We start from the raw sequence: 110561 nt of genomic DNA, 5'->3' as shown, positions 1-110561 counted from the left end.
CCCGCATCTACGCCCTGCAGTTGCGGCAGCGGGATTTCGCACAAGGCAATGAAGTATTCGATTTCGACCAGTACGCGGTAGCGGATGAGCGCTTCCTCTGAAAAATACGGCGAAAGGGAAATGGTCTTGCCGCGGTAACGCCCGTCGATGGGCGAAATCGCATTGAGTGCGGTGAGTGGTTGCATGGTTGTGTTGTTTTTTCGAGAAGCGCAAATATAGCTTTTAACATCCGAAAATGAAAGCAAACCGCGTGATTATATCGCAAAAATTATCGCATTTGCAGCAGTTTTTCGCGCAGTTTGGCGACACCCGTCGATGCGGGTTCGGCAATGATTTCAACCGGATTGGGCACGCTGTAAATCGGGGCAGGTTTCGGGTCGACGTAAAACACCGGAATGTGTGGCAACGTGTACGAAATTAATCCAGCCGCGGGATACACCTGCAACGACGTCCCGACAACGGCAAAGCAATCGGCCTGTTCGGTCAAGGAAACCGCTTGGTCGAGCGCAGGGACGGCCTCGCCAAACCAAACGATGTGCGGCCGCAGCTGGTGTCCGAACCCGTCGATGTCGCCAATGTGCAAATCGGTTTCCCAATCCAGGACGTGGTCGTAGTTTTTGGTGGAGCGCACTTTGAACAGCTCGCCGTGCAAATGCAACACTTTTGAAGAGCCCGCGCGCTCGTGCAGGTTGTCGACATTTTGCGTGACGATGTGTACGTCGAAATCTTTCTCAAGATCGGCCAGGAGCAAATGCCCGGCGTTGGGCGCAACTTCATGGAGCTGACGCCTGCGTTGGTTGTAGAATTCGAGGACGAGTTCTGGGTTTTTCCGGAAACCTTCGGGTGTGGCTACGTCCTGGATGTTGTGGCCTTCCCACAAACCATCGGAATCCCGAAAGGTTTTGAGACCGCTTTCGGCCGAGATACCGGCGCCGGTGAGTACGACGAGTTTTTTCAAGGGATGCGGTTTTTGCGTTTAAAGTTTAAAGTTAGGGAATGTTCCGGTTAGTGACAACTTTAAACCTTAAACTTGAAACTTTGTTGTGCCGGCACGCCCAAAAAAAATTATTTTTACCAAAAATACAACCCATGACCGACCTCGACTATTTGCGTTACCTTGAAGAAAACTTCCTGACCGAGGCGCGTAAACAGCGTTTTCTGGAGGTGCTGGCCAACCGTACCAACCATTTCACGATTGCGATGGAAGACGTGTACCAGTTGCACAACACCAGCGCCGTCATGCGGAGTTGCGAGGTTTTTGGCGTGCAGCAGCTGCATGTGGTCGAGGAGAAATACGGCAAGCGCATCGACAAAGAGATCGCGATGGGTGCGCAAAAGTGGGTGGATGTGCACCGGTTCGAGAACATTTCGGATTGCATCGCGCATGTCAAGGGCAAGGGCTACCGCATTGTGGCGACCACACCGCACCACGACGATTGTTTGCTTGCCGATTTCGACATTTCGGAAAGAAGCGCGATTTTTTTCGGGACCGAACGCGACGGTTTGTCGCCCGAGGTGATCGAGCAGGCCGACGGTTTTTTGAAAATCCCGATGGTGGGGTTTACCGAAAGCCTCAATATTTCGGTGTCGGCGGCGATCGTGATCGAGAATTTGACGAATCGTTTGCGGCGTTCAGACATCGACTGGAAACTATCCGACGACGAAATTCTGGAAAAGCGGTTGGATTGGGCGCGGCATTCGATTAAGGACATCGAGCGGATCGAAGCGCGTTATTATGAAAATACCAAATAACAAATACCAAATAACAAATACCAAATTCCAAAACATCCTAAGAACGTTTGGTACTTGGGATTTGGAATTTGGTGCTTGGAATTTGGACTTTAATATTTAATTTCGCTTCAGCACTTTATACTCCTCGTAACACTGGCTGATTGCGTCCAAAATCTGCAAGTCGTTGGCCGTCTTGACAAATGCTTCGGAATAATTGCAGCGTTGCAAAATCTCGGGGATGTCCTGTTTGTCGATGCCAAGCAGCACCGAAACCGTTTCGCGGTCGTACTTGGATTCGAGCAGGTTGCGCACGGTGTCGTCCTTTTTCATCTCGCGCAGCTTTTTGAGCTCTTTGGGTCGTTTCGAGAAAAAACTGTAGAGCATGTCGGCGGGGTTAAAGATCGAACCGATGACGCGCCCGAACGCCGCGGGAGAGTATTCCCCGGCTTCGTATCCGGCTGATAAACCCGAAATGCTGTAGCGGTAGTTTTCGTGGATGGGGATCAGTTTGGAGTCGACTTCAAGATAACCCGTGAGCGTATACGGCATGATCAACACTTCCTCGAGCGCAATGGCCTTTTCGGTAAGTTTGATGGTGGTGCTCTTGGTCTTGAGCCAGTCGTTGGTCACGCGGATCTTGATCGATTGGAACCCGATCAGCGACAAATGCAATGTATCGCCTACGGTGACTTCCATTTCGAATTTGCCTTTTTCGTCGGTGGTCGTGCCGCGCACCTTATTTACGTTGATGATGTTGACGTTCGAAACAGGTGCCTGCGTGGCGTCGTTGAGGATCGTGCCCGTCACTTTGTCCTGCGCGGAAACCCATGTCGTAAAGACCAAAAATAAAAAGACTGCAAAATTCCTCATGTGCGTTTGATTGGGCTAAAAGTAGTAAAACGCGTGAAGATATTTTGCAGTCCCTGTTAAATTATAAGAAAATTAACTAAGCCGATCAGTCTTTTCTCGAACGCCTCGGACGCGACTGGTCGCCAAAGCCTTCAGAACGTCTCGGCGCCCTGTCGGCAAAGGTGTCGCTGCGTCTTTTGCCGCCGAATCCTGCACCGCGGTCGCTTTTGAAACCGTCTTTCTTGAAACCGTCCTTTTTGAAACCGTCTTTCTTGAACCCAAAATCTTTTTTGAATCCGCGGTCGCGGTCGCCATGGCGGTTGTTGTGGTCGCGTCTGCCGCCACCGTCATTTTTAGAAATCTCGACATTGATGCGTCGGCCCTCGAGCGTGATGTTGTTGAGGATATCCATGACTTTGTCGGTGTGCTCGGGATCGGTGTTAAAGAACGAGAATCCTTCCTTGACGTCCACCTTGTACACATCTTCCTTGCCCAAATCGAGCGTGTCGCGCAAAAAGTCCTTCAAAGACATCCAATCGAAATCGTCGCGCGAACCGATGTTGACAAAGTAACGCACCGCGCTGCCGTTGAATTCGCGTGGCTCGCGGCCTTCTTTCTTGTCGCCGGCCTGTACCGACAAATCGCGTGTCTTTTTGTAGTAGTTGATGAATCGGTTGAATTCGACCGATACCATTTTCTTGATGAGTTCGTCCTTAGACAAGCCTTCGAGCACGCCCATAATGGCCGGGAGGTAGTTGTCGATTTCGTGGTCGACTTCGGTGTCCTTGATCTTGTTGGCCAAATGGAGCAACTGGATTTCGCAGATTTCGATGCCCGATGGGATCGTTTTCTCCTCGAACTGTTGCTTGATGATTTTTTCGATGGCGTGGATCTTTCTGATCTCGCTCTTGGTCGCAATCACGATCGACGTCCCGAGCCTACCCGCACGACCGGTTCTTCCCGAACGGTGGTTGTAGGTTTCGATTTCGTCGGGCAATTGGTAGTTCACCACGTGCGTGATGTTGTCTACGTCGATGCCACGCGCGGCCACGTCGGTGGCCACCAGCATCTGGATTTGGCGTCCGCGGAACGATTTCATGACCGAGTCGCGTTGCGCCTGCGACAAATCACCGTGCAAGGCTGCCGCGTTGTATCCGTCTTCGATCAATTTTTCGGCCACGTGTTGCGTGTCGCGCTTGGTACGACAGAAAACGACCGAGAAAATATCGGGATTCGCATCGGCCAAACGTTTCAACGCTTCGTAACGGTCGCGTGCCTGCACCAGGTAGAATTCGTGCGAAACCGTTGCCGATCCCGAGTTTTTGGTCCCTACGGTGATTTCCTGTGGGCTTTCCATGAATTTCTTGGCGATGCGCGCTACTTCGGCAGGCATGGTGGCCGAGAAAAGCCAGGTGTTTTTTTCCTCAGGCGTATCCGACAAGATCGACACGATGTCGTCATAAAAGCCCATGTTGAGCATTTCGTCGGCTTCGTCCAATACACAGTAATCGATTTGCGTAATGTTGACCAAACCTCTGTTGATCATGTCCTGCATACGGCCCGGCGTAGCGACAATGATTTGTGCGCCGCGCTTGACTTCGCGCGCTTGTTCGGTAATGCTGGCACCGCCGTAAACTGCCACGACGTTGATGCCTTTCTCATATTTGGAGTAATTGCGCAATTCGTTGGTAATCTGCAAACACAACTCGCGTGTTGGCGACAAGACCAGGGCTTGTGTGTTGCGGTTGGCTGCATCGATTTTTTGGATCAACGGAAAGCCGAATGCGGCGGTTTTTCCGGTTCCGGTTTGTGCGAGCGCAACCAAATCGGTGTCTTCTTCCAATAATAGGGGAATCGCTTTCTCCTGTACTTCTGATGGATTCTCAAATCCGAGGTCTTTGACCGCCAGCAGTAGCGACTCGTTCAGACCCAATTGTTCAAATTTGTTCATAGGTGTTTTTAAATTCGGTGCAAAAGTACGTCGAATAAACCGTTAAACCTAATTGAAATTTGAGAATTGGGAATTAATTAGTGATTGAAAATCAGTTAATTAATATTTGATAGTTAATAATTAATAATTGGCTTGGACGAAAATGCGTCTGATCGTGCACGTTTGGGCTGTATTATCGATGCGATTTTGTCAGAAAATCAATCAGTTGGCGGACGGCTTTTCCGCGGTGGCTGATGCCGGCTTTTTCTTCGAGCGACAACTGTGCAAACGTACGCTCGTGGCCTTCGTATTTGAAGATGGGGTCGTAACCAAAACCTTGTTCTCCAACCTTTTCATGGATGATTTCGCCCCTGACGATACCCGTAAACAAATGTTGTTCGCCGTTCAAGTTGAGCGCGATGACGGTTTTGAATTGCGCGCTGCGATCGGTTTGGTTTTCGAGTTCCGATAACAATTTGTCCATGTTGTCGGAGGCGTTTTTTTGTTCGCCCGCGTACCGTGCAGAGTAGACGCCGGGGGCGCCGTTTAACGCGGTTACTTCGAGTCCGGTGTCGTCGGCAAAACAGTCGTAGCCGTAATTTTGCGTGACATAATCGGCTTTCAAAATGGCATTGCCTTCGATGGTGTCGGCGGTTTCGGGAATGTCGACATTGCAACCGATGTCTTGTAGACTTAGGATTTTGATGCTGTCGGGCAGCATGTTTTGGATTTCGTGGATTTTGTTGGCGTTGTTGGAGGCGAAGACGAGGTGCATTGAAGATTAAAAGATTAAAAGACTGAAAGATTCCGGGATGATTGATCTTGATTTTGAATGCTTTATTTGCGGATTTACAACAGATACAAAACTTTAACAAAATGTACAGAAAATCTGTATCCAAGCTATTTTTTTATTCCGTAGGGGATACCTTCATAGCCCCCTTCCCTACGGTAAAAATACTTTTTTAAAACGTACATCCGCTACAGAAAATCTGTAAATTTTTAAAAACGAATCGATTGCACCAACCGCCGACCCCAATCCAGATTTCCCTATCTTAGTATCCCAAATGCAAACCATGAAAAAACTACTGCTTTTAGCGCTCATTCCGATTTGTTCCAACGCACAAAACCTTGTCCGATACGTCAAGCCCATCATCGGTACGCAAAAAATGGGGCATACCTATCCCGGCGCGACCGTCCCGTTTGGCGCGGTGCAGTTGAGCCCCGACACCGATACGATCCCGTACGAGAAGAACGGCAAATACAACGGCGAAGTCTACCGTTATTGCGCCGGTTACCAGTATGACGACAAGACCATCGTGGGTTTCAGCCATACGCATTTTAGTGGGACCGGACATTCCGACTTGGGCGATTTTTTGGTGATGCCCACCGTAGGACAATTGCAGATGAACCCGGGCACAGCATCCAATCCCAAGACAGGATTCCGATCGGCGTTCTCGCACCAAAACGAAACGGCCCAGGCAGGCTACTACAAAGTCAAGCTCGACGACGACAACATTTTGGCCGAACTTACTGCCTCAACACGCGTGGGCATGCACCGGTATGCTTTTCCGGAATCGAAGGAATCGCATATCATACTCGACCTGATGCACGGCATCTACAACTACCCCGACAAAAATACCTGGACGTACGTACGCGTGGTCAACGACACTTTGATTACCGGTTACCGCCAAACGCATGGCTGGGCGCGTACGCGAACCGTGTATTTCGCGATGGCGTTTTCCAAACCGTTTAAATCCTACGGACAAAAGAATTTCGAGACCAAGCAGGCCTACCGCGGATTTTGGCGCAAGTTCAATCAAGACGATAATTTCCCCGAGATCGCAGGCAAACAAATCCGGATGCATTTCGATTTCGAAACCGGGACGAACGAAAAGGTCATGGTGAAATTCGCGCTGTCGCCAGTGAGTCAAACCAATGCGCTCGAGAACATGAGGGCCGAGATTCCGCATTGGGATTTCGACCGGGTAAAATCGCAGGCGCAAGCCGCATGGGAAAACGAATTGTCCAAAGTAACCATCGATGCGCCCGAAGACGACAAAATCAATTTTTACACCGCATTGTACCACACATTCCTTGGCCCGACGGTATACCAGGACGTCAACGGCCAATACAAAGGACTCGATCAGGAGGTGCATACGGCCTCGGGATTCACGAACTACACCACGTTTTCTTTGTGGGACACCTACCGCGCGTTGCATCCGTGGTTCAACATCGTACAGCCCAAACGCAATGCCGACATGGTGCAATCGATGCTCGCGCACTACAGCCAAAGCACGCTCAAGATGTTGCCCATTTGGTCGCATTATGCCAACGACAACTGGTGCATGAGCGGCTACCATGCGGTGTCGGTCATCGCCGACGCCATCGTCAAAGGGGTTTACAAAGGCGATGTGCGCAAGGCGCTCGAAGCGAGTGTGGCGACGGCAAACAAACGAAACTATGAAGGGATTGGCTTTTATACCGACAAAGGCTACATTCCGTCCGAGAAAAGCGGGATATCGGTGTCGAATACGCTGGAGTATGCCTACGACGATTGGGCGATCGCGCAACTGGCCAAAAAGCAAGGCGACGAAAAAACAGCGGCCGAATTTCTGAAACGCTCGGGCCATTGGAAAAACCAATTCAACCCCGAAACCCGATTCATGCAGGAACGCTTGGACAACGGCAGTTTCAAAGCCAATGCCGATGTGATGGCCACACACGGCCAAGGGTTCATCGAAGGCAATTCTTGGAACTACAGCTTTTTTGTACCGCATGACCCCGACGCGTTGGCCACAGCCATGGGCGGCAAGAAAAAGTTTCGCCAGCGTCTGGATGAACTTTTCTCGATGCATTTGCCCGATGCTTTTTTTGCCGAAACCGAAGACATCACGCGCGAAGGCATCATAGGCGGGTATGTACACGGCAACGAACCCGCGCACCACGTACCGTATTTGTACAACTGGACCGACACGCCGTGGAAAACGCAGGCGCAGGTGCGCAAAATCCTCAAGATGCAATACCAAAATGCGCCCGATGGATTGGGTGGCAACGACGATTGCGGGCAAATGAGCGCCTGGTATTTGTTTTCGGCATTGGGTTTCTATCCCGTGGCGCCTGGGTCGGATAGCTATTCGCTGGGCAGCCCGTTCGTGAAGTCGGCGCAAATCAAGTTGGAGAACGGCAAGGTGTTTTTTGTAGAAGCGGTGAACCAAAGCGACCGCAATGTGTATGTCAAGAAAGTACTGCTCGACGGAAAGCCCGTCCAGAATCTGCAAATCAAACACGCCGATATCACCGCCGGATCAAAACTGGTGTTTTACATGACAAACAAGCCCTGATTATTTGACGCGAATCAACAGCCCGCGGTTGACCACCTTGGATTGGTCGCGTTTGCTGCGCGTCGAAAAGTGAATGGTGTCCTTGCCCACATCGCGAAGATCGATCTCGACGGGGTCTTCTTCCATGTCCTTGCGCAGTATGGCCGTGTATTTTTCGTACTTGATCTTGCCTTTGCTCGTCACGGCATCGGGCCAACGCTTGGTATAGACATCGCCTTGGAATGTGATCTGGTAGGTTTGCTGCTGGTATTTTTTTTCGAATTCGATGCGGTATTTCCCTTCGAGTTTGACCTCCTGCGATGCCAAACACGCCACCGCCATCAGCGCGACAAGTGTTTTCATTTTTTGGTTCTTTCGTTTCGCGAATTGGCGTGGTCACCTCGGCGCGAACTGGGTTCTCTTTGCCGAAGATAGAAAAAGTTCGCGAAACTGAAGCGTTCCGGCCACCGAAACCAGTAGTCACGTGAATGCTGCTATGTCGGCGCCCATGATGTTGTTTATAATCAAAGTAATTGTCGCGTACGTTCTGCAGAACGCTTTGGGGTTTTCGGAACGGGAAATATTTGAATGATTTTTTTAGAATTAAATCTGTTGTGAAATTTCTGTTGTAAAAAAATCACAACAGATATTTTACAACAGAATTTGTGTTACATAATGACATTTAATGTGAACATGTAACAGGTTTTTGTGTTACATAATGATATTTTATGTAAAAATGTAACAACAACAGGGTGAAAGGAAAGCATAGAAAATGACCACAAAGTTGCCCGCGGGTATTCTTAAGAGCGCCAAGGTTGTAGTTTGCGGTAAGCGTCTTTTGACCACTGATTATAAGCAACGCAAGGCAAAAAGCGAAATTATGTAAACAACGACCACAAATGTACAACGGGCACCCCTTGGTTTGGCCGTATTTTTACGGTATTAAACAACCATACCTTTGGACACCCATCTGCAAATAGATTTTCGCGACGTTTTCGGGGCGCAACCGGGTATGGGCGTTTTGGTGCAGGCCGATGCGCCGCGGTTTTCGGTAGTCACCGTGACCGAGGAATTTACACGTCGGATGCAACTTCCCTCGCAAGACATAGGACGCGGTTTATCCGAAATGATTGCCGAACGGTTTCCTGTTGCCATTTCAAAACAGATACGGGACGCGGTAGATTCCTGTTTGCGCAGCCGACAAAAATCAGCGATGTCGATTTCTTCGGAGGCATCGGGTCTTGGTGCGGACAATCAACTTTTATCCGTTTCGAAAATCATCTACAGCCCGGTCGTGGACGAAAGCGGATCGGTGCCTTACATCATCCTTACTTTTACCGACGAAAAGCCTTTGGCCGACCAAATCGAATTGGCCGAAATTCTAAGCGAACATACCAAGGAACTCGCCGATGCCAACCAGCGCTTGCGTAACTCCAACGCCGAGCTCGAGCAATTTGCCTACATCGCCTCGCACGATTTGCAGGAACCGTTGCGCAAGATCAATATGTTTGCGGGGCTGTTGGGCAACGCGCTTGAAAACCCGAACGAGCGCATCCAAAAGTACCTCGCCAACATAGGCGTGTCGGTGCAACGCATGACCAATTTGATCCAAGACGTGCTGAGCTATTCGCAGCTTTCGCGCAAACAAGAAGTATTTCGCACCACCGATTTGAACGAGATTTTTCGCGAGACCCTGGCCGATTTCGACTTGATTGTCGACGAGAAGAACGCCAAGGTAGTTTCGGCCAACCTGCCCGTCATCGACGCAATCCCGCTCCAGATGGTACAGCTGTTCCACAACCTGATCTCGAACGCGCTCAAATACCAAAAACCCGATGTGGCACCGCGCATAGACATCAGCTGGTTTGCACTTACCGAGGACCGGCGTGTAGAATTGGGGCTGCCGCAGCTCGAAAAAGGGTACTGCGGGTTGGTGTTTGCCGACAACGGCATCGGTTTTTCGGAAGAATATGAACAGAAGATCTTTAACATTTTCCAGCGTTTGCACGGCAAGGGACAGTACGAAGGCACGGGCATTGGTTTGGCGATGTGCAAGAAAATTGCCGAGAACCACCACGGGCTGATTTATGCGCGGGGCAAGGAGGGCGAGGGCGCGTCGTTTACGGTCGTGTTGCCGTTCGATCGGCCGTAACTACTTTTTCTTTTGGTTTTTCTTTTCGGTGTTTTCGGCCACGCGAAACCTGACGATCTTTTCGATCAACGCCAGCGGCATGGGCCGGTCGATGGGAAACTGGATCGAACCTTTGCCCATGGGATACGCCGCGAGTTCTTCTCGAAAAGCCTCGTTGCCCGAAGGCAGTGCATAAAATCCGATGTGGTTTTTGAACGCCGCAAAATGCACCAGGTTGCCATACAGGTAAAAAGTAGGGATGCCATAGCTGATCTTCTCGGTCGCCCTGGGCGCGGCCTTTTGCACCGCCTCGCGAATTTGCATAAGGATCGTCTGCGTTGGCGGCGGGAATCCCGAAAGGTATTCGTCTATGGTTTCGGGTTTTTTCACGACGACAGGATTTCGCGTTGCGCCTTTTTGGTCAGTTTGGCAAAAATAAGTTGGTACGAAGCCGTGACCCATTGGTTCCATTCGGCATCGGTAGGCGTGGTGATGTCTTCTACCAGCACCCATTTGTTGCGCGCCATATAAGGTGCAAGGATGATGCCCTGGCGTGAAGAAAGCGTCTCGAAATCGTCATCGGCGGTCTTGAACGAGGCACTGACGGGCACTTGGTCTGGATTGGTCACCAGGAACATTTTGCCGCCTATGTTAAAACACAAATGGTTGTCCCATTTGATGTCTTCGGTCACGCCGGGCAAGGCGAGGGCTATTTTTCGTAAAGATTCCAGTTTCATTTGACGAAGGTAGCGCTAAAATACTGTTAATTGAGAACAGAAGGCCAATAATTTGTATCGGGCCGACGTTGTTTTTGAGAAGAAATTGTCATGAAAAAGAAAACCCTGTCTTTACGATGGGGTTCGTTTTTTTAACTGCGGGTTATATCACTATTAAAATTGTATTAAAGCCGCGCGCCCAATCGGAATTATTGCTAAATTTACGGTGATTTTGGCAGGATATTTTGCCGATATCGCAACATAAACACCAATCATCATGAAATTTTCAAAGTTACTATTGTTCGGAATCGCTGCAACGGCCTTAATCACCGTCGCCAACAGACTCAAACCCGAAACGCCTTCGTTTGCCGAAGACGACCTGGACTTCGACGCCGATTTCATCCCCGGCTCCAAGAAGTTAAACCTCGACATTCCCGATCACGTCGATCCAAGCTGGTTTCGCGCGCCGCAGCGTTTTACCGAGGACACCGATGCGATGTTCATCTAAGCCGGATTGTCCGGCTTTTTTTATGGCAAACGGAACGTGAGCGCATCGCGGTGGAGCGCTTTGGCTACCAACCGGTAAGAAGCCCAAAGCATCGTGGTTGCCAGCACATAGCCCATCGCAAAATCCAGTAAAGGCCGGGTCGTGTGTTGGGTAACGTGGGCATTGAGACAAACGCCCAAAATGACCAACCCGAAGACCATTCCGAGCATGCCGTAGGAAAGCAACAATTTTTTGTTTCCAAAAAAGGGCAGTAAGGCAACACCCATGCCGACAAAGTCGAACGCACCCAGTGAACCATGTACCGCGGTCATTGCAAGATTGACTGCGCCAAGAAACGGAAAGTAGCACAACGCTAAGTTGAAAGTGCTGAATTTCATGCGGTTGCTTTTTTCAAGAAAACGCCAAGACCAGAAAAATTATTGCCTCAGCTAAAGCGCATCCTGACAAACACATGCTTGATGCCTTTTTTGTCCGACTCGCGTTCGTCGGTTTCGATGATGTCGTTCATCGATTTGAGCATGGGCGTGAGTTTGCCGAACCCATAGTTGCGCGGATCGAACTCGGGTTTCTTGCGCGAGATCAAACTGCCTACATCGCCCAGGAATGCCCAACCGTCGTCGTCGCCGAGCGCTTCGATGGTCGATTCGATGAGTTCGATGGTTTCGTTGTCGATTTTGTTGAGCGCTTTTTGCGGGGCCTTTTCGGGCGCTTTTTGTTTGGTTTTCTGCTCGGTTTCCCGTGCGACCGTTTCGGGGATTTCTGCCGATGGCGCGGCTACCGATTTTTCGGCAGTTTCAGGTTTGTTCTTGGATTTTCGGCCGTCTTTCGGATCTGGACGGTTGCGCGATTTCTTGGCGCCCTCGAGCACTTCTATAAAGATAAAACGGTCGCAGGCCGCGATGAATGCATTGGGCGTTTTCTTTTCGCCGATCCCGATGACCTTCATGCCCGATTCGCGCAAACGCACGGCCAACCTTGTAAAATCGGAATCCGACGACACAATGCAAAACCCATCCAACTTGTCCGAATACAACAAATCCATGGCATCGATGATGAGCGCCGAATCGGACGAGTTCTTGCCATAGGTGTAAGCGTATTGTTGTACGGGCGTGATCGCATGTTCGGCCAGCACGTTTTTCCAGCCCGAAGCGTTCGGACGCGTCCAATCGGCGTAGATGCGTTTGGTGGTGGGCGTGCCGTATTTGGCGATTTCTTCCATCATGCCCTTGATGTTGGCATAGGGCACGTTGTCGGCGTCGATCAGGACGGCGAGTCTCAGTTCTTTGGTGTTTTGGGCCATAATTTTAGCGCCTGCGTTTTTCGCGGCTTGGCTAATGTACAAAAAAATGCGGCCCAATACCGCGCTATTTCAGCCCATCGAATTCCACAAAATCGTATTCGGGCGAACATTCGAGCAGTTGCCGCAACAGCGCAGCATGGCCGTTGCCAAAGATCACCAGCAGGCGGTCGGTTGGGCTTTCGGTGATTTGTTGCAGCTTCCTGAAAATCCTGAGGTTGCGGTTGTACCACCAAATCGACAGTATGTCGGCGCCGCGCGTGTCGTCGAGCTTGAAGTCACCCACAAGGTAGGCCCCATAGGTGAGTTCGTGGCTCTCGCGCGCATTGAAACGTTTGAAATAGTCGAGCAGGGTCATGCTTTTTTGGAGCGTTTCCTCGTAGCGGTACCAATCGGTGAATTTGGCGGCCATGGGGTCGTTGCTTTTGAAATCGAAATCTTCGAAGAATTTCTTGAAATAAACCGTATCGAGTTTTTCGAGTTCGAGATCGAACGGCAACGCGTCGAGCGCATAGATGGTGTCGAGTTGCAGCTCGGTGGCGATGCGCATGCCAAGCTGGAAACGTTCGTCGCGTTGGTTGCGGAATTCGCCCGCCTTGTAGCGTTTGAGTTTTTCGGTGGCTTGCCAGTTGGGCATGGCCTCGATCACGATTTTGGTGGGTTTGAAACGTTTGATGTAGTCGACGAGTTGCGTGACTTCGGACTTTTTGGGTTCGCGCAGCACGTCTATTTTGTTGGATTCGTCGGTTTTGTGCGCATCGAGGCCGGGATAGTCGAAATGGAATGTGCCGACGACGAGCACTTGGGTTTTGGATTTGGGGAAGAAATCTGATGGAGATTTGACCGAAAGTTGTGCGCTGGCGGCGGTTGTAGCCAACAACAGCAAGATGATTTTTTTCATGGTGATTGATGATTGAATGATGGGGTAAAAGACTGTCGGTTAAAACAAGTGTTACAACTGGATGAAATGCGTCCGGTGTTTCGCAGGCCCTAGCCCTGATAGCAGTGGAAATCCTTTTGCGGCCGCAGCGCAGCGGAGGCCGCAAAAGATTGCAACGGATAGCAGGAAAAAGCTCCCAAAAACTTTTCTGAAATACTTTTTAATCTTTATTTTTGCGGGCGAAAAGCCCGACTAAACGGGCGCTGAAAATCATGGTGAAAGATTTATTCGAAAGAATACAAAGCAATAAGGGCCCGCTCGGGAAATGGGCGTCGCAGGCCGAAGGTTATTACGTGTTCCCGAAGCTCGAGGGCGAATTGGGGCCGCGTATGCAGTTTCATGGCAAGGAAATTTTGAACTGGAGCATCAACGATTACCTTGGGTTGGCGAACCATCCCGAAGTGCGTAAAGCCGATGCCGATGCGGCGCGCGATTACGGTGCGGCGTATCCGATGGGTGCGCGTATGATGAGCGGCCACACGACTTTGCACGAGCAATTGCAGAATGAATTGGCGGCGTTCGTACAAAAGGAAGCGGCGTATTTGCTCAATTTCGGATACCAGGGCATGGTTTCGACGATCGATGCTTTGGTCACCAAAAACGACGTGATTGTGTATGATGTGGATTCGCATGCGTGCATCATCGACGGCGTGCGTTTGCACATGGGCAAGCGTTTCACCTACAAACACAACGATGTAGAAAGCATCGAGAAGAATTTGCAGCGTGCGACCAAGATGGCCGAGGAAAACGGCGGCGGTATCCTTTTGATCACCGAAGGTGTTTTCGGGATGCGCGGCCAGCAAGGCAAGTTGAAGGAAATCGTGGCGTTGAAGGAAAAATACAACTTCCGTTTGCTCGTTGACGACGCGCACGGATTCGGGACATTGGGTAAAACCGGTGCTGGAGCGGGCGAGGAGCAAGGTTGCCAGGACGGGATTGACGTGTACTTTTCGACATTCGCCAAGTCGATGGCGTCTATCGGCGCGTTCATCGCGGGCGACAAAGACGTGATCGATTATTTGAAATACAATTTGCGTTCGCAGATGTTTGCCAAGTCGTTGCCGATGATTTTTACGGTTGGGGCGCTCAAACGCCTGGAGATGTTGCGCACCATGCCCGAACTCAAGGACAAGTTGTGGGAGAACGTCGATGCGTTGCAAAACGGACTCAAGTCGCGCGGTTTCGACATCGGCGATACGAATACTTGTGTGACGCCGGTGTATTTGAACGGATCGATTCCTGAGGCGATGATGCTTGTGAACGATTTGCGCGAGAATTACCACATCTTCCTGTCGATTGTCGTGTATCCGGTTATTCCGAAAGGCATTATTTTGTTGCGCATGATCCCGACGGCGTCGCATACGCTTAACGACATCAGCGAAACGCTCGACGCTTTTGAGGCGGTGCGCGAAAAGTTGACCAATGGCACGTACCTGAAAATTGCTTCAGAAAAAACAGTAGACGTAAGCGACGAAAGATAGTCGCCCGATAAAAATAAAAAACCGCTTCTTTCGAGGCGGTTTTTTTATGCGGTAAATTAAAGGTACTTGATGTAGGTGCTCCTGCGTTTGTGTACGACCGGATTGAAATTCTTCCACAAATTGTGGATCGAATGGTTCTCTTCGAGTTCGGGCGTACGGATGCACGTTTTGATGCCGTTGGCCTTGAAACTTTCGTAAAATGCGGTCATGATTACGGCCGTTACGCCTTTGTTTTGGTATTCGGGCAGGATTCCGATCAAATAGAAAAGTACTTCGTCTGAATGTTTTTTGGCCTTCAACAAATGCAGGAATCCAAACGGGAACAATTTGCCGTTGGCCTTTTTCAATGCGTTGGACATCGAAGGCATGCACACGCAAAAACCAACGATGTGGTCGTTTTCGTCGGCGACAAATTTGATGAATTCGGGGTTGATGAGCCCGATGTATTTTTTCTTGAAATAGGCGATTTGCGCATCGGATACGGCAACAAACGACGACAATTTGGCGTACACGTCGTTGAATATCCGGAACAAATCGTCTACATAAGGCATCACATCCTGCGAACGTGTAAAACCAATCGATTTGAGCCCGTAGCGTTTGCGCACCATGGCGTCGGCTTTTTGGATGGGTGCCATCATTTCGGCTGTAGGGAGCGGAAAGACGCTTTCGACCCATTCTTTTTCCATGACAAAACCCAACTGCTCGAAATGGGTGATGTAGTACGCGTAATTGTACCAGGTGATCATGGTGCCGATTTCGTCGTAGCCCATGGTGAGCGCACCGGTTTTGTCGAGGTTGGAGAATCCCATGGGGCCTTCGACATTGTCCAGGTTGTGTTTTCGGGCAAGTTCGAACGCCTTTTCGAGCAATGCTTCGGTGACTTTGATGTCGTCTATGACATCGAACCAGCCAAAGCGTACTTTGCGTTTGCCGAGTTGGTTGACCTCGGCCCAGTTGATGATGACGGCCGTGCGCCCGACAATTTTACCGTCGCGATAAGCGAGGTAGAACGACGCTTCGGCATTTTCGAAAGCCGGATTTTTGGTCGCGTCGAAGGTTTCGAGTTCATCGGCGATGAGCGGCGGAATCCAATTCGGATTGTCTTTGTAGAGTTCGAACGGAAATTTGACAAAAGCTTTCATATCGCTTTTGGAAAGGGCCTGTTTGATGGTAATCATGAATGTTTGGGCTGTTGTTCTTTTGGAGTATTGCGGTTTTGTCGGAAAGACGACAGGATCTTTAGGATAATTTTTTCGGAAAAAACAAAAAATGAAACTTTAACAAAATGTACAGATTCTCTGTATTTGAGTTTGGTCGAAATTTCGTTGGGGTATACTTCCAATGCCCCCTTCCCATGGAACGAAAATACCATTTTAAAAACCAATTCCGCTACAGAAAAACTGTAATTTTTACTTTTCGGGAAAGCGTCCCATAAAACGCTATTCCTTCACGGGCTCGCCGTTCTCGATCGCGTCGAGACGTTTCTTGGCTTTGTCCTTGTCTTTTTTCTTCTTTTTGTCTTCCTTGCTTTCCTTGCCTTTTTCTTTCGGGATGCGCAAATAGACATCTTCGTAGTTGGCGTCGAAACGCCACGAGACGCCAATTCCGCCCACGAGCAACGACGGCGTTTCCTTGATGTTGGCCCCGATCGATGCGTCTATCTGTACATTTTTGATCGGAAGCCAGGCCGCGCCGCCCCTAAAAATGGCATCGCTGTACCATTCGCTCACAAAGCCCTGGTGCTCGATAAAGCCGGACCAGCGCATATTGAACCCGTGGGTAAGCGTGATCACATAGTCGATCGATTCGCGTTGCGTGGCCAATTGGTCGAGCATCACGTTCATGCAAAGCACTTGTCGCCCGAATTGGTTTTGCGTAAGCAGGCCCAAGGTAGGACTCCATTTGTCGACAATCGGATAATAGGGACGATCGAATTTACCCTTGGCCGCATCGATGTTGATCCCGCCATATACGCCAACGGCAGGGATGAACGCACGCCAGCTGAATTTATGGTTGGCTTTCCAACTGTACAGATTGGGTTTCTGTTCGTAATTCTTAAGCGGGTCGTACAATAGAAATTTTGCGCCCAAAGAAATGGTTTTGAGTCCTGCATCCCTTCTTGAACGGAATGTCGTCCGGCTTTTATAGACTTCATTCTGATAGCTCGCATCGAGTATGAACTCGAGCTGTTCGAAAAAAGCGCCGTAACGCACCTGCAAATCACTGCCGATACCCTCTACGTCGTATTCCGAAATCGTATGGTACTCGCGAAACGTGTGGAATCCGAGTTCGGCCTGGATGACGGTTCTGCCTACCGAAAAAGCCCCCATCGATTTGCCGGGGCGGTTCGAATTGATGACATCGGTAAACTGTGCGTGCGCAAAAGGAGCGCAAAAAAGCAAGAGTAGGAGCGGCTTGATTTTGGACATATTGTTATTTTAAGAGATCGTATAACAACCCAAAAGTAGTCATTTTTATTATTTATTTAAGACGGAATCTGCGCCGATTGCTTAATTTTGAAAAAAATTACCTCATGGACCACGCTTCTTTTTCGGGAACAATCAAAGTCATTTTCTACATCATCTTGTTTTACTATGTATTCAAGTTTTTGGCGCGTTTGTTTTTTCCGGTTCTGGTCAAGAAAGCGGTCGAGAAAGCCGCGCAAAACTTCGAGCAGCAACAGCGTCAGTACCAAGGCTATCAAAGTACCCGCACGGCCAATAACGACGAAATCATATACGATTCCAACGTCAAATCGTCAAAACCACGCGAGACCAAAAAAGTGGGCGAGTACATCGATTTTGAAGAAATCAAATAATTTGGAAATTTGAAAATTTGAAAATGACATTCGCGGTCGTTTTTTGCTTGCCGACCAACCAATATTTTTCGTATTCCGGTCAATAGTTTCGTTGGCCGTTTTTTTTGCCTATTTTTGGGTTTTATTTACCAAAATCCCTCATGAAACAACTTCAAAAGTTTTATCCGCATGCGCTGGCCGTGATTGGTTTTGTGCTGGTTTCGCTCGCGTATTTTTATCCGGTGTTGTCGGGCAAGCAGATTTTCCAGTCCGATATCGTACAGTATACAGGCATGGCCAAGGAACAAAACGACTTTCGCGCCGCCCAACAAACCGAACCTTATTGGACCAACTCGGCGTTTGGCGGGATGCCTACCTACCAATTGGGTGCGAATTATCCGCATGATTACATCGGCAAATTAGACGATGCGTTGCGGTTTCTGCCGCGTCCCGCCGACTACCTGATGTTGTATTTTGTTGGATTTTACCTGTTGCTCATCGTACTTCGAACCAATCCGCTTAAGGCCTTTTTTGGGGCGCTGGCGTTTGGTTTGTCGACGTATCTGATCATTATTTTGGGTGTAGGACACAATGCCAAGGCGCATGCCATCGCCTACATGCCCATGGTAGTGGCCGGTGTCATCCTGGTGTTCAGGCAACGGTACCTGGCGGGCGGATTGCTCACCATGGTGGCCGCGGCGCTCGAGATCAACGCCAACCACTTCCAGATGACCTACTACCTGTTGCTTTTGTTGCTGGTGTTGTCGGTTTATTTTGCCGCGGGGCTCATCAAGGAAAAGAACTACAAGGCATTGGGCATTTCAATAGCTACGTTCGTCGTTGCGGGAATTCTGGCCATAGGTGCCAATGCGACCAACATCATGGCGACGGCCGAGTATACCGATTTCAGCATGCGCGGCAAAAGCGAGCTGACCTTTAACCCCGATGGCTCGCAAAACACGACCACGTCGTCGATGAAGTACGACTACATCACCGAATATAGCTACGGTATTGCCGAGAGCTTGAACCTGATCGCGCCGCGTTTGTTCGGCGGGTCGAACAGCGAGGTGCTCGGCAAGGAAAGCGAGTCCTACCAATACGCGATTGCCCAAGGTGCGTCCGAAGCCGAAGCGGCCCAATTCGCGTCGTCGTTGCCCACGTATTGGGGGGACCAACCCATCGTGGCGGCGCCGGCCTACATTGGTGCTGTCGTGTTTTTTTTGTGCGTGTTGGCGTTGTTTGCCGACAATCGAAAGATAAAATACGCTTTCCTGGCCGCGGCGTTGCTTTCGCTGTTGTTGTCCTGGGGGAAAAACTTCGCTGGATTGACACAGTTTTTCATCGATTATGTGCCGTTGTACGACAAGTTCAGGGCCGTTTCGTCGATACAGGTTATTCTCGAATTGTGTATGCCGGTGCTGGCCGTCATGGGCTTGCACGCATTCTTTAACGAACAGGACGAAGCGAAAAAGAAAAAAGCGCTGCGTTATGCCGGTGCGGTATCGTTGGGCATCATCGCCTTTTTGTTCGTGGCCAAAGGGATGTTCACTTTTTCGGGTGCCAACGATGCGCGTATGTTTGGCGACGAACGTTCGCGTGTGGTACTCGACTTGTTGAAAGCCGACCGCGAGAGCCTTTATTTGGCCGATTTGTTGCGTTCGGGCTTTTTGATCACCGTGGCTTTCGGCGTGCTTTGGCTGTCGCTCAAAAGCAAGATCCAACAGCAAACGGCCGTCATCATCGTGGGCGTGGTCATGATTGGCGATTTGTTTTTTGTCGACAAGAAGTACGTCAAGAACGACGACCAGACTTTTGTGAGCGCTTCGCAAATCGAACAGCCATTCCAGGCGACCGAAGCCGACAATTTTATCCTTCGCGACACGTCGCATTACCGTGTTTATGACGTCTTTGGACGTTTGGAAGGCCGCACCTCGTACTTCCACAAATCGGTTGGGGGCTACAGTGCCGTACGTCCGCGCCGCATGGATCAATTGTTTGAGTACCAGGTAGACCGCGAATTGCAAGGGCTTTTCAGTGCGATCGATACGACCAATTTCCACCTGACGCGCAACAGCCAGGTGCTCGACATGCTCAACGTCAAATACCTGATCATGCAAACCAACGACGGGCAACACCTGCCGCTGGTGAACCCTACGGCCAACGGCAATGCATGGTTCGTCAAGCAATTGCGTATGGCCGGTTCGGCCGATGCCGAGATGCGTGCGCTCGACAAGATGGATACCAAGAACGTGGCCATCGTCAACCAAACCGAGTTTGGTGCGTTGGTCAAGAAGACGGTTTTTGAAAAAGACAGTACGGCGTCTATTTCGGTCGCGGCCTACAAGCCGAATTACATCAAATACAAGTCGCGCAATGCGCACGACGGGCTGGCCGTTTTCTCTGAAATGTATTACGGAAACGGATGGAACGCCTACATAGACGGCAAGAAAGCCGATCATTTTCGCGCCGACTACGTGTTGCGCGCCATGCACGTACCGGCGGGCAGCCATACCATCGAATTCAAGTTTGAGCCCGAGGTGGTGCAAAAAGGTGGCACGATCGCGTTGGCGAGTTCGGTGTTGATGGTGTTTTTGATCGTGGGTGGGATTTATTTCGAACGCCGTAAGTTGTGGTTCAAGGACCAGAAATAATCCTGCCATGAAAAAGGTATTGGTCATCACCTATTATTTTCCGCCCGCGGGTGGTCCGGGCGTACAGCGCTGGCTCAAATTCATCAAGTATTTGCCGGGGTTTGGCGTGCAGCCGCATGTGTATGTGCCCCAGAATCCGACCTATCCGATTGTAGACGAAAAGCTCCTCGAGGAAATCCCAGAGGATGCGATTGTCGTCAAACGCAAGATTTTTGAACCGTACGGGTTGGCGTCGGTTTTTTCAAAAAACAAAACCAAGAAAATCAGCGCGGGCATCATTCCGCACCGCAAAAAACAAGGCATAATCGAGAAATTGTTGCTCTGGATCCGTGGCAATTGTTTCATTCCCGATGCGCGTGTGTACTGGGTAAAACCATCGGTGAAATTCCTAGAATCTTATCTCGAGGAGCACGGCATCGATACCGTCATCACATCGGGACCGCCGCACAGCCTGCATTTGATTGGACTGCAACTCAAGGAAAAAATGGGCGTGCGCTGGGTGGCCGATTTTCGCGATCCGTGGACGACCATCGGCTACCACGACGCGTTGCGTTTGTCTGCGTCGTCGGCCCAAAAACACAAAGAGATGGAGCGTCAAGTGCTCAATGCCGCCGATTTGATCCTTGTGACCAGTCCTACCACCAAAGCCGAATTCGAACAACTTACCACGCGTCCGATCGAGGTCATCACCAACGGTTACGATGTAGAACAAGTGGCCAAGGCACCGCTCGACGCGAAGTTCAGTTTGGCGCACATCGGGTCGTTTCTTTCGAGCCGTAACCCGCGCATTTTGTGGAAGGCGCTGCGCGAACTCACCAAAGAAAACAAACAGTTCGCCCAAGACTTCGAACTCAAGCTCATTGGCGCGGTCAGCCAGGAAATCCTCGATACGATTGCCGAGTTCAGGCTGGATCGTTTTGTCAACAACCTTGGTTATGTGCCGCACGACGTGGCCGTGGCGCACCAACGGCAATCGCAGGTGTTGCTGCTCATCGAGATCGATTCGCCGCAAACGCGCAGCATCATTCCGGGCAAATTGTTCGAATACATGGCCGCCGAGCGACCGATACTGGCGTTGGGCCCAGAAGGCTCCGATTTTGCCGATATCCTCAAGCAAACCAACACCGGGTCTTTCTTTTTGTATGACGAAAAAGAGGCGCTCAAAGACAAGATTCTCGAATATTACACACAGTATAAAAACGGCCAACTGCGGTCGCATCCGGTAGGGTTACAGCAGTATTCGCGTAAGAACCTGACCGAAAAACTGGCTAATTTGTTGCGTTAATGGGCATCGTCATCAACCAATCGATCAAGAACACGGCCGTGACCTATTTCGGGTTTGCGATCGGTGCGGTCAATGCGTTGTTTTTGTACACGAATTTCCTCGGCAAATTGCATTACGGCATCACCGCCTTTGTGCTTTCGGCGGCCAACATCCTGATGCCGCTCATGGCTTTTGGCGTGCACAACACATTGGTGCGGTTCTATGCGCGGTGCCAGTCTGAAACCGAGCGCGAACGGTTTTTGAGTTTCATGTTGTGGATGCCGCTTTTGTTGATTGTCCCGGTTTGTCTTTTTTTTGGATGGTTTTACGACGATGTCGCCTTTTTTGTCATCCGCGAAAACCCCGAAGTCAAGCCATACCTGTGGCTCATTCCTACCGTGGGCATCTGCATGGGGTATTTCGAGGTTTTTTACGCCTGGGTCAAGGTGCACATGCAATCGGTGGTGGGCAATTTCATCAGCGAGGTGTTGGTGCGCGCAGTGGTCATGGTCCTGCTTTTTGGTGTGCACTGGGGCTGGTTGACCCCGGCAACTTTTTTGTATGGGGCTACGGCGGCCTACGCACTGCAATTGTTGGCGATGATGGGCTATGCTTTTTACGTCAAGCGGCCGACGTTCCATTGGAGTGTGCCGCACAATGTATATGACATTTTCGGGTATTCATTTTTCATACTACTTTCCGGCGGTATCGGCGTTTTTTTGATCGACTTCGACAAAGTCATGATTCCTGCATACGAAGATGTAGGCAGCAATGCATTGTACTCCGTCGCCATTTTTATCGCCACGGTGATTGCCGTACCCAGCCGTGCGATGCTCCAGATCATCTATCCAATCACGGCCAAACTGATGGCCGAGGAAAAATACGACGAGCTCAACGACCTTTACAAAAAAAGCGCAATCAACCTCCAGGTTTTTGGCGGGCTCATCATGCTGGGCATTTTTTTGAACATCCACCAACTGTACTTGCTTATCCCTGCCGAGTACAGCGGCGGTGTGGCCGTGGTGTTCCTGATCGGGTTGTCTAAATTCTCCGACTTGATCGTGGGCAACAACAACGCCATCATTCTCAATACGCAATATTACCGCTGGGTGCTGTTGTTTGGCGTGTTGCTCGTGGTGATGATGGTGGTGCTGAACATGGTATTGATTCCACGCTATGGTATTGTGGGCGCGGCATGGGCCACGCTGATCTCGATTGTCGTGTACAATGCCATCAAGTTGTTTTTTGTGGTCAAGAAGATGCGGTTGTATCCGTTCACAGGCCAAACGCTTAAGTCATTGTTGCTGATTGTGGTAGTATTTGTGGCGTTTTATTTTTGGGATTTCGGTTTTCACCCGCTGTTGAACATCGCGCTCAAGTCGGTGTTGGTTACCGCGGTGTACGGCTATCTCAATTACCGTTGGCGCGTTTCGCCCGAGATGAACCAGGTGTTGGATCGGTTCCTTGCACGCCTCAAACAAACATGAAAAACCCCGCCGGATGTACCAAGCGGGGCTCACAAACAAACCAATTATCCAACCAACTTTCTAAACTATGATGGGTGTATTTCAATTCACGTGCCAAAAGACAAAAGTTGGGGTTAGATTAATTTTATTGAAGGTAAAATATTGACAAACAATTAATTAATATTTAAGTGAATTTTAAAAAAGATAACGTTTCTTTACCGTCTTAAAAACAGAATCTTGCTTTGAAAGAAAATAAAATGAAAAATGCCCTTTTGCTTTTGCTGCTCTTTTGGGCAGGCCTGTCCTGGTCGCAAAAAATGCCCGAGAAAGTCAACGACCAAAAACGCTACAAATCAGACAGCCGTATGTTCTATGTTTGGAACCAAGACAAGGATGCCTACGATTTGCGCGACACCGAGTTCGAAAATTCTATCATCGACATCCGCGAAATTGGTTCGCGCAGCAACGGCTACATCATGATTGCGCTTACCGACGACGGCAAAGTCAGGACCTACCACGGGTCGATCATCCAGTTCAACGTAGACGATGAAGGCAATTCTACATGGGTCATGCGTTCCAAAAACGCGCGCGGCAAGCTTGTGCTCGAGCCCAAGAAAAAGACTTTGACGTATTCTTATGAGAGCAATGAGACGCGGTATGTGAAGATTTTTATTTTTAACCTCGCCGCCGAGGATGAAGAGCGTGATAATTAGTTTTAGGAGCTTTTTCCCGCTTTTCGTTGCAATCTTTTCTAGCTTTTTGCAAAAGCTAGAAAAGGATTTCCACTTCAATCGGGGCTAGGGGTAAGCCGCGCTGTTCGAGGTGTTTCCAAAACCGGACGTTTTGAATCCGTTTGAGGTTTTCGCTGCCGCGGGCCTACTTTTGCCTCGCCGCAAAAGTAGCAAAACGGCGTAGGCGCAGACCTTTCGGCGACCAGCCATGTTCTCGATGGCTAAATCAAAAGAACTCGGGTTAGAAAAAATACCTGAAGTCCACTGGACTTCCTCCTCTTAATATCAAATGGCTCAGACAGCTTTTAATTTTGCGCCATCTTCGAACGGCTGGTGCCCGCCTGCAAGGTCGATGCGCCAACCTCACGAAGAAAGTTTGTAGTTAATGAAAGTTTATCATCCGCTTTGTGCGTTCGTCCAACGCGCCGGGAAATTTGTCATGGCCGGAAAATTTTTCCCCGCGGGGACGTTTTACGACAAACTTCGTAAGCGAGATGATAGCCCCAAATTTGGATGGGCATCCCTCGTGCGGATTTTTGGCGCAGCGGGCAAGCCAAAAATAAAATAAACACTTTCCTTGAGCGCCAGCGGCCATCAAATAACAGGCGTTAAAAAACAAGGAAGGTTTGAGCGGCAAAACTGCGTAGAGCTGAGTTGTTTGCGACCAGCAAAACAACGAACGGTTAGCGGTTTGGAGCGAGAACCGACGTAGTTTTTGAGCCTGGGATTTGCGGGCCTTGACTTTTTGTTTCTTTTGCGTCAAGGCAAAAGAAAGCCTGCGGCAGCATAGCCCGGATTGAAGCGGCATCCTTTTGCAAAACGCAGTGAAGCAAAAGATACAGCGGAAAGCCGGAACCAGCTCCAAAAAACTACAACTTATCTTTCAAATATTTCCCCGTCACAGAATCCTTCGCTTTCAAAACCTCCTCTGGCGTACCAACCGCCAATATCTTACCACCGTTTTCCCCGCCCTCAGGCCCCAAGTCGATGATGTGGTCGGCGCATTTGATCAAATCGAGGTTGTGCTCGATCACCACAATCGAATGGCCTTTGTCGATGAGCGCGTCGAACGAAGCCAGCAGTTTCTTGATGTCGTGAAAATGAAGACCGGTCGTGGGTTCGTCGAATACGAACAACGCTTTTTCCTTGGTGCTGCCCTTGACCAGGAACGAAGCGAGCTTGATGCGCTGCGCCTCGCCGCCAGAAAGGGTAGACGACGATTGCCCGAGCTGTACATAGCCGAGCCCGACGTCTTGCAGCGGCTGTAGTTTTTGTACGATCTTGGTTTGTTTGGTGTCCTTGAAAAACGCAACCGCGTTGTCGATGGTCATCGTCAGGATGTCGTCGATGTTCTTGCCTTCGAACTGCACCTCGAGGATTTCCTTTTTGAAACGCTTGCCGTTACAGGTGTCGCAAACCAGCTGTACGTCGGCCATGAAAACCATTTCTACATTGATCGCGCCTTCGCCTTTGCAGGTTTCGCAGCGTCCGCCGTCTACGTTGAACGAAAAATGCTTCGATTGGTAGCCGCGTATCTTCGAGAGTTTTTCCTTGGCGTACAAATCGCGGATGTCGTCGTAGGCCTTGATGTAGGTCACCGGATTCGATCGCGAACTACGCCCGATTGGGTTCTGGTCGATGTATTCCACATGATGGATGCGGTGGTAGTGGCCGCGCATGTCGGTAAATTGGCCCGCTTTTTCGCCCACGCCATCGATTTTTTTCTGCAAGGCCGGGAACAGTATTTTCTTGACCAGCGTACTCTTGCCGCTGCCCGAAACGCCCGTGATCACGGTCAATACTTCCAACGGGAATTTGACATCTACGTTTTGCAGGTTGTTTTCGCGTGCGCCGATGATCTCGATGTAATTGGCCCATTTGCGGCGCTGGCGCGGTACCGAAATTTCCATCTTGCCGCTCAAATACTGGGAAGTCAGCGAATCGGATTGCAGGATTTCGTCGTAGGTGCCCTGCGCGACGAGTTGGCCGCCATAGGTGCCCGCTTCGGGGCCGATGTCGATGATCATGTCGGCGGCGCGCATGATGTCTTCGTCGTGTTCGACCACAATCACGGTGTTGCCCAAGTCGCGCAACGACACGAGCACGTTGATGAGCCGCTCGGTGTCTTTGGGGTGCAGTCCGATGCTGGGTTCGTCGAGGATGTACATCGATCCGACCAAGCTGCTGCCCAGCGACGTCGCCAGTTTGATACGTTGCGATTCCCCGCCCGAAAGCGTCGATGAATTGCGGTTCAACGTCAAATAATCCAACCCGACCTCGACCAGAAAACGCACGCGGTTCCTGATTTCGATGAGCAAACGCTTGGCGACCTTTTGATCGTATTCAGACAATTCGAGTTCGGTAAAAAACTGTTGCAGTTTGCGGATCGGCAAGTCGACCAAGTCCGAAATGGTACGGCCGCCGATCTTCACGTACGACGCCTCGACGCGCAATCTTTTGCCTTTGCACGACCAGCATTTGGTTTTGCCGCGGTAGCGCGAAAGCATCACACGGTTCTGGATTTTGTAATTTTTCTCTTCGAGCTCTCGGAAAAAAGCATCGAGTCCCTGGAAGTATTCGTTGCCTTTCCAAACGAGTTCCTTTTGCGCGTCGGTCAGTTCAAAATACGGCTTGTGGATCGGGAAGTCGAATTTGTAGGCGTGTTTGACCAGCTCGTCGCGGTACCAGCCCATGCTTTCGCCGCGCCACGGATAAATGGCGTTTTCATACACCGACAGGGCCGTGTTTGGGATGACCAGTTCCTCGTCGATGCCGATGATGTTGCCGTAGCCCTCGCAAACAGGGCACGCACCGTACGGGTTGTTGAAGCTGAACAAATGCACGTTGGGTTCCAAAAACGCAATGCCGTCGAGTTCAAAATTGTTGCTGTAGTCAAAGCGTTTTTCGCTGTCGAGTTGCTGCAATCGGCAAAATCCCTTACCTTCATAAAATGCGGTCTGGACGGCATCGGAGAGGCGGTTGTAAAATTCTTCTTCGTGTTTGACGATGATACGGTCGATGATGAGCTCGACCTTTTTACCTTTCAGATCGGTGTCGAGTTCGTCGATGCGCAACATTTGTCCGTCTACGAAAATCCGCGCAAAACCTTGCTGCAAAAGAACTTTGAGTTTTTCTTCGATGGTTCGTCCTTTTTCGGCGGCAATGGGCGCAAGCAGCAACCACTTGCTGTCGGGTTCGAACGTCTTGACATCGTTGACCACATCGGTGACGGTATCTTTTTTGACTTCTTTGCCCGAAACCGGCGAAAAAGTCTTGCCGATGCGTGCGTACAACAACTTGAGGTAGTCGTAAATTTCGGTCGACGTGCCTACGGTCGAGCGCGCGTTGGTGGTATTTACTTTTTGTTCGATGGCGATGGCCGGTGCGATGCCCTTGATGTAATCGACCTTGGGTTTGTCGAGCCTGCCAAGGAATTGGCGCGCATACGACGACAAACTTTCTACATAGCGCCGTTGTCCTTCGGCATACAAAGTATCGAACGCGAGCGAAGACTTGCCCGACCCCGATAGTCCCGTGATCACGACCAATTGGTTGCGCGGGATGGCCACATCAAGGTTCTTGAGGTTGTGCATTTGCGCCCCTTTGATCAGGATGTTTTTCTTGGGTTCGAGCGTGGCGAAGTCTTTGGTTTTCATAGCGGGAAAATGTGCGCAAAGTTAGTGATTTGTGCGCTGGAATCCTACCGGGGCGAACACCAAATTTTTGTTAACGACCGGGTTGTCGCGTCTATTTTTTTGTTGCGATTAATGTAGGTTTTGTTTTATCTTTATCCGATTTATCCGAAATTTGCATCCAATGCCCAAAATTCGATTGTACCTGCTGCTTTTGCTGATTTGCCGCGTGGCGATCGCGCAAGACTTGCCGCCGATTGTCAAGTATGCTTCGGCGGGCTACGGCGCGGGCAATCAAAACTGGATGATTGCGCAAGACAGCAACCACTACATTTTTTTCGCGAACAACGAAGGGCTGCTCGAATACAACGGGTCGAACTGGACGTTGTATCCATCGCCGAACGAAACCATCATCCGTTCGGTTCGGGTCATCGGCAACCGTATTTACACGGGCTGTTACATGGAGTTCGGTTATTGGGCACGGCAAAATGACGGGCAACTCAAATACACGTCGCTCACGCGCGCGCTCCAAGGCCAATTGCTCGACGACGAGCAGTTCTGGAACATTTTGAGCTATGAACAATGGGTGATTTTCCAATCGCTCGACCGCATTTACATTTACGATTCCAAGACCGGTAAAACCAGCATCATTGCTCGAAAGAACGGCATTTGGAAATCGTTCCGCACCCAAAACTCGATTTTTTTCCAGACGATGGGCGAAGGTCTTTTTGAAATCGAGAACGGCAAAAGTAAGCTGGTTTCGAACCATCCGCTGTTGGTCAATGAAAGGTTGGTCAACGTGTTTTCGGATGAAGAAGGTCTGATCTTGCAATTGGCGCAAAACGGATTTTACCGACTCAATGGCGCCACCGTCACCAAGTTCGTCACGCAAGCCGATGCCGAATTGGCCCGGAGCACGGTGTACAGCAGCCAGCAATTGTCCGACGGCAGCTATGCGCTCGGGACCATTTCGAACGGCGTGATCATCCTCGACAAATCGGGACAAATCAAGTACCATTTGACCCAAAACAAAGGGCTCAGCAACAACACCACGTTATCGGTTTTTGAAGATGTCGACCGCAATTTGTGGCTCGGGCTCGACAACGGGATCAATTGCATCAACCTGCAGTCGCCCGTTCGAAGCTATGCCGACGACACGGGTTTTTTGGGCACCGTGTACACCTCGATCCTGCACAATGGCCGGTTGTACGTGGGCACCAACCAGGGACTTTTTTACAAGGCGTACGAGGCAGCCGACGATTTTCATTTCGTGCCAGGGACCAAGGGGCAAGTCTGGTCGCTGTATGCCTATGGCGGCACATTATTTTGCGGGCACGATTCGGGCACTTTTGTAGTCGATGCGCAAGGCGTGCGCAACATCTTTTCGCAATCGGGGACCTGGAAATTCGAGACCGTTCCCGGCAGGCCCGATTTGCTTGTGCAAGGGAATTACTATGGGCTTTCGGTGTTGCAACGCACGGGCACCCAATGGGCGTTCCGCAATAAGATTGAGGGGTTCGATTATTCGTCCAAGTATTTCGAGATTACCGATGCGCTCGAGGTGTTCGTAAGCCACGAATACAAGGGCGTGTTCCGCATGCAGCTCGACCAGGGTTTGCGCGCAACCCCTAAATTCCACACCTATGCGTCGCCCGGGAAAGGCAAGAATGCAAGCCTGGTACAGTTCAACCGGACCATTTATTATGCCTACAAAAACGGTATTTTTAAGCTCAATACCAAGACCAAGCAATTCGAGAAAGACAAGGCGCTGAGTGCGATTTTCGAGAACGACGAGTATACCTCGGGCAAACTCATCGTAGACCGATCGAACAAGATTTGGCTGTTTTCCAAGAACTACATCCATTATTTTACGCCCAGCAAGCTCAGCTCGGCGCTCAAGCCCAATGCGATTCCTATTCCTGCATCGTTGACCAATTCGATGCTCGGGTATGAAAACATCACGCAGTTGACGCAATCGAATTATTTGATCGGCACCACCGACGGTTACTATACGATCAACATCAACGATTTGAGTTTCAAGAACTACAGCGTCTCGATCTCGGGCATCGTCGCGAACAGACAAAACGACAAGCCCGTCAACATTTCGACCACCGGAGAAGGCGAACTCAAGCACGACGAAAACAACATCACGTTCAACTACACCGTCGCCGAATACAACAAATACATCAGCGCCGAATACCAGTATTTGCTCGAAGGCGCGCAGGACAGTTGGAGCGAGTGGAGCAACAAACCCACCGTGAGTTATAAAAATCTCCCGCCTGGGGAATACCAATTCAAGGTGCGCGCGCGTATCGCCAATTCGTCGCCCGAAAATATGGCGGTGTACCGGTTTACCATTCTCAAGCCTTGGTATGCCACCAATCTGGCGTTGGTGTTGTATCTGATTTTGGCGTGTGTGATCGCGCATTTCATCAACAAGGCCTACCAGGATTACTATCAAAAACAGCGCGAGAAATTGATCGAAGAAAACAACCTGTTGCTCGAAATCAAGGAACTCGAGAACGAACAACAGCTCATGAAATTGCGCAACGATCAATTGTCGCAGGATGTCGATGCCAAGAACCGCGAACTGGCTGTGTCGACGATGAGCCTGATCAAAAAGAACGAACTGCTGGCGTTGATCAAAGAAGATTTGAAAAATTCGGCCGAAGATTCGAACAAGAACATCAAATCGGTGATCACGACCATCAACAAAAACATCAACGAAGAAGATACCTGGAACATTTTCAAGGAAGCGTTCGACAACGCCGACAAGGATTTCCTCAAGAAGATCAAGGCGGCACACCCATCGCTGACGCCTAACGATTTGAGGTTGTGCGCGTACCTTCGATTGAACTTGTCGTCTAAAGAAATTGCGCCGCTTTTGAACATTTCGGTACGCAGTGTCGAGATCAAACGATATCGATTGCGTAAAAAGATGGATTTACCGCACGAACAAGGGTTGGTCGAGTACATCCTTTCGATCTGACGTCTTGAGAAATAGGGGATTCTACCCACACATCACCACAACAATACACCACAACAAACCAGGAATCTTCGCTTTTCATACCTTAAGAGAAAGACGCCTGCGTTCCACTGGCGCGGCCTCTGACACATGATGTGGTTTTTTCGCATAATGTATGTTTTTTGTTGTGGTGTTTCGCACTCTATTGTCGGTAAACTCCGCTAATTTAGGAGCAACAGAAAACAAACGCGCGAACCCTTATTTGGGTTGCCTTTTTATCCTATGAGAAACAAAAAAAGCATGGTACTGTGGCTGTTTGCCGCGGGGATCGTCCTGGGTTGTTCGGCCCAACAAAAACCAATTTCAAAACAAAACGCATCGATTGAAACCAAAGTCGATTCGGTTCTCAAACTCATGACGCTCGAGGAAAAAATCGGACAAATGAACCAGTACAATGGCTTTTTTGACGTGACCGGACCCGCCCCCAAAGACGGACAGGCGGCGCAAAAATACGAACACATCCGCAAAGGCTACGTCGGGTCGATGCTCAACGTAACAGGCGTCAAGGACGTACGCGCGCTTCAAAAGATCGCCGTCGAACAAAGCCGCATGAAAATTCCGATGATTTTCGGCTCGGATGTCATCCACGGCTACCAAACAATCAGCCCGATTCCGCTGGCCGAGTCGGCAAGTTGGGATTTGCAAGCCATACAAAATTCCGCGAAAATGGCCGCCGAAGAAGCCTCGGCCGTAGGACTCAACTGGACATTCGCCCCCATGGTGGACGTGATGCGTGACGCCCGATGGGGCCGTGTCATGGAAGGTGCCGGCGAAGACCCTTTCCTGGGTAGCAAGATCGCGGTGGCGCGTATCAAAGGATTCCAGGGCGATAATTTTGACGATGCCAAGACCATCCTGGCCTGCGCCAAGCACTTTGCGGCCTATGGATTTGCCGAATCGGGCCGCGATTACAACACCGTCGACGTTGGCGAATCGACCTTGCAAAACATTATTTTCCCGCCGTTCAAGGCTTCGGTCGATGCAGGCGTGCGCACCTTTATGAATGCGTTCAATGAAATCGACGGCGTCCCGGCTACGGGCAGTCGTTGGCTGCAACGCGACATCCTCAAGGGCGCATGGAAATTCGACGGTTTTGTCGTGTCCGATTGGGGATCGATCAACGAGATCCGCATCCACGGCAATGCCAAGGATGGGAAACAGGCCGCCGAAATCGCGGTCAATGCAGGCTGCGACATGGACATGGAGGCCTATCTGTACATCGAACACCTGGCCAATCTGGTGCGCGAGGGCAAAGTCAGCGAAGCGCTGATCGACGACGCGGCGCGACGCATCCTCCGTGTTAAATTTGAACTCGGATTGTTTGACGATCCGTATAAATACTGCGACGAGGCCCGCGAGAAAGCGACGGTCGGCAAAAAGGAAATCCACGAGGCGGCGCTCGACATGGCCAAGAAATCGATCGTATTGCTCAAGAACGAGGGCAATTTACTTCCCTTAAAGAAATCAGGCCAGAAGATTGCGCTGATCGGTGCGCTGGCCGACGACAAGACCAGCCCGCTGGGCAACTGGCGCAACGCCTCCAAAGACGGTTCGGCGGTGTCGGTGCGAGAGGGAATGGCGCGGTATACAGGGAATTCAGTCGTGTATGAAAAAGGCGCGACGGTTTCGTTGAATACCGATGTTTTTGCACGCGAAGTCAAGGTCAACACCACCGACAAATCGGGTTTTGCGCAGGCGGTAGCTGCGGCCAAATCGGGCGATGTGGTTGTGATGGTGCTCGGCGAGGTGGGCTACCAAAGCGGCGAGGGCAGGAGTAGGGCCGATATCGGTTTGCCCGGCGTGCAGCAGGAATTGCTCGAAGAAGTCTACAAAGTGAACAAAAATCTGGTGCTGGTATTGCAAAACGGTCGTCCGTTGACGATCCCATGGGCCGCCGAGCATGTACCCGCGATTGTCGAGGGCTGGCACCTGGGTACCCAAAGCGGCCATGCGATTGCGCAGGTGCTGTACGGCGACTACAACCCGAGCGGAAAATTGCCGATGTCGTTCCCGCGTCACGTAGGACAATTGCCGTTGTATTACAACCATAAGAATACGGGCAGGCCTACCATGCCTTCGCCCGACGAAGTGTTCTGGTCGCACCACGGCGATGTGGCGCATACACCGCAGTACCCGTTCGGGTTCGGACTCAGCTACACCACCTTTGGTTACTCGAATCTGAAATTGAGTCAATCACAATTTTCGAAGGCGGGTCTAATCCAGGTCTCGGTGACGGTGACCAATACGGGGAAGGTCTCCGGAAAAGAAGTCGTGCAGTTGTACCTCCAGGATTTGGTGGGCAGCACCACGCGCCCGGTACGCGAACTCAAAGGATTTGAAATGGTCGAATTGGCCCCGGGGCAGTCCAAGACGGTCACGTTTGCCATCGATGAACAAACGATACAATTTTACACGGCCAACAAAAAATGGGAAGCCGAACCGGGCGCTTTCAAGGTGTTCGTAGGCGGCAGTTCCGATGCAAATCTCGAAGCTTCATTCGATTATGTTCGTTAGCATGAAGAAGTTTTTGTTGTTATTGTTTGCAGTACAAATCGTCCACGGGCAAAGCCGCAAGCTGGTGTGGGAAGAATCGTTCACGGGTACAGCGCTAAACGAAAAGGTCTGGAATTTTGAAATGGGCAACGGCTGTCCGAATCTTTGCGGCTGGGGAAACAACGAACGCCAGGTTTACACGCGTGAGAACCACATCGTCAAAGACAGCAAGCTCGTCATCACCGCGCGTCGCGAACCCGATGGGCAGTATACTTCTACCCGCATCACCACAGCCGCCAAAAAGGAATTTCAGTACGGCCGCATCGAATGTCGCGCAAAACTGCCCATCGGTACGGGGATTTGGCCCGCGTTCTGGATGCTCGGGCAAAACATAACGGAAGTTGGTTGGCCTAAATGTGGCGAGATCGATATTTTAGAGTATGTGGGCAAGGAGCTGCACCAGGTGTATACGACGTTGCATACGCCCGACGGATACGGCGACCACGCGCACAGCAAAAAAACCGAAGTGTTCGGAATAGAAGAGGGGTTCCATGTTTTTGCCGTTGATTGGGACAAGGACAAGATGGATTTTTTTGTAGACGATCGTTTGGTGTTTACGTACAATCCACCGGTGAAGACGCCCGAAAGCTGGCCATTCAACCAACCGCATTTCATCATCCTGAACATGGCCGTGGGCGGAAACTTTGGCGGTCCGGCCGTAGACGACGCGATTTTTCCGCAACAGTTTGTCGTCGATTACATCCGTGTTTATCAATAATCTAGCGTTCTGACGAAAACGTTAGAAAAAAATCATAAAAAAACAAGATATTGTGCCGAAACTGTTAAATTTCGGTACAATGTTTGCTTTGTAAAATTTAATTGCCTTATATTTGGCTAAGAATTAATCAAACTTTAACAGGACGCCTATAATAAAAAATTACTTTTTAGAGAATTTCTCCAAATTTAAAACCAAACTAAAAGGTAATTTTATGGCTAATGTTCAAATCCCAGACGCTTTATTGGTGAAGAATTATGTGGCCGGCGACGAAAGTGCGTTAGCGACATTGATCACCAGGCATGAATCCAAGATTTACGGGTTCATCTACTCGAAGATTGCTGACCGCGATATTTCGGATGATATTTTCCAGGATACCTTTATCAAAGTCATCAAAACGCTCAAATCCAATTCGTACAACGAGGAAGGCAAGTTTTTGCCATGGGTGATGCGTATCGCGCACAATTTGATCATCGATCATTTCCGCAAGAACAAAAAGATGCCGATGTTTCGCGAGACCGAAGAGTTCTCTATTTTTTCGGTCATGTCCGACAATACCATGAACGTAGAGCACCAAATGATCTCGGACCAGGTCGAAATGGACCTCAAAAGACTGATCGAGGAATTACCTGAAGACCAGAAAGATGTGCTCATGATGCGCATCTACCAAGACCTTAGTTTCAAGGAAATCTCAGAACTGACGGGCGTTTCGATCAATACCGCCTTGGGGCGTATGCGTTATGCGCTCATGAATTTGCGCAAAGTCATTGAAAAACATCAAATTATTTTGACCAACTGACAATATTTAGACGTTTGCCGCGTTGTAGTTGTACCTAACAATAAAAACACAACATGGCAAAAATCTACTCTAAAGAAAAGTCAGTTACCGATTCGATGAAACCTAAAAAAGAGACCATTTCTTTTTTACTCAATTACTCCAAAGCTTTGCACATCACGAAAGTGGGGAAAATGAGGATCGAAACCATCGCTAATTAAGACACATTCCGGCAAGTCCGGGATTTTTTATGCCTACCTGCGACCTTTGGAGATGTTGCGGTTGATTTGCATTGAACAATATCGAAGAAATGCCGCTTTTTCACTACAAAAATTGTGGTCCCGAAATTTTAACAAAAAGTACAGATTATCTGTAGCGCAGTCCCGGAATTATTTTTTAGGGGTAAACCTTACTCCCCCTTCCCTTACTAGTGACAAACTACGATTTTATCCGATACAAGCGCTATAGAAAAACTGTATTTCTAGCCCCTTATTTTCTCTGTTTGTAGTAGTCCTCAATCACCGATTTGCGCCCCACTTCGCGCGTAATGAGGTCGTTGTCCAGGTTCCAGCCGCGCGCCGGCGAATATTCTCGGCCGTAGTAAATAATCTGCAAATGCAAATCGTTCCACGTTTCTTTCGGGAACAACGCCTTGGCATCTTTCTCGGTCTGCACCACATTTTTGCCATCCGACAATCCCCAACGGTACATCAGCCGGTGGATGTGCGTATCTACCGGAAACGCCGGAACGCCAAAAGCCTGGCTCATCACCACGCTGGCCGTTTTGTGGCCCACGGCGGGTAAGGCCTCGAGCGCTTCAAAACTTTGCGGGACTTGACCGTCGTATTTTTCGATCAAAATTTGCGACAATCCATGTATGCCTTTCGATTTCATCGGCGAGAGTCCGCACGGTTTGATGATTTCCTTGATTTCCTCGACGGTCATCTTGACCATATCGTACGGATTATCGGCCTTGGCAAACAAAATAGGCGTAATCTGGTTCACCCGCACATCGGTACATTGCGCCGACAAAAGCACCGCGACAAGCAGGGTGTAAGCGTCTTTGTGGTCGAGCGGGATCGGTACCGTCGGATAGATTTCGCGCAGCGTCTGCATCACGAATTGCGCGCGTTCTTTTTTGGTCATTTATGCGTATTTTTGCAGCGTAAATATAGTTGTTTTTTGGGGCTAATCCGGCTGTCCGCTGTATCTTTTCCGCGCTAAAGAAGCGCGAAAAAGGATGCCGCTTCCATCCGGGCCAAGGATTGTCCAGGCCGGAACCACCATAAAAAATAAAAATAAACAATAACCAATGACGAATCTAAAGCCCGGCGATAAAGCCCCGAATTTCAAAGCCATCGACCAGGACGGCAACGTCCGTAAATTGTCCGATTACAAAGGAAAGAAACTTGTCGTGTTTTTCTACCCTGCCGCCGACACACCCAGCTGTACGAACCAGGCCTGCAACCTGCGCGACAACTTCGAAAGGTTTGCGTCGCAAGGCTATGAACTGCTGGGTGTGAGCGCCGATAAACCCCAAAAACAGGCGAAGTTCATCGCCAAGTACAACCTGCCGTTTCCGCTTTTGGCCGACGAGGACCACAAAGTCATCAACGCGTTCGGGGTTTGGGGACCCAAGAAATTCATGGGCCGCGAGTACGATGGTATCCATCGCACTACGTTCGTTATTGACGGCAAAGGCAAAATCGTCGATGTGATCGGGAAAGTAAAAACCAAAGAACACACCGCCCAAATCCTCCAATAATGCCGCTTCTATTCTCTTACGGGACGCTACAAAAGCCACAAGTACAAACCGAAACGTTCGGGCGTTTGTTGCATGGTACGCCCGATGTGCTCATCGGTTACCAGCTCCGATATGTCGAAATCACCGACCCAGAAGTGTTGCGCAAAAGCCAGCGGCAGTTCCATCCCATCATCGCCCATACCGGTAACAATGCCGACACGGTAAGCGGTGTGCTGTTCGAAATCACCGACGCCGAGCTCGCACAGGCCGATCGTTACGAAGTAGACGATTACAAGCGCATCGAAGCCACTTTTGCGTCGGGAAAAATCGGTTTTATCTACGTAGAGAAATAAAAAAAGCCGAAATTACTTTCGGCTATTATCGTTTGACTTTCGACTAATTCGTGTCCTGCAACACGCTGTTCGGATCGTACCCAAACAACTGGTGCTGCTTGATGATTTCGGCGATGCCCGTGGGCAACATGCCTTCCCATCCCGGCTGTCCCTTGCCGATCATCTTAAGCACTTCGCGCGAGAAAACCTCTAGCGTATGCGGATCGAAATCGACAATATCGATCACCTTGCCGTTGAACTTGAAGAATTTGTACAGCTCCTTCATGCGCGGATGCACCTTGAGGTTCTCTGAATTGACGATTTCGCCTTCCTCGCCAATCATCGGATACAGGAACACCTTGAGGTCGCGGTAGAACAATTTACCGAACGCCTCGAGGATGCCTCCGCTCAAATGGCGGTAGTATTTTTCGTCGAAAATGTCGATCAGGTTGTTGACGCCCATCGCCAATCCCATACGGGCTTTGGTGTAGCTCGAGAAATACTCGACCACTTTGTAATATTCCTGGAAATTCGAGATCATGACGGTTTGGCCCAACGAGCAAAGCAATTCGGCGCGGTCCATGAAGTCGCGTTCGTCGATTTCGCCTTCCGAACGCAGGTTCGACAGCGTAATCTCGAAAATCACGAGCGTATTTTCCTTACTCACCTTGCTCTCTTCGAGGAACATCGCAAGCGACTTCTCGTACATGTCCATGTTCACCTTGGTCACCGGGCGGAAACTGCCGCGCAGCGCCAGGATGTTCTTTTTATACAACACGGCGGCGGGCAAGATGTTGCGTCCGTCGGGGTCGAACATCACCGCATCGGTCATGCCGTTCTTGACGAGCTGCAAACTCATCAATCGGTTGTCTACATCGGCAAAACGCGGTCCCGAAAAGTTGATCGTATCGATCTCGAGCTGGTCTTTGTCGAGGTGGTCGTACAAATAACGCAACAATTTCTTGGGATCGTTGTATTTGTAGAACGCGCCATAAATGAGGTTCACGCCCAGGATGCCGAGCGTTTCCTGTTGCAAACGCGCGTCGGTTTCCTTGAACCTAATGTGCAACGTGATTTCGTTGTAGTCCTCATCGGGTTCTATCTGGTATTTGATCCCGACCCAGCCGTGGCCCTTGAATTGCTTGGCAAAGTCGATGGTAGCCACGGTGTTGGCGTAGCTAAAGAAAATCTTGTTCGGGTGTTTTTCACGGCTCAAGCGACGCTCAATCAGGTTGACCTCGTGCGTGAGCATTTTTTTGAGACGGCTTTCGGTCACGTAACGGCCATCGTCTTCGACGCCGTAAATCGCATCCGAAAAATCCTTGTCATAAGCCGACATCGCCTTTGCAATCGTTCCCGACGAGCCACCCGAGCGGAAAAAGTGACGTACGGTTTCCTGTCCGGCGCCGATTTCGGCAAACGTCCCGTAAATGTTTTCGTTCAGGTTGATGCGCAACGCCTTGTCTTTGACCGATGGAATCGTTTCAATGACTTTGTCGCCTTTCAGTTTAATTTCAATATCCATTACAAATTGGGTCTGAATAACGACAAAGTTAGCAAATTGCCCCTTTATTGAAAGATTTTCTTGCTATTTTTGTAAAAAAATAACACGGTGCGCGTCGTTTTTTTGGGTACGGGAACATCACAGGGCATTCCGGTCATCGGGAGTCAACATCCGGTGTGTCACAGCAGCGATTCTCGCGACAAAAGGTTGCGCGTTTCGGTGTGGATTTCGTGGGACAAGTATTCGCTGGTGATCGATTGTGGTCCCGATTTCCGCCAGCAGATGCTCACCTCGGGATGCACCCACATAGACGGTATCCTGTTCACGCATGAACATTCCGACCACACGGCGGGGCTCGACGACATCCGTCCGTTCAACTTCCGGCAAGGGCCGTTGCCAATTTATGCACACCGGCGCGTGCTTGACAACCTCGCGCGTCGTTTCGATTATATTTTTGAAGAAGAGAACCGGTATCCGGGCGCGCCATCGGTCGACCCGATCGAAGTGCGCAACGACCAACCGTTTGCCGTGGGCGATCAGGTTGCGACGCCCATCAATGTGATGCACGCGCATCTTCAGGTTTTTGGTTACCGCATCGGCGATTTTGCGTACCTGACCGATGTCAAGACCATCGAGGTATCCGAGATCGAGAAGCTGAAAGGTTTGAAGGTGTTGGTGGTCAATGCGTTGCGCGAAGAAGAACACCATGCGCATTTCAATTTGCAGGAAGCGCTCGATTTCATAACTTTGGTGCGGCCCGAGCGCGCCTATTTGACGCACATCAGCCATACTTTTGGGTTCCATGCCGACATCGAGAAGCGGTTGCCCGAAAATGTGCTGGTGGCCTACGACAATTTAGCCATAACGATATGAGAAGATCCCTGTACCTTTATTTGTTCATCCTCGCGGTGCTCATCAACGTGTTTACATATGCCTATTTCACCAAAATTGGTTCGTTCGAAAAAGAGCGGCTCGAAAAGCAAAACAAACGCCTCACCGACAGTATTGCAACCGTTTCGCAACGCATAGACGAAGCGAATTATTTCTCGCTCGAGAACAACCAGAACGCGCAAAACTACCTCGAAGTCAGCGCCATCAACGGGCGTTACATCCCGTTCGACAAACTCATCCCGCACGTGACAGAGAAATTACTCGATTTGAACCAGAACCCAAAAGGGAATCCGTTTACGGGCCAGGAGCAGATCGGGGCGCAAAAATTCATCATCAACAAAGTCAAGGTGATCAACCACCGTTGGGTCATTGCCGATTACAGCGACAGCGAATATTGGGGCGAGGTGTTGCTCAAGTATTTCGTCAACGAAGACGAATCGGTCGATTTTGTGGTCATCGATTCGTTCCTGTATCCAAAATCGACGAATTAATTGGGTAAAAGCCAGTTGCGGAAATCGTAGAAGTTTTGTGGCGCCACACCGTGCCCCACGGGGTATTCCTTGTAGCTGTTTTCGATGCCCAAGCTGTCCAGAAACGGTTTGGTCTTGCGCGCCCAATCTACGGGAATCACCTGATCTACGCTGCCGTGCGAGGCAAAAATCCGCAAATTCGAAAAATCGTTTTCCATGAAATCCTCGACGGCCATCCCGCCGTGGATGTAGCCGCTGAGCGCAACCACTTGTTTGATTTTTTCTGGGTAAGACAGCGCAACGGCATAGCTCAGGATCGACCCTTGGCTGAATCCGATGAGCGTGACCTGGCCCGGGTCGATGGGAAACAAATCGATGAGTTCGCCAATGAACCCGGCAATCAGTTCGCGCGATTCGATCGCCTGATCGATGTCTGAAAACTTGTTCTCGTCGGCGTCAAAATTAATCGCATACCACGCATAGCTCCCGTACATCAAATCATGCGGTGCGCGCGCCGAAACCACGTAATATTCATCGGGCAATTCTGTAGCGAATGAGAACAAATCTTCTTCATTGCTGCCATAGCCGTGAAGCAAGAGCAGCAACGGGTTTTTCTCGCGTTTTACTTTGGGTTCGCGGATCAAATAGTGTAACGAGGCCATTAACCTATGGTTTTTAAGAGTTTTTGGAACAGTCCGCCTACAAGCGGGATGGGTGTGGTTTTGCCGGTGGCGGCGGTAAAAATACCATAGGTCCACAGTACCGACATAAAGATCCACAGCGCGATTGTGGCTTCGGGGATGCCAAAATTGCTCACGATCAGCCCCAGTGAAATAAACATGATCGACAACCCGGCCGCCTGCCGGATGTGGAACGATGCGAACGCGTTTTTTTCGTCGCTGTTCATCGACATCGCGATCAAACAGCCAACAATCAGGATGTAACTGGTGATGGCCGCGGTTTTGCCCTTTTCGATAGCGTCGTTCATCGCAGTACCAATTTTTGTTGGTGGTACACGCCGTACACTTCGCCTTTCATTTTTACGCCAAGGAACGCCGAATTTTTAGATTTCGAGCCGATGTGTTCTTTGGCAAATGTCCACGAACCTTCAGGGTTGAACAGGGTGAAGTTGGCGGTTTGCCCTTCTTGGACCGATGTTGTCCCGATGCCAAAAACCGCGCGTCCCGCGGTCAGTTTCTCGACCACGGTTTCCAACGGGAGCACCGTCATCAAAGCGCCGAATGTGCTCTCGAGACCTATAGTGCCGTTTTTGGCCAAATCGAATTCCATTTTCTTGTGTTCGATATCGATCGGGTTGTGGTCGCTTGTGATCATGTCGATGGTACCGTCCTTGACACCTTTCAGTAGCGCCTTTCGGTCGGCTTCGGTACGCAACGGCGGCGTGACTTTGTAGCGCGTGTCGAATCCGTCGAGTTTTTCATCGGTCAGCACCAAATGATGCACCGAAACGCTGCAGGTGACCTGCAATCCTTTTGCTTTGGCTTCCTTGATGAGTTGCGCCGATTTGGCCGTAGAGATGGTCGGGATGTGCATTTTTCCGCCCGTATATTCGAGCAGGAACAGGTTGCGCGCAACGACCAACTCCTCGGCCAAATTGGGTATGGCCTTGAGTCCGAGCCTTGTCGAGACGGTGCCTTCGTTGGCAACGCCCGCGCCCTTGATGTTCGAATCTTGCGCGTAGGCGATGACCAATCCGTCAAAATCCTGCGCATACTGCAATGCGATCTTGAGCAGGTTGGCGTTCTCGAGGTTTTTGTTGTAGTCGCCAAAGGCCACCGCGCCTGCGTTTTTCATGTCGTACATTTCGGCCAGGTCCTTGCCCTCGGAATTTTTGGTGAGTGCCCCTATCGGATACAGCGCCGTCGCCATCCCTTTGGCTTTCGATTGCACGAAATGCACCTGCGACTGGTTGTCGATGACCGGTAGCGAGTTGGGTTGCAAGGCGATACCCGTAAAACCGCTTTTGGCCGCCACGTGCAGCCCGCGGGTTATGGTTTCGCGGTCTTCAAACCCCGGTTCGCCGAGCGATACGCTGCTGTCGAACCAGCCCTGCGAGAGGTGCAGGTTGTCTCGTTTGATTTCCTCGAATTTGTTCGGGTTTTGCAATTTGGCGCCCATCTTAACGATGACACCATCCTGGATCAACACATCGACAACCTTGCCGTGGTGGGCGCTGCTCGGGTCGACGATTTGTGCTGCTCTTATGATGAGATTCATGGTACGAATTTTTGGATCAGTATTTCGGTTGCGAGGAACAACAGTGCAAAAATAACAAACCATTTCCATAGTTGGTTGTCGGTGCGGTCGGTTTGCAATTGCGTGAACACGGTGTCGAGGCTGTCGGCGGTTTTAAAGTCCGATAGCGCCTCGGCTTGGGTTTGCATAAGGTTTGATTCGGTGCGCGGGTAATTGAAACTGATTTCGGCCTGCGTTTCGTTGCCTTTGTATACGCTGTAGTTGCCCGCTTGTTGCGGATGGTCGTTAAAATTCAACCGTACTTTGTCGTTGAGGATTTGCTGTACAGGGATGAATTTTTCGCCCAGTTCAAATGTATTCCCCACCGATAAGATCTCGTCCTTACCGAGTGTGGCGTTCACCAAGAACGGAAGGTTGTCGCCTATAATCGTCGCGTTTACACCCGTCTTGGCGTTGCTTTTGGCCATGTTGTAAAACGTAGGGACAATAAGCGGTGCGTTCTGGAAGTTCGAATTGTCTTTGTTGATCGGCGCGGTCAGCACATATACCGATGACATCGGATTTTGCAGCGCCGTCACAAACGCCGATTGGTCTTCGAAGGACAACGCGGCGGGCGCACCCACGGTAACCGAAAAAGCGCTCTTGGTTTGCGGGTATTGGAAATTGTCGATTTTTTTCTCGAATACGCCCGCAAACAACGGATGGTTGAAATTGATCTTGGTCACCAACTTGGTCGTCTGCTGCAACGCGCCGAACTGTATTTTTCCAAACGCCGACAAAAAGGCATTGAGGTTGGCCGGTGCCGCATCGGCCGCAGGAATCACCACCACATTGCCGCCTTTCTCGACAAACGATTTGAGCGTCGTTTGCAAGGCCTGCGGGATCTCGCGCAGTTCGTTGAGCACCACGGCATCTTGCTTTTCGAGCAGGTTGTAGTCGAGCGCGCCGCTCGTAAAGCTCTGGTAATTGAACTCATCGCTGGTGTAGATACGCGAGAGGAACACATTTTTCTCGGGTTCGCCCACCACCAGCACATTGGTTTTTTGCGGCTTCGAAATGCTGAAATACAGCTTGTTGTCGTATTCGAGCCCGTTGTCGGTCACCTGTACAAAACCGTGAAAATCGGCCTTGGGGATCATGAACCCCACCGATGCCTGCTTGCTGTCGAAATCAACCAAAGTCTTGGCTATCAGCTTGTTTTGGTTGTACAGCGCAATCGGCACCTCCTTGAAATCGTCGCCATAAGCCTTCAAATCGATACCGATGTTGTAAAAATCGTCGCTCGATTCCTTGATGTACACGCTGTCTACCGATACGTTGTTGCGTTGCTCGGCCTTGGGTACGATAAAGTAGGTGGCTTCGGGATGGAGTCCTTTGAGGTGTGTGGGTTGCAACCCTACCGCATCGGTGATCACGACCACATCTTTGTCAAAAACCGACGGCCGCGATTTGATCTTGGCCAGCTGTTGCTCCAACACAAACGGGGCGGCGCTGTAAGGAAGATTTTGCAGTTCCTTTTGGATCGATTTGATGTCGGTATTCCAGAAATTATCGCCGTTGGTCAACAACGAAAATTGTGTATTTTCGGGCGCGCTTTCGAGCAAATCCTGCACGGCACGGCGCATCAATTCGCCTTTTTGTCCTTTGGCCTGCATGCTGAACGAATTGTCGAGTATGATGAACAGCTCATTGGTGGCGCCTTTGCTGTCCTTGGCCTTGAAAAATGGTTGGGCGAACGCAAAAATCGCGCAGGCCAGCAAAAGCAAACGCGTGGCCAGCAAGAGGTATTTTTTGAGTTGTGAACTCTTGCGTGTTTGGATCGACAGTTCCTTGAGCAGCCGCACGTTGGTGAAATATTCTTTCTTGAAACGGCGCAACTGGAACAGATGCACCAAAATAGGAATGACCAGCAGAAAAAGAAAGTAAAGGATTTCCGGGTGTTTGAACTGCATGCTGGTTAAATTTGATCCGAGGTGACGTCGGATGGGCGCATCGGATTTCGGTCAAAAATACAACATTTTTCTCTTTCGGATGCCACGGCATTTTATTTTAAATCGCGAAAAACGTACTTTTACGACCATTGTCCTGTACCCATGAAAAAAATACTGATTTCGCTCGCTGTCGTCCTGGTGTCGGCAACGGGCATCGCCCAAAAAAAGTATCCGCTGCTCATCGGAACCTATACCAATAGCTGCGAAAGCGCGGGCATTTACGCCTATGAATTCGATGCCGAGACGGGCGCGTTTTTGTTCAAGTCGTCGTCAAAGAATGTCCAAAACCCCAGCTACCTGACCGTTTCACCCGATGGGAAAACCATCTACAGCGTCAACGAAAATGGCGCCAACAGCCAGGTGAGCAGTTTTGACTGGAATGCCGCAACGGGGAAAATCGATTTTCGAAACGCCAAACCTGCGATGGGTGCCGATCCGTGCCACATCATCAACGACGAAAAGAACGTCATCGCGGCCAACTATTCGGGCGGGAACATTGCCGTATTCGGCAAGCAGTCGGGCGGCAGTTTGACCGACGCCAAACAAGTGATCCAACACGAAGGGCATAGCGTCAATGCGCAACGGCAGGAGAGCCCGCACGTACACATGGTGCATTTTTCGCCCGACAAAAAGTTTGTGCTGGCCAACGATTTGGGTACCGACAGGTTGTATGTTTACGATTACGCAGCCGATGCCAACAGCCCGCTGCGGCTTAAGGATACCGTCCCTACCAAAACGGGTGGCGGCCCGCGTCATTTGGCTTTTTCTCCCAACGGATTGCATGTGTACCTGTTGCATGAACTCGACGGTGCCTTGACGGTGTTCAATTACAAAAATGGTACGCTGCGGCGCATCCAGGAAACGTCGGTGGTGCCGGCCGGTTTTTCGGGGTCGACGTCGGCGGCCGACCTGCATTTGTCGGCAGACGGTAAGTTTTTGTATGCGACCAACCGCGGCGATGCCAACACGATTTCGGTATTTTCGGTAGATGCCAGAGGCAAACTCGCGCACCAACAAACCTTGCCGTCAGGGGGCAAGGGACCGCGCAATTTTGCAATCGACCCGACGGGAAAATACGTGCTTGTGGCGCACCAATATTCGAACGATATCATCGTCTTTGAACGCGACCAGGCCACGGGACTGCTCAAAAACACGGGTAAAAAACTTGAATTGTGCGCGCCGGTTTGCTTGGTATTCGCACCGTAACAGCGTGGTTATTTCTTTTTGTTGCGCTTTTTGTTTTGCTCGCGCAACAGGTTCCGGTTGACCGATCCGGTCTTTTTCTTGGTTTTGCCCGGACCACCCAGGTTGACTTTTTTGTTCTTGGCCGACTTTTCGTGGAATGCCCCCGATTCGCTTATCTTGGGCTTTTTCATCAAAAACTTGACTTTTTCCTTTTCTTTTTCGGGGCCGATGAGCAACGTCGAGATTTCGATCGTTTCGGGAAGCGGCAAAATGTCGATCTCGCGGTCCATGAGCATTTCGCTCTCGATCTTTAGGTCTTCTTCGCGCGGCGTGACAAAGCTGATGGCGGTCCCGGTAGCGTCGGCGCGCCCGGTACGTCCGATGCGGTGAATGTACTGCTCGGGTGTTTCGGGCATCTCAAAATTCACCACGTGCGAGATGTTCGAAATGTCGAGTCCGCGCGCCATGATGTCGGTCGTGATGATGCCGCGCAACGCGCCGCGTTGGAACGTCGCCATGGTGTTGAGGCGGTAATTTTGCGATTTGTTCGAGTGGATCACGCCAAACTGTTCGGGAAAATCGGCGTCGATACGCTCGTGGAGCATGTCGGCTATTTTCTTGTTGTTGACGAAAACCAGGATGCGCTCGATGCTTTCGTCGGTTTCGAGCAGGTGTTTGAGCAGGTTGATCTTGGTGTTGAAATTCGGGACCTGATAACTCCATTGTTCGATTTGCTCGAGCGGCGTGCCCGATGGCGCAAGCGAAACCTCTTCGGGGAAATCGAAGTAGTCTTCGAGCATTTCATCGACTTCGTCGGTCATCGTGGCCGAAAACAAGATGTTTTGGCGCTTGGCGCGCATCATCGCAAGGATCGACGTGACCTGCGGGCGAAATCCTAGGTTGAGGATTTCGTCGAATTCATCGATGACGAGCTTTTGCGTTTCGTCAAACCGGATCACATTGTCAAGCGCAAGGTCCATCACGCGACCCGGCGTCCCGACCAACACGTCGATACCTTGGTAAACGGCGGTCTTTTGCGTATTGATGTTGACCCCTCCATAGATACCGAGCGTACGTACCGACATGAATTGCGTCAGTTTTTCGACTTCTTCGACCACCTGCACGACCAATTCGCGCGTGGGTACGAGGATGACGATTTTGGGCGTCTCGGTGGGCGTAAACTTGTATTGTTTGAACAGCGGGAGCAGGTAGGCAAGTGTCTTTCCGGTTCCGGTTTGCGCGATGCCCATGACGTCGCGGCCCGACATCACCACAGAAAATGCTCTTTGCTGGATGGGAGTGGGCGTGGTGAAACCCAGGGCGTCTACGGCTTTTTGCAGCGATTTGGGAAGGTTGAACGATTCGAACGTCATCGGCTTGATTTTGGGCAAAGGTACGCAACAGATTTTTCATAACAAATATAGTCAATGTGACAATAATTCTAATTTTTAAGAATATTGTTTCTAAATTATCAACATTAACATATCTGTTCATTGTATTTTAGGTTTAAAATGTTAATTTCCGATAAAATTCTAAACTCTTAATTCTTTTGCAATGAAGAAGAGTAAAATCAGCGACGACCTTTTGTTCACGCAACGACACTTCGATTTACTGGCCAGGCTCTACAAATCGTCCCTGGACGACTATGGTTCGGTTGCAGACATACACAAGGCCATTACCGAGACCGTGGCGTTTGGGCTCGATTTGGCGCGCGTCAGTTACTGGAAGATCTTGAGCAACAAATTGGTCTGCCAGACCCTTTTTGACGCGTCGGTCGCCAAGCATACAACCGACAAAGACTTGTTGGCGAGCGAACTCCCGGTGTATTTCAACGCGCTCAAAGAGGGCATCGCGATCGTGGCCAACGACGCCCGTACCAACGAATTCACCAAGGAGCTTACCGACGTTTATTTGATTCCGCGCGGTATTTCGGACATGCTCGATTTGCCAATACGTGAAGACGGCCAACTCGTAGGCGTTTTGTGTTGCGAGCGGTGCGGCGTATCCCAAAGATGGTCCGAAGCCGATCTGGCCTTTGCGCGCGCCGCCGCCGACATGATGATGCTGCTGCTCGAACAAAACCGCCACCGCGAAACCCAGCGCGAGACCGAACGGTTGTACAACATATCGAAAAGACTCAACGAAAAACTGCTCGACTACACCTACATCATCTCGCACAACATCCGCTCGAACACGAGCAACATGTCGATGCTGATGGATTTGATCGACGACACCGAACAATACGACGAAAAGCTGGAATACCTCAAACTCCTGCGCGACAGCAGCAACAAGCTGTCCGAAACGATCCACTATTTGAACGAGACGATCAGTATCCAACTCGATTCCAAGGAGCGCACGGTGCGGCTCAACCTCAAATCGGCGCTGGAGAAAACGCTTTTGGGCGTCAACGGCATCATCAAAAAAGAACACGCGACCATCAACATCAGCGTCCCGCCTGAGATGACCCTCAAGACCATCCCGTCTTATTTCGAAAGCATTATGTTCAACCTCCTGACCAATGCCATCAAGTACCGTTCGCCCGACCGCGCACCGCAGATCGACATTTCGGCCAAGAAAATAAAAGGGAAGACCGAGATTTTGGTCAAGGACAACGGGCTCGGGATAGACATGGTGCGCAACCGCAACAAAATCTTCGGGATGTACAAGACTTTCCATGCGCACCCAGACGCGGTAGGGCTGGGGTTGTTCATGAGCAAGAACCATGTGGATGCGCTGGGCGGTTCGATCGAAGTCGATAGTACGCCCGGCAAAGGGACAACGTTTAAGGTGGTGTTGTGATGAAGCGGTTCAAACTCATATACCTGATTGACGACGACGAAATCTTTGTGTTCGTGATGCAAAAGCTGATGCAAAAATCAGGTCGGTTTGAACAAGTCCTCAACATAGCCAATGGCCTAGACGCGATAGACGTCCTGGTCGACCGGTACAGCCGCGAAGGCAGTTTGCCCGATTTGATTTTTCTCGATTTGAACATGCCCGTGCTCGACGGATGGCAATTCCTGGACGAAGTAGAGCGGTTGCCGTTTAAGGATCGGTTGCGCATTTACATCATTTCGTCGTCGATCGATGCGCGTGAAATGGCCAAGGCAAAGGAATATTCGACGGTCAAACGTTTTGTCTCGAAGCCCGTCACGCTCGATTGGCTCAATAAGATCGATTAGAATTTCTCAAAAACACCCAACCCGAACAACGCAAAATCGTATTTGGCCGGATCGGTCGGGTCAAAGAAACGCAACTGCGCATCGAGTTCTGCGAGCGCCTTGGCGTCGTTTTGTTTGCGGGTCAAAATCCCGAGTTTGCGCGCGACATTTCCCGAATGTACATCGAGCGGACAAGACAGCAAAGCGGGCGACACGCCTTTCCAGATACCCAAATCGACGCCTTTGTTGTCTTTGCGCACCATCCAACGCAAATACATGTTGAGCCTTTTGGCCGCCGAATTGTTAAGCGGATCCGACAGGTGTTTTTGGGTTCGGGTTGGGTGCTCGATCTCAAAAAAAGTCTTCTTGAATTGCGAAATCGCGTGCTGTAAACCTTGGGCGTTTTGGTGTTTCGCGAAAACCTGTTCGGGCCCGCCGTGTTTTTCGTAGAGGTTCCTGAGCGCGCGGATGAACGTCGTAAAATCGACTCCGTTAAAGGTTCGGTGTACAAAACCGTCGAGGCGTTCCAGTTGGGGATCGGTGTGCGACATCACAAAATCGTACGGTGCCTGGCCCATGAGCTCGATCATACGGTGGGCATTTTTGATGATTTGCTTGCGGTTGCCCCACGCGATCGTCGCGGCCAAAAAACCCGCTATTTCGATGTCTTCCTTGGCCGAGAACAGGTGCGGGATCTGGATCGGGTCGCTGTCGATGAAATCGGGACGGTTGTACAGGGCTGCTTTTTCGTCGAGGAACGATTTGAGGTCGTCTGTTTTCATGGGCTATACGCTGATCCTGCCGTCTACCATCACCAATTTCCGGTCGGCCATGTTGGCCAGGTCTTCGTTGTGCGTGACAATGACAAACGTTTGTCCGAACTCGTCGCGTAGCTTGAAGAACAACTGGTGCAGGTTTTCGGCCGATGCGGTGTCGAGGTTGCCCGACGGTTCGTCGGCGAAAATCACCGAGGGCTGGTTGATCAGCGCACGCGCTACGGCCACACGCTGTTGTTCGCCGCCCGAAAGTTCACCCGGTTTGTGGTCGATGCGGTGCGACAAACCAAGATAATGCAGCAGCCGTTTGGCTTCGGTTTCGGTGTCGTATTTGGAACGGCCTGCGATAAAAGCCGGGATGCACACATTTTCGAGTGCAGTGAATTCGGGCAACAACTGGTGGAACTGAAAGATGAACCCGAGATTGAGGTTGCGGAACCGCGACAGCGCCTTGTCGTTCATGTGCAGTACATTTTCGTTGTTGACGATCAGTTCGACGCCGGTATCGTCCTTGGGCTTGTCGAGCGTACCCAAAATCTGCAACAATGTTGTTTTCCCTGCGCCCGACGCCCCGACAATCGAGACGATTTCGCCTTGGGCGATGTGCAAATCGACGCCCTTGAGCACATGCAACTGGTCGTAAAATTTATTGAGGTTTTTGGCTTGGATCATGAACGGGCCTTTTTGCAAAGAAACGATATTTTGCGCAATTGAAATGACGATGCGTCCAATTTGCGGCTTTTGATAAAATTGCGTTAAGGCCCCTCCGCGCGTTTGGCTAATTGGATAACTTTGAGGGTATACAATCCACGACAAATGACACACACGACCAACGTAGAGAAAGCCACTTTTGCAGGCGGCTGTTTTTGGTGTACCGAAGCCGTTTTTTTGGAACTCGACGGCGTACAATCGGTGCAATCGGGCTACATAGGAGGCCAAACCGAAAGTCCGACCTATGAGCAGGTATGCAGCGGGACAACGGGTCACGCCGAGGCGATCGAGATTGTCTTCGATCCGCAAAAAATCGATTACGGAACCCTTTTGCGCATTTTTTTCGCGACCCATGATCCAACAACCATCAACCGGCAAGGCAACGACGTGGGGACGCAGTACCGCAGCGAGATCTTTTACCACGACGAGAACCAACGGCAAACCGCGCAGGCCTACATCGAACGACTCAACCAGGCCAACACCTACGGACGACGGCTGGTGACCAAATTGACCCCGGCGTCGGTTTTTTATGTGGCCGAGGACTATCATCAAAATTACTACAACCGAAACCAAAATGCGGGGTATTGCACCTATGTCATTACGCCCAAGGTCGAGAAAGTAAGGCGGTCGTTTGCGCAGCTCACCAAATAATGGCATCGCATTTGTAAGGTGGCGCAAAAAAAATCGAAAATGGAAACCAATACAACACCTGTCAATCACAAACAACGCGACCTTTTGCTGGGGTTGTTGTTCGACGGCATCGGCATGCTCAGCTTTACGATTCCGGGTATCGGTGAATTTTCGGATGTGATTTGGGCGCCCATCGCAGGCTACCTGATGGCGCGGCTCTACAAAGGTACGGCGGGAAAAGTAGCGGGTGTTTTTACGTTTCTGGAAGAACTCGTTCCGTTTACCGACGTGTTGCCGTCGTTTACCCTGATGTGGATTTACACTTATTTGATCAAAGGCGAAAAGTAAACGAACACGTTACTTTTTGAACAACAATCCGAAAGAAATGCGGTTGAGCATTTTCTTGGCGAACGGGAAAAAGAATTCCGATTGACCGAACAGCCATCCTACCACCATCAGCAACAACGGATACAACGGAAGGATCAAAATGCCCGCGATCACGTAGAACAGCACGGGTTGCATGTTTTCTTTGGTCCAGCCCATGAGGTTCATCAGGTAAATCCCGATTTTGGCCGACAACGAGCCGTTGATCGCAAACACGATAAAAATCACCACCAACTGAAAGTTAGACCGAATTCCCCAACGTGTTTTTAGTTTTTCCATACTTGTGCTGCTGCCACAAATATAGCGGATGGATTACAATTTTTGCCGGTATTGCTGCTGAAAATACATAAAATAATTGTAGAGCAGGTAGTTTACCTCATAACCGTAGCTGATTCTCGGGTCGTAATCGATGCGCAACAAGTACAAGTCGGGGTTGTAACGCATGGGTTCGAGTACGCGCCGGTTCCATTCCATGACATACAGCTTGTTGCGCACCTCGAGATAATTCAATCCGTAGTATTGGCGCGGCTTGGCACGGCTCACGAGCCAGGTGTTGAACCCCGCGTCGATCACAATCACTTCATACTCGAGCGAATCGTTCGCGATGCGTACCGTGTCGTTCTTTGCAACAACTTTGTCGGTGGCCGGTGCCGATGAAGCGACAGGGCTCGACTGGGTCGCACAAGCCACGACCGCCACAAACAACCCAACAACCCAAATTACATTTTTCATAACCGCAGATTTTGTACCTAAAGTTACAAAACCGTCCGCAATGGTTGGAAGCCCGATCGATTTTTAACAGCGGGCCATGTCGAATGCAAAGCGTGCCTTTCGCCGGGCATTTAAACAGCTATTTTCCGAAAAATTTGCCGAGCAGGCCGCCAAGCCCTCCTTTTTTGTTGACCGCGGCCATGGCATCGCCCATATCGACCTTGCCGTCGTTGTTCTGATCCAAGCCAAATTGCGCCCCGTATTGCGAGATGGCATCCATCAAGCCGGAATTGTTCGATCCGCCGATGGCATTGACAATGTCCGATATCTGAAGGCTCGAATCATTAGGGTTCTTGGCCTTGCCGATCAGCGCCCCGAGCACTTTGGGCACAAGGCTGCCCGCGAGTCCGGACGCCGTTGCACTGTCCAACCCGAATTTGGCCCCGAGATTGCCCGATAACTGTTGAGAGAGTTGCTGTACCACGGCATTGTTGCTCGATGCGGCATTGTCTCCCTGAAAAATCTCCGCCAATTGTTGCGTACCGCCTTGGGAAAGTACTTGTTGCAACCCTGTGAAAATAGAGCTTGAAGCCTCGTCCAAAACCTCTTGGTTGTATTGGTTTGGTACCGCGTTGTTGTTGACTATGGCGTCGTCGCCATATTGTTTGACTAAAGCCGAAAGTTGGTCGAGCATACCGATTGAATTTAAAGGTTACCCAAATGTAGCAAATAAAAATTAAGATTCCAACTTGAGCAAACTGATGATTTGGCCCGCCAGTTCGGTCCCGATACGGTCTTGCGCTTCGAGCGTGGCCGCCCCGATGTGCGGTGTCAACGAAACTTTGGGGTGCATCAGCACCTGAATCGCCGGGGTAGGTTCTTCCTCGAACACATCAAGGCCAGCAAAAGCCACCTTGCCCGAATCGAGCGCGTCAATGAGCGCCACCTCGTCGATGACCCCGCCGCGCGAGCAATTTACAATGCCCACACCGTCCTTCATCGCATCGAGTTCGGCCGCGCCAATGACATAGCCATCCTGCGCCGGAACGTGCAGCGTGATAAAATCAGAATGTTTAAAGATGTCCTCGATGGGTTCGGTCACGATGTCGACGTTGATGAACTGGCCGTTGTAAAAATCGACCTTGATTTCGGCATTGCCTACAAATTTATCCGACGCTATGACCTTCATTCCCAATCCGAGCCCGATCTTGGCCACGGCCGTGCCGATACGTCCAAAACCGATGACACCCAAGGTCTTGCCGCGCAACTCGATCCCGTTCGCATAGGTTTTTTTCAGCGATTCAAACTTCGTGTCGCCCTCAAGCGGCATGTTGCGGTTGGCGTCATACAAAAAACGCACGCCGCTGAACAAATGCGCGAACACCAGCTCGGCCACCGATTCGCTCGAAGACGCGGGCGTATTGATCACGTGGATGCCTTTCGAACGCGCATAGTCGACGTCGATATTGTCCATCCCTACGCCGCCGCGCCCGATGATTTTCAAACCGGGACAATTATCAATAATGTCCTGACGCACCTTGGTCGCGCTGCGTACCAGCAACACCGAAACGGCATTCGCATTGATATAATTGGCCACTTGCTCTTGTGCCACCTTGGTCGTGATGACTTCAAATCCGCCCTTTTCGAGTGCTTGGATGCCGCTTTTAGAGAGGCCGTCGTTGGCTAATACCTTCATTGTTTATTCTTTATTTTTATTGTTTATTGGGCGGACATTTCCCGCTTTCTGCTGCAATCTTTTACGGCCTCGCTGGCGCTCGGCCGCAAAAGGATTTTCGCGTCAATCGGGGCCGCGGTCAGTTTTAACCAGAAACTTTTTGCTCAAATTCGCGCATCACGTCCACCAAAACCTGTACGCTTTCGAGCGGCAAGGCGTTGTACATCGAGGCGCGGTAGCCGCCCACAGAACGGTGTCCGGTGAGGCCAGAAATTCCTGCGGCTTTCCACATTTCGTCAAAAACAGGCGCGTGGCTTTCGTCGGCCAGCACAAACGTGGCGTTCATCACGCTGCGGTCTTCGTTGACGGCCGTGCCTTTGAACAACGGGTTGCGGTCGATTTCATTGTACAACAGTTCGGCCTTGGCGTTGTTGATTTGCTCGATCGCCGCAATACCGCCCAGGTTCTTGAGCCATTGCAACGTCAAAAGCGAGGTATACACCGCAAAAACCGGCGGCGTGTTGTACATGCTTTCTTTTTCGATGTGTTGCTGCAAATTGAGCATGTTCGGGATTTGTCGTCCCGTTTTGCCCAAGATCGATTCCTTGACCACCACCAGCGTCACACCCGCAGGGCCCATGTTTTTTTGCGCGCCTGCATAAATCAAATCGAATTTTGAAAAATCCATTTGGCGCGAAAAAATGTCCGAACTCATGTCGCACACCATCGGGATGCCGGTGTTGGGGAACGTCTTCATTTGCGTCCCGAAGATGGTGTTGTTCGAAGTGCAATGAAAATAGTCGGCGTCGGTGGGAACCGTATAATCTTTAGGAATGTAACTAAAATTCTGGTCTTTGGACGACGCCACGACCACGGTTTCGCCAAAGGCTTTGGCTTCCTTGATCGCTCCGGCCGCCCAGGTTCCTGTTTCAAGATAGGCCGCCTTTCCCGCCTTGGTCATCAGGTTGTAGGGCGTCATCAAAAACTCGAGGCTGGCGCCGCCGTGCAAAAACAACGCCTGGTAGCCTTTGCCGGTCAAACCAAGCAGGTCGAGTGCAAGGGCGCGCGCTTGTTCCATCACGGCGATGAAATCTTTGCTGCGGTGCGAAATCTCGAGGATCGACAAGCCCGAGCCGTTAAAATCGAGTATGGCCGCCGCCGATTTTTGAAAGACTTCCTGCGGCAAAATGCACGGTCCCGCGCTGTAGTTGTGTTTTTTCATGGTCGCAAAATTGAGCGACAAATTTCGGAAACACAAACAAAATCGCCGAATCGATTGGCTGCGATTTATCCGATATTATTAACAAAAACGATGTAGTTGATAATTACGGAAAGGTTAATTTTTGATGATTTTATGGGTTTGGGTGTGGCTTTTTCTTATTTGGTTTGAACCTGTACATTTTAACGGATAAAAATTTGCAGAGACGATGCCGCTTAAAATTGCGTCAAAAAATCTACCGTATCCACATTATCCGCATAATCCCACAATTCCGGTTTTTGCGTTTTTCCGAACGGTACTTCGTGTGCCACGAGTCCTTTGGCCACGATGCACTGAATCTGGTCTTTGTCGGTGTCCAAACGGGTTTCGACGTCGGTTAGGTCGTCATAAAACTCATAGAACACGCTCGAAATCGGCGAGGCGTAACTCGTGTCTTCCTTGATGGTCAAAAAGCCGTTGTCGAGCAGTTTAAAGTTACTCATCAAAAAAACCGCCTTGTTGTAATCATAGTTGTTGGCGTATTTTTCGTACTGGATCACGTCCTGGTATTCGAACATCGCCTTGAAAAAAGCATCGAAATTGTAGTTTTTCGGAACAAAAAGTTTAGAAACGTTGCGGCATCCGAGCCCAAAATAACGGAAAATATCTTCGCCCAGCGCGACGAGCTGTTCGTGCGATTCGTTGCCATCCAAAACCGCGACCGAGTTTCTGCTCTTGCGGATGATGGCCGGTTTGTCCTTGAAATAATACTCGAAATAGCGTGCAGTGTTGTTGCTGCCCGTGGCGATGACGGCGTCAAAGTTCTCGAGCTTGCCATCGGTAAACGTGATCGACGACGCCAGGTTGGGATCGACGGCAATCAGGTATTCGGCCAAAAATGGCAGCAAATGCTGGTCGTTCGACGAGGTTTTGACGAGTGCTTTGTGTCCAACAATCAGCACAGAAAGAAAATCGTGAAAGCCCACCAGCGGAATGTTTCCGGCCAAGATGAGTCCGATGGTTTTGGGTTTTACGCCCGACAAATCATAACGCGAAAGCCATCGTTCGATATTTTGCTCGGTCAAGGCCTCGGCCCAAGATGCAATCGCAAAATAAACCTGTTCGGGCGTATACCAACCGTTGTGCGATTGCGACAAATTGATCAAGCTCACGAAACGATCGAAAAACGCCTCGTTGTGCGGTACGTCGGGATTTTTTTGCGATTTTTCCAAACTAAATTGAAGTAGGAATTTTCCGAGCGTGACAAAACTATTTTTTCGGGCCGCGATTGTTGTCATTTTTGATTTGCGTATGAATGGATTTGGACGTAATTTTGCACAAAATTAAAGCATTTAAGGATAACGGGCAATTGCGATCCCGAAATCTAAAATCTAAATCCAAATTCACGATGGCAATCATCATCACCGACGAGTGTATCAACTGCGGGGCTTGCGAACCCGAGTGTCCGAACACGGCCATTTATGAAGGCGCCGACGACTGGCGTTACAAAGACGGTACTTCGTTGCGCGGCAGCATTGTTTTGCCCACGGGTGAGCAAGTCGATGCCGAGGCGCCGCAGATCCCGATATCGGACGATATTTACTACATCGTTCCGTCCAAATGTACCGAGTGCAAAGGGTTCCACGATGAGCCGCAGTGCGCCGCCGTTTGTCCGGTAGATTGTTGCGTGCCCGACGACAACCATGTCGAATCGGACGAAACGCTGCTCAACCGGCAGGCGTTCCTGCACAACGAGTAATAAAAAAATCCCGGGATTACCGGGATTCTTCTTTTTCATAGCAAATATTTTTAACGGACGCGCGTGAACTTTTCGATGCTCACCTTGTCCGATTTGTCGTCATAGGTCTCGAGTACAAAGTTGCCCTCGGTGTCAAAGTAACCCACCGCGGTTTGGTCTTTCGAGCGGTAGATGTAGCTGTTGGTAGAGGTCGAACGCAACAAGGCCGGTTTTTTGAGTTGGTCCGACGTTACGCGGTACCCCATCGGATCCAGCGCCAGCGTGTATTTGTTGCCCGAAGTCGACGTGTATACGGCAGAACGGTCTACGTTTACCGTTCTGGTCGAACCGTCGGGGTTGGTGATCGAAGTGGTTTCTAACACCTGTGTCGGGGTTGTGGCCATTTCCTTGTTCAACGGATCGCCCGCCGTTTCTTTGAATTTGATGTCCTGCGCTTCGGTCTTTTTTTGTTCTTTGACGACTTGTTTTTCGCCTTCAGAATCCTTGATGGTCGTTACGGTGGTTTTGGACGTTTGGGTTACATTGGTATTTTGCGCTTGCACGGTCATCGCAAAAAGCAAGGCAACCGCGCCTAAAATCATTTTTTTCATCTTGTTGTGTTTTTGGTTATATCGCAAAGTTATCCGATGCCGCGGCGTTGCCGGTTACAGAATTAGTTTTTACTTTTATATAATTCTTTGGCTTGCAAAAAATGGCGTATATTTGCACACTTTTTAAACAAAAACGCAGCAACGCTAAACCTTATGAAAGCAGGAATCGTCGGATTGCCGAACGTCGGAAAATCAACCTTGTTCAACTGTTTGTCCAACGCCAAGGCGCAAAGTGCCAACTTTCCGTTTTGTACGATCGAACCCAATGTGGGTGTCGTGAATGTACCCGATCCGCGTATCGCCAAGCTCGAAGAACTCGTCAAACCCGAGCGCGTCGTGATGGCCACGGTAGATATTGTCGACATCGCCGGATTGGTGAAAGGTGCGTCAAAAGGCGAGGGGCTCGGGAACCAATTTTTGGGCAACATCCGCGAGTGCAATGCCATCATCCATGTGCTGCGCTGTTTTGACAACGACAACATCGTGCACGTAGACGGCAACGTCAATCCTATCCGCGACAAGGAAACCATCGACATCGAACTCCAGCTCAAGGATTTGGAAACCGTCGAAAAACGACTCGAAAAAACCAACCGTTCGGCCAAGACGGGCAACAAAGAAGCCATTGCCGAGAAAGACTTGCTCGACCGCATCCGCGAAGCGCTGTTGTCGGCCAAATCGGCGCGTACGGTACAACCCAAGAACCAGGACGAAGAAGCCTTGATGGAGGATTTTCAGCTCATCACGACCAAACCGGTACTTTATGTGTGCAACGTAGACGAAGGATCGGCTGCCACCGGAAACGCCTATGTAGACCAGGTGCGCGAGATGGTCAAGGACGAAAATGCCGAAGTAATCGTGCTGGCCGTAGGAACCGAAGCCGACATCACCGAACTCGAAACCTACGAAGAACGCCAGATGTTCCTCGAAGATTTAGGCCTGACCGAACCGGGCGCGTCGGTACTCATCCGCGCGGCCTACAAACTGCTCAAACAACAAACCTATTTTACCGCAGGCGTCAAGGAAGTACGCGCCTGGACCATCACCATCGGCGATACCGCGCCACAAGCCGCGGGCGTGATCCACACCGATTTCGAAAAAGGATTTATCCGCGCCGAGGTCATCGCCTACGACGACTATGTAAGTTTCGGCACCGAGGCCAAGGTCAAGGAAGCGGGCAAACTGCGCGTCGAAGGCAAGGAATATATTGTCAAGGACGGCGATGTGATGCATTTCCGTTTTAACGTTTAATTGAAAGATTAAAAAATTTAAAGATTGAAAGATTCCGCTGTTTGGCGGATTTTTTTTTGGGCGTGTGGCGGCTTGCCGCAAGCTGATCGCATGCGCCAAGCCGCCACCGCGCTTTCGGCCGCACGCGGTGCCTGCCTCTATCGCTCACGCGGCATCCGGGTTTGCGAACAACTTCGTATATTAGTAGCAACATTATCATCCATCCGAAAAAAAACTCGAAATGAAGATCATCGCTTTCGGCGCCAGCCCATCCAAAAAATCCATCAACAAAAAACTCGCGACCTATGCCGCATCGTTGTTCGAAAACGCCACGGTCGAGGTGCTCGATTTCAACGATTTCGAAATGCCGCTTTTTAGTGTAGACAAAGAAGCCGAAATCGGGCAGCATCCGCTCGCGCAACAATTCCTCGACAAAATTGCAGGTGCCGATGTGTTGGTCGTTTCAATGGCCGAGAACAACGGCAATTACTCGGCGGCGTTCAAGAATACGTTCGATTGGGCCTCGCGCATTAACGTAAAAGTGTTCCAGGAAAAACCGATGTTGCTCATGGCTACGTCGCCGGGCGGCAGGGGCGGGGCATCGGTGTTGGGTATCGCCGAGACTTTGTTTCCGCGGTATGGGGCGCAAATCAAAGCCACTTTTTCGCTGCCTAAATTCCACGAGCATTTCGACCTCGAGAAAAACAAAATAGGTGATCCCGAACTCGATGCGCAGCTCAGGCAAATCGTGGCCAATTTTAGCATCGGTTAACAATTTTCGGCAAGATGTTTGACCGATGGCGCGTCATGACGAAGAACCTAGAAACCATTGTTTTGCTGCTGCTTGTTTCGGTATCGGCATGGGCCCAAGACTATGCAAGGGTCGACAACCTCGTCAAAACCTATCCCAAATCGTTTTCGAATCCAAAGAAGCTCGCCGCGCAAATCAACCAAGATTTCACGACCGAAACCGACAAGGTGCGTGCGGCGTATACCTGGATCGCGCTCAACATCAACTACGACCTCAAGGCTTACCAATCGGGCGAAAGCATGGTCGCCTATACCTATTCGAGCCCAGCCGACCGTTTGGCCAAGGAACAAGCCTATCGCGGGAAGATCGGGGCCAAGACCTTGCGGACCAAAAAGGGCGTTTGTCAGGATTATTCGGCGTTGTTCCACTTGGTATGCGACGACATAGGCGTAAAATGCATCGACATCATGGGCACGTCCAAAGCGCACCCCGCGCAAATCGGGAAGTTGCCCAAGGCAAGCGACCACCAATGGAACGCGGTCAAGGTTGGCGACAACTGGAAATTGATCGATGTGACCTGGGCCTCGGGCAGCGTCGATACGCAAACGGGCAAGTTCGTCACCGATTTCAATCCGGCTTATTTTTTTACCGATCCCAATGTTTTTTTCCTGAACCATTTTCCCGATGACAAACGGCTTTTGATGATCGACAAAACTGAGCAGGATTTTGCCGCGTTGCCGTTGTATTACGGGCCTTACATCAAAAGCAATTACGAATTTGCGTCGCCCGAATTCGGGATCATTTTGATTGCGAAAACCAGCGTAATCCCCTTCCAGATCATCGATTTCCCAGGCGGAAGGATTTCCTATGCGTTTACCAGCGAAGGCCGGGTACGCGACATCGACCCTGTCAAAAAAGGCAATGCGACCGAGTTTTCCATAGCGCTCAACGCCAGAAGCCGCGGATACTTGACGATTTATGTAGACCAGATGGCGGTGGTGACGTATAAGATTGAAAGATAATTGTTTATTTTTATTGTTATTTTTTATTGGTTGTGCTCGCGGATTTTTTTTGAAAATTACAGATTTTCTGTACCGGATCTTCGTTTTAAAAATGTATTTTTACCGTAGGGAAGGGGGCTATGAAGGTATCCCCTACGAAATTAAAAAATAGCTTGGATACAGATTTTCTGTACATTTTGTTAAAGTTTTCAATTTGCGGAGTTCCCATCTTTTCCTCGATAGTGTTTAGCGATTTTTGCGACAATTTTTCGTTGTTTCAAGACACTAAATTCTTTGCGGTGTTTGCGTGAGCGATGGAAATGAAAATCCTTTTGCGAGGAACGAGCAAAAGATATAGCGGACAGCGCGACGGCGCCCGAGAAATCCCAATCAAAGCAACAAACTTCTGCGCCGGCACGCCCAAATAAAAAATAACAATAGAAAATTCCAAATCCCAAACTCCAACACAAACGATTGGAATTTGGTGCTTGGAATTTGGAATTTTTTGTCAATATCGTATTGATAACTTTAACGCCATCCCTTTTGCTTTCTGGCGTCGCTGCCTTAAATTAGCAAAAATCACAACCCCGCATGGCAGAAACGCAGTATACCGAAGACAACATACGATCGCTCGACTGGAAAGAGCACATCCGGATGCGTCCCGGCATGTACATCGGCAAGCTGGGCGACGGTTCGAGCCCCGACGACGGCATCTACATTCTCTTGAAGGAAGTCATCGACAACTGTATCGACGAATTCGTCATGGGCGCGGGCAAAACCATCGAAGTCACGATCAAGGACAAAACAGTTTCGGTACGCGATTACGGTCGTGGGATTCCACTCGGCAAGGTGGTCGATGTGGTGTCCAAGATGAACACGGGCGGTAAATACGATTCGCTCGCGTTCAAGAAATCGGTCGGGCTCAACGGCGTCGGTACCAAGGCGGTGAACGCGTTGTCGAATTATTTCCGCGTAGAATCGGTCCGCGACGACAAACAAAAAGCCGCCGAATTCTCTGCCGGAAACCTGACGCTTGAAGAAGACGTCATCGACACCACCAAACGCAAGGGCACCAAAGTTGTCTTCGTTCCCGACGATACGATTTTCAAGAACTACAAATTCCGCAACGAGTACGTCGTCAAAATGCTCAAGAACTATTGTTATTTGAACAATGGTTTGACCATCATTTACAACGGCGAAAAATACTATTCCGAGAATGGCCTCAAGGATTTGCTGGCCGAGACGATCCACGTCGAAGACCAGGAATACCCGATCATCCACCTCAAAGGCGACGACATCGAAATTGCGATGACGCACTCCAAAACGCAATACAGCGAGGAGTATTATTCGTTCGTCAACGGGCAAAACACCACGCAGGGCGGTACGCATTTGGCGGCTTTTCGTGAAGCGGCGGTCAAAACCATCCGCGAATTTTACAACAAACCGTTCGAAGGTTCCGACATCCGAAAGTCGATCGTGAGCGCGATTTCGGTCAAGGTCATGGAGCCGGTGTTCGAGTCGCAAACCAAAACCAAATTGGGCTCGACCGAGATGGGGCCGGGGCTCACCACCGTCCGTACGTTCATCAACGACTTCGTCAAGACCAACCTCGACAACTTTTTGCACAAAAATCCGGAAGTAGCCGATGCGTTGTTGCGCAAGATCCTGCAAGCCGAACGCGAACGCAAAGAACTCTCGGGCATCCGCAAACTCGCGCGCGACAGGGCCAAGAAAGCCAGTTTGCACAACAAAAAACTACGCGATTGCCGCGTTCACCTGACCGATACGAAAAACCCGAAATCGCTCGAAAGCACGCTGTTCATCACCGAGGGCGACTCGGCATCGGGTTCGATCACCAAATCGCGCGACGTCAACACCCAAGCGGTATTCAGTTTGCGGGGTAAGCCTTTGAATTCGTACGGCATGACCAAAAAAATCGTCTACGAAAACGAAGAGTTCAACCTGTTGCAGGCCGCGCTCGACATCGAGGACGAGATGGAAAACCTGCGCTACAACAACATCGTCATCGCCACCGACGCCGATGTAGACGGCATGCACATCCGCCTGCTGCTCATCACGTTTTTCCTGCAGTTTTTCCCCGAACTCATCAAGGAAAACCACCTGTACATCCTGCAAACGCCGCTGTTCCGCGTCCGCAATAAAAAAGAAACAATTTACTGCTACAGCGAGGAAGAGCGCGTGGCGGCCATCGAAAAATTAAAACCAAAGCCCGAAATCACGCGATTCAAAGGTTTGGGAGAAATCTCGCCCGACGAGTTCGTACATTTTATCGGCGACGACATCCGTCTCGACCCCGTGATGCTCGACGGCGCCACGTCTATCGAGACGCTGTTGGAGTTTTACATGGGCAAGAACACGCCAGACCGTCAGGATTTCATCATCAACAATTTGAAGGTAGAAATCGACGCGGTCGAAAGTTAGTCGAAAGTCAAAAGTCATAAATTCGTAAAGGCAAGCTGACCGAGGTTTTTGGCGATAATTAAATTTTGAATTTGGGCAGACAATTCCGGCTCTCCGCTTTATCTTTTACGGCCTCCGCTGCGCTGCGGCCGCAAAAGGATGCCGCTGCGATCCGGGCTGCACACCGTCATAAAATGAAGTCAGTAGTAAAATGATGCAAATTCGCTCGTTAGGCGATACGAAAAATGAGTCCATACATCTACATCAAAAAAAACGGATTTTACGTCAAATCGGGTAAGCTTGTAAAAATTGATCGCCCGCTTTCGTTTTATATGCTTCATGTTCCAAAATTCGAAAAAACATTGACTTTTTTTGATTTGATGAAGATTTTGAAAAAGCATGAACACGACGTCGACCAAACATTTTTGGCCTACACAAGAGGATTTAAATTCAATGCTTTTTACAATGAATCAATTTCAGAAGCTCATTTAAATGAAGATTTTACAATAAATCGACTGGAATTTTCATGGGCCGTGGATGTCGACAACTTCAAAGAATTTGGACCTCCGCTTTTTGAAATTACGGAGTATGTTAATCTTACAGGAAAGAAAAAGAACGACAAAGAAAACTATGGACTGGCTTTCGCAAATCTTTCTAATTTAAAGACTGCAACTTTCAAACTAAATACTAAGATTGAATACAGTAGATACAGTCATGGTGAAATCTGGGAAGAAAAAAAGCTCAAAAAGACGAAGTTTCTAAACGGTATCAAAGAATTTAAATTCGGAGAAGTGATTGGTTCTTTGTTATATGAAATCTCTTTTTTTGGCTACCCAAACGATAGGGATGAGAAATTCGATGAGTTGGACACGCGACGCGAAAATATGGATGACGAAGATTTTATTCCGCTCGAAAAAGTTCAATTGGATTGGAAACAAAAGAGTCTAATCGAATGGGAAAAGAAAAAAGATACCAAGCAAAAAACTTTAAAAATCGAAAAATTGCACAAGGAAATCGATTACTTGCGAACCAGATTAATAGAAATAGAAAATAGCAAATAGCCCAGATTATCGTCAATTGGCTAACGGTCGACTCGTTCGACTTTCGACATTTGGCATTCGACTAAAAATATGAGCGAAGAAGAACAAGAAGATTTGAATTTGAACGACAACGAAAATGAACTTCCGGCCGAAGGTGAAACTTCATCCGGCGATCATTTTTACGAACATAACGAAGTCAATCCCGAGGACACGATTACCAAGGTAACCGGTATGTACAAGGATTGGTTCCTCGATTACGCGTCCTATGTGATCCTCGAGCGCGCGGTGCCGGCCATCGAAGACGGTTTCAAACCCGTCCAGCGTCGCATCATGCACTCGCTCAAGGAACTTGACGACGGCCGTTACAACAAGGTCGCGAACGTGGTCGGGCACACGATGCAGTACCACCCACACGGCGATGCGAGTATCGGCGACGCGATGGTGCAAATCGGGCAAAAGGAATTGCTGATCGATACGCAGGGCAACTGGGGCAACATCCTCACGGGCGACGGCGCGGCGGCTTCGCGTTACATCGAGGCGCGTTTGTCCAAGTTCGCGCTAGAGGTTTTGTACAGCCCGAAAATCACCGAGTGGGGATTGTCCTACGACGGCCGTAAAGCCGAGCCGATCAATCTGCCGGTCAAATTCCCGTTGTTGCTCGCACAAGGCGCCGAGGGAATTGCCGTCGGTTTGTCCACCAAAGTGTTGCCGCACAATTTCAACGAGCTCATCGATGCGTCGATCCGCATCCTCAAAGGCAAATCGTTCCAGTTGTTCCCCGATTTCCAGACCGCGGGCATCGCCGATGTGACCAATTACAACGATGGTATGCGTGGCGGACGCGTTCGGGTGCGTGCCAAGATTGCGCAACTCGACAAATCGACGCTGGTTATTTCGCAGATTCCGTTTTCGACCAATACGACGTCGCTCATCGATTCGATCCTCAAAGCCAACGACAAAGGCAAGATCAAGATCAAAAAAATCGAGGACAACACTGCGGCCGATGTCGAAATCCTGATCCATTTGTTTCCGGGTGTTTCGCCCGATAAAACCATCGATGCTTTGTTTGCGTTTACCGCCTGCGAAACGTCGGTCGCGCCGCTGGGTTGTGTCATCGAGGACAACAAACCGCGGTTTGTCGGCGTGTCGGAGATGTTGCGCATTTCTACGATGCGTACCAAGGATTTGCTCAAGCAGGAACTCGAAATCCAATTGTCGGAACTCGAAGAACAATGGCATTTCCTGTCGCTCGAGCGCATCTTCATCGAAAACAAAATCTACCGATTGATCGAAGAGGAAAGCACACGCGAAGGCGTTATCAAGGCCGTCGACGATGGGCTCAAGCCACACGTCAAGCACCTCAAGCGCGCCGTGACCGAGGACGATATTCTGCGGTTGCTCGACATCCGCATCATGCGTATTTCCAAATACGATTCGAACAAGGCGCAGGACAAAATCGAAGCTTTGGAAGGCGACATCGAACAGGTCAAACACGATTTGGAACACCTGACGGATTACGCCATCGCTTATTTCACGCGGCTTAAGGAGAAATACGGCAAAGGCCGCGAACGCCAAACCGAACTGCGCATTTTCGACACGATCGAGGCAACCAAGGTCGTGTTGCGCAACACCAAGCTGTATGTCAACCGCGAGGAAGGTTTCATCGGCACGGGCCTCAAAAAAGACGAATTCGTGACCGAATGTTCCGATATCGACGATGTCATCGTGTTTTTGCGCGATGGTTCGATGTTGGTCACCAAAGTCGCCGAGAAGAACTTTGTGGGCAAGGACATCATCCACGTGGCGGTGTTCGACAAAAGCGACAAACGCACGATCTACAACATGATTTACCGCGACGGCAAATCGGGGCCTGCCTACATCAAACGTTTCAATGTGTCGGGCATCACGCGCGACAAGGCGTATGATTTGACCAACGAGAGCAAGGGTTCGCAGGTGTTGTATTTTTCGGCCAATCCGAACGGCGAGGCCGAAGTGATCACGATTTTGCTGCGGCAGATCGGCAACATCAAAAAACTCAAATGGGACGTCGATTTTGCCGACATGGCGATCAAGGGCCGCGCGTCTAAAGGCAACCTTGTTTCGAAATATCCGATCAAGAAAATCGAACTCAAGGAAAAAGGGATTTCGACGCTCAAACCGCGCAAGATTTGGTTCGACGATACGGTGCAAAAGCTCAATGTCGATGCGCGGGGCGAACTCTTGGGCGAATTCCGTCCGAACGACAAACTGCTCGTGATTTCGCAAGCGGGCAAGGTCAAGGTCATTGTACCCGAACTCACGACGCATTTCGACGAAGACATGGTGGTGCTTGAAAAGTGGATCCCTGCCAAACCTATTTCGGCCATTTATTACGACGGCGACAAGCAGCGCTATTTTGTCAAGCGTTTTTTGGTCGAGAACGAAACCAAGGAAGACAGTTTCATCACCGATCATGCCAGTTCGCAACTTGAAATCGTTTCGACCGACTACCGTCCCGTGGCCGAATTGGTGTTCGCGAAAGTCAAGGGCAACCAAAAAGAAAACCAAACCGTCGATATCGAGGCATTCATAACCGTCAAAGGATTCAAAGCGCTCGGCAACCAACTCACAACCGACAAGCTCAAACAGGTGAACCTGCTCGAGCCGTTGCCGTATGAGCCGCCGGTTGAGGAAGTACCCGAGCCTACGCCATCTGTAACTGAATCAGACGACGATACAGATGTCAATATGGATGACGATGGACAGGTGACTTTGTTTTGATATGCGTCGGGAAGTTGAATTTTACAGTTTTTCTGTAATCGATGTATCTTAAATAAATGTATTTTTACCGTAGGGAAGGGGGCTATGAAGGTATCCCCTACGAAATTAAAAAATAGGTTGGATACAGATTTTCTGTACATTTTGTTAAAGTTTTTCCCATTGCCCTTTTCGCCCTACCGAATATCTCGAACGACACCAAAACGCGTGAAACATAAAAAGCAAAAGACCGCCGAAGCGGTCTTTTTTATTGGTCCGAAAGCGATTCCATAAACGCAATCAAGGCTTGTTTTTCGTTCGCGGTCAAATTCAGCCGGTCGGGCGGAAGCGTTTGGTTTTCCAATTTGAATCCGAGTCCTACACCGCCGCCGCTGTCATAAAAATCGACGACTTCGGCCAGCGTGCGAAACGCGCCATTGTGCATGTACGGTGCCGTCTTCGCCACGTTACGAACCGTCGGGGTCTTGAATGCGCCGCGCAATTGCGGTAGTTGGTTTTGTTCATAACGGCCGGCATCGTTACTCTGCGCGCGGTTGGTGTGGTCTTGCGGCGTGCCGAGTACTTCCTGTTCGGTCTTGGCGTAAATCGGGGGTACCGTACCGTTGAATAGAGGTGTAAAGTGACACGTCGCGCATTTGGCCTTACCCATGAACAAATTCATGCCCTCGACTTCTTGGTTTGAAAGCGCTTTCAAATCGCCGCGCATGAATGCATCGAAACGCGAATTGAACTTTCCGAGCGTCCGGATGTAGGCCGCGATAGCGTTTTGTACGTGCCAATCCTCAATTTGTCCAGATTTCGGAAACGCCTTTTTGAAACCTTTGGAATACGTTGGGTTTGCCGATAGTTTTTTTGTGATTTGCACAAAATCGCCGTGCATCTCATCGGTGTTGCGGATCACGTCGACGCTTTGTTTTTCCAAATCGAGCTGGCGCAAATCCCAAAATTGCGCGTTTTGGAAAGCGGCATACGACAAGCTCGGTGTATTGCGCGTAAGACTGTGGCCGTTGAGCGCGGAATTCGTACGCAAACCATCGGTGAACGCTTTTTCTGGCTGATGGCATGTGGCGCAACTGCGCGATCCGTCGCCTGATAGTTGCGGGTCGTAGAAAAGCTTTTCGCCCAAGGCGACCTTTTGCGGATTGGTTTTGTATTCATTCGACGGGACGAACGCATCGGCGTCAAATGCCTGCCGATCGAACAAAGTAGGCGATTGGTTGCGCACGACGCGTTGTCGGGTCACCGTCTCCAAACGCGCCACCTGTTGAAATTCGGCCAACGAAGCACTGATCGGATTGGCGAAACGCACGATAAATTGCGCCCGGTCAAATGTATTGAAATCGGTGCGGTTGCAAAATAGTACAGCGTTCGAGATTTCGCGCCGTAGTTTTTCGGGAACCGGCGTTTTAAAATGTTCAAGCGTTTGCCCGATGGATTTCAGCGAGACCGCCGCTTCGGCAATCGAGGTGAACATGATTGGGCTGTCAAATCCCGTAATGCCAAGTGTGATGATCCGATAGGTTTGTTGGCGGAGTGCGTCGAGCGCCTGTGCGTCGCTGATCGAAATCGCCTCGAAATGACGGCGCGCTTGCTCGAGATTCGATCGTAGGATATCGATCTCGCGCAGGATTTCGGATTTGATCTTTGGGTCGTTTTCGGCAAGCAATTCTTCGATGACCTGAAATCCGGCGGGCGGAAACACGCGGTTCTCTTCAAACTCGATTTCATCGAGCGCCGGCCCGTTGACAAAGCGGCCCGTTTCTGGTTGGAAATATTCGAGCGCCCATTCGACGTTTTTGTAAGCGAGCCTGCTTTGGGAGAATGCCTGCACGACTTTTTTAGGATCGGTATCGGATTGGACCAGCTTTCGCAAATCGGTTACTTCGCGGTCAAGCGAGCGCCAATCTTCGAGCAAATGGTCTTTGAGGGTTTCGCGCGGCGCATCAGAACAGCCCATCAGCGCGAAAAAAAACAAGAGGAGAACAGTATTTTTCATCAAACCAAGACAGCCCCGCGAAAGGGCTGCCTGTATAAAATTAAGTTTCAATTATTTGGCGACGTTGCGGATGATGATCGTTTGTCCGCCTTCTTTGTTGGTGTTCGTACCGCTGCCGTCGGCATTCAGGAACGCGTCTTTTTGCCAGGTGTGCGGGTGGATGTTGACCATGAACGTGTTCGGGACGCCGATGACATCCGAAATATCCATCATCGCGCCGTATTCCCAATTGCCGAAACGCATTTCACCCGTTTGGTTGTAGGCGGCCTGCCACGCGGCATCGGTGCGTTTGTGGTTCATGTTGAGCCAAGGTTTGGTTGCCTTAGTAGCGATATTGTGCTGCCAGATGTACGAATCGTGTTGTGCGGCCGTGTAGTAGCTGTCGCCGTCTTCCTGGATGTAGACGTAGTTTTCGGTCACGCACAAATTGTCGGGGTTGATCAAGCCTGTCCCGGGCATAGAATCGCCTTCGACGACGACTTCGAGTGTACCTTTGAGCGGGTCGTTTTCCTTCATTTTCAAACGGTAGACGCGGCCCCACATGGTATAGCCGTCAACCGGCGCGTTCGATGTCGCCTGGCCAGTGGCGGTAAAATATACTTCGCGTGCGGCGGCGGCGTTGCCTTTGCGGTAGTCGACATCTTCCACGCGTGAAAAACGGATCGCACCCAAGTCATTGACGGTGGTATTGATGCTGGCTCCGGTCAAATTCACGGCGTTCGGCACCTCTACAAATTCGACGTCATAGCTGTTGCCGACGGTCATGTTCATCTCGACCTGGTTGCCACTCACCCGTTTGAGCGCATACAATTTGCCGTTGTACAAATCGCCGACGGTATTGGTCAAATACATGATGAGTTGGCCGGCGCTGATGTGCGATGCGGCATAGCTTTGGTCTTCGCCAATCAAAATCACCGTTTTTCCAGGGTAAGTATCCTTCGGCAGCGGCACGGCATTTTCCATACTCGCCTTGCCCAAAGCCGGCAAAACACGGTCGGTTCTGGCGCGGTCACTGACCAGTCCGAGCGGATTGATGCCGTGCACCATGCTTTCTTCGCCCGATTCGCCTGCAGTCAAAAACATTGGGCCGAAACCGTGGATTTGCGGCAACGCGAGTGTCGCAGAGCAAAGTCTTGTCAAACCGCCCACGCCGTCGACAATGTATTCGCCTTTGACAGGCTTGAACGTTTCGTCCAAATACACACGCGAAACCGATTTGAGGATTTCGTGGTTCGAGATCAGCAAGTAGCCGTTGCTGTTCGGATCTTTCATAAGCCCGGCACCGTCGGGTTGTGCGCCATAGACGAACGATGGCGACTGCGCGAGCACATCCGAACTACTGATCAGCACGCTGATGTCTAAGTCGTCTGCATTGTCCATCGAAAAGGCAAACGATGGTACATCGGAATGCGAACTAAAATCGATTTTGTCGTTGATGGTTGGCGGCGTAGTGCCGTTGTTGTTGTCATCGTCGTTACACGATGTGAGTACGGTCGCGGCTACGCAAAACGCCAGACCTTTGAGTAAGAGTTGTGTCATTTTAATTGATTTGTTGTTTCGGACACAAAACTACTTTGGGAATTTTACGTTGCGGTTAATACAGTTTTTTCAAATCGACAGCAAAACGATAAGCCAATGTTAAGTTGTTGCCTGATCGTTAATACAATGTAATAGGAAAAAGAAAACCAAGCGCTGCAGGGATTACGCGGCAATCTGCATAGCGCTTGGCTTGTATTTTTGAATAACAGATTATTTCTGCGCTTCTTTCTTTTTCTTTTCCGAATCGATCACGGCACCCGTTCCCGCGCCCAATCCACCACCGGCCAACCCGCCGATGACCGCACCACGGCCCGGTTTGTCCTTGTCGATCAGCGCGCCCGAAACCGCGCCTACACCGGCACCAATGACTGCGCCTTTGGCTGCACCGCTCCACCCTTTGCGTTTTTCTTCGGGTGCCGAAGCGGGTGTATTGTTGACGATGACCGGACGTTGGCGCTCGGCCCTGGCGGCAGCTACTGCGTTCATCGAATCGATGGTGCGTTGCTTGGCCATTTCGGCTTTTTGTTGTTCCATTTCCATTTTGAGCGAGTCGATCGTCGCTTGTTGCGGATCGCCCGCGACACCGGCTTCATTGCCCGTGTTTTTACATGAAACGATCAAAACGGTTGCTGTAAGTAAGGCTGCAATCTTTTTCATAACATTTGCTTTTTAAGTTTTAGCCAAATTAACAAACGCAGATAGGGCTGGGGTTACAGCTTTTCGACCTATTCTTACAACATTCTACAAAACAAAAAATCCACGGGCGTAACCCATGGATTGTTTTTTATTGAAAAAACTGATGTTTTACTTCTTTTTCACTTTCATGTTGAGCACCTCGACGAGCAACGAGAAAGCAATCGCGAAATACAGATAGCCTTTCGGCAACGGCGTGACGTGGTTGCCAAAAATGAGCGCGTTCGACAAATGCGCCGCTTCGGTGATCAGCATGAGCCCGATCAGGATCAAAAACGAAAGCCCCAAGATCTGGATCGACGGATGTTTGTTTACAAAGGCGCCTACCGGCACGGCAAATTGCATCATGATCAAAACCGAAATCACGACAGCCGTAATCATGATGTACAACGCGCCCTCGACGCCGTTGGTCATGCCCACCGCCGTCAGGATGCTGTCGAACGAGAACACCAGGTCGATCAGGATGATTTGTGTGATCACGCTGCTGAAACTCTTGGTCGCCGATTGGCCGAGCTCTTTTTCTTCTTGCCCTTTTTCATCGACCTTTTCATGGATTTCCTTGGTGCTTTTGTAAATCAGGAACAATCCGCCCAGCAACAACACCAAGGCTTGCCCCGATACCGCTGCCTTGATGAAACCCCAGTCGAAACTAAACCAGGGCGCTTTCATCGCAATGAGCAGGGTGATCCCAAACAATAGAACGATGCGCATGAACATGGCCAGGAACATACCGATCTTGGTGGCGCGTTTGCGTTTTTCCTCGGGTAATTTTCCGGTGACGATTGAGATGAAGATGATGTTGTCGATCCCGAGTACGATCTCGAGAAAGGTCAGCGTAAGCAAGGCTACCCACGCATTCGGGTTGGATAAAATTTCTACCATGGCCAAATTAGTTCAAACGGGTCGCGGTGCCTTTTTGCTTTTTGTCGTGGCCCACGCTTCCGAATTCAAAAGTATAGGTTTTATCCGAAGTGGTCAAAATTTTTACGCTTACCGCGCGTTTTTCGGCCATCGTTTTCGGGTTGTGTTTGCGCAACACATATTCGCAATCGTTCACCCAACGTATCGACGACGTATCGGTTTGGCCTTTGTAGGTCTCGATGACCATCGTATCGGTGCGCACGGTGACGGTTTGGTGCTTAACACCATCGATCTCGATTTCCGAAAGGAATTTGCCGTTCTTGAAATCGGTACAGTTGCGCTCGACGTTGTAGCAGGAAGCAAGGGCGATAAGCGAAATAAAGAGTAAATATTTTTTCATTTTTTAGGAGCTTGAACCCGCTTTACGTTGCAATCTTTTATTCGTTTGGCAACTCATAAAAGGATTTCCACTGCAATCGGGGCTAGTGTTTATCGTATCAATTCAAATCTTATTTAAACTTTTTGAGTTCCTCATCGGTAAAATGCTTAACGGCTTTTTCCTTCGAGAACTTATCCGCATTGTAACTCTTGGATGCATTCCTCGGAATCGATAAACTGTCCCATGCCGATGCCTTGAGTTGCTTGGCATAGAACACAATTTGCCCTACATGGTACGGATAATGCGCCAGTTGCCTGTTGATCGCCTCGACCACCGTATGGCCTTCGTTGCGGATGTAGATGATTTGGCCCAAATGCGCAGGCGTCAACCCGGCCAGCGCGTCAAACAGACACTGCCAGCCTTGGTCCCACAAGGTCATTAATTCCTCTTTCGAGCTTATGGTGTCCTCAAATTCGTCGTCGCGGTTGCGCCATGGCTTTTCGCCATCCGATGTCAAAAAATCGGTCCAACGCGACAACATATTGCCCGCAAGGTGTTTGACGATGACCGCAATGCTGTTCGTATCGTCGTCGACCGACACGAACAATTGCGCGGGTTCGAGTTGCGCGATTGCTTTTTCGCCCAGCAATTTGTAGTACTGGAACTGCTTTATCGCGCTTTCGAGATAGGAAGTGTCGGGCGTTGACATGGTTTTTCAAAAATCTGACGTAAAGGTAATGCTTTGCGTTGTGACCGTAAACAATAATTTGGGGAATTCGAGGTGAGGAAGCGTCCTTGAATTTGCGAAAATGCGATTCAGGGCTTAAACCTTAACCACAAGATATGGTCGTCATCATTCGATACAGATGTCGTATTTTTCCAACAAACCGGGCAAGGAATCGGTGGCGAATTTGGCTTTTTTGATGGTGTTCCGTTCGGGATCGAGCCGAATGTGGTAGGCGGTAGACAAATCGGCGCCCGTGAGATTGGTTTGGTCGAACACCACTTCGTCGAGGTTGCAGTGGTCGAACGTCGATGCGGTCAGGTCTGTCGCTTCAAAATTGACGCCCTTGAGCGATGTGTTCGCAAACACCGTCTTGGGCATTTTCTTTTTCGAGAACCAGGAATAGTCGAGCGTACAATCGGTAAAACGCACCGCAAACAAAAAGTCGTCGCAGGCATCAAAGCGAATGCCGAGCAGTTTGCAGTCGACAAAGGCTACAGTCTTCAATCCGGTATTGGGCAGTTGGGCCATCGACAGGTTACAGCCTATGAATTCGCAGTCGATGAACGTACAGCCAGAAAACGTCGTCCCCGAAAAATCACATTGGTTGAACACGCAGCCATCGAACTCGCGTCCGTCGAGCCGGTTTTCGCGAAAAATCGCCCTGTCGTAGGTTTGGTCGATGTTGATCAAATCGGGTGTCATTTTCCGAACAGGCTTTTCATGATGGTGTTCAAACCCTTGAACGTAAAAAAAACGGCAAAAAAACAAATCGCTACGCCCACGGCCAGCACCAGATAATGCCAGGCGGTATGGTCGTTTTGGAACGCATTGTAAATTACGGTGGGCCCGACGAAAAAAAGCGGCAGCGCCCAGGCGAGGTATTTGATGCCTTTGTTGAGTATTTGGCGGTTGGTGTGCAAGGATTATTGTTTATTACTATTATTTATTCTAGAGGTTGAAACGGTCGGCGTTGTATTGGTCGACGGCCTTGCGTACGCTGCCGAACTTTTCGAGCAATTCGCCCGCCTCGTCATAGTTCACGGGAATTTCGTCCATGATCATCCGGATGCCGCGGTCGACGAGTTTGTGGTTGCTCAGTTGCATGTCGACCATTTTGTTGCCTTTGACGCGCCCGAGTTGGATCATCGTGGCCGTCGAAATCATGTTGAGCACAAGTTTTTGCGCGGTTCCCGCTTTCATTCGAGAAGAACCGGTAACAAATTCGGGTCCCACAACCACCACAACCGGAAATTGGGCGGTAAGCGCGAGCGGACTGCCGTCGTTGCAGGTGATACATCCGGTCAAGATGCCATTTTCGTTGCATTTTTCGAGCCCGCCAATAACGTAAGGCGTCGTGCCCGATGCGGCGATCCCGATTACGGTGTCGTTGGTGTTGACGTCAAATTCAGACAAATCGATCCATGCCTGTTTGACATCGTCTTCGGCGTTTTCTACCGCGCGCCTGATGGCCTTGTCGCCACCCGCGATCAGTCCGTTGACCCAGTCGTGCGGTACGCCAAAAGTGGGCGGACACTCCGAAGCATCCACAATCCCCAACCTGCCCGAGGTTCCGGCACCAATGTAAAACAAACGGCCGCCGTTTTTCATGCGGGTCACAATCTGCAGCACGAGCGCTTCGATTTGCGGAAGCGCTTTTTCGACGGCATGCGGTACGGTTTTATCTTCGTTGTTGATGCTCGCGAGCAATTCGGCCACGGGCATTTTTTCGAGCGAATCGTAGTGGGAGGGTTGTTCGGTGGTTTTGGTGAAAGTCATAAAGTCATAAAGTCATAAAGTCGTAAAGTCGTAAAGTCGTAAAGTCGTAATGTCGAATGTCGACCCGAGGCGCAGCCGAACTGTATGGAGCGCAGCGCAATAAATGTCGAATGTCGAATGTCGAATGTCGAATGTCGAATGTCGAATGTCGAATGTCGAATGTCGAATGTCGAATGTCGAATGTCCAAAAATATTGCGAAACCAAAGTTACGAAGTTTTCGGTTGACTTTTGGTAGGGAGCGCAATATCTGTCCGCAAAACGCAAACATCAGTATGTACGCTTTTTATGGTTTTGCGAACTCGTGATTGTTAAACAGTTAAAATCCAAAGTTTTAACACCGGCCGTATACTTTTTTTTCGGATATTAGCGTTCCCCAATCACCAAATCTATGAATTCGATGAAGAAATTAATGTGTATGATGTTGCTCGGGACCGCGATGGGCCATGCGCAGCAAAATGTAACGACCGATGCTACCGCTCCGGTGGCGCAAACCATCCAAAAAAAGAACAAGTTGCTGGCCGCCAAGGATTTTAAATTGGCCGAAGGGCGCATGGTGGTCACCGAACTGCCGTGTCAAATCAACGATGGCGAAAGCGATTGCCGTTTTTTGGTGAGCGTGGTGTGCCAGCAAAAGGCATTTCGCGAACTCGGGCTTGAAAAAATCAACCAAATCATACTGATGGCCAACCAAAAAGCCAAAGCCACGCTGCACCGCGAACACAGCTACACCCCTTCTGAAATAAGACTTTCTTACAACCCGATCATCAAAGACTGGAGTTTGACCAATTCGTTTTCGACCAAGGACCAAGACGGAAAGGTCAACAACAAGTTGCTCACGATGGATTTCGATTCGTCGGGCAAATTCAAGGTAATGAAAAGCGTCTTCTAGACCAGACACGCCAGCAAAATACCCAGTACAATCACCGATACCTTGGCGATGTTGAACTTGTGGCCTTCGGTGGTCTCAAAAATAATCGTAGACGAAATGTGGAACAGGATCCCGATGACCACGGCCGTGATTTGTGTATAGTAGGCCGCCAGTGTCGGGATGTATTCCGAGGCCAACGTACCCAAAGGCGTCATCGCCGCAAATGCCACCATAAACCCAAAAATGATTTTGCGGTCGAGTTGTGCGTTGAGGAAAAAAATCGTCAGGATGATTGCGATGGGCAAGTGGTGGATGGCGATCCCAACGGCCAAATGGTGGTGGTGGCTTACCGGAAATCCTTCCAGGAACGCATGGATGCAAAGGCTCGTAAACAACAGCCAAGGCATGTTGCGCATTTCGGCATGGCCGTGCACGTGCCCGTGTTCGGCACCTTTCGAAAAGAACTCGAGGACAATCTGGAACAGGATGCCCGCCATGATGAACACGCCCGTTAAATTGGCGTGGTCGTGTCCGTCGTGCGCATGATTGGCTTCGTATACTTCGGGCAACAGGTGCATGACCGTAATCGAAAGCAGGAACGATCCGCTAAAGGCCAGCAGCAGCTTGAGGTTCTTTTTCTTGTCGGGTTTCAAAAACAGCGCGATGCCGTAGCCGACGAGTACCGATAAAAGGGGTAGCAAATAATTCATCATTTGAAAATCATGATCAGGCGTTCGCTTTCGGTCTTGTGGAATTTGCGCAGTTTGTAATCGCCAAACGTATCGAGCAGGTAAATCCCGGCTTGCTCCATGAGTTGCTGGAAACAAGGCAGCGACAACGCACGTACTTTTTCGGTAAAGTGGAATTGCTTGCCGCGGTCCTCAAAGTCGATCTCCTTGTAAATGTGGTCGTCGATGTGGTAGCGTTTGATGTGAAAATCGATACCGTCTACGTGCTTGGTTTCCTCTGGTACGAGGTTGGCCAGGACGTGGTTGACATTCATAAAATCGACCACCGCAAAACCGTATTCCGACAGGCTTTCCTTGATGGCGACGAGCGTCTTAAGGTTGTCGTCGTCGTTCTCGAAATACCCGAAACTGGTGAACAGGTTAAAGATCGCGTCGAATTTTTCGGCAAACGGCTGGCGCATGTCGTGTACGCGAAAATGCAAATACTGGTTGGTGTTCTTTTGCGCCTCGCGGATGTTGTTCTCCGACAAATCTACGCCCGTCACGTCAAAACCCAACTGGCTCAAATAAATCGCGTGCCGTCCTTTTCCGCAAGCCAAATCGAGCACCTTGGCCTTTTCGGGCAAGTTGAGGTAGTGCGTCAAATTGTCCATGAACAATTGCGCTTCGCGGTAATTGCGTTCCTTGTAGAGAATATGGTAGTACGGCGTGTCGAACCAAGAGGCAAACCAATTGTTGGCTTCTTTTTGCATAGTCGTCGATTAGACTGCAAATTTAGTGTATTTTTGCACGGAAATACCGCAAATGACGATGGAAAATAATTTCAAGATGATCGCCAAGACTTTTTTCGGTTTCGAGGAAATTCTGGCCAAGGAACTCCAGCAGCTCGGCGCACAGGATGTCAAGACCGGTACGCGCATGGTGAGTTTTCGCGGCGACAAGGGGTTCATGTACAAGGCCAATTTGTCGCTGCGCACGGCGCTCAAGATCTTGAAACCCATCCACAGCTTTCGCGTATTCAACGAAGACAGCCTGTACAAAGGGATTTTGGCCATCGATTGGTCGCAGTACATGAACGAAAACCGTACGTTTGTGATCGATTCGACCGTACATTCCGAAAAATTCAACCATTCGGAATTCGTCTCGCAAAAAACCAAGGATGCCATCGTAGACCAGTTCCGCAAGAATACCGGCGCGCGTCCGAGCATCGACAAAGCACATCCCGATTTGCGCATCAACGTGCACATCGACCGCGACCAGTGTTCGGTATCGCTCGATACGTCGGGCGCTTCGTTACACCACCGCGGGTACAGGACGGCCACCAACATCGCACCCATCAACGAAGTACTAGCTGCTGGCATGTTGTTGCTCTCGGGTTGGGACGGCCAAGGCGATTTTCTGGACCCGATGTGCGGCAGCGGCACCATCCTGATCGAAGCGGGTATGATTGCCTGCAACGTGCCGGCCAATTTGAACCGCAAGGAGTTTGCGTTCGAGAAATGGAACGATTGGGATGCCGAGCTGTTCGACATGATCATGGAGTCGCAGCTCAAAAAAGTACGCGAATTCCATTATACGATCACGGGCTACGACAAAGCGCCGTCGGCTGTGATCAAAGCCAAGGACAACATCGCCAACGCCAACCTGTCGGAATACATCAATGTATCGGAACGCAATTTCTTCGATACGCAAAAAGAAACGCAAGGCCCGTTGCACATGGTGTTCAATCCGCCGTATGGCGAACGTCTGGACATCCAACTCGAACGTTTTTACCGCGAGATCGGCGACACGCTCAAGCAAAATTATCCGGGGACCAGCGCGTGGTTCATCACCGGCAACCTCGAAGCCCTGAAGTTTGTCGGACTCAAGCCGTCGCGCAAGATCAAGCTGTTCAACGGCAGCCTCGAGGCCCGACTCGTGAAATACGAGATGTATGAAGGAAGCAAACGCACCAAATTCCAAGTCAATTAATTATTATTTATTGCTATTTTTTATTGGTCTGAAATAAATAATAACAATAAATAATAAAAATGAATACAATGAAAAAACTACAAACCAAGGCCCTCATCTACCAACTGCTGTCGTTCGCGGCGCTGTTTTTCCTGACGCGCTACCTTGTGGCCGAATTCACAGGGCTGACCGGCTTTTGGATCCCGATCACGGCCTTTGTGGTCGGTACGTTGCTGTCGCCCAAATTCCAGGCGATGCGCACGCCAAAGGGCGATAAGATTTTTATGTCCTGGCTGTTTGTGAAAGGCATTAAAGAAGTGAAATGATGGTTGTTTAATCGTGGAATCGGGTAATCGTTTAACCGGATAGCGTCGACCACGAATCGATTAAACAAATAAACGATTAAACAATTAAGTAGACTACCAAACGAATTAAAGACATACAAATGACAGATCAAATAGAACACCGTCTTCCGGTAGAATTACTCGAAAAAAGCATCCAAAACGGCAGCGAGTACGGCTGGCGTAAAAACGATTTCCTCGACGTGGTCGAAGCCGCGCGCAAACTCGAGATGGCCATCGAAGGTGGGCTCGTACAGTATGTGTTCGAGGAAGGAACGTGCGAATTGTATTGGCTGCACTATTTTACGGACGAATTCAAAAAAGGTGAAAATTGGGTCGACTACTGCAACCGTACGGCCAAGGAATGCGCCGAGCGTTTCAACAAAATCGTCCGCGAAAAAGACATCAAGAAAGACGCGATCAACAGCTTCGAATTGGCCAAGCAAAAAGCCGACGAAGGCATCGACATCGACAAACATCAAATCTTCATTATATCTTTCGAAGACAAAGACAAAATGCCTGTGTTTCCCGTGGCGAAGGAGAAAGAAAAAAAAGAACGACGCGACCGCGATTTTAGAAGAGACAAAGACGCAAGAAAAAACAGGGAGCCGCGGAAAGAAGGGGATCAGCGAAAAGACAAGGATCCGTCTAAGAAGAGAAGACGGTAGTTTTTATTTGTTTAACCGTTTAACTGTTTAATCGTTTAACCGATTCGTGGTCGACACTATCCGATTCAACGATTCAACGATTAACCAATTCAACGATTAACCAATTCAACCTATTTCTGCACCTCGATTTTCTGCTTCGTCTTGTAAATCGGGATAAAATACGACACCGTATAATTGAGCCCCACGCCAAAATCGCCGTCATAGGTACGGTGAAAGCCCGGGATGTACAGGTTGTCAAAGTTGCGCGGCTTCTTGTTCGAGATGAGTTTGTTCACGCGCAAACTGAACCCCACATAAATGTTGTTGTAGACCTTGGCGTTCACGCCCGCCACAAATTCGGCCCATTGCGCCGACAATCCGCTGAATTTTTCACCCGAAGCCGTTTGCGGCTCGATGCCCAGGTAGTGGTTGCGGTTGTACACGGTGTAATGGTTCAGCGTCTGGCTAAAGGAGCTCACACCGTAACGCAAACCCACATAAATCAAATTCTCCATGTCGAGCCAGTTCTCGTAGGCGTTGTAGTTAAAACCGCCGCGAATGTACGTGCCCTTGGTCGTGAAATTGAGCTGCGGATCGTCGACGGTCTTGTTTTCGTTGCCGATCTCGGCCGCAATATAATAGCTCTTGGCAATACGGTAGTCACCCACCAGTTCCAATCCCTTGTAATCTTTTTCGTAAAACGAACGCGAGAGCTTGAACAAATCTACGCCCACGCGCAACCCGTAACGGTGGGTCTTGATGCTGTCCTGTACCGTTTCCTGTGCGCTGGCCGACAACCCGCCCAGCAACACGCACAAACTACCAATAAATGTTAAGATGCGTCTCATTTTCTGAAATTACGTTGCGGTTGGCGATCGTGATGTTTTGGATCCAGTTGCCCTGCGTAGCGGCTTGGTCGTCGTTGAGTACAAAAGCGTTGGGCTCGTCGCCGTTGCCGCCATTGAGCAAAAAATAAACGCTGTAGCCGCAGGCGCGCGAAATGTAAAGCGTTTGGCGGCTGTAGTTGAACTCGAGCGTATCGGTATAAATCAGCCCCGGATCGGTGGCGTTGGCGTTGAGCGTCAAAATATAGCGGATGCGGTCGGCCGAGGTATCGAGCGGTAACGAAACCGACGGGCCGTTGGCCAAATACTTGGTCACGTCGGTACCGCTTTCGTTGAACACAATCCCGTCTTCGCGGCCTTCCTGAACCACCTTGAGGTTGACGACATTCTTGGCCACCGAGGGGTCGTTGTAGTCAAAAAACGAAAGCACGAGCCGCGGCGTCGTATTGGTATCGGCGTCGCAAATGTCGTCCTTTTCACAGCCGAGCGTGAAAACAAGCAGGAGTAAGGCGAGTATTTTTTTCATTTATTTTGGGGCGTTTCCGCGCATCAAATTTATCAGTCTATTCAAATTTTCGGGCGCGGCCGCGCTGTCCGCTCTATCTTTTGCTTCGTAAACTACACAAAAGGATGCCGCTTCCATCGCTAACGCGTTTGTCCAACGTCAAATGTCCAACGACCGCTCGTTCGACTTTTGACTTTTGGTATTCGACTACCTTTTCACCAAAAGTACGACATTTTCTACATGGTGCGTTTGCGGAAACATATCCACCGGACGCACGCGTGCCACTTTGTATTTTTCGTCCATGAGCGCCAAATCGCGCGCCTGTGTCGCCGAGTTGCAGCTCACATACACCACACGCTCGGGGGCAATCTTTAAAATCTGCTCGACCACATCCTTGTGCATGCCGTCGCGCGGCGGATCGGTGATGATCACATCGGGATGGCCGTGCTGGGCGATGAACGCGTCGTTGAACACGTTTTTCATATCGCCTACATAGAATTCGCAGTTCGTGATGCCGTTTCTTTCGGCGTTGGCTTTGGCGTCTTCGATGGCTTCGGGCACGCTTTCCACACCAACCACCTTTTTGGCCTGACGCGAGACGAATTGCGCGATGGTTCCGGTTCCCGTATACAAATCGTATACGAGCTCGTTGCCCGTCAACCCTGCAAAATCGCGTGTAATCTTGTACAGTTCATAGGCCTGCGCCGAGTTGGTCTGGTAAAACGATTTGGCGTTGATGCTGAATTTCAAGCCTTCCATTTCCTCAAAAATATGGTCGCGGCCTTTGTAAGTCACGATGGTCTGGTCATAAATTGTATCGTTGGCCTTTTGGTTGACCACATATTGCAGCGACGTGATTTGCGGAAAAGCCCCGGCCAAATGATCGAGCAACAACTCGCGCTGTGTTTTGTTGTCGTCAAAAAATTGCACCAGCACCATGATTTCGCCCGTCGATACCGTGCGGATCATGAGCGTACGCAGCAATCCTTCGCGGTTGCGCGGGTCAAAAAAGGCGAGCCCATTGGCGTTGGCAAAATCGCGTATCTCGTTGCGGATCGCATTCGACGGATCTTGTTGCAGGTGGCATTTGTGGATGTCGAGGATTTTGTCCCACATTTTCGGGATGTGGAAACCCACGGCGTTGCGGTTGCCCAAATCGTCCTGGCTCGCAATTTCCTTTTCGGTGAGCCAACGCGAATTCGAGAAGCCGAATTCCATTTTGTTGCGGTAAAAAAACTGTTGCTCCGAACCCAAGATCGGTTCAAACTCGGGCAGCTCGACCTTGCCGATACGCTGCAGGTGGTTCTTGACCTCGTTGTGTTTGAACGCAAGCTGCTGGTTGTAGTTCATGTTTTGCCATTTGCAACCGCCGCACACGCCAAAATGCTCGCAAACGGGATCTACGCGGTAGTCCGACAATTCGTGGAATTTGACGGCCTTGCCTTCGTAATAGGCTTTGCGTTTCTTGAACGTTTGCACATCGACCACGTCGCCGGGCACCACATTCGGGATAAAAATGACTTTGCCGTCGGGCGCCGTCGCAACCGAAACGCCCTTGGCGCCCGCGTCGCGCACTTTGATGCGTTCGAACAGTACTTTGTCGGTGTTTTTTCTTGCCATGGCGCAAAAATAGTCGATTGGGCGGATTTGGGCATCAATTTGGCGCACTTTTGTGAATTTATTTCGAGGCGTTTGCGTTAGCGATTGAAGCAAGGTGCCGTGCACCGCGGAAAGCGCGACCGCGCAGCGATGGCCGATCTGGAAGCAAAAACGCAAATGCGCGGAAACGCCCCAACAAAAAATAACTTTTGGCTAACAAATTCTGCGTGTAAAAGCGCTAACTTTATGGCTTAACGCAAACAACACACCATGAAAAGATCAGCAACGGCCGTATGGCAAGGCTCGCTCAAGGAAGGCGCGGGCAAACTCACCACCCAAAGCAAAACACTTGACAGCACGCAGTATTCGTTCAAGACGCGTTTCGAGGACGGCGTGGGTACAAATCCTGAAGAATTGGTAGCCGCGGCGCACGCGGGCTGTTTTACGATGCAACTTTCGGCTTTTATAGGCGAAGAAGGTTTTGCGATCGAAAGCATCGAAACCAATTGTGTCATCACAATGACCGAAGGCACCATCACCAACTCCGATTTGACGGTAACCGGCAAGATTTCGGGAATCTCGAACGACAAATTCCTGGAGCTCGTGACCAAGGCCGAGAAAAACTGTCCGATTTCGCGGTTGTTCAACGCCGCCATTTCGTCGAAGGCGACACTGGCCTAAAACAAAAAAAATCCTCGATTGAGGATTTTTTTATGGCTGTTTTCTTTGAAGTTTAGTATTTGATGTCGAAAGACCCGTTGGTGATTTCGGCTGTACTGGAGTTGTCGAATCTTGCCAGCGCGCCAGAGAACGTACCCACGATGTGTTTGTTGGCATTGGTGGTCACATTGTGCGTGAACGCAGCGCCGGTATGGTCTGTATCGAATTCTTCGTCGCCGTTCATAAGGTAAAAGAAATAGATGGTTTCTGTGCCCGGGACATCCTGTTCGAGGCTGAAACTGATTTCCTTGGTAGCATCGGTCGAAATGGTCGCGCGCACCTCAAGGTCGACATAGGTGTGGTCTGGCGTGGTGTGCGTTTGGGTATCTACCTGGAACGTGTCGAACGTATATTCGGTACCGTTGATGGTGGCCTTTAGCGTATTGGTCGATGGCGTCGGGATGGTCGGGACATAAACTGAAGTCTCGTCAGACGAACACGAAACAATGAACAACGCGGCTACGATGGGAAATAAAATCTTTTTCATTTGAGGTTTCTTTTAGAGATTGTGGCCAAAAATAGGTTTTTAGGTTGTGGTTTACAATTTTAGCAGGTTTTTTAACAGATGAAACTCAGTCACGAAAACGATTGATTTTTGAATTATATTGATTATTTTTGACGAAAATTGGATGATTTCTCTCCACAAGAAGGAATTGTAGAAAACTATTTAAAAAATACAGTTGTAATGTCAGTTTTAGAAAAAATCACTTCGGAGGAGCTTATCGCGTTGGAGGACAAGTACGGGGCGCACAATTACCATCCGCTGCCGGTGGTGTTGTCACGCGGCGAGGGCGTGTATGTGTGGGATGTAGAAGGGAAGAAGTACTATGATTTCCTGTCGGCGTATTCGGCCGTCAACCAGGGGCATTGCCATCCAAAAATCGTAGGGGCCATGGTGCAGCAGGCGCAAACCTTGACGCTTACCTCACGCGCATTTTACAACGACCAATTGGGGCCTTACGAGCAATTCGTGACCCAATATTTTGGTTTCGATAAAATGCTGCCGATGAACACCGGCGCCGAAGCCGTCGAGACAGCGCTCAAGTTATGCCGCAAATGGGCCTACGAGGTCAAAGGCGTGGCCGAACACCAGGCGCAGATCATTGTGTGCGAGGGCAACTTCCACGGACGTACCACCACCATCATCTCGTTCTCTAACGACGAGAATGCGCGCAGGAATTTTGGGCCTTACACCGATGGTTTCATCAAAATCGAATACGACAACCTCGAGGCTTTGGAGCAAGCGCTGCAATCGTCGCCGAATGTGGCAGGATTCCTGGTCGAGCCGATCCAAGGCGAAGCGGGCGTTTATGTACCGTCCGAGGGTTATCTGGCCAAGGCCAAGGCGTTGTGCGAGCAATACAATGTGCTGTTCATCGCCGACGAAGTCCAGACCGGCATCGCCCGTACAGGCAAGTTGCTGGCCGTACACCACGAAAATGTCCAACCCGATGTACTGATTCTTGGGAAGGCCATTTCGGGCGGCGTGTATCCGGTTTCGGCAGTATTGGCCAACAATTCCATCATGAATGTCATCAAACCGGGGCAGCATGGTTCCACTTTTGGCGGAAACCCGATTGCGGCCGCTGTGGCCGTGGCTGCACTCGAAGTGGTCGAGGAGGAGCGATTGGCGCAAAATGCCGAACGTTTGGGCATCATCTTCCGCGAAAAAATAGGGGCATACATCCAAAACTCGAACATCGCTACATTGGTGCGCGGGAAAGGCCTGCTCAATGCCATAGTGATCAACGATGTCGAAGAAAGCTCGACGGCATGGGACATTTGCATGGCCCTGCGCGACAACGGGCTTTTGGCCAAGCCAACGCACGGCAACATCATCCGTTTTGCGCCGCCGTTGGTCATGACCGAGCCGCAGTTGCTCGAATGTGTCGGGATCATCACGCGAACGCTGCAACAATTCGAAAGATAAAACGATCCGCTCCGGCGGATTTTTTTACGCCAAAACATTACCTTTATCCCATGAAAAAATTAATCCTGTTGCTGATGGCGGCCGGTATTGCGTTGGCCTTTTATGCGCAAAGTACGTCGCCCAAGAATGTATGGCTTACCGTGATCGGGCTCGTCCTTTTTATGGGCGGGATGATGTGGCTCAGTTCTAAAACACCGAGTAAAAACCAATCCAACGACGATGATGAAGTTTAGTAAAGGCGATCGTATTTCGGTGCTCGACGAAGCCATCGACGGCGTGGTGGTATCGGTGCAAAACGATGTTGCAACGGTTGAAACCGACGATGGGTTCATGATGACATTTAATGTCAACGAGATAATTAAATTAAACGATTCCAATAATTTATACAAGAATACCGGAAGTCATAATTTAAATCAAGTCAAAAAAGAAAAAGAAGAACCCAAGCCGCGCAGTTTTGTCAAAGAAAAAAAGCCAGCGCGTGAAGCCGGTGTTCCCGAATTTGACCTGCACATCGAAAAACTCGTCAAGAATTTCAAGCAGATGAGCAATTATGATATCCTGACTTTGCAAACCGAGACCGCCAAGCGACACATCGATTTTGCGATCAAAAACCGCATCCCCAAAATTGTTTTCATACACGGCGTGGGCGAGGGCATCTTAAAGGCCGAACTCGATTTTATGCTCGCGCGTTACGACAACATCGTTTTCCAGGACGCCAGCTACCAAAAGTATGGGCAGGGCGCCACCGAGGTGTTGTTCAAACAAAACAGGTGATTACTGGATCAGTTCGCCAATCAGGATGTCGTTCCCGTAATAGAACGAACTTGCGCCCTTGACAAACGTCACGCCTCTGAGCCTGATGGTGTGTTTGTACCCGCTGCCGAACAAGGTCGTGGTGACTTCTACAATGCCGTTGCCGTTGTTGCCGTCGGCGGCGATCCACTCCTCGGCCGTTCCAGGAGGCGTCGCGAGTGTGGTGCCCGACGAGCAAAAGTAGTCCTGGTTGCCGCCCGAAGGCAAGGTGCCGATGAAGTAGCGGTAAACCACACGGTTGTTGGCTTGCCCGATGACGGCCGTTTTGGCTACACCCAAATTGTCGGTCGAGAGCAACGCCGCGTCGAAGTTCTGGATGTACAATCCTTCCTTGCCGCCATTTTGCGCATTGTAAAACGTATTGGTCGACGGACACAAGGCCACATTTTCTGGCACAAAACTCAACGGTAGGCTATAGGTTGGATTCGTGAAATAGTTGCCGAATACATACTCCGAATACGATTGGTCGGTGCCATCGGGTTTGGCGAACTTGATGTTGCGGAATACGACTGCGTGTCGGTACCGGTTCAAACGGATCTGTCCGGTTTCGGGATTGGGTTCGCTGTAAACGGGTGTGGTCGTGATCTCGACGGTTCCGGCGGTGGCAAGCCATTCGGTGGTGGCGATGGGCGAAATCGGCGCCGGGGTCGTGCACAGTACCGGATCGGTCACCGTACCGCTGTAGGTCCTGAACGTGACGTTGATGCCGCCGCCTATGGTTTTCGTACGCGGATTTCCCGCAGCGGTCGGTTCGTTGACAAAAGCATCGCTGCCGCTGGGCAGGGTGATGATCATCGCCTGGTTTTCGGTGAGTTTGTAAACGAGCAGCCCGCACGTCTTGGCGTCGACATCGTCAAAGGTGATGGTGTCTACGGTGACATCGCCATCGTCGCAAGAAGCCAGCAGTCCTACCAAAATCAGCAACCCGAAAAACTTTTTCATAACGTTCAATTTGGAGCAAAAATAGGAATTTAATAGACAACGGCAACGAATTAGGTTTCTGTTAACAGGACTATTTGTTACCTTAGCGCCGATGAAAAAAGTATACCTCGACAACGCCGCCACCACTGCGATCAGGCCCGAAGTCATTGCACAGATGGCCCAGGTGATGCAGGAAGAATTCGGTAACCCGTCTTCGACGCACAGCTTTGGCCGAAGCGCCAAAAACATACTCGAACTTTCGCGCAAGACCATCGCCAAGCAAATCGGCGCACAGGCGTCCGAGGTTATTTTTACCTCGTGCGGCACCGAGTCGAACAACTGGATTTTGCGCAGCGCCATTGTCGATTTAAAGGTCGAACGCATCATTTCGAGCAAGATCGAGCACCATGCGGTGCTGCACACGCTCGAGGTGTTGCGCGACGAATTTTCGATCGCGGTCGATTATGTCGATTTAACCGAAGGCGGTCTCGTCGATTTAAACCATCTGTCTGAATTATTGGCCGAAAACGTCCCGACACTGGTATCGCTGATGCACGTCAACAACGAAATCGGGACGGTGCTCGATTTGGCCGAAACCGCAAGACTGTGCAAGCAGTATGGTGCGCATTTTCATACCGATGCGGTGCAATCGGTCGGTAAAGTCGCGATCGATTTGCAACAAATTCCCGTCGATTTTTTGTCGGCGAGCGCGCACAAGTTCCACGGACCCAAAGGGATTGGCTTTGCGTTTGTGCGCAAGGGATTGGTCGTGCATCCAATGATTTGGGGCGGCGAACAGGAAAAAGGCTTGCGCGCCGGGACCGAGGGGGTGCACAATGTCGCGGGCATGGCCAAGGCGCTTGAGATTTCGTATACTGAATTGGGTTCCGAGCAGGCCAAAATCGCCCAGCTTAGGGATCATCTGCTCGCGCAATTGCAGATTCATTTTCGCGGGTTCAAGGTCAATGGCGCCAGTCCGTTGTACAACATCGCCAACATTTTGCTGCCGCTTCCCGAGGAAAAGACGGCCATGATATTGTTCCATCTCGACATGAAGGGCATTGCCGTTTCTAGGGGCAGCGCATGCCAGTCGGGTAGTTTAAGGCCGTCGCATGTGTTGGCCGAGATCCTGTCGGAAGAAGATTTGTGCAAACCGTCGTTGCGCATTTCGTTGAGCCATTACAACACCAAGGACGACATCGATTACCTGATTTCGGTACTGCAATCGGTATAAAAATCTACGGTTTTTGTTTGACCAGGACCAGGTATTGCCATGGCCCTAGCGTAAACACGTCGTCGCCCCTCAATTCGACTTCCTTTTCGCTGAACAACTCGCGGTAGGTTCCTTTTTCGTATTTCGAATCGAGTTTTACCGTTGCCTTTTTGTCGCTGAAGTTGACCACCGGAATGACTTTATCGCCGTTTGCGCTACGCGAAAAACTGATGACTTGTTGCGGTTTGTCGTTGTCGATACGCACCATCACGCCGCCTAGCTTGCCGTTCCACAACGCGTGGTTGCGGTGTTTGAGTTCGAAAAGTTTGGTGTAGATCGTGGCCAGCGGATGCGTCTTCCAGTCAATTAAATCCTTGTCGAAAAACTGCAACGAGCGGTCGAGCCCGGCTTCCTGTCCGCTGTACACCAAAGGCATGCCGTTCACTGTTCCACACAGCACGGTGGCCGCCTCGAGTGCTTCGCCAAAATTCGAAAACTGATTGCCTTCCCACGAGTTTTTGTCGTGGTTGTCGGTAAACGTCATGCGGTAGGCATCGCGCGGGAAGGTGCTGACGTCGTGCGCGAGGTATTCAACCAGGCCGCCGATGGGTTTGTGGTCTTTGGTCACTGCCGTCATCTTTTCCCACAGGCTCCACGAATAGGTCATGTCGAAAGCGTGGGCGTGCAAATCACGCGACTCCCATTCGGCAAGCATAAAGACGGGTTTGATCTGGTCGAGCTCGCGACGGACGTTTTCCCAAAAATCGACAGGAATAAACCCCGCGACGTCGCAACGGTACCCATCGATGTCAAAATCCTTGACCCAATATTTGAGCGCTTCGGTCATGTATTGGCGCAACTCGGGGTTGTCGAAATCAAAGTCGATGACGTCGTCCCAATCGTACCATGGTGTGGGCTGGAAGTTTCCTTCGGGTGTTTTCGAATACCAGTCGGGATGTTGTTTGGCCAGTGGGTTGTCCCAGGCCGAATGGTTGGCGACCCAATCGACAATCACGTGCATCCCGAGCGCATGGATTTGATCGACAAGGTGCTTGAAATCTTGCTTGGTGCCGAACTCGGGGTTGATACCATAGTAGTCTTTGACCGAATAATAGCTGCCGAGCGTTCCCTTGCGTTTCTCGACGCCGATGGGGTGGATGGGCATGAGCCACAAAATGTCGATGCCCATGGCCTTGAGCCGCGGCAGGTGCGCCTCGAATGCTTTGAACGTGCCTTCGGGCGTGTATTGACGGATGTTGACTTCGTAGATGGTGGCGTTTTTGGACCAGTCGGGGTGCTTGAGTTGAACGTAGGCTTTGGGCTGGAATGCTGTATTGTTTGACAGTTGTGTCGTGGTGGTTTTGGTTTCGGATTTGGAACAACCGATCAAAGTGATCAGGAAGAAGGTTGCGGCAATTTTGTGTAGTTTGTGCATGGTAGTATGATTTTGGAATGGACGTCGCCAACGTTCGGATATTAAATGTACAGTTTTTCTGTAACAGCGGCATGTTTAAAAAATGTATTTTTACCGTAGGGAAGGGGGCTATGAAGGTATCCCCTACGGGTTCCCGACGAGACTTGGATACAGATTTTCTGTACATTTTGTTAAAGTTTTCTGGTTACTACTTACTCCTATCATTTTCTGTTTTTTTTTTGGATGTTTTGGACATAAGCATGGGGTTTTTGAAACCGGATGCGTGGTGTTTGTTCGATGATTGTTCTATTCTTTTAGGGGAGTATTTTGATACTTTTTGTTGTAACCGGTTGATTTTTATATGATAATAACCGATCATAAACCCGCACCAATTCACGGATTTTGAAAAAATTCGAAGAAATTCACATACATAATTTGTTTATACATAATTTTCTTATGTATATTTGCGTTAGGGATTGAAGCGGCATACTTTTGTGGCCGGAGCAAAGCGTAGGCTGCAAAAGATAAAGCGAAAAGCCCGGCCGCACCCAAGATTCGATTTGACGAAGATGATGATTGCGGCAACGCCCAAATAAAAAATAACAATAGAAAATAAACCATGATTTACTCCTCGGAACTCATCAAAGGAACGCTCAAAACCATCGTGCTCAAACAACTCGAAGGCCAGCGCATGTACGGCTACGAAATCACGCAGCGCGTCAAGGAACTCACGGGCAACAAAATCCAGATCACCGAAGGCGCGCTGTATCCCACGTTACACGCACTCGAAGCCGACGGACTTGTCACGACCGAAACCGAATTCATCGGCAAACGCATACGCAAATACTACAGCCTGAGCCCGAAAGGCAAGACAAAAATTGAGGAAAAAGTTAGCGAACTGGCCGACTTTATCCAAACGATGCAATTCCTGCTCGACATCAAACCGGCCATGGGCCAATAAGGAATAGCAATAAAGAATAAAGAATAAATAATAAATAATAAATAATAAATAATAAATAATGTACCACCTCACCGATACGCAAATCGATTTCATCAGCGACGACCTTCGTGCACGGGGCGTTGCCATGGTCAGCCTGCAGCAAGACCTGTTGGACCACGTTTGTTGTGTCATTGAGCGGGAGCTCGACGACGATGGTGATTTCGAGCAGTTCTATCAATCGGCTATTACACGGTTCTACAAAAAGGACCTTGCCGAGATAGAAACAGAGACCATCCATTTACTAACCCATAAAAACTATTATGTCATGAAGAAAATCATGTTGGCCAGCGGCGCAATGTCGACTGGATTGTTGCTCATAGGGATTGTTTTGAAGTTTCTACACCTGCCGGGTGCGGCGGTGATGTTGGTGCTGGGCGTCGCGGTGCTCAGTTTGGTGTTTTTGCCGTTGTTGTTTACGCTCAAGGTCAAGGAACAGCAGCATGCCAAGGACAAGGTGGTTGCGGGCGTGGGTACCTTTGCGGGTATTTTGATGAGCCTTGGGATTTTGTTCAAGGTCATGCATTGGCCGGGGGCGAATATGATGTGCGCGGTGGCGCTTGGCATCGTGCTGTTTGTTTTCTTGCCCATTTATTTTTTTGCAGGAATCCGCAACCCGCAAACCAAGGTCAACACGGTGGTATCGTCGGTGTTGTTGTTTGCCGGATGTGCGTTGGTGCTGATCCTGGTGCGCGCACCGGGCGGAACCAAGAAAGATTATGTGGCCTACACCGATTATTTCCTGCGTAACGAGCGTATTGTTCAATCCGAGGCGCAACTGTTGGCCCAAATGTCGTCCGATCCGTCGACGCAAGCCGATGGCCTTGCGATCAGCCAGTTGTGCGACGAAATCAAGACGTTCCTCGTAGAAAGCGAGACCGGCCTGAAACGCATCGACCGCGATTTCGAGAAAAATGGCACCTGGATCAGCGAGACGTATGCGCAAGTGTACTGGTCCGATGCGCCCGAGCAAGCGCAAAAGCTCCAAACGTTGCAAAAGCAAATCGAACGATACAACCAGGCCCACAAAAATACGGTGAACTTCGATCCGATAGCGTTGGCACCTACGGCATTGGATCCGCACGAAAGGGTACGCACGTTGCTCAACAACCTGAGCCAGGTGCAACTCATGGTGTTGCAAAACCAGCGGCGGTTGCTTGCCTCGCGTTGATTAAGAAAAGAAAATCCGCCCTCGGGCGGATTTTTTATTGGAGCGCTTTTATAAAATCGGCCGCGCCGCTTTGGGCAAAAAACGATTCGTAGTCTTGTATGTTAAGTATGTCGGCGATGGCTTTTTTCTTGTCGGAAGCATTGGTGTAGTAGGCCTTCGAGATCATGTATCCGGCCCAATACAGTGCGTTCCGCGGTCGATTGGGTTGGGCCTCTATCCAATCGTCGTAAGTATCGTTGCGGCGTTCGGTCTCGAAATCGTTCCAAATGCGTTGTTCGTGCCCTTTGAATGTAGCATAGTTGCCGTCGGTTTGGCCAGTGATCAGTTCGGCGATGAATTCGGCCGATCCTTCGAAAAGCGCGTAACACAACAACGTATTTTCGCGTTTCATGCCATTTTGGTTGAAATGTACGAGTTCATGCGTGACCGTTACAGGAATTTGCCCGAAATCCATGACCCATTCGCGTTGCCAATCGTTCCAGTGCGCCGTGTCGGTTTGGGGCGTTTTGCTCATTTGTTCGGCGCCGATCAACAGTCCGTTGTCCGAAATCGTCCCATTCGAACTGAGTCGGCCAACCACAAAATAGACATCGGGAAAAACGGCTTGCGGGTACAATTCTTCAAACTTGGAGGCGTACTTGCGCACAGGGCCCCTAAGCGCGTTGGTTTGCGCCAGGGTCGCGCGGGACTGTGCATAAAAATCCTTGAGCTTCAATACGGTTTGTGCAAACTTTTGTTCGTCGTTTATCTTGCCGATGAAAAAATCCTGCAATCCGTCGGTTCCTTTGGCGAAATACTCGTTCCTGAAGATTTCGGCGGCCCTGGCCGGGTCTTTTAAGGCAAGGTCGAATGCGCGGTAGAACAAGTCGATGTCGGTCGTGAAGTATTTGGATTTGTGCGGGCTGTCGGCGACCTTTTTCTTGATCGAGGACAACGCGTTTTGCCACCGGATGTCATCGTGTAAGGATTGCAGATCGGTGTCGTTTTCAAGTTGTTCGCGGTTCGAATAACCGTATTTGAGCATCAAGCCCAGGTTTTCGAACGCCTTGTCTTTTTCACCCGATAGCGCGAAGGCACAGGCGGCATTGTAATATTGTTTCTTTCGTGCGGCGTTCATCCACGCGTGGTCTGCCGATTTTTTGTAAAGGACACCGGCCTCGTGGTACGATTTGGCCCTGTAGCAATCGTTGGCGCGTTTTTCAAGCTCGGACGCATCCTGCGCCCAAAGCCACTGCGTACATAGCAGCAGTAAAAAGATAGACTTTTTCATCGTGGCGCGTTAACGGGAAACCGGAATTTTGTAGATGTTCGATGAGACGGATGGGGTGGTTGCCCATGACTTGCGCTGCGAAAATTGAATGGCCAACGCATGCCATACGAAATAGCACAACGAAAAGCACAGCAGAAACGGCAGTAGGGTGATGAGCCCCGGTACGAGTAATGACTTCATTTGATTGATGATTTTTCCCTCGCCGCTGCAAGATTCCTGCAACGCTTCGGGTGATGATTACCGCATTAGACCCGATGCCCGGCAAAATGTTACAGAATACGGTTAGATTTTTAAATCCGTGGCCGCGATACGGTAGATCATCCCGCAGTCGCCGTGGTGTACGGTTGCTTCGCGTTCGAACAGCATCCCTATTTTTTCGAGTACGCGTATTGACGCGGTGTTTTGTTTCATCGCGCGTCCGACAATGCTTTGCAGACCCAGTTTGTTGAATCCGTGGTCCAGACAACCCTTGGCCGCTTCGGTGGCAAACCCATGGTTCCAGTATTGTTTGAAAAACCGAAACCCGAGGTCGGTTTCGTCGCGCGCCGCATCGTATTTGAGCCCGCACCACCCCAGGAATTCACCATGGGTCTTGCCGATGACGGCCCAACGTCCGTAACCGAACTTGCGGTATTGGTCGTAATTGTCGATAAAACTACGCGCTTCGGCAATGCTCTGGAACGGCGGATCTCCGGTGTATTTGATCACGTCGGGAACGGCGTTGAGCGCAAACAGATGGCGCGCGTCGTCGGGTTCGAACTCCCGCAGAATGAGCCGTTGCGTTTCAAGGATCACGACGTTGCGTTTTTGAGATTCATGTAGTGGTTGCGCGCACCGGCATCGAATTTTTCGATCGCATAACGCAACATCGTTCGCGGCATGGTCGCGGCGTGCTTGTCGAGAAAAGCCAACAACCTTGCATGGTCTTTGTCGCCCGCAAAACGCAACATCCAACCCACGCCTTTGTGGATCAAATCGTGTGTATCGCTGACGAGTATTTCGGCAATCTTGAACGTATCGTCCAAATCTTTTTGCCGAATCAGATGCGCCGTACCCACAATGGCCGATCGCCGTTCCCAAATGTTGTCGGACGTTGCCCATCGGTAAAGGATGTCGCGCGGCTTGTCCTTAAGGTACATGCCCACCATGTGCAATGCGCCCAAATCGACCAGATCCCAGTTGTTGATGCGGTCGTGCCGGCGCACATACAAATCAAAAAATGCCTTGCGGCGCTCGTCGGGCAGTTTCTTTTTGCGCGAGGCCTTGTCCATGATGCTCACGGCGCCCGCACGGTATTCGTGGATCGGGCTGTCGAGCAATTTTTCGAGTTCGGCTATGGGCATGTCGGCGAATTCGACGACGAGTTTGAAAATGTTGCCCATGCGCACGCCGATGAATTGGTCGCCTTCGCCATATTGCCCTTTTTCGGTTTTGAAATAGCGCAGCGATTTTTGCGCTTCCTCGGCCGAAGCCATTGCTTGGAGTTTTTCGCCAAACGCTTTGGCTGTTAGGTTTGTAGCCATTTATCGTCGATTGTGTGCGGTCAAAAAACGCCCAATAGTTTGTCCGACCGCGATTTATTGGCTAAATTACGCAAATTTCAGTCAATGCGTTTAACCAAGTTATTCCACGAGTTTTTTGAGAGCGAAAAGGTTGGAGGCCTTATCCTAATTGCCTGTACCGCTGTGTCTTTGTTGCTGGCCAATTCGGCTTGGGCCGACAGTTACATCCATTTCTGGCATACCGATTTGGGCGGGAAACCGATCGAGTTTTGGATCAACGACGGGCTCATGGCAATTTTTTTCCTGTTGATCGGCCTCGAGCTCGAACGTGAGATATACATTGGCGAACTCTCGAACTTCAAGAATGCGGCGCTTCCGATTTTTGCGGCGTTGGGCGGCATGCTCGTCCCGGCGGGAATATACCTGGGGCTCAATTTCGGCACGGCAACACAATCGGGTGCCGGTATTCCGATGGCCACCGACATCGCTTTTGCGTTAGGGGTGCTGTCGTTGCTCGGCAATCGCGTGCCGGCATCGCTCAAGGTCTTCCTCACGGCACTTGCCGTAATCGACGATTTGGGCGCAATCCTGGTCATCGCGATTTTCTATACCGATTCACTGTCGTTACCCGATTTAGGGTTGGCGCTCGGTATTTTCGGTGCGCTTTATTTCCTCGGACGCTTGGGCGTGCGCAATTTGATCCCGTTCCTGGTGGGCGGTGTGGCGCTTTGGTATTTTATGTTGCAATCGGGCATCCATGCCACTATTTCGGGCGTGTTGCTGGCCTTTGCGATCCCGTTTGGGAAAGGCGGACGAAAGTCGACTTCGTTCCTGTTGCAAAGCGCGTTGCACATTCCGGTTTCGTTTGTCATCCTGCCATTGTTTGCCTTGGCCAATACGGCCATTGTCGTCGATTCGGGTATAGGTAGTTTATTGGACCATTCTTATACGGCGGGCATCGCTCTGGGCTTGATTTTGGGCAAACCTATCGGAATATGGTTGTTCAGCAAACTTTCGGTGGTCATGGGATGGGCCCGATTGCCCGAAGACTTCGGTTGGTCTACCATATGCGGCGTCGGATTTTTGGGCGGCATCGGTTTCACGATGTCGATATTCATCACTTTGCTCGCCTTTGACGACAGCGAACACATCGGCCATTCCAAACTGGTCATTTTGATTTCGTCGCTGGTGGCCGGTTTGGTTGGGTTTGTGTGGCTCAAGAAGACCTTGGCCCGCAAGGCCTAGTTTTTCCTGGCGATTAGGATCAGGTCTGTTCCCGGTTTGGGCGTCTCGAAAGGCAATCGCTGCTCGAAAACGACCGATAGTCCACAACCCGCGAGCGCGTCGGTCAAAAAGATGCCCGTGTGGTAGTGCATGTACACCAAATCGCCTGAACTTCCCGCTTCAAAACCCGATTGGCTGTAATCGTCTTCCATTGTGCTGACATAAAATATACCGCCCTTGGGTAAGGTCCTGGCCACATCGGCAAAGAGTGCCTTGACTTCGGTCTGGTCGAGATAGGGCAGGCAAAATGCTGCCACGACCGCGTCGAACACCCGACCGGTTTTGACCGCCAATCTACAATCGATGATTTCGAAGCGTGCTTCGGGTGCGACTGTTTTTCCAATGGCGATCATGTTGGGCGCCAAATCGGTGGCGTCGATGCGCAAATCAGGACGTAGGTCGAGCAGGTAACGCGTCACGTTGCCTGGTCCGCAGGCCAGTTCGAGTACCGAAGCAGACGGAGGCAGCCCATCACAAAATAGGTTCAGCCCGTGTTCGTATCGGCGCACATCGGCATACTTTTCTTGGTACCGATGGGCCAGCTTGTCGAAAATCGCGACGGTGTTTGGCGTATGGCGGGAACTCATTTTTGATAAATCGTTTTGGGGTAGAACGCACGGAAGGCGTTGTATACCGCCTGATGGATTACGGTAGAATGGATTTCGTCGGGCAAATAGTCGAAGTAGATGCCGAACCCCGTCCCGTTTTTTTGCAGCGTTTCTTTTAAGGCGACGGCCACGTCATACATGCCTTGGTCTTCGTCTTTGTTGCACGCGGCCACGTACACTTTTGTCCTGCCATCGCCCGACTTTAACCATTGCGGGGCTTGTTGCAGCAAGGCACGATCGCCCCACCACAAACTCGGTGCGATGATAATGTATTGGTCGAACAAGTCGCGGTGTTTGAACAGAATTTCGGTGGCGAGTAGTCCCGCCATCGATTCGCCGATCAGCGTCGCATGGGCATTTCCTTTGTACTGCGCCCGAATGTAGGGCAGTAGTTCTTTTTCGAGAAAAGCGATGTATTTTTCGGATCCGCCGTATGCGGGAAACTGTGACTTCTTGAACCCCACTTTTTCTACAAAGTCGAGATTGTCCACGGTATGCGTAAAGTCGCGTTTGCGGTTGGTATTTTCGATTCCCACGACAATCGATCTCGGGAACCGAGCGATCCATGGTTGCGTATTGTACCGAACGATACCGGCCAAATGAAAGAAATCCTCCTCGACGCCGCCGTCGGGAATGTAGATCACCGAATAGGTGAGGGTGTCCTTTGGGTTGTAGTCTTCGGGAAGATAAATGTTGATCGTACGCGTTTCCCCTAGATGCGCCGATTGTATTTTTTGGGTGACACCAAACACCAGCGGCTTGCTTTCGGCGGTTTGCGGAAATACCAAAACAGGGAACATCAGCCCCAGCAATACCATAAATTTACGAAGTGACATAATTGTAGATCAGAAAACCAAATCTACAAAATAATGACGAACCAAAATCTATTTGAGGTTGATCATGGGCGTCGCATTCCCCAACGTCGTATGCGGCAGTTCGCCGTTCCACCTGCCGGCCTTGATGTACTCGACATAAAGCGGCGAGAGTTCGCGCTGTTTGAGTTTGAGCGCCGCGGCTTCGGAGCTGGCTTGGATTACTACCGTTGCGCTGTTTCATTTGTTGGTTAGCGAAGGTCTTTGAGGTTTCCGCGTCTTAAGAATAGTTCCGCTTCATAAACCCCCGCGAGTCCTATGGTATAACAAACCAAATCGGCCCATGAAAAAGAGGTGCCGAGCACCGTTCGTGCGATCGGATGATGCCCGATTCCAAGCCGATGGACGAGGTTGACAGCCTGCGCCGCTTCAATCGCGAACGCAACAAACAGCACGATGATACAAGCCCGAAACACCGGTATCGAAACAAACGATTTGAGCAGACAGTACAGCAAAACCACGACCAATACATCGCCCACGTAGGGCCTGACAAACCCGTCGTGTACAAATACAGCTATAGATACCTCGATCGCAAACACAAGGATAGCCAGTAACAAGTAGGTTTTGTTGAAAACCAGCATGGTTTACCTAGACCTTCACCAACCCGCGAAAACCACGGGCCGCATAGTAAGATTCGGCGCCATTGTGGTACGTAAATACATGGTCGAATCGGCGGTCGCAAAACAAAGCGCCGCCCAATTTTCGGATGGCATCGGGCGTATCGATCCAACTCGAAGTCTTGAGGTCGAACGCACCCAACTGTTGCAGGTGGCGGTATTGCGCTTCGGTTAAGAGCGCAATGCCCATTTCTTCGGCCATGCCCACTGCGCTGTGTTTGGGTTTGTGTTCTTTGCGCGATTCGAGCGCGGCCATGTCGTAGCAAATGCTGCGGCGGCCTTTGGGGCTTTCGGGCGCGCAATCGACAAATAAAAATTCGCCCGTAGTCGGATCGGTACCTACTACATCGGGTTCCCCTTCGGTTTCTTCCATCAGGTCAAGGGCGTAGAGTTTGTTTGGTTGTTTTTCGAGTTTGGCCAGGACATCGGCCCATAAGATGCCTTTATGCCTTGCCCGGTTTTTTTCGAAACGTTGTTGCAACACCGCCAAAAGAGATTGCTGTTGGTCAGTTGATAGGGTCTTTTTTGCCATGGATTGTTAGATGGTTTTCTCCAGACACTAAGGTACAGATTTTTTAAGTTGTTCGCGATTTTAATTCTTTGACGACGATTCGACGAAAGTTTCACGCGCTAACCGTTGCCAATAAACACTTTATCGACGAAATGCATCGTTTTATCTATCGACGAAATGCATGTTTTTTCGGTTCAAATTTCGACGATTCGGCCAGTATTGCAGTTTAACGACTATTGTTGTCGTTTCGTAGGGAAAATATGACTAAGCGCCTTGGTGTGCGTACCTTAGCAGAGTGGATTTGAGATGATTAAAACAACTTAAAAATCCGGAGATCATGAAACAATTTAAACTACTTTTCGCAGTATGGGCCACTGCCGTTTCGATGGGAAGTTTTGCGCAATCCGCAGATATTTTCAACGTGAACGACCAGTTCGGCAACGCACAGTTGATGGCCGATAACATGAGCAACAACCTGATCCATGATGATCTGGTAGTGGTTTCGTACCATGTCGTCGAAAAAATCAATATGAATTTTGGCGGCAGCATTACCACGTACAATGTATCCGATGCGAGTTTGATCAGCACCAAGGAAATGGGCGACAACAACAGCCGTGTGGTCACACCCAAGTATGGAAAAGCCAAAGTAAAGGTGGCCGTCAGCAGTGTCGCCATCATGAACCCAGTCGATCGCAAACCTTTTTCATTCGAGCCTGCCAAGCCCGCTTTCCTGACCAAAAAAGCCGCGCCCAAAACCATCTACATCGATTTGGTGGGTACTTATGAGCGCGTTTTGGAAAAAGGTTACCGCTCGGTAGATTTGATCAAAAAAGTAGCCGACGAAAGGTATTTCAACGGAAACTACCAAGCGTCGGCCAAATGGTATGCGGAGCTGTTCGTGTTGGTTCCCGATTTGGCTCCGGAGTATTATTTTAGATACGGGAAATCATTGGTAGAGCTCGGTCAAACCCAAAAGGGCAACGAATTGATCGCGCAGTACGAAGCCAGGAGCAAGTAATTCAGCCCAGCATTTTTTTGATCAACACGACTTGTCCCAAATGGTAGTAGGCGTGTTCGATCATCCCGTCTATGTTTCGCAAAAAAGTTCCGTATTTCACATCGACGAACGCTTGCTCAAGTTGTTCGTCGTCTATTTTTTCGACCAGTGCCGCGAATTCCTCGGCGTCTTTCCAGAATTTTTCAAGGACCGATTCCCATTGCTGTTGGCTGGTGATCGGCGCAAAATCGAAACTGTATCTGTCGCTGATGTCCAGCGTCCCTCCCTTAAAAACATTGTTGATTCCGGCGATATAATAGTCGATGTGTTGCGCCAATACAGCCATCGAGTTCAAATTGGCGATCGATCGGGTCGCGGTCTGCCAGTCGGTACCCGTAAGCTGGTGCTTGAAATTGGTGTTGGCGATCCAGGTACCGTTTAGGATGACTTCGCGCAGGCGATCGGCCAGGGCTTTGGATTTTTTCATCTGTACATATTTGTCAACCGAAGATAAGCAATTCCCGAATAATGTCGGCTAGGGCTGTCCGTCGGTGTATTCGAGTATGTCACCGGGCTGGCAATCCAACACCTTGCAGATTGCTTCTAGTGTAGAAAAGCGAACCGCTTTGGCTTTGCCGGTTTTCAGGATCGATAGATTCGACAACGTCAAATCTACTTTTTCAGACAGCTCGTTGAGCGACATTTTGCGCTTGGCCATCATGACGTCTAGGTTTACGATGATCGGCATGGTTCAGATGGTCAATTCGTTTTCGGCCTGCATCTCGATACCCCGCTTAAAAAGTTGGGCGATTACCAACAATGTCACACCCATGAACGCCCACACATCGGAACCGCCCAAACGTTGGAGTTCCAGGTCGGGCATCGGTACCCCAAGACCCGCAAATCCTGCGCTGTATTGTGCGCCCCAACCCGAGAACAAGGCGATGAACAATGACAGATAACCTACCTTGCTTATAAACCGCGCCATGTCTGGGCTGAAAGGTTGGTCCAGGTTTACTTTTCTGTCGTACAAAATCCTGACGATCAAATAGAACAGCAATGCGCGCATGATGGCCACCCCGCTGATAAACCCCGTTTGTACGTAAAAATAGCCACGGTCGAACTGGTATAAACCGGAAAGATCAACCTGGTGGTGCATGTAGGTCGCTTCTAACGGAATGTAGAAGGTAAGCACGATACCAACCAGGAACCCGCATGCTTCGATGCACAATCCGATAAAGAGGATCCAAGAAATGATGTGCAGGACCAAAAGAATGTGTTTGGATTCAATTGTAATTTTCATGATGGATGAATTTAAATGTTCGGTACAAATATATAAAATTTATTGAAAAACAATAAATATAAATTGTTTTTCGAATAAAAATTATCGAACACCTACAATTGAAAGACTTTTTCTATTCCGTAGGATTGTCACTGGCGCGGGCGGCAGTGTGGTGTTTCGTCGCGTCCTGCTTGGGTGGTGACGCGGATTTTTTGTCTCGAAGCGACCGCTATTTTCCAGATGTCGTAATTGGTATGGTCTCCCGATGTCATGTAAATCCAACGCCCGTCGGTCGACCAACAAGGCGAATAATCTTCGGCCGCGTCGTCGGTGAGGTTGACGATGTTTTGCCCATTGGCATCCATCACAAAAATATCCATCGATCCTTTGTCTGATTTACCATAGAACGCGATCTTCTTGCCGTCGGGCGACACCGACGCGCCCGAATCGAAACCCTCGCGATGGGTCAGTTGTTTGAGGTTCTTTCCATCCCGGTCGATCTGGAACAATTCGCCGTTGGCCTTGTTGGTCGTCGGATCAGTTACTTCCATCGTGAAAATCACCTGCTTTCCATGCTTGGTCCAAGTAGGGCTCTCGCAATAGTTTTTGTATTGGGTCAAACGCCGCACATTGGCACCGTCGGCGTCCATCAGATAGAGATCGGTGGTGGTGTTGTCGCGATCCGACACAAATACAATCGACTTGCCGTTTGGTGCATAGGCGGCTTGGCGTTCGTTGGAAGCCGCATTGGTCAGATTTACGGCGTTCGATCCGCTTTCGTCGATCTGCCAAAGTTCCTCATTACCGGTGCGATCCGAATACAACAGTACGTGTTGGCCGTTGGGCGCCCAACCCAGCGCGTAGTCTGTCTTTGGGTTTTCGGTGAGCCGCTTGAACGTTTTTCCTTCGGCATCGGTCAAATAGACCTCGAAGTTGCCGTGGCGTTTGCTCGTAAAAAGGAGGGTTTGGTCGGCATCGTTTGTATTTGCCGTTTTGGTGGCGCACGATCCCAAAAACAGCGCGGCCGCGATTGCAATTTGTACTTTCATGGTCAATGGCATTAAGTGGACAAAACAAGGGCGGCGACTATGGTCTATTCCGGCCCGATGACGATTGACGTTTCCTTGCTGAAATGTTCCTGTTCGGCAGGCGACATGCGCTGGTACAACAACCGGATCGTGTATCCGCCGGCTAAAACGTTATTTTCGAGATACATCCAATCCGAAACTTCGTCGCTTTCGATCGATACGGAATCGCCAAGGGCCAACGATGGTATTTTGTTCGGCACATTGCCTACTATACCCACGAATTGCATTCCTTGTAAAGTGATGTTGCTGATCCAAATGTGTTCCTTGCCGCCATCGATGGTTGCAAAGGCCTTTTTCAAAGCGAAATTGCGGGTCTCGGGCCGGTTGTCGAGTAGTGCTTCCGTGAATTTTGGAAGGGTTTCTTTTGCTTTTTGCATGGCGGCGTTCATCTGGGCGTCTTCGTCCGTGACGGAATAGATGGCGGGTTCGCCTTCGCGTTCTGTCTTGGTTTGCGCTTGGCCGCCGCAACCGAGTAGCAAGATAAAAATAAGTAATATGCTACGGATCATCAGAATCGTTCCTTGGTTTTTCTAAAATCGTAAGACAATCAGAAAGAGCGCCTGTTGTTAAAAGACACGGCAATCTGTCTTTCTATGTTACTTCGCGGAGGTTGATTTCGGCTTTTTCTTGTACGCCGATTCGTAGGTATCGATCCACTTTTCGGCACTCATGCGCGTCATCAAATCGCCGATGAGGTCGAACGGTATTTCGTCGAATTTCTTAAAACGGATACAGCTCTTGCCCATATCGAGCTTCTGCGCGCTGTGTTTCGGATATTCCTTGACAAACCAGGCGAGCAATTCGGGATCGGAGTAGATTCCCATGTGGTAAAAATTGATCGAATTTTTTTGCGAGGCAATCCCGGCAAATGGTAGCGGTTCGCTTGGTTTACAATGATAACCGTCGGGATAAAGCGTGTGCGGGATCACGTAGCCCAGCCCGCCGTAGCTGATGGCAGGTTCAAAACCTTTCGGCAGGTTCTTTAGAATGACCTCGTGGAGTTTGTTGAACGGCTCGACGCGGTCTTGCGGCACGTTGGCCAAGATTTCCTTTACGGTAGTACCATTTGCTTTCATGATATGCAGTTATTTGATGCCAAGTTATGACTTTTTGGACAACGGACAAAGTGGTGCACTGTTTACTGGGTACAAATTATCCGATGCTCAAAGGTTGGCGTAGCCCACAAATGCGGGATCTACGATGGACTTCCACTGCGGATGCTTTTTGATATAGGCAAAAACGTACGGACAGTAGGGCAGCAGCAGCTTTCCGTTTTCTTTGATGAATGTCAGCGTTTTTTCGACCACGGCCGTGGCTGCGCCCGTACCTTTGAGTTCGGGCGCGGCCTGCGTGTGTACCAGGGCGATTTGACGGTCGAACTCGCCATAATTGATAAAAGCAAGATGTCCGTCGACTGTTATTTCGAAACGTTTGAAAGTCTCGTTTTTTTGCAATGGGATGTTTTCAAATTCCGGTTTCATGGTATTTAGTCTGCTAGATGGCCAAATTTTCCTTGGTTGTAATCCTGGAACGCTTCCAAAAGTTCCTTTTCAGTGTTCATCACGAACGGGCCGTGCGCGGCTATGGGTTCGTTGATCGGTTCGCCGCTCAGGACCAAAACCACGGCGTCGGCTTCGGCTTGGATCGTGAAATCTTCGCCTGTGTTCTCGAACAGCGCAAAGTTGTTTTGGGGAACGGTTGTGCCGTCGATCGACACCGATCCTTCCAGGACAAGCGCGGCCGTGTTGTAGTGGGCCGGGAAGCTGAACGGCGCACGTCCGTCTTTTTCCAATTTTACATTGAGCAAATGGATGGGCGTAAAGGTGCTGGCCGCGCCATCGGTTCCCTGGTATGCGCCTGCGATGACTTCGACTTGAGCCTTTGTCAAGTTCACTTTGCCGATCGCATCGTTGGAAATGCCCTGGTATTTGGGTGTCGACATTTTGTCCTTGGCAGGCAAGTTTACCCAAAGCTGTACCATTTGGAACAAGCCGCCTTGCTTGCTCCATTCTTTTTCGTGGAATTCCTTGTGCAATACACCCGATGCGGCGGTCATCCATTGCACGTCGCCTTCGTTGATGACCCCGCCGCCGCCACTGCTGTCATGGTGCTCGACCTTGCCTTTGTAGGCAATGGTCACGGTTTCGAATCCGCGGTGCGGATGCACGCCTACACCGCGCGGGCTGTCGCTGGGCGCAAAGTAGAATGGTGCGTTGTAATCCATCATGATGAATGGACTCATGCGTTGCATGCTCAAGCCCTGACTTCCGGGGATGATGTTGTGGACCCTAAAACCGTCGCCTACATAGTGCGTACCGGCGGGTTGGATGATGCGTTCAATTTTCTTGGTAGCCATAATCGTTTTATTTTTTAGACAAATTTACCGCCAATCGAAGGTAAGGGCATTAATCTAGGACAAGAAGTTGAATCGGAAAATTTTTGGGTGGTCGGATAAACGCAAAGCCACGGCATATCGGGCTTACGCGAAAACCTAAACCCGATATGTGTGGATTGTCTTGGATCAGTCTACGCGGAACGAGATTTTGCAAACGCATCCGTAGGTGCTGATCTTGCCGTCTTTTACATGCGCCTTGATGTCTTTGACATAAACGGAGTCGATGTTCCGTACTGATTTTGAGGCCTCGGCCACGGCTTGTTGGATGGCGTCGTCGATTCCTTTGCTCGACGAAGCGATTACTTCGATAACTTTTACGATCGGCATAATGAAAATTTTTTGGTTAAAAAATAGGTTGATCGAATGAAGTTACTAAAAATCGCGACGAAATCCAAGTAGAACGGTATCGAATTGCGTTTTTCACGCGTCGTATGAATCGCTTTTGATCGACGATAACAAATCATCAAAACACGCAACAAAAAGAGGTCGACGCTACTTGCCCAACTTGGCGACTTGTATGGCGATGAGTTCAGGGAGGTAATTGGGCGTACAACCCCTGGGTACCACGTCGTTTTTGTAAAGCCCTACGCGTTCACCCAGCGCGACACATCGGTTGCGGTATTGTTGTTGGAAAATGCCGATTTGCGCTGCAGTGAAGTTCATCGCCCATTACACCTCGGGCGCTTCTGTTTCGATGCCTTGCTCGATGCCTTGAAGTAATTCTTCGGTGTTGCCGGGCGGTGTTTGGCCCACCCAGCGCAACCGTCCTTGGTGGTACCAAAAGGTGCGGCGCAGCAACGACGATTTATTTTCGCGCCAGTTTTGCATGAGCACGATGGTTTTTTTGTCTTTCGAAAATTGGTTCGCCAAGAGCCAGTCGATCAGTTGCAGCTTTTGGTCTTCTGGATGTTTTTCGATGTCATCGATCAGTTTGTTGATTACTTCTTGTGTCAATAGCTTCGGGTCCATCAGCAAGATCGAAAGTTGCCGTGGAAAAAACTGACCAGAAGCCCAGAGTTCAAGCGCCAAGGTGTGGTCTTTTTTGATTGCTTTCGCGATTGTCCGCAAATCGCCGAGTTTGACGTTGTCGTGGTCAATTTGACCGAGGATTTGTTCGGCTTGGGAAGATGGTTTCATAGGCGTTTCATTTTTCGTCTTGACGATCAACATAGCCCGTAATCTCAAATTCGAATGTTTTGGCCGACTCGGGTTTGATCATGCAGTTGTTGTGGGTTCCGGTGACTTCGGCGGCCGTATCCCAACTCCCACGCGTAAACTTGAATTGCGCGGGCCCCTTGAGTTTGACGGTTATTTTTCGCTCGTGATCAGACGTTTTTACCATCATTATTTTGCCCGGATTCCAATCGGCCAGACTGGTTTGGTTGCCCGTGATGTAAACCACATCGTCTTTCTTAGGGACTTTTACCGTGATGGTCACTTCGTGCTCTTGTGCGTCGAGCATCTTTTCGCGCGCTGGTTGGATGGTTTTGAAATAATGAGTCAAGGCGTCGTTCAGGCCGAGGGGAAAAGTGCGCCAATGGTTGCTGTCGGGAAATTCGCCAGTCTTGACCGTGATGTTTTTTGGGCTTTTTTGGCCATTAAAAAAAGCGTATACCTTTTCCCGCGCGGGTTTCCATTCGGGCCAATAATCCACACCTTCATCGGCATGGCTGAGGTAAATAAAAGTGGGTTTGGTGATTTTGGAATAATCGAATTGAACGATTTTCTTTTCCAGTTTGTTTTGGTCGTAGGCAAAATTCGGCGATACGGCGATGCAGTTTTGAAACAAACCCGGTTTTTCGAGCAACGCGTTCAAAATAAACGAGGCGCCCAAAGAGTGGCCGACTGCCGTGTTGCTGTCCAATGTTCGATAGTTGGCATCGATGAACGGGATTACTTCGGATGCGACGTAATCAAGGAATTGGTCGGCGTTGCCGTGGTATTTTCCGTACCTTTTTTTTGCGTCGGCTGTTTCCAAAACGGGTAGAAAATCGTTGTTGCGGGAATAGTCCAGTTTTTCATTGTAGGGCGATGTCACACCTACCACGATGACACTCTTTGGACTGTCGGCCACAAACGACATGATGGCGCTCGTATAGTCGAAAAATTCGCGGCTCTGGCTGTCAAAAACATAGACGACTTCGAACAATTCGTGGATGCGGTTGTCGTAATCGACGGGCGTATAAATCAGCAACTCCCTTTCCTGGTTCAACGATTTGGAAAAGATTTTTACCGAGCTCACCCGGGCAATGGGCTGGGCCAGGGCATTGCAGAGGAACATCACCGATAAAACGAGGTAGATCAATGCTGATTTCATGAATTGCGGATTTTTGTTTTGGAAGACTTTTTCGGATACAACCGTCAATTTATGCTCAAAGGCTTTGCCCAAAGGTAAGCAAGTTGTGGTCTGGGTCGAGCAACGAAAATTCCTTTTGCCCCCACGGTTTGACCTGCAAGGGAGCGTTGGGATGTATAAGGACCTTTTTTTCCAAAAGCGTTTGGTACCATTCGTCGATGTTGTTGGTTCGGATGTATACCTGCCCGTAATTGGTTTTGGGATCCAGTTCCTTGAACTCAAAAAAATGAATCTCGATGTCGTCTTTCCTTAACAACAAGTAGTCGCCATAATCGGCAATCTCGGTAAAATTCAAGTCGTCGAGGTAGAATTTTTTGGTCGCTGTTTTGTTTCGCATCGGCAGTTTTGGGTTTACATGCAATAACATAGACAGATGTGGATTGGGATTTTCTATTGTTTCATTCGGATAAGATCAAATACCATCGTTGATTGCTCCGGTTTCGTTTGAAACTAAGATAGTGTTTATTGCCGAAATGATTGTCGTTTTTAACGTTTGCGGATAAGCGTCGTATGGACGTCGGCGGTTCGTTGTGCCATAATCCTTAAAGTAGCACCAACTCTTTTGCAAGTGCCAGTAGATTTGGCTTGTTGATTTCTGGCAACGGCGCCAACGGAAAAAGTTGTTGTCCGGGTCTGGAAATGAAAGCACCTTGCCAACCAGCCCATACTGCGCCGGCAATGTCCCAGCCATGTGCGGAAACCAACAAACAATCTTTATTGTCAATTTGCATTTTTCTCGCCGCCCAATTGTAAACATCAGAATCTGGTTTAAACTTACCATAATCCTCGACACTTATCTTTGCGTCGAAATAGTCGATTAATCCCGCATGTTTTAACTGTTGTTCAACCGCGAAGTTGGATGAGTTTGTAAAGGAAACCAGCTTATAGTTGTTCTTTTTCAATAACTCCAGTGCTTCCTTTACTTCTTTGTGAGCGTCGAGCGACAGAATTGGTTTTACCGCATTTTTTGCGTATTCGGCGCTTAGATTAATGCCATTATTGTTGGCAACCATGATAAGTGCTGCGCTGCCGATCTTTCCAAAATCAAAATATTGATTCGCTGCAGTTGCAACGAGTGAATACTGAAGCATTGTGGTAAACCAAAGCGTGCCCAGTTCTTTTTTGTTCCCTAAAGTTTTTACAATAGATTCTTTTAAAGTTTCTAAATCAAGAAGTGTTTCGTTGACATCAAAAAAGATAACCTTTGGTCGTCTAAGCTTGTTGGGTGTTCCACCATTTTTATACAATTCTTGTGAGAAGGAGTTTAATGGAATCAAAGGAAGTATTCCTAGCGGTAATGTATTTTTTAAAAAGTTTCTTCTATTATTCATGAAAATATTTTTAGTTGCGGTGTTTGTAAGCCCTCATAGTGACACTTGTGCGAGTCGCTTAACTTTTATTCGGCCTAATTTTATAGACAATCCTTGTTGTCTGAATTTCGGGCGCACCTACATTAGGTTTGAACAATAGTTTTTTTGCGTGATTTAACGCTTCCTCTACAGCGCACTTATCTACTTTTATATTTCCTTCAATGTATTTTGCTGCAATCACTTTTCCATCACCGTTACTTTCAGTAATTTCAATGACGATATCTCCAGAATAATTACATCGCGATTTAATTTCTTTTACATTATTACCTACAAAGTCTTCCCTAACTGAATCACTTTGGGAGTAGATTGATATAGAAAAAGGTAATAAAAGGATCAATAGTTTTACGCTCATCTGGTTCATAGTGAAGTTGATTCAACATTGCGTACCGTTTAGCGCAATTACGCAGGACCGTCAGTGCGGATTGAGTACTGCTTGCTAAGATAGCGCTTTTTCGCGAAGGAAGGGCGCCAAACCCACAACAAAACCAGTTTTGGCGTTGATACAAGTTTACCAGCAGGTTTTATTCAATTAATTTAAACTCTGTGATTGTTTTTCCGCCAAACATCGAAGCATTGCTTTCGATTTCCATTATTCCGTGATAACTTATCCATTTACCATTAGTGATAGAAAAATGGCCGGTCGCGCTATGTGAAATTCTCATAGATATGTTTTCGTCGTTTTTCATTCCCAACAAGCCGCCTATGGAATTGTTGAAATCACCTATAACATATTCATCGATGTTATATTTGATTATAGCGATCTTGTCGCTATCGGTTTGTATAATTTCTTTGATAAAGACTGAGTTTTCTTTGCTTAAGCTATCGCAAACAAAGTTTTGATCCATTTCGATAAGACTAATATTCGTCAAGTGCCATTTTTCTCCAACTTCAATTTTTTTGTTGGGCAGTTCGAAAAGCAGTGAAATTAAATTCTTTTGAGAATTTTTATAAAAAGTACTGATTATTTCGCCAGTCTTGGAAATCCGACCTCTTAGGACAACATTTCCATTTATTGATGCAAGGCTTTTAAGAATATTTTTGACAGCTAAACTATCGTTTTCAGCGTCTTCTTTTTTGTCCTTTTTTTTTTTTCTTTTTTGATTTTTTATCGCTGTTAGATTTGAATTCGGCTATGAGCTCTTCAAAATTTTGTCCATCATTATCTTTTTCATCGTTTAGCATGAGCATCTCAATGTCAATTAGATTTTCATTCCTATTATTGACAAACAGATTAGATTGATATTTTGCGTTTGAATTAGCCTCTGACATTGATTTTCGAATTCTTCAAACGCATTAGCTAAAGAATCTCTATCGGTATTTGCGATCTCCTGCCGAGTTGCTTTCATGGAAGTTTTATATTTCAAAGTATCGTTTTTGGATATCTTCCATTCCAACAAAATTTTTTCTTTCGTTTGACTGTACGATATTGTTGAAATGAGTAAAAATAGGAGAGTTTTGATATTCATTTTATTTTTTTAAGATACCACTTTCTGAAACTAGCTGGTAACGTAGGCCGCTTCACGACGTTGCCTATCGAAGCGGACTGAGTTCTCCCCGCCGAAGATAATCTTTCCTTTTGATAAAGATCGCCGGTAACAAGAATTTCGGCAATGGCTTGAAACGGCGGTTGGTGGGAGTTACTTTATTGAAATATTAGGGAATGTCTGTTTAATGTTTATTTTAAGATTCTTTAGTAAACGATAATACTCTTTTTTATCGCCCCAAATTCCAAACTTATTTAGTTTTCTTACATATTTTATTGTTTCAATGTTACTGTTTATTAAGCGAACATATAATTCATTAGCTAAAGTTTCATTTTCAGTTATATTTTCATCAAAACGTATGTAAATATGTATTGTCGAACCATTGTGTATAATTTCCTTAAATTTCACAATACTTTCAATGAAAACTGTGATATCTTCTTTGTTTTTTATTGAATTTGCTGGAATATTATGGATAAATATATTTCTTTTAGGTAGCAATTCTGTAAATCTCGCTATTCTCCGATCAAATTTTTCTTGACTATCAGATGAATCTAATTTTTTTTCATGGATGAATTCTGCAGAAGGATATTTACTAGCAATAAAATATCCTCTTTCATTAGTTATTACATTAGATTTAAAGAATGAAAATTCACAGTTTATATTGTCATTAATGTAATTGAAACAATGAATAGGTTCAATATTGAGCCAATCAAAAGGCAGACTTATTTTTCGTAGAAAAAGAGAATTCAAAGTATGTGCAGGATGACAATCACATCCTATTGGAATAATTGGATATTTTGAATAATATTTTTTCCTGATGTATAAAAACTTCTTATATTTTGTTTTTGGAATATAGATTAATGGTATTCTCATCATTTACACTTTATAATTTCTGCCAAAGTTTCGTGCAGTTACGCAGGAGCGTCAGAGCGAACTCAGTTCGCTCTGCCAAGATAGGACTTTCTTCGTGAAACCACAACTTCCGGCTACCGAGAACCGGCGATGGCGTAAATACAGTGTTATTTGAGGTTTCTAGATTTTACTTTTCAAATCCATCATTCCGTGCAAAACTCTAGCAGTCTCAATTTCATTTTTTGAAATTTCTCTGTAGAAAATAATATGTTCCCCGCATTTGTAGCCAAGAACATCTATCGAAGTAATTTTATAGGATTTCCCGAGTTGCGGATTATTTGCCAAATCCATGCAAGAAGCCATAATCAGATTGTAACATTTCTCTGCTTGGTTTTGTGACCATTCTTCAACGGTGTAATCCCAAATATCAATTAAATCATTTAACGCTCTGTTTGTAAAATGAAATTTTGCCATTTTACTTTTTTCTAGCTTTCAACGTTTCCAAGAATTTTTTAGGATCAAAATCTTTGACGACGCCACTATCAATTCCTTCTTGAATAGCGTTTCGCAAAGCAGCAATTTTATTTTCCTCGTCTTCAAGCAGACGCAAACCGGCACGGACTACTTCGCTGGCATTATTGAATCTACCAGTATTAATGCTACTTTCGATAAAATCTTCAAAGTGATTTCCTAAAGATATTGATGTGTTTTTTCCCATTGCTCTTAAAATTTTTAGCAAGTTACCAAAAAATGGTAACTATTGCAATTTCTGCGCAAAGTTTTTCGGAATCTCACACAACGTTAGGCCGCTTCGCGACGTTGCCGATCGAAGCGGGCCGAGTTCTCTCTGCCGAAGATAAACGATGTTACCAGCTGGCGCTTTCGTGAATATTATTCTTCGCTATCCTTCTCGTAACCCTCGTAATAATAAGATTGCTCAATTCCTTTAAAAATGATTTCTCTGTTTTCAACTTCTGGAGTTAGATTTTCCTTTAATAAAGTTCTCAACTCTAAATCATTTATAGGACTTCTCTCCATCGATTGCAGATAAAGAGTTTTGTCTACGAACTGCCAATTGACAACTCTATTAATTCTATTTTTTAAAATCATATCTAACCAAATTCGAATTGATCTGCCGTTACCTTCCATAAAAGGATGCGCAATATTCATTTCTACATATTTAGCTATAATTTCTTCAAAACTATTTTCGGGCATTTGCTCTATTTTCACTAAGATTTCAGTGAGGTATAATGCGTTTGCAAACCTAAAACCACCTTTCGAAATATTTAGTTTTCTTATTTCTCCCGCAAAGTCATATAAACCATCAAACAGATAACGATGAATTTCTCTGAGACCTTTAGTTGTGCCAACTTCAATTTTGCTTATGTCATTCGATTCAAACAACCGATATGCATTTTCCAGGCTATTTTTGTCAATATTCTTCATCTAAATTTTGAAACTTTAGGTCTAGAACAAAAATACTTTAAATAGAGGAAATATCATTAGGATAGTCGAACTTTCTGTATGAGGATTCCGTGGATTCAAGACCTTAATGCAACAAAGGTCATTTAATAAAAATCTAAATTAGTTTAATTTTTTTATTCTCGATCTTTTTTCTTTCGCGTTTCATCATCTCGTTTGGGGTTAGAAAACCGAGTACTTTTCTGGGCCTGTTGTTGAGCTTGTTTTGTGCTTCCAGGAGCTGCTCTTTGGACACATTTGAGAAGTCTGTTTTCTTCGGAAAAAACCGTCTGATTAATCCATTGGTGTTTTCGTTTGTCCCGCGTTCCCACGACGAGTATGGATTGGCGAAATAGATGTTCATACCGGTGTTGTTTTC

General features: G+C 49.4%; 122 protein-coding genes (1 of these 122 running past the window's edge). 44 read left to right on the top strand and 78 right to left on the bottom strand.

Features of this window, described 5'->3' with window-relative positions; genetic code table 11:
* Nucleotides 1-185: the 5' end (the start) of an adenylosuccinate lyase gene (purB, locus tag BLP55_RS11915; RefSeq protein ID WP_091144324.1), read on the bottom strand. 1162 nt of this gene lie to the left of the window's left edge; only the first 185 of its 1347 coding nucleotides appear in the window; its start codon is at nucleotides 183-185; the stop codon falls past the left edge of the window.
* Nucleotides 186-268: 83 nt separating this feature from the next.
* Complete coding sequence (locus BLP55_RS11910; RefSeq protein WP_091144320.1) at nucleotides 269-958, bottom strand: SIR2 family NAD-dependent protein deacylase; 690 nt, start codon at nucleotides 956-958, stop codon at nucleotides 269-271.
* A 131-nt stretch (nucleotides 959-1089) separates the two neighbouring features.
* On the opposite strand from BLP55_RS11910, the gene BLP55_RS11905 reads away from it, so the two are divergent.
* Nucleotides 1090-1752, top strand: a complete 663-nt coding sequence (locus BLP55_RS11905; RefSeq protein WP_091144315.1) for a TrmH family RNA methyltransferase — start codon at nucleotides 1090-1092, stop codon at nucleotides 1750-1752.
* Between the two features lie 96 nt (nucleotides 1753-1848).
* On the opposite strand, the gene BLP55_RS11900 is transcribed toward BLP55_RS11905, so the two are convergent.
* The 3 genes from BLP55_RS11900 to BLP55_RS11890 all read right to left on the bottom strand — a co-directional run bounded on the left by BLP55_RS11900 (nucleotide 1849) and on the right by BLP55_RS11890 (nucleotide 5285).
* Complete coding sequence (locus BLP55_RS11900) at nucleotides 1849-2601, bottom strand: carboxypeptidase-like regulatory domain-containing protein (protein WP_091144312.1); 753 nt, start codon at nucleotides 2599-2601, stop codon at nucleotides 1849-1851.
* 85 nt (nucleotides 2602-2686) lie between these two features.
* Nucleotides 2687-4531 (bottom strand): DEAD/DEAH box helicase, encoded by a 1845-nt coding sequence (locus BLP55_RS11895; RefSeq protein ID WP_091144308.1) that lies wholly within the window; start codon nucleotides 4529-4531, stop codon nucleotides 2687-2689.
* Between the two features lie 172 nt (nucleotides 4532-4703).
* A complete protein-coding gene (locus tag BLP55_RS11890) occupies nucleotides 4704-5285 on the bottom strand; it encodes a non-canonical purine NTP diphosphatase (protein WP_091144304.1) in 582 nt (193 codons plus the stop codon).
* A gap of 298 nt (nucleotides 5286-5583) precedes the next feature.
* On the opposite strand from BLP55_RS11890, the gene BLP55_RS11885 reads away from it, so the two are divergent.
* The gene (locus tag BLP55_RS11885; RefSeq protein ID WP_211516828.1) at nucleotides 5584-7851 is read left to right on the top strand and encodes a GH92 family glycosyl hydrolase; all 2268 of its coding nucleotides are present in this window, start codon (nucleotides 5584-5586) and stop codon (nucleotides 7849-7851) included.
* On the opposite strand, the gene BLP55_RS11880 is transcribed toward BLP55_RS11885, so the two are convergent.
* Nucleotides 7852-8193 (bottom strand): hypothetical protein, encoded by a 342-nt coding sequence (locus tag BLP55_RS11880; protein WP_091144298.1) that lies wholly within the window; start codon nucleotides 8191-8193, stop codon nucleotides 7852-7854. It abuts the gene before it with no gap.
* Nucleotides 8194-8788: 595 nt separating this feature from the next.
* Between BLP55_RS11880 and BLP55_RS11875 the strand changes: the two genes are divergently transcribed.
* Nucleotides 8789-9982 carry a sensor histidine kinase gene (locus BLP55_RS11875; RefSeq protein ID WP_091144293.1) on the top strand — a complete coding sequence of 398 codons (1194 nt, stop codon included), beginning with the start codon at nucleotides 8789-8791 and terminating at the stop codon, nucleotides 9980-9982.
* Here BLP55_RS11875 and BLP55_RS11870 read toward each other — a convergent pair whose 3' ends face one another.
* Entirely contained in the window at nucleotides 9983-10351 is a 369-nt protein-coding gene (locus tag BLP55_RS11870; RefSeq protein WP_244503458.1) for an iron chaperone, read from the bottom strand.
* Nucleotides 10348-10698, bottom strand: coding sequence for an MmcQ/YjbR family DNA-binding protein (locus BLP55_RS11865; RefSeq protein WP_091144286.1), 351 nt, complete (start codon nucleotides 10696-10698; stop codon nucleotides 10348-10350). The genes BLP55_RS11870 and BLP55_RS11865 overlap by 4 nt, the downstream gene beginning before the upstream one ends.
* Nucleotides 10699-10954: 256 nt before the next feature.
* Between BLP55_RS11865 and BLP55_RS11860 the strand changes: the two genes are divergently transcribed.
* Nucleotides 10955-11185 (top strand): hypothetical protein, encoded by a 231-nt coding sequence (locus BLP55_RS11860; protein WP_091144283.1) that lies wholly within the window; start codon nucleotides 10955-10957, stop codon nucleotides 11183-11185.
* Nucleotides 11186-11205: 20 nt separating this feature from the next.
* On the opposite strand, the gene BLP55_RS11855 is transcribed toward BLP55_RS11860, so the two are convergent.
* The 3 genes from BLP55_RS11855 to BLP55_RS11845 all read right to left on the bottom strand — a co-directional run bounded on the left by BLP55_RS11855 (nucleotide 11206) and on the right by BLP55_RS11845 (nucleotide 13383).
* Nucleotides 11206-11562 carry a hypothetical protein gene (locus BLP55_RS11855; RefSeq protein WP_091144279.1) on the bottom strand — a complete coding sequence of 119 codons (357 nt, stop codon included), beginning with the start codon at nucleotides 11560-11562 and terminating at the stop codon, nucleotides 11206-11208.
* 47 nt (nucleotides 11563-11609) lie between these two features.
* The gene (locus BLP55_RS11850; protein WP_170826857.1) at nucleotides 11610-12485 is read right to left on the bottom strand and encodes an NYN domain-containing protein; all 876 of its coding nucleotides are present in this window, start codon (nucleotides 12483-12485) and stop codon (nucleotides 11610-11612) included.
* A gap of 64 nt (nucleotides 12486-12549) precedes the next feature.
* Nucleotides 12550-13383 (bottom strand): DUF5694 domain-containing protein, encoded by an 834-nt coding sequence (locus tag BLP55_RS11845; RefSeq protein ID WP_091144275.1) that lies wholly within the window; start codon nucleotides 13381-13383, stop codon nucleotides 12550-12552.
* Between the two features lie 251 nt (nucleotides 13384-13634).
* On the opposite strand from BLP55_RS11845, the gene BLP55_RS11840 reads away from it, so the two are divergent.
* Nucleotides 13635-14903 (top strand): cysteate-C-fatty acyltransferase, encoded by a 1269-nt coding sequence (locus BLP55_RS11840; protein ID WP_091144272.1) that lies wholly within the window; start codon nucleotides 13635-13637, stop codon nucleotides 14901-14903.
* A 56-nt stretch (nucleotides 14904-14959) separates the two neighbouring features.
* Here BLP55_RS11840 and BLP55_RS11835 read toward each other — a convergent pair whose 3' ends face one another.
* Both BLP55_RS11835 and BLP55_RS11825 read right to left on the bottom strand, forming a co-directional pair.
* Nucleotides 14960-16081, bottom strand: coding sequence for a GNAT family N-acetyltransferase (locus BLP55_RS11835; RefSeq protein ID WP_091144268.1), 1122 nt, complete (start codon nucleotides 16079-16081; stop codon nucleotides 14960-14962).
* A 261-nt stretch (nucleotides 16082-16342) separates the two neighbouring features.
* A complete protein-coding gene (locus tag BLP55_RS11825; protein ID WP_091144261.1) occupies nucleotides 16343-17332 on the bottom strand; it encodes a transporter in 990 nt (329 codons plus the stop codon).
* A gap of 104 nt (nucleotides 17333-17436) precedes the next feature.
* On the opposite strand from BLP55_RS11825, the gene BLP55_RS11820 reads away from it, so the two are divergent.
* The 5 genes from BLP55_RS11820 (at nucleotide 17437) to BLP55_RS11800 (ending at nucleotide 23794) form a co-directional block, all read left to right on the top strand.
* The gene (locus tag BLP55_RS11820; RefSeq protein ID WP_091144374.1) at nucleotides 17437-17721 is read left to right on the top strand and encodes a DUF4834 family protein; all 285 of its coding nucleotides are present in this window, start codon (nucleotides 17437-17439) and stop codon (nucleotides 17719-17721) included.
* A gap of 140 nt (nucleotides 17722-17861) precedes the next feature.
* On the top strand, nucleotides 17862-20351 hold the full coding sequence (locus BLP55_RS11815; protein WP_091144258.1) for a YfhO family protein: 2490 nt from the start codon (nucleotides 17862-17864) through the stop codon (nucleotides 20349-20351).
* Between the two features lie 7 nt (nucleotides 20352-20358).
* Nucleotides 20359-21636 (top strand): glycosyltransferase family 4 protein, encoded by a 1278-nt coding sequence (locus BLP55_RS11810; RefSeq protein ID WP_091144254.1) that lies wholly within the window; start codon nucleotides 20359-20361, stop codon nucleotides 21634-21636.
* Nucleotides 21636-23102, top strand: a complete 1467-nt coding sequence (locus BLP55_RS11805; protein WP_091144250.1) for an oligosaccharide flippase family protein — start codon at nucleotides 21636-21638, stop codon at nucleotides 23100-23102. Before BLP55_RS11810 ends, BLP55_RS11805 begins: the two co-directional genes overlap by 1 nt.
* A 236-nt stretch (nucleotides 23103-23338) precedes the next feature.
* Nucleotides 23339-23794: a hypothetical protein gene (locus BLP55_RS11800; RefSeq protein ID WP_139149661.1), complete on the top strand. Its 456-nt coding sequence runs from the start codon at nucleotides 23339-23341 to the stop codon at nucleotides 23792-23794.
* Between the two features lie 400 nt (nucleotides 23795-24194).
* On the opposite strand, the gene BLP55_RS16835 is transcribed toward BLP55_RS11800, so the two are convergent.
* Nucleotides 24195-24620: a hypothetical protein gene (locus BLP55_RS16835; RefSeq protein ID WP_139149660.1), complete on the bottom strand. Its 426-nt coding sequence runs from the start codon at nucleotides 24618-24620 to the stop codon at nucleotides 24195-24197.
* Nucleotides 24621-24681: 61 nt separating this feature from the next.
* On the bottom strand, nucleotides 24682-27468 hold the full coding sequence (gene uvrA / locus BLP55_RS11790) for an excinuclease ABC subunit UvrA (RefSeq protein WP_091144238.1): 2787 nt from the start codon (nucleotides 27466-27468) through the stop codon (nucleotides 24682-24684).
* A 160-nt stretch (nucleotides 27469-27628) separates the two neighbouring features.
* Between uvrA and BLP55_RS11785 the strand changes: the two genes are divergently transcribed.
* From BLP55_RS11785 to BLP55_RS11770, 4 genes are all read left to right on the top strand, one after another.
* Nucleotides 27629-30433: a triple tyrosine motif-containing protein gene (locus BLP55_RS11785; protein ID WP_091144235.1), complete on the top strand. Its 2805-nt coding sequence runs from the start codon at nucleotides 27629-27631 to the stop codon at nucleotides 30431-30433.
* 258 nt (nucleotides 30434-30691) lie between these two features.
* Nucleotides 30692-32983, top strand: a complete 2292-nt coding sequence (gene bglX / locus BLP55_RS11780) for a beta-glucosidase BglX (protein ID WP_091144234.1) — start codon at nucleotides 30692-30694, stop codon at nucleotides 32981-32983.
* Between the two features lies 1 nt (nucleotide 32984).
* On the top strand, nucleotides 32985-33740 hold the full coding sequence (locus BLP55_RS11775; protein WP_091144230.1) for a glycoside hydrolase family 16 protein: 756 nt from the start codon (nucleotides 32985-32987) through the stop codon (nucleotides 33738-33740).
* Nucleotides 33741-33951: 211 nt separating this feature from the next.
* Nucleotides 33952-34536, top strand: coding sequence for an RNA polymerase sigma factor (locus BLP55_RS11770; protein ID WP_091144227.1), 585 nt, complete (start codon nucleotides 33952-33954; stop codon nucleotides 34534-34536).
* Between the two features lie 465 nt (nucleotides 34537-35001).
* Here the strand turns inward: BLP55_RS11770 and BLP55_RS11765 are convergent, their stop codons facing one another.
* Complete coding sequence (locus BLP55_RS11765; protein WP_091144224.1) at nucleotides 35002-35658, bottom strand: endonuclease III domain-containing protein; 657 nt, start codon at nucleotides 35656-35658, stop codon at nucleotides 35002-35004.
* A 166-nt stretch (nucleotides 35659-35824) separates the two neighbouring features.
* Between BLP55_RS11765 and bcp the strand changes: the two genes are divergently transcribed.
* Nucleotides 35825-36277: a thioredoxin-dependent thiol peroxidase gene (gene bcp / locus BLP55_RS11760; RefSeq protein WP_091144222.1), complete on the top strand. Its 453-nt coding sequence runs from the start codon at nucleotides 35825-35827 to the stop codon at nucleotides 36275-36277.
* Complete coding sequence (locus BLP55_RS11755) at nucleotides 36277-36609, top strand: gamma-glutamylcyclotransferase family protein (protein WP_091144219.1); 333 nt, start codon at nucleotides 36277-36279, stop codon at nucleotides 36607-36609. The genes bcp and BLP55_RS11755 overlap by 1 nt, the downstream gene beginning before the upstream one ends.
* Before the next feature lie 43 nt (nucleotides 36610-36652).
* Here BLP55_RS11755 and BLP55_RS11750 read toward each other — a convergent pair whose 3' ends face one another.
* Nucleotides 36653-38113, bottom strand: a complete 1461-nt coding sequence (locus BLP55_RS11750) for a nicotinate-nucleotide adenylyltransferase (RefSeq protein ID WP_091144214.1) — start codon at nucleotides 38111-38113, stop codon at nucleotides 36653-36655.
* A gap of 87 nt (nucleotides 38114-38200) precedes the next feature.
* Between BLP55_RS11750 and BLP55_RS11745 the strand changes: the two genes are divergently transcribed.
* On the top strand, nucleotides 38201-38965 hold the full coding sequence (locus tag BLP55_RS11745; RefSeq protein ID WP_091144210.1) for an MBL fold metallo-hydrolase: 765 nt from the start codon (nucleotides 38201-38203) through the stop codon (nucleotides 38963-38965).
* Nucleotides 38962-39474 carry a hypothetical protein gene (locus BLP55_RS11740; protein ID WP_091144206.1) on the top strand — a complete coding sequence of 171 codons (513 nt, stop codon included), beginning with the start codon at nucleotides 38962-38964 and terminating at the stop codon, nucleotides 39472-39474. The genes BLP55_RS11745 and BLP55_RS11740 overlap by 4 nt, the downstream gene beginning before the upstream one ends.
* Here BLP55_RS11740 and BLP55_RS11735 read toward each other — a convergent pair.
* The 4 genes from BLP55_RS11735 to BLP55_RS11720 are packed head-to-tail and all read right to left on the bottom strand — an operon-like array spanning nucleotide 39471 to nucleotide 43622.
* On the bottom strand, nucleotides 39471-40115 hold the full coding sequence (locus tag BLP55_RS11735; protein WP_091144202.1) for an alpha/beta hydrolase: 645 nt from the start codon (nucleotides 40113-40115) through the stop codon (nucleotides 39471-39473). The genes BLP55_RS11740 and BLP55_RS11735 overlap by 4 nt on opposite strands.
* Nucleotides 40115-40441: a hypothetical protein gene (locus tag BLP55_RS11730; protein ID WP_091144197.1), complete on the bottom strand. Its 327-nt coding sequence runs from the start codon at nucleotides 40439-40441 to the stop codon at nucleotides 40115-40117. The genes BLP55_RS11735 and BLP55_RS11730 overlap by 1 nt, the downstream gene beginning before the upstream one ends.
* Complete coding sequence (locus BLP55_RS11725; RefSeq protein WP_091144194.1) at nucleotides 40438-41691, bottom strand: dihydroorotase; 1254 nt, start codon at nucleotides 41689-41691, stop codon at nucleotides 40438-40440. Before BLP55_RS11725 ends, BLP55_RS11730 begins: the two co-directional genes overlap by 4 nt.
* Nucleotides 41688-43622 carry a vWA domain-containing protein gene (locus BLP55_RS11720; RefSeq protein WP_091144190.1) on the bottom strand — a complete coding sequence of 645 codons (1935 nt, stop codon included), beginning with the start codon at nucleotides 43620-43622 and terminating at the stop codon, nucleotides 41688-41690. Before BLP55_RS11720 ends, BLP55_RS11725 begins: the two co-directional genes overlap by 4 nt.
* Nucleotides 43623-43763: 141 nt before the next feature.
* Between BLP55_RS11720 and BLP55_RS11715 the strand changes: the two genes are divergently transcribed.
* Entirely contained in the window at nucleotides 43764-44867 is a 1104-nt protein-coding gene (locus BLP55_RS11715; protein WP_091144188.1) for a lactonase family protein, read from the top strand.
* 8 nt (nucleotides 44868-44875) lie between these two features.
* On the opposite strand, the gene BLP55_RS11710 is transcribed toward BLP55_RS11715, so the two are convergent.
* Nucleotides 44876-46219, bottom strand: coding sequence for a DEAD/DEAH box helicase (locus BLP55_RS11710; protein WP_091144371.1), 1344 nt, complete (start codon nucleotides 46217-46219; stop codon nucleotides 44876-44878).
* A 181-nt stretch (nucleotides 46220-46400) separates the two neighbouring features.
* Between BLP55_RS11710 and BLP55_RS11705 the strand changes: the two genes are divergently transcribed.
* Nucleotides 46401-47645 carry a sensor histidine kinase gene (locus BLP55_RS11705; protein ID WP_091144184.1) on the top strand — a complete coding sequence of 415 codons (1245 nt, stop codon included), beginning with the start codon at nucleotides 46401-46403 and terminating at the stop codon, nucleotides 47643-47645.
* The gene (locus BLP55_RS11700; RefSeq protein ID WP_091144179.1) at nucleotides 47645-48028 is read left to right on the top strand and encodes a response regulator; all 384 of its coding nucleotides are present in this window, start codon (nucleotides 47645-47647) and stop codon (nucleotides 48026-48028) included. Before BLP55_RS11705 ends, BLP55_RS11700 begins: the two co-directional genes overlap by 1 nt.
* Here the strand turns inward: BLP55_RS11700 and BLP55_RS11695 are convergent.
* Complete coding sequence (locus BLP55_RS11695; protein ID WP_091144176.1) at nucleotides 48025-48789, bottom strand: TIGR02757 family protein; 765 nt, start codon at nucleotides 48787-48789, stop codon at nucleotides 48025-48027. The two genes, BLP55_RS11700 and BLP55_RS11695, sit on opposite strands and share 4 nt — an antisense overlap.
* Nucleotides 48790-48792: 3 nt before the next feature.
* Entirely contained in the window at nucleotides 48793-49455 is a 663-nt protein-coding gene (locus tag BLP55_RS11690) for an ABC transporter ATP-binding protein (RefSeq protein WP_091144367.1), read from the bottom strand.
* A gap of 144 nt (nucleotides 49456-49599) precedes the next feature.
* Here BLP55_RS11690 and msrA point away from each other — a divergent pair, with 144 nt between their 5' ends.
* Both msrA and BLP55_RS11680 read left to right on the top strand, forming a co-directional pair.
* The gene (msrA, locus tag BLP55_RS11685) at nucleotides 49600-50145 is read left to right on the top strand and encodes a peptide-methionine (S)-S-oxide reductase MsrA (protein ID WP_091144172.1); all 546 of its coding nucleotides are present in this window, start codon (nucleotides 49600-49602) and stop codon (nucleotides 50143-50145) included.
* A gap of 39 nt (nucleotides 50146-50184) precedes the next feature.
* Nucleotides 50185-50472: a hypothetical protein gene (locus BLP55_RS11680; protein WP_091144363.1), complete on the top strand. Its 288-nt coding sequence runs from the start codon at nucleotides 50185-50187 to the stop codon at nucleotides 50470-50472.
* A 9-nt stretch (nucleotides 50473-50481) separates the two neighbouring features.
* Here BLP55_RS11680 and BLP55_RS11675 read toward each other — a convergent pair whose 3' ends face one another.
* From BLP55_RS11675 to BLP55_RS11650, 6 genes are all read right to left on the bottom strand, one after another.
* The gene (locus tag BLP55_RS11675) at nucleotides 50482-50787 is read right to left on the bottom strand and encodes a DUF6787 family protein (protein WP_091144168.1); all 306 of its coding nucleotides are present in this window, start codon (nucleotides 50785-50787) and stop codon (nucleotides 50482-50484) included.
* Nucleotides 50788-50820: 33 nt separating this feature from the next.
* On the bottom strand, nucleotides 50821-51240 hold the full coding sequence (locus BLP55_RS11670) for a DUF6146 family protein (protein ID WP_091144164.1): 420 nt from the start codon (nucleotides 51238-51240) through the stop codon (nucleotides 50821-50823).
* A 118-nt stretch (nucleotides 51241-51358) separates the two neighbouring features.
* Nucleotides 51359-51913, bottom strand: a complete 555-nt coding sequence (locus tag BLP55_RS11665; protein ID WP_091144161.1) for a hypothetical protein — start codon at nucleotides 51911-51913, stop codon at nucleotides 51359-51361.
* Nucleotides 51914-51955: 42 nt separating this feature from the next.
* The gene (locus BLP55_RS11660; RefSeq protein WP_091144157.1) at nucleotides 51956-52915 is read right to left on the bottom strand and encodes a D-2-hydroxyacid dehydrogenase; all 960 of its coding nucleotides are present in this window, start codon (nucleotides 52913-52915) and stop codon (nucleotides 51956-51958) included.
* Nucleotides 52916-53039: 124 nt separating this feature from the next.
* Nucleotides 53040-54116 carry a 3-phosphoserine/phosphohydroxythreonine transaminase gene (gene serC / locus BLP55_RS11655; RefSeq protein ID WP_091144360.1) on the bottom strand — a complete coding sequence of 359 codons (1077 nt, stop codon included), beginning with the start codon at nucleotides 54114-54116 and terminating at the stop codon, nucleotides 53040-53042.
* Nucleotides 54117-54328: 212 nt separating this feature from the next.
* Nucleotides 54329-55390, bottom strand: a complete 1062-nt coding sequence (locus BLP55_RS11650; protein WP_091144154.1) for an acyl-CoA reductase — start codon at nucleotides 55388-55390, stop codon at nucleotides 54329-54331.
* A gap of 110 nt (nucleotides 55391-55500) precedes the next feature.
* Between BLP55_RS11650 and BLP55_RS11645 the strand changes: the two genes are divergently transcribed.
* Nucleotides 55501-55851, top strand: coding sequence for a 4Fe-4S dicluster domain-containing protein (locus BLP55_RS11645; RefSeq protein ID WP_091144150.1), 351 nt, complete (start codon nucleotides 55501-55503; stop codon nucleotides 55849-55851).
* 50 nt (nucleotides 55852-55901) lie between these two features.
* On the opposite strand, the gene BLP55_RS11640 is transcribed toward BLP55_RS11645, so the two are convergent.
* Entirely contained in the window at nucleotides 55902-56441 is a 540-nt protein-coding gene (locus BLP55_RS11640; RefSeq protein WP_091144146.1) for a hypothetical protein, read from the bottom strand.
* A gap of 153 nt (nucleotides 56442-56594) precedes the next feature.
* On the opposite strand from BLP55_RS11640, the gene ychF reads away from it, so the two are divergent.
* The 6 genes from ychF to BLP55_RS11610 all read left to right on the top strand — a co-directional run bounded on the left by ychF (nucleotide 56595) and on the right by BLP55_RS11610 (nucleotide 65641).
* On the top strand, nucleotides 56595-57689 hold the full coding sequence (gene ychF / locus BLP55_RS11635) for a redox-regulated ATPase YchF (RefSeq protein ID WP_091144142.1): 1095 nt from the start codon (nucleotides 56595-56597) through the stop codon (nucleotides 57687-57689).
* 220 nt (nucleotides 57690-57909) lie between these two features.
* On the top strand, nucleotides 57910-58440 hold the full coding sequence (locus BLP55_RS11630; protein ID WP_091144138.1) for an NADPH-dependent FMN reductase: 531 nt from the start codon (nucleotides 57910-57912) through the stop codon (nucleotides 58438-58440).
* A gap of 35 nt (nucleotides 58441-58475) precedes the next feature.
* Nucleotides 58476-59441 (top strand): transglutaminase domain-containing protein, encoded by a 966-nt coding sequence (locus BLP55_RS11625; protein WP_211516827.1) that lies wholly within the window; start codon nucleotides 58476-58478, stop codon nucleotides 59439-59441.
* 570 nt (nucleotides 59442-60011) lie between these two features.
* Nucleotides 60012-61862: a DNA topoisomerase IV subunit B gene (locus BLP55_RS11620; RefSeq protein WP_091144132.1), complete on the top strand. Its 1851-nt coding sequence runs from the start codon at nucleotides 60012-60014 to the stop codon at nucleotides 61860-61862.
* 224 nt (nucleotides 61863-62086) lie between these two features.
* A complete protein-coding gene (locus BLP55_RS11615; protein WP_091144128.1) occupies nucleotides 62087-62902 on the top strand; it encodes a hypothetical protein in 816 nt (271 codons plus the stop codon).
* 69 nt (nucleotides 62903-62971) lie between these two features.
* Entirely contained in the window at nucleotides 62972-65641 is a 2670-nt protein-coding gene (locus BLP55_RS11610) for a DNA gyrase/topoisomerase IV subunit A (protein WP_091144123.1), read from the top strand.
* A gap of 244 nt (nucleotides 65642-65885) precedes the next feature.
* Here the strand turns inward: BLP55_RS11610 and BLP55_RS11605 are convergent, their stop codons facing one another.
* The 9 genes from BLP55_RS11605 to murQ all read right to left on the bottom strand — a co-directional run bounded on the left by BLP55_RS11605 (nucleotide 65886) and on the right by murQ (nucleotide 73609).
* Nucleotides 65886-67634, bottom strand: coding sequence for a cytochrome-c peroxidase (locus tag BLP55_RS11605; RefSeq protein WP_091144120.1), 1749 nt, complete (start codon nucleotides 67632-67634; stop codon nucleotides 65886-65888).
* Between the two features lie 51 nt (nucleotides 67635-67685).
* Complete coding sequence (locus BLP55_RS11600; protein WP_091144116.1) at nucleotides 67686-69173, bottom strand: alkaline phosphatase PhoX; 1488 nt, start codon at nucleotides 69171-69173, stop codon at nucleotides 67686-67688.
* Between the two features lie 210 nt (nucleotides 69174-69383).
* Nucleotides 69384-69830: a YMGG-like glycine zipper-containing protein gene (locus tag BLP55_RS11595; protein ID WP_091144112.1), complete on the bottom strand. Its 447-nt coding sequence runs from the start codon at nucleotides 69828-69830 to the stop codon at nucleotides 69384-69386.
* Between the two features lie 147 nt (nucleotides 69831-69977).
* Entirely contained in the window at nucleotides 69978-70748 is a 771-nt protein-coding gene (locus BLP55_RS11590; RefSeq protein WP_091144357.1) for a TerC family protein, read from the bottom strand.
* A 7-nt stretch (nucleotides 70749-70755) separates the two neighbouring features.
* Complete coding sequence (locus tag BLP55_RS11585; protein WP_091144108.1) at nucleotides 70756-71127, bottom strand: DNA topoisomerase IV; 372 nt, start codon at nucleotides 71125-71127, stop codon at nucleotides 70756-70758.
* Nucleotides 71128-71236: 109 nt separating this feature from the next.
* Nucleotides 71237-71815, bottom strand: a complete 579-nt coding sequence (locus BLP55_RS11580) for a DUF1572 domain-containing protein (RefSeq protein ID WP_091144105.1) — start codon at nucleotides 71813-71815, stop codon at nucleotides 71237-71239.
* 144 nt (nucleotides 71816-71959) lie between these two features.
* Nucleotides 71960-72535: a pentapeptide repeat-containing protein gene (locus BLP55_RS11575; protein ID WP_091144102.1), complete on the bottom strand. Its 576-nt coding sequence runs from the start codon at nucleotides 72533-72535 to the stop codon at nucleotides 71960-71962.
* Nucleotides 72532-72753, bottom strand: coding sequence for a DUF6095 family protein (locus tag BLP55_RS11570; RefSeq protein ID WP_091144098.1), 222 nt, complete (start codon nucleotides 72751-72753; stop codon nucleotides 72532-72534). Before BLP55_RS11570 ends, BLP55_RS11575 begins: the two co-directional genes overlap by 4 nt.
* Before the next feature lie 28 nt (nucleotides 72754-72781).
* Nucleotides 72782-73609 (bottom strand): N-acetylmuramic acid 6-phosphate etherase, encoded by an 828-nt coding sequence (gene murQ / locus BLP55_RS11565; protein ID WP_091144094.1) that lies wholly within the window; start codon nucleotides 73607-73609, stop codon nucleotides 72782-72784.
* A gap of 398 nt (nucleotides 73610-74007) precedes the next feature.
* On the opposite strand from murQ, the gene BLP55_RS11555 reads away from it, so the two are divergent.
* Nucleotides 74008-74499, top strand: a complete 492-nt coding sequence (locus tag BLP55_RS11555) for a hypothetical protein (RefSeq protein WP_139149659.1) — start codon at nucleotides 74008-74010, stop codon at nucleotides 74497-74499.
* Here BLP55_RS11555 and BLP55_RS11550 read toward each other — a convergent pair.
* Together BLP55_RS11550 and BLP55_RS11545 are read right to left on the bottom strand one after the other, a co-directional pair.
* The gene (locus BLP55_RS11550) at nucleotides 74496-75188 is read right to left on the bottom strand and encodes a ZIP family metal transporter (RefSeq protein ID WP_091144354.1); all 693 of its coding nucleotides are present in this window, start codon (nucleotides 75186-75188) and stop codon (nucleotides 74496-74498) included. The two genes, BLP55_RS11555 and BLP55_RS11550, sit on opposite strands and share 4 nt — an antisense overlap.
* Entirely contained in the window at nucleotides 75188-75919 is a 732-nt protein-coding gene (locus tag BLP55_RS11545; RefSeq protein WP_091144087.1) for a class I SAM-dependent methyltransferase, read from the bottom strand. The genes BLP55_RS11550 and BLP55_RS11545 overlap by 1 nt, the downstream gene beginning before the upstream one ends.
* A 58-nt stretch (nucleotides 75920-75977) precedes the next feature.
* Here BLP55_RS11545 and BLP55_RS11540 point away from each other — a divergent pair, with 58 nt between their 5' ends.
* The 3 genes from BLP55_RS11540 to BLP55_RS11530 all read left to right on the top strand — a co-directional run bounded on the left by BLP55_RS11540 (nucleotide 75978) and on the right by BLP55_RS11530 (nucleotide 78126).
* A complete protein-coding gene (locus BLP55_RS11540) occupies nucleotides 75978-77138 on the top strand; it encodes a THUMP domain-containing class I SAM-dependent RNA methyltransferase (RefSeq protein ID WP_091144350.1) in 1161 nt (386 codons plus the stop codon).
* Between the two features lie 68 nt (nucleotides 77139-77206).
* Nucleotides 77207-77443, top strand: a complete 237-nt coding sequence (locus BLP55_RS11535; protein WP_091144347.1) for a hypothetical protein — start codon at nucleotides 77207-77209, stop codon at nucleotides 77441-77443.
* A gap of 119 nt (nucleotides 77444-77562) precedes the next feature.
* A complete protein-coding gene (locus BLP55_RS11530) occupies nucleotides 77563-78126 on the top strand; it encodes a hypothetical protein (protein WP_091144084.1) in 564 nt (187 codons plus the stop codon).
* Between the two features lie 110 nt (nucleotides 78127-78236).
* On the opposite strand, the gene BLP55_RS11525 is transcribed toward BLP55_RS11530, so the two are convergent.
* From BLP55_RS11525 to rlmD, 3 genes are all read right to left on the bottom strand, one after another.
* Nucleotides 78237-78953, bottom strand: coding sequence for a DUF6048 family protein (locus tag BLP55_RS11525; RefSeq protein WP_091144080.1), 717 nt, complete (start codon nucleotides 78951-78953; stop codon nucleotides 78237-78239).
* Nucleotides 78925-79476, bottom strand: coding sequence for a DUF6452 family protein (locus tag BLP55_RS11520; RefSeq protein WP_091144076.1), 552 nt, complete (start codon nucleotides 79474-79476; stop codon nucleotides 78925-78927). The genes BLP55_RS11525 and BLP55_RS11520 overlap by 29 nt, the downstream gene beginning before the upstream one ends.
* Nucleotides 79477-79662: 186 nt before the next feature.
* On the bottom strand, nucleotides 79663-81075 hold the full coding sequence (rlmD, locus tag BLP55_RS11515; protein ID WP_091144344.1) for a 23S rRNA (uracil(1939)-C(5))-methyltransferase RlmD: 1413 nt from the start codon (nucleotides 81073-81075) through the stop codon (nucleotides 79663-79665).
* Between the two features lie 249 nt (nucleotides 81076-81324).
* On the opposite strand from rlmD, the gene BLP55_RS11510 reads away from it, so the two are divergent.
* Nucleotides 81325-81735, top strand: a complete 411-nt coding sequence (locus BLP55_RS11510; RefSeq protein WP_091144072.1) for an OsmC family peroxiredoxin — start codon at nucleotides 81325-81327, stop codon at nucleotides 81733-81735.
* Nucleotides 81736-81787: 52 nt separating this feature from the next.
* On the opposite strand, the gene BLP55_RS11505 is transcribed toward BLP55_RS11510, so the two are convergent.
* Nucleotides 81788-82261 (bottom strand): hypothetical protein, encoded by a 474-nt coding sequence (locus tag BLP55_RS11505; RefSeq protein ID WP_091144067.1) that lies wholly within the window; start codon nucleotides 82259-82261, stop codon nucleotides 81788-81790.
* A gap of 198 nt (nucleotides 82262-82459) precedes the next feature.
* Between BLP55_RS11505 and rocD the strand changes: the two genes are divergently transcribed.
* Genes rocD through BLP55_RS11490 form a run of 3 tightly spaced genes read left to right on the top strand, consistent with a single transcriptional unit; the run spans nucleotide 82460 to nucleotide 84478 of the window.
* Nucleotides 82460-83704, top strand: a complete 1245-nt coding sequence (rocD, locus tag BLP55_RS11500; protein WP_091144063.1) for an ornithine--oxo-acid transaminase — start codon at nucleotides 82460-82462, stop codon at nucleotides 83702-83704.
* A gap of 50 nt (nucleotides 83705-83754) precedes the next feature.
* Nucleotides 83755-83937 carry a hypothetical protein gene (locus tag BLP55_RS11495; RefSeq protein WP_091144059.1) on the top strand — a complete coding sequence of 61 codons (183 nt, stop codon included), beginning with the start codon at nucleotides 83755-83757 and terminating at the stop codon, nucleotides 83935-83937.
* A complete protein-coding gene (locus BLP55_RS11490; RefSeq protein ID WP_091144055.1) occupies nucleotides 83924-84478 on the top strand; it encodes a Smr/MutS family protein in 555 nt (184 codons plus the stop codon). Before BLP55_RS11495 ends, BLP55_RS11490 begins: the two co-directional genes overlap by 14 nt.
* On the opposite strand, the gene BLP55_RS11485 is transcribed toward BLP55_RS11490, so the two are convergent.
* Nucleotides 84479-85459 carry a hypothetical protein gene (locus BLP55_RS11485; RefSeq protein WP_091144051.1) on the bottom strand — a complete coding sequence of 327 codons (981 nt, stop codon included), beginning with the start codon at nucleotides 85457-85459 and terminating at the stop codon, nucleotides 84479-84481.
* 91 nt (nucleotides 85460-85550) lie between these two features.
* On the opposite strand from BLP55_RS11485, the gene BLP55_RS11480 reads away from it, so the two are divergent.
* Nucleotides 85551-86672, top strand: coding sequence for a cysteine desulfurase family protein (locus BLP55_RS11480; RefSeq protein WP_091144048.1), 1122 nt, complete (start codon nucleotides 85551-85553; stop codon nucleotides 86670-86672).
* A gap of 4 nt (nucleotides 86673-86676) precedes the next feature.
* Here the strand turns inward: BLP55_RS11480 and BLP55_RS11475 are convergent, their stop codons facing one another.
* A complete protein-coding gene (locus BLP55_RS11475; protein WP_091144045.1) occupies nucleotides 86677-88086 on the bottom strand; it encodes an alpha-amylase family glycosyl hydrolase in 1410 nt (469 codons plus the stop codon).
* A 598-nt stretch (nucleotides 88087-88684) separates the two neighbouring features.
* Here BLP55_RS11475 and BLP55_RS11460 point away from each other — a divergent pair.
* On the top strand, nucleotides 88685-89026 hold the full coding sequence (locus tag BLP55_RS11460; RefSeq protein WP_394331924.1) for a PadR family transcriptional regulator: 342 nt from the start codon (nucleotides 88685-88687) through the stop codon (nucleotides 89024-89026).
* Between the two features lie 58 nt (nucleotides 89027-89084).
* A complete protein-coding gene (locus BLP55_RS11455) occupies nucleotides 89085-90233 on the top strand; it encodes a hypothetical protein (protein WP_091144035.1) in 1149 nt (382 codons plus the stop codon).
* 34 nt (nucleotides 90234-90267) lie between these two features.
* Here BLP55_RS11455 and BLP55_RS11450 read toward each other — a convergent pair whose 3' ends face one another.
* The 4 genes from BLP55_RS11450 to BLP55_RS11440 form a co-directional block, all read right to left on the bottom strand.
* A complete protein-coding gene (locus tag BLP55_RS11450) occupies nucleotides 90268-91503 on the bottom strand; it encodes a TPR end-of-group domain-containing protein (RefSeq protein WP_091144031.1) in 1236 nt (411 codons plus the stop codon).
* Nucleotides 91504-91512: 9 nt separating this feature from the next.
* Nucleotides 91513-91683: a hypothetical protein gene (locus BLP55_RS17025; RefSeq protein WP_170826856.1), complete on the bottom strand. Its 171-nt coding sequence runs from the start codon at nucleotides 91681-91683 to the stop codon at nucleotides 91513-91515.
* Between the two features lie 102 nt (nucleotides 91684-91785).
* A complete protein-coding gene (locus tag BLP55_RS11445) occupies nucleotides 91786-92298 on the bottom strand; it encodes a GNAT family N-acetyltransferase (RefSeq protein ID WP_091144028.1) in 513 nt (170 codons plus the stop codon).
* Nucleotides 92295-93026 (bottom strand): DNA alkylation repair protein, encoded by a 732-nt coding sequence (locus tag BLP55_RS11440; RefSeq protein WP_091144025.1) that lies wholly within the window; start codon nucleotides 93024-93026, stop codon nucleotides 92295-92297. The genes BLP55_RS11445 and BLP55_RS11440 overlap by 4 nt, the downstream gene beginning before the upstream one ends.
* Nucleotides 93027-93110: 84 nt before the next feature.
* Here BLP55_RS11440 and nhaA point away from each other — a divergent pair, with 84 nt between their 5' ends.
* On the top strand, nucleotides 93111-94250 hold the full coding sequence (gene nhaA / locus BLP55_RS11435) for a Na+/H+ antiporter NhaA (RefSeq protein WP_091144021.1): 1140 nt from the start codon (nucleotides 93111-93113) through the stop codon (nucleotides 94248-94250).
* Here nhaA and BLP55_RS11430 read toward each other — a convergent pair.
* Together BLP55_RS11430 and BLP55_RS11425 are read right to left on the bottom strand one after the other, a co-directional pair.
* Entirely contained in the window at nucleotides 94247-94876 is a 630-nt protein-coding gene (locus BLP55_RS11430; protein ID WP_091144016.1) for a class I SAM-dependent methyltransferase, read from the bottom strand. The two genes, nhaA and BLP55_RS11430, sit on opposite strands and share 4 nt — an antisense overlap.
* Nucleotides 94873-95733 (bottom strand): alpha/beta hydrolase, encoded by an 861-nt coding sequence (locus BLP55_RS11425; protein WP_170826855.1) that lies wholly within the window; start codon nucleotides 95731-95733, stop codon nucleotides 94873-94875. Before BLP55_RS11425 ends, BLP55_RS11430 begins: the two co-directional genes overlap by 4 nt.
* A gap of 33 nt (nucleotides 95734-95766) precedes the next feature.
* Here BLP55_RS11425 and BLP55_RS11420 point away from each other — a divergent pair, with 33 nt between their 5' ends.
* Nucleotides 95767-95964 (top strand): hypothetical protein, encoded by a 198-nt coding sequence (locus tag BLP55_RS11420; protein WP_091144010.1) that lies wholly within the window; start codon nucleotides 95767-95769, stop codon nucleotides 95962-95964.
* On the opposite strand, the gene BLP55_RS11415 is transcribed toward BLP55_RS11420, so the two are convergent.
* Complete coding sequence (locus BLP55_RS11415; RefSeq protein WP_091144007.1) at nucleotides 95961-96350, bottom strand: ribosomal maturation YjgA family protein; 390 nt, start codon at nucleotides 96348-96350, stop codon at nucleotides 95961-95963. The genes BLP55_RS11420 and BLP55_RS11415 overlap by 4 nt on opposite strands.
* Before the next feature lie 7 nt (nucleotides 96351-96357).
* Nucleotides 96358-96918: a DUF4256 domain-containing protein gene (locus BLP55_RS11410; protein WP_091144003.1), complete on the bottom strand. Its 561-nt coding sequence runs from the start codon at nucleotides 96916-96918 to the stop codon at nucleotides 96358-96360.
* 316 nt (nucleotides 96919-97234) lie between these two features.
* Here BLP55_RS11410 and BLP55_RS11405 point away from each other — a divergent pair, with 316 nt between their 5' ends.
* A complete protein-coding gene (locus BLP55_RS11405; RefSeq protein ID WP_139149658.1) occupies nucleotides 97235-97915 on the top strand; it encodes a tetratricopeptide repeat protein in 681 nt (226 codons plus the stop codon).
* 1 nt (nucleotide 97916) lies between these two features.
* Here BLP55_RS11405 and BLP55_RS11400 read toward each other — a convergent pair whose 3' ends face one another.
* The 22 genes from BLP55_RS11400 to BLP55_RS11300 all read right to left on the bottom strand — a co-directional run.
* Nucleotides 97917-98381: a DUF1572 family protein gene (locus BLP55_RS11400; protein ID WP_091143997.1), complete on the bottom strand. Its 465-nt coding sequence runs from the start codon at nucleotides 98379-98381 to the stop codon at nucleotides 97917-97919.
* A 48-nt stretch (nucleotides 98382-98429) separates the two neighbouring features.
* Nucleotides 98430-98642, bottom strand: a complete 213-nt coding sequence (locus BLP55_RS11395) for a helix-turn-helix domain-containing protein (RefSeq protein ID WP_091143992.1) — start codon at nucleotides 98640-98642, stop codon at nucleotides 98430-98432.
* A gap of 3 nt (nucleotides 98643-98645) precedes the next feature.
* Nucleotides 98646-99197, bottom strand: coding sequence for a DUF2975 domain-containing protein (locus tag BLP55_RS11390; RefSeq protein ID WP_091143988.1), 552 nt, complete (start codon nucleotides 99195-99197; stop codon nucleotides 98646-98648).
* 128 nt (nucleotides 99198-99325) lie between these two features.
* Nucleotides 99326-100225: a TolB family protein gene (locus BLP55_RS11385; protein WP_170826854.1), complete on the bottom strand. Its 900-nt coding sequence runs from the start codon at nucleotides 100223-100225 to the stop codon at nucleotides 99326-99328.
* 44 nt (nucleotides 100226-100269) lie between these two features.
* The gene (locus tag BLP55_RS11380; RefSeq protein WP_091143984.1) at nucleotides 100270-100773 is read right to left on the bottom strand and encodes a YegJ family protein; all 504 of its coding nucleotides are present in this window, start codon (nucleotides 100771-100773) and stop codon (nucleotides 100270-100272) included.
* An 87-nt stretch (nucleotides 100774-100860) separates the two neighbouring features.
* Nucleotides 100861-101340 carry a DUF1801 domain-containing protein gene (locus BLP55_RS11375; RefSeq protein WP_091143980.1) on the bottom strand — a complete coding sequence of 160 codons (480 nt, stop codon included), beginning with the start codon at nucleotides 101338-101340 and terminating at the stop codon, nucleotides 100861-100863.
* Nucleotides 101341-101427: 87 nt separating this feature from the next.
* A complete protein-coding gene (locus BLP55_RS11370) occupies nucleotides 101428-101745 on the bottom strand; it encodes a GNAT family N-acetyltransferase (RefSeq protein WP_091143978.1) in 318 nt (105 codons plus the stop codon).
* Between the two features lie 5 nt (nucleotides 101746-101750).
* Nucleotides 101751-102620, bottom strand: coding sequence for a pirin family protein (locus BLP55_RS11365; protein ID WP_091143975.1), 870 nt, complete (start codon nucleotides 102618-102620; stop codon nucleotides 101751-101753).
* A 165-nt stretch (nucleotides 102621-102785) separates the two neighbouring features.
* Nucleotides 102786-102986 (bottom strand): dodecin family protein, encoded by a 201-nt coding sequence (locus BLP55_RS11360; protein ID WP_091143971.1) that lies wholly within the window; start codon nucleotides 102984-102986, stop codon nucleotides 102786-102788.
* 165 nt (nucleotides 102987-103151) lie between these two features.
* Nucleotides 103152-103322, bottom strand: coding sequence for a hypothetical protein (locus tag BLP55_RS17170; protein ID WP_211516826.1), 171 nt, complete (start codon nucleotides 103320-103322; stop codon nucleotides 103152-103154).
* A gap of 6 nt (nucleotides 103323-103328) precedes the next feature.
* Nucleotides 103329-103796: a DNA alkylation repair protein gene (locus tag BLP55_RS11355; protein ID WP_211516825.1), complete on the bottom strand. Its 468-nt coding sequence runs from the start codon at nucleotides 103794-103796 to the stop codon at nucleotides 103329-103331.
* A gap of 7 nt (nucleotides 103797-103803) precedes the next feature.
* Nucleotides 103804-104976 carry an alpha/beta hydrolase-fold protein gene (locus BLP55_RS11350; RefSeq protein ID WP_091144339.1) on the bottom strand — a complete coding sequence of 391 codons (1173 nt, stop codon included), beginning with the start codon at nucleotides 104974-104976 and terminating at the stop codon, nucleotides 103804-103806.
* A 55-nt stretch (nucleotides 104977-105031) separates the two neighbouring features.
* Nucleotides 105032-105382: a bleomycin resistance protein gene (locus tag BLP55_RS11345; RefSeq protein WP_091143966.1), complete on the bottom strand. Its 351-nt coding sequence runs from the start codon at nucleotides 105380-105382 to the stop codon at nucleotides 105032-105034.
* Nucleotides 105383-105557: 175 nt separating this feature from the next.
* The gene (locus tag BLP55_RS11340; RefSeq protein WP_091143963.1) at nucleotides 105558-106346 is read right to left on the bottom strand and encodes a haloacid dehalogenase type II; all 789 of its coding nucleotides are present in this window, start codon (nucleotides 106344-106346) and stop codon (nucleotides 105558-105560) included.
* 58 nt (nucleotides 106347-106404) lie between these two features.
* Nucleotides 106405-106737 carry a hypothetical protein gene (locus BLP55_RS11335; RefSeq protein WP_170826853.1) on the bottom strand — a complete coding sequence of 111 codons (333 nt, stop codon included), beginning with the start codon at nucleotides 106735-106737 and terminating at the stop codon, nucleotides 106405-106407.
* 169 nt (nucleotides 106738-106906) lie between these two features.
* Nucleotides 106907-107254 (bottom strand): hypothetical protein, encoded by a 348-nt coding sequence (locus BLP55_RS11330; protein ID WP_139149657.1) that lies wholly within the window; start codon nucleotides 107252-107254, stop codon nucleotides 106907-106909.
* Between the two features lie 190 nt (nucleotides 107255-107444).
* The gene (locus tag BLP55_RS16830) at nucleotides 107445-107654 is read right to left on the bottom strand and encodes a hypothetical protein (RefSeq protein WP_139149656.1); all 210 of its coding nucleotides are present in this window, start codon (nucleotides 107652-107654) and stop codon (nucleotides 107445-107447) included.
* A gap of 368 nt (nucleotides 107655-108022) precedes the next feature.
* Nucleotides 108023-108745 (bottom strand): DUF1796 family putative cysteine peptidase, encoded by a 723-nt coding sequence (locus BLP55_RS11320; protein WP_091143950.1) that lies wholly within the window; start codon nucleotides 108743-108745, stop codon nucleotides 108023-108025.
* A gap of 156 nt (nucleotides 108746-108901) precedes the next feature.
* The gene (locus BLP55_RS11315; RefSeq protein WP_091143946.1) at nucleotides 108902-109195 is read right to left on the bottom strand and encodes a type II toxin-antitoxin system RelE/ParE family toxin; all 294 of its coding nucleotides are present in this window, start codon (nucleotides 109193-109195) and stop codon (nucleotides 108902-108904) included.
* A gap of 1 nt (nucleotide 109196) precedes the next feature.
* A complete protein-coding gene (locus BLP55_RS11310) occupies nucleotides 109197-109439 on the bottom strand; it encodes a type II toxin-antitoxin system ParD family antitoxin (protein ID WP_091143942.1) in 243 nt (80 codons plus the stop codon).
* Between the two features lie 173 nt (nucleotides 109440-109612).
* Nucleotides 109613-110167, bottom strand: a complete 555-nt coding sequence (gene fic, locus BLP55_RS11305) for a protein adenylyltransferase Fic (protein WP_091143938.1) — start codon at nucleotides 110165-110167, stop codon at nucleotides 109613-109615.
* Nucleotides 110168-110300: 133 nt separating this feature from the next.
* A partial coding sequence (locus BLP55_RS11300) for an IS30 family transposase (protein WP_139149655.1) occupies nucleotides 110301-110561 on the bottom strand: 261 nt, incomplete at its 5' end.

The sequence above is a fragment of the Flavobacterium caeni genome, assembly GCF_900101895.1.
GTDB lineage: Bacteria > Bacteroidota > Bacteroidia > Flavobacteriales > Flavobacteriaceae > Flavobacterium > Flavobacterium caeni.
This window is presented reverse-complemented; position numbering and strand designations above follow the sequence as displayed.

What these genes read in the sequence shown, in the direction of transcription:
- BLP55_RS11885 (WP_211516828.1), top strand. Translation starts at nt 5,584, where the DNA reads ATGAAAAAACTACTGCTTTTAGCGCTCATTCCGATTTGTTCCAACGCA.
- BLP55_RS11785 (WP_091144235.1), top strand. Translation starts at nt 27,629, where the DNA reads ATGCCCAAAATTCGATTGTACCTGCTGCTTTTGCTGATTTGCCGCGTG.
- BLP55_RS11660 (WP_091144157.1), bottom strand. Translation starts at nt 52,915, where the DNA reads ATGAAGGTATTAGCCAACGACGGCCTCTCTAAAAGCGGCATCCAAGCA.
- BLP55_RS11735 (WP_091144202.1), bottom strand. Translation starts at nt 40,115, where the DNA reads ATGGCCTCGTTACACTATTTGATCCGCGAACCCAAAGTAAAACGCGAG.
- BLP55_RS11520 (WP_091144076.1), bottom strand. Translation starts at nt 79,476, where the DNA reads ATGAAAAAAATACTCGCCTTACTCCTGCTTGTTTTCACGCTCGGCTGT.
- BLP55_RS11730 (WP_091144197.1), bottom strand. Translation starts at nt 40,441, where the DNA reads ATGAACGACGCTATCGAAAAGGGCAAAACCGCGGCCATCACCAGTTAC.
- BLP55_RS11725 (WP_091144194.1), bottom strand. Translation starts at nt 41,691, where the DNA reads ATGAATCTCATCATAAGAGCAGCACAAATCGTCGACCCGAGCAGCGCC.
- BLP55_RS11355 (WP_211516825.1), bottom strand. Translation starts at nt 103,796, where the DNA reads ATGAAACCATCTTCCCAAGCCGAACAAATCCTCGGTCAAATTGACCAC.
- ychF (WP_091144142.1), top strand. Translation starts at nt 56,595, where the DNA reads ATGAAAGCAGGAATCGTCGGATTGCCGAACGTCGGAAAATCAACCTTG.
- BLP55_RS17025 (WP_170826856.1), bottom strand. Translation starts at nt 91,683, where the DNA reads ATGAAGTCATTACTCGTACCGGGGCTCATCACCCTACTGCCGTTTCTG.
- BLP55_RS11400 (WP_091143997.1), bottom strand. Translation starts at nt 98,381, where the DNA reads ATGAAAAAATCCAAAGCCCTGGCCGATCGCCTGCGCGAAGTCATCCTA.
- BLP55_RS11700 (WP_091144179.1), top strand. Translation starts at nt 47,645, where the DNA reads ATGAAGCGGTTCAAACTCATATACCTGATTGACGACGACGAAATCTTT.
- rocD (WP_091144063.1), top strand. Translation starts at nt 82,460, where the DNA reads ATGTCAGTTTTAGAAAAAATCACTTCGGAGGAGCTTATCGCGTTGGAG.
- BLP55_RS11335 (WP_170826853.1), bottom strand. Translation starts at nt 106,737, where the DNA reads ATGAGCGTAAAACTATTGATCCTTTTATTACCTTTTTCTATATCAATC.
- BLP55_RS11675 (WP_091144168.1), bottom strand. Translation starts at nt 50,787, where the DNA reads ATGGAAAAACTAAAAACACGTTGGGGAATTCGGTCTAACTTTCAGTTG.
- BLP55_RS11545 (WP_091144087.1), bottom strand. Translation starts at nt 75,919, where the DNA reads ATGCAAAAAGAAGCCAACAATTGGTTTGCCTCTTGGTTCGACACGCCG.
- murQ (WP_091144094.1), bottom strand. Translation starts at nt 73,609, where the DNA reads ATGACTTTCACCAAAACCACCGAACAACCCTCCCACTACGATTCGCTC.
- BLP55_RS11695 (WP_091144176.1), bottom strand. Translation starts at nt 48,789, where the DNA reads ATGAAAACAGACGACCTCAAATCGTTCCTCGACGAAAAAGCAGCCCTG.
- BLP55_RS11710 (WP_091144371.1), bottom strand. Translation starts at nt 46,219, where the DNA reads ATGACGTTCGAATCGTTCAACCTTCCCAAATCGCTGCAAAAAGCCGTA.
- fic (WP_091143938.1), bottom strand. Translation starts at nt 110,167, where the DNA reads ATGAAGAATATTGACAAAAATAGCCTGGAAAATGCATATCGGTTGTTT.
- BLP55_RS11540 (WP_091144350.1), top strand. Translation starts at nt 75,978, where the DNA reads ATGGAAAATAATTTCAAGATGATCGCCAAGACTTTTTTCGGTTTCGAG.
- BLP55_RS11510 (WP_091144072.1), top strand. Translation starts at nt 81,325, where the DNA reads ATGAAAAGATCAGCAACGGCCGTATGGCAAGGCTCGCTCAAGGAAGGC.
- BLP55_RS11585 (WP_091144108.1), bottom strand. Translation starts at nt 71,127, where the DNA reads ATGAAAAAATATTTACTCTTTATTTCGCTTATCGCCCTTGCTTCCTGC.
- BLP55_RS11340 (WP_091143963.1), bottom strand. Translation starts at nt 106,346, where the DNA reads ATGAATAATAGAAGAAACTTTTTAAAAAATACATTACCGCTAGGAATA.
- BLP55_RS11450 (WP_091144031.1), bottom strand. Translation starts at nt 91,503, where the DNA reads ATGAAAAAGTCTATCTTTTTACTGCTGCTATGTACGCAGTGGCTTTGG.
- BLP55_RS11765 (WP_091144224.1), bottom strand. Translation starts at nt 35,658, where the DNA reads ATGACCAAAAAAGAACGCGCGCAATTCGTGATGCAGACGCTGCGCGAA.
- BLP55_RS11420 (WP_091144010.1), top strand. Translation starts at nt 95,767, where the DNA reads ATGACGAACCAAAATCTATTTGAGGTTGATCATGGGCGTCGCATTCCC.
- bcp (WP_091144222.1), top strand. Translation starts at nt 35,825, where the DNA reads ATGACGAATCTAAAGCCCGGCGATAAAGCCCCGAATTTCAAAGCCATC.
- BLP55_RS11455 (WP_091144035.1), top strand. Translation starts at nt 89,085, where the DNA reads ATGTACCACCTCACCGATACGCAAATCGATTTCATCAGCGACGACCTT.
- BLP55_RS11375 (WP_091143980.1), bottom strand. Translation starts at nt 101,340, where the DNA reads ATGAAAGCAAATGGTACTACCGTAAAGGAAATCTTGGCCAACGTGCCG.
- BLP55_RS11895 (WP_091144308.1), bottom strand. Translation starts at nt 4,531, where the DNA reads ATGAACAAATTTGAACAATTGGGTCTGAACGAGTCGCTACTGCTGGCG.
- BLP55_RS11890 (WP_091144304.1), bottom strand. Translation starts at nt 5,285, where the DNA reads ATGCACCTCGTCTTCGCCTCCAACAACGCCAACAAAATCCACGAAATC.
- BLP55_RS11905 (WP_091144315.1), top strand. Translation starts at nt 1,090, where the DNA reads ATGACCGACCTCGACTATTTGCGTTACCTTGAAGAAAACTTCCTGACC.
- BLP55_RS11850 (WP_170826857.1), bottom strand. Translation starts at nt 12,485, where the DNA reads ATGGCCCAAAACACCAAAGAACTGAGACTCGCCGTCCTGATCGACGCC.
- BLP55_RS11690 (WP_091144367.1), bottom strand. Translation starts at nt 49,455, where the DNA reads ATGATCCAAGCCAAAAACCTCAATAAATTTTACGACCAGTTGCATGTG.
- BLP55_RS11310 (WP_091143942.1), bottom strand. Translation starts at nt 109,439, where the DNA reads ATGGGAAAAAACACATCAATATCTTTAGGAAATCACTTTGAAGATTTT.
- BLP55_RS11775 (WP_091144230.1), top strand. Translation starts at nt 32,985, where the DNA reads ATGAAGAAGTTTTTGTTGTTATTGTTTGCAGTACAAATCGTCCACGGG.
- BLP55_RS11835 (WP_091144268.1), bottom strand. Translation starts at nt 16,081, where the DNA reads ATGATTACCATCAAACAGGCCCTTTCCAAAAGCGATATGAAAGCTTTT.
- BLP55_RS11900 (WP_091144312.1), bottom strand. Translation starts at nt 2,601, where the DNA reads ATGAGGAATTTTGCAGTCTTTTTATTTTTGGTCTTTACGACATGGGTT.
- BLP55_RS11360 (WP_091143971.1), bottom strand. Translation starts at nt 102,986, where the DNA reads ATGCCGATCGTAAAAGTTATCGAAGTAATCGCTTCGTCGAGCAAAGGA.
- BLP55_RS11440 (WP_091144025.1), bottom strand. Translation starts at nt 93,026, where the DNA reads ATGGCTACAAACCTAACAGCCAAAGCGTTTGGCGAAAAACTCCAAGCA.
- BLP55_RS11385 (WP_170826854.1), bottom strand. Translation starts at nt 100,225, where the DNA reads ATGAAAGTACAAATTGCAATCGCGGCCGCGCTGTTTTTGGGATCGTGC.
- BLP55_RS11475 (WP_091144045.1), bottom strand. Translation starts at nt 88,086, where the DNA reads ATGCACAAACTACACAAAATTGCCGCAACCTTCTTCCTGATCACTTTG.
- BLP55_RS11430 (WP_091144016.1), bottom strand. Translation starts at nt 94,876, where the DNA reads ATGAGTTCCCGCCATACGCCAAACACCGTCGCGATTTTCGACAAGCTG.
- BLP55_RS11620 (WP_091144132.1), top strand. Translation starts at nt 60,012, where the DNA reads ATGGCAGAAACGCAGTATACCGAAGACAACATACGATCGCTCGACTGG.
- BLP55_RS11425 (WP_170826855.1), bottom strand. Translation starts at nt 95,733, where the DNA reads ATGTCACTTCGTAAATTTATGGTATTGCTGGGGCTGATGTTCCCTGTT.
- BLP55_RS11315 (WP_091143946.1), bottom strand. Translation starts at nt 109,195, where the DNA reads ATGGCAAAATTTCATTTTACAAACAGAGCGTTAAATGATTTAATTGAT.
- BLP55_RS11320 (WP_091143950.1), bottom strand. Translation starts at nt 108,745, where the DNA reads ATGATGAGAATACCATTAATCTATATTCCAAAAACAAAATATAAGAAG.
- BLP55_RS11365 (WP_091143975.1), bottom strand. Translation starts at nt 102,620, where the DNA reads ATGGCTACCAAGAAAATTGAACGCATCATCCAACCCGCCGGTACGCAC.
- BLP55_RS11755 (WP_091144219.1), top strand. Translation starts at nt 36,277, where the DNA reads ATGCCGCTTCTATTCTCTTACGGGACGCTACAAAAGCCACAAGTACAA.
- BLP55_RS11555 (WP_139149659.1), top strand. Translation starts at nt 74,008, where the DNA reads ATGAAGAAATTAATGTGTATGATGTTGCTCGGGACCGCGATGGGCCAT.
- BLP55_RS11825 (WP_091144261.1), bottom strand. Translation starts at nt 17,332, where the DNA reads ATGTCCAAAATCAAGCCGCTCCTACTCTTGCTTTTTTGCGCTCCTTTT.
- BLP55_RS11350 (WP_091144339.1), bottom strand. Translation starts at nt 104,976, where the DNA reads ATGAAATCAGCATTGATCTACCTCGTTTTATCGGTGATGTTCCTCTGC.
- BLP55_RS11815 (WP_091144258.1), top strand. Translation starts at nt 17,862, where the DNA reads ATGAAACAACTTCAAAAGTTTTATCCGCATGCGCTGGCCGTGATTGGT.
- BLP55_RS11575 (WP_091144102.1), bottom strand. Translation starts at nt 72,535, where the DNA reads ATGACACCCGATTTGATCAACATCGACCAAACCTACGACAGGGCGATT.
- BLP55_RS11525 (WP_091144080.1), bottom strand. Translation starts at nt 78,953, where the DNA reads ATGAGACGCATCTTAACATTTATTGGTAGTTTGTGCGTGTTGCTGGGC.
- BLP55_RS11820 (WP_091144374.1), top strand. Translation starts at nt 17,437, where the DNA reads ATGGACCACGCTTCTTTTTCGGGAACAATCAAAGTCATTTTCTACATC.
- BLP55_RS11840 (WP_091144272.1), top strand. Translation starts at nt 13,635, where the DNA reads ATGGTGAAAGATTTATTCGAAAGAATACAAAGCAATAAGGGCCCGCTC.
- BLP55_RS11380 (WP_091143984.1), bottom strand. Translation starts at nt 100,773, where the DNA reads ATGATCCGTAGCATATTACTTATTTTTATCTTGCTACTCGGTTGCGGC.
- BLP55_RS11505 (WP_091144067.1), bottom strand. Translation starts at nt 82,261, where the DNA reads ATGAAAAAGATTTTATTTCCCATCGTAGCCGCGTTGTTCATTGTTTCG.
- BLP55_RS11810 (WP_091144254.1), top strand. Translation starts at nt 20,359, where the DNA reads ATGAAAAAGGTATTGGTCATCACCTATTATTTTCCGCCCGCGGGTGGT.
- BLP55_RS11550 (WP_091144354.1), bottom strand. Translation starts at nt 75,188, where the DNA reads ATGAATTATTTGCTACCCCTTTTATCGGTACTCGTCGGCTACGGCATC.
- BLP55_RS11865 (WP_091144286.1), bottom strand. Translation starts at nt 10,698, where the DNA reads ATGAAACTGGAATCTTTACGAAAAATAGCCCTCGCCTTGCCCGGCGTG.
- BLP55_RS11490 (WP_091144055.1), top strand. Translation starts at nt 83,924, where the DNA reads ATGATGAAGTTTAGTAAAGGCGATCGTATTTCGGTGCTCGACGAAGCC.
- BLP55_RS11800 (WP_139149661.1), top strand. Translation starts at nt 23,339, where the DNA reads ATGAAAAATGCCCTTTTGCTTTTGCTGCTCTTTTGGGCAGGCCTGTCC.
- BLP55_RS11595 (WP_091144112.1), bottom strand. Translation starts at nt 69,830, where the DNA reads ATGAAAAAGATTGCAGCCTTACTTACAGCAACCGTTTTGATCGTTTCA.
- BLP55_RS11535 (WP_091144347.1), top strand. Translation starts at nt 77,207, where the DNA reads ATGAAAAAACTACAAACCAAGGCCCTCATCTACCAACTGCTGTCGTTC.
- BLP55_RS17170 (WP_211516826.1), bottom strand. Translation starts at nt 103,322, where the DNA reads ATGAACTTCACTGCAGCGCAAATCGGCATTTTCCAACAACAATACCGC.
- BLP55_RS11590 (WP_091144357.1), bottom strand. Translation starts at nt 70,748, where the DNA reads ATGGTAGAAATTTTATCCAACCCGAATGCGTGGGTAGCCTTGCTTACG.
- BLP55_RS11645 (WP_091144150.1), top strand. Translation starts at nt 55,501, where the DNA reads ATGGCAATCATCATCACCGACGAGTGTATCAACTGCGGGGCTTGCGAA.
- BLP55_RS11625 (WP_211516827.1), top strand. Translation starts at nt 58,476, where the DNA reads ATGACGAAGAACCTAGAAACCATTGTTTTGCTGCTGCTTGTTTCGGTA.
- BLP55_RS11715 (WP_091144188.1), top strand. Translation starts at nt 43,764, where the DNA reads ATGAAAAAAATACTGATTTCGCTCGCTGTCGTCCTGGTGTCGGCAACG.
- BLP55_RS11530 (WP_091144084.1), top strand. Translation starts at nt 77,563, where the DNA reads ATGACAGATCAAATAGAACACCGTCTTCCGGTAGAATTACTCGAAAAA.
- BLP55_RS11845 (WP_091144275.1), bottom strand. Translation starts at nt 13,383, where the DNA reads ATGAAAAAAATCATCTTGCTGTTGTTGGCTACAACCGCCGCCAGCGCA.
- BLP55_RS11740 (WP_091144206.1), top strand. Translation starts at nt 38,962, where the DNA reads ATGAGAAGATCCCTGTACCTTTATTTGTTCATCCTCGCGGTGCTCATC.
- BLP55_RS11600 (WP_091144116.1), bottom strand. Translation starts at nt 69,173, where the DNA reads ATGACACAACTCTTACTCAAAGGTCTGGCGTTTTGCGTAGCCGCGACC.
- BLP55_RS11640 (WP_091144146.1), bottom strand. Translation starts at nt 56,441, where the DNA reads ATGAAAAAAATGATTTTAGGCGCGGTTGCCTTGCTTTTTGCGATGACC.
- BLP55_RS11580 (WP_091144105.1), bottom strand. Translation starts at nt 71,815, where the DNA reads ATGTCAACGCCCGACACTTCCTATCTCGAAAGCGCGATAAAGCAGTTC.
- BLP55_RS11605 (WP_091144120.1), bottom strand. Translation starts at nt 67,634, where the DNA reads ATGAAAAATACTGTTCTCCTCTTGTTTTTTTTCGCGCTGATGGGCTGT.
- BLP55_RS16830 (WP_139149656.1), bottom strand. Translation starts at nt 107,654, where the DNA reads ATGTCAGAGGCTAATTCAAACGCAAAATATCAATCTAATCTGTTTGTC.
- BLP55_RS11615 (WP_091144128.1), top strand. Translation starts at nt 62,087, where the DNA reads ATGAGTCCATACATCTACATCAAAAAAAACGGATTTTACGTCAAATCG.
- BLP55_RS11860 (WP_091144283.1), top strand. Translation starts at nt 10,955, where the DNA reads ATGAAATTTTCAAAGTTACTATTGTTCGGAATCGCTGCAACGGCCTTA.
- BLP55_RS11410 (WP_091144003.1), bottom strand. Translation starts at nt 96,918, where the DNA reads ATGGCAAAAAAGACCCTATCAACTGACCAACAGCAATCTCTTTTGGCG.
- BLP55_RS11705 (WP_091144184.1), top strand. Translation starts at nt 46,401, where the DNA reads ATGAAGAAGAGTAAAATCAGCGACGACCTTTTGTTCACGCAACGACAC.
- bglX (WP_091144234.1), top strand. Translation starts at nt 30,692, where the DNA reads ATGAGAAACAAAAAAAGCATGGTACTGTGGCTGTTTGCCGCGGGGATC.
- BLP55_RS11855 (WP_091144279.1), bottom strand. Translation starts at nt 11,562, where the DNA reads ATGAAATTCAGCACTTTCAACTTAGCGTTGTGCTACTTTCCGTTTCTT.
- BLP55_RS11495 (WP_091144059.1), top strand. Translation starts at nt 83,755, where the DNA reads ATGAAAAAATTAATCCTGTTGCTGATGGCGGCCGGTATTGCGTTGGCC.
- BLP55_RS11630 (WP_091144138.1), top strand. Translation starts at nt 57,910, where the DNA reads ATGAAGATCATCGCTTTCGGCGCCAGCCCATCCAAAAAATCCATCAAC.
- BLP55_RS11485 (WP_091144051.1), bottom strand. Translation starts at nt 85,459, where the DNA reads ATGAAAAAGTTTTTCGGGTTGCTGATTTTGGTAGGACTGCTGGCTTCT.
- uvrA (WP_091144238.1), bottom strand. Translation starts at nt 27,468, where the DNA reads ATGAAAACCAAAGACTTCGCCACGCTCGAACCCAAGAAAAACATCCTG.
- BLP55_RS11415 (WP_091144007.1), bottom strand. Translation starts at nt 96,350, where the DNA reads ATGCTGGTTTTCAACAAAACCTACTTGTTACTGGCTATCCTTGTGTTT.
- serC (WP_091144360.1), bottom strand. Translation starts at nt 54,116, where the DNA reads ATGAAAAAACACAACTACAGCGCGGGACCGTGCATTTTGCCGCAGGAA.
- BLP55_RS11390 (WP_091143988.1), bottom strand. Translation starts at nt 99,197, where the DNA reads ATGAAAATTACAATTGAATCCAAACACATTCTTTTGGTCCTGCACATC.
- BLP55_RS11880 (WP_091144298.1), bottom strand. Translation starts at nt 8,193, where the DNA reads ATGAAAACACTTGTCGCGCTGATGGCGGTGGCGTGTTTGGCATCGCAG.
- BLP55_RS11805 (WP_091144250.1), top strand. Translation starts at nt 21,636, where the DNA reads ATGGGCATCGTCATCAACCAATCGATCAAGAACACGGCCGTGACCTAT.
- BLP55_RS11345 (WP_091143966.1), bottom strand. Translation starts at nt 105,382, where the DNA reads ATGTTATTGCATGTAAACCCAAAACTGCCGATGCGAAACAAAACAGCG.
- BLP55_RS11770 (WP_091144227.1), top strand. Translation starts at nt 33,952, where the DNA reads ATGGCTAATGTTCAAATCCCAGACGCTTTATTGGTGAAGAATTATGTG.
- BLP55_RS11405 (WP_139149658.1), top strand. Translation starts at nt 97,235, where the DNA reads ATGAAACAATTTAAACTACTTTTCGCAGTATGGGCCACTGCCGTTTCG.
- BLP55_RS16835 (WP_139149660.1), bottom strand. Translation starts at nt 24,620, where the DNA reads ATGCCGCTTCAATCCGGGCTATGCTGCCGCAGGCTTTCTTTTGCCTTG.
- msrA (WP_091144172.1), top strand. Translation starts at nt 49,600, where the DNA reads ATGACACACACGACCAACGTAGAGAAAGCCACTTTTGCAGGCGGCTGT.
- BLP55_RS11650 (WP_091144154.1), bottom strand. Translation starts at nt 55,390, where the DNA reads ATGACAACAATCGCGGCCCGAAAAAATAGTTTTGTCACGCTCGGAAAA.
- BLP55_RS11665 (WP_091144161.1), bottom strand. Translation starts at nt 51,913, where the DNA reads ATGCTCGACCAACTTTCGGCTTTAGTCAAACAATATGGCGACGACGCC.
- BLP55_RS11460 (WP_394331924.1), top strand. Translation starts at nt 88,685, where the DNA reads ATGATTTACTCCTCGGAACTCATCAAAGGAACGCTCAAAACCATCGTG.
- BLP55_RS11670 (WP_091144164.1), bottom strand. Translation starts at nt 51,240, where the DNA reads ATGAAAAATGTAATTTGGGTTGTTGGGTTGTTTGTGGCGGTCGTGGCT.
- BLP55_RS11720 (WP_091144190.1), bottom strand. Translation starts at nt 43,622, where the DNA reads ATGCAGTTCAAACACCCGGAAATCCTTTACTTTCTTTTTCTGCTGGTC.
- BLP55_RS11610 (WP_091144123.1), top strand. Translation starts at nt 62,972, where the DNA reads ATGAGCGAAGAAGAACAAGAAGATTTGAATTTGAACGACAACGAAAAT.
- BLP55_RS11480 (WP_091144048.1), top strand. Translation starts at nt 85,551, where the DNA reads ATGAAAAAAGTATACCTCGACAACGCCGCCACCACTGCGATCAGGCCC.
- nhaA (WP_091144021.1), top strand. Translation starts at nt 93,111, where the DNA reads ATGCGTTTAACCAAGTTATTCCACGAGTTTTTTGAGAGCGAAAAGGTT.
- rlmD (WP_091144344.1), bottom strand. Translation starts at nt 81,075, where the DNA reads ATGGCAAGAAAAAACACCGACAAAGTACTGTTCGAACGCATCAAAGTG.
- BLP55_RS11750 (WP_091144214.1), bottom strand. Translation starts at nt 38,113, where the DNA reads ATGGATATTGAAATTAAACTGAAAGGCGACAAAGTCATTGAAACGATT.
- BLP55_RS11395 (WP_091143992.1), bottom strand. Translation starts at nt 98,642, where the DNA reads ATGCCGATCATCGTAAACCTAGACGTCATGATGGCCAAGCGCAAAATG.
- BLP55_RS11680 (WP_091144363.1), top strand. Translation starts at nt 50,185, where the DNA reads ATGGAAACCAATACAACACCTGTCAATCACAAACAACGCGACCTTTTG.
- BLP55_RS11370 (WP_091143978.1), bottom strand. Translation starts at nt 101,745, where the DNA reads ATGAAACCGGAATTTGAAAACATCCCATTGCAAAAAAACGAGACTTTC.